This is a genomic window from Ancylomarina subtilis (genome assembly GCF_004217115.1).
Classification (GTDB): domain Bacteria; phylum Bacteroidota; class Bacteroidia; order Bacteroidales; family Marinifilaceae; genus Ancylomarina; species Ancylomarina subtilis.
Map to the genome: position 1 here is coordinate 2,345,265 of NZ_SHKN01000001.1, position 115,343 is coordinate 2,460,607.

Sequence of the window (115,343 nt, forward strand, 5' to 3'; positions counted from 1 at the left end):
TTGAATTTTTATGATGAAACGGATGATCGCAATATCATTGCACGCATTGCAGAGACTTGTGAAGAGGTGAGTGACACCAATGAGCAAATCGCTTATATCAGAGCTGGTGTTATCGGTAAATTAATAAAAGAGTGCGTGACGGCCTTTGTTGAAAATGAAGACCAAATAATGGCTGGTGAATTTACATCTACCCTGATCAAAGAAGTTTCTGAAAGCTCGAAAATTGCCTATAAAACATGTACAAAAGTTGCTGTTTCAAAAATATACAAACACCGATCTGTTCTCGAAATTGAATTGGCTGGATATAAAATACTAGGCACTTTACTTCAAGAATTTGTAGAAGCGACTTTAGATCCTGATAATTTTTATTCTAAGAAACTTTTATCACTGATTCCTGAACAATACAATCACAATGGCAATGATGAGTATTTAAAAATCATGTCGATATTAGACTTTGTTTCAGGGATGACAGATGTTTTTGCTTTGGATCTTTACCGAACGATAAAAGGAATAAAACTGCCTGATACTTATTAAAAACTATTCCGCTAAAACGCAAAAGATGAAATTCAAAAATATTAAAATAAAACTACTGCTCTTTACTGTTCTAATCAACTCTTTCTCAAGTGTACAAGCTCAGATAAACTGGACCCAAACAAAATCTGAAAAATCAAAAATCAGTTTTAAACTGCCCGAAACACCAAACATCAGAAACCAGGAACTGAATGGTATAAAGTCTGAGATATTCTCACACCGCGATGCGGCTAATATCTACGGCATTGTCGCTTCAGATTTTTCGGCTATCGACGTCGATTTTAACCACTCCGATCCTTCGGAATACTACGAACAAATGAAAGAAGGTAGCCTGTTGAGCAGCGACGCCCTCTTAGTTTCAGAACAAAGTGTCGTTTATAAAAAATTATTGGGGAAAGAAATTGTGTATACCATGATGCTTGGGAAACACGAATATACATATTTCAAACGTTTCTTTTTCAAAGACCAATTTATCTATCAATTTACCATAGGTGGTCCAACACGGATGAAACAAGTCCTTCTGGATAAGAAAATGATCTTTTTTAATTCTATTCAATTCGAATAGTTCGACTTAGCATTACTAAAAAAATAGCTTAACGCAATTTGTTTAATCATATCATTCTGTAAATTTGCATTTTCAAACCCGCCACTTATTCAATTGGCCAAACTGAAAACGAAATTCGAAAGAAAACCATTCTATAAATTCATTGAAATGCCGCCAGTGTAAACTGGAAGTCAAAATTTAACACATGAAAGTACTTGTATTAGGATCAGGAGGTAGAGAACATGCATTTGCATGGAAAATCGCTCAAAGCAATAAGCTTGAAAAACTATATGTTGCTCCGGGAAATGCCGGAACTGCTGAAATTGCAGAAAATGTCAACATCAATCCAAACGATTTTGAAAAAGTAAAAAGCTTTGTTCTCGACAAAGAAATCAATATGGTTATTGTTGGTCCTGAAGATCCTTTGGTGAATGGGATTCACGATTTCTTTTTGGAAGACGCCGAGCTGAGTAAAATTGCTGTCATCGGTCCTGAAAAAGCGGCTGCACAAATGGAAGGTAGCAAGGATTTCGCCAAAGATTTCATGGCACGTCATCAAATTCCAACGGCCCAATACAAAAGTATAACATCGGAAAATCTTGAAGAAGGTTATCAGTTTCTTGAAAGCTTAAAAGCACCCTACGTGCTTAAAGCTGATGGATTAGCTGCCGGGAAAGGTGTTTTAATTATCGACAATCTGGACGAAGCCAAACAATCATTAAAAGAAATGATTGGTGGCATGTTTGGTGCAGCAAGTGCAACGGTTGTTATCGAAGAGTTTTTATCTGGAATTGAGCTTTCTGTTTTTGTTTTAACAGATGGCAAAAACTACAAAGTTCTTGCCGAGGCGAAGGATTACAAACGCATTGGTGAAGGTGATACCGGTTTGAACACGGGTGGTATGGGAGCCATTTCTCCTGTTCATTTTGCCAACAAGGAATTCATGACTAAGGTTGAAGAACGAATCATCAAGCCAACCATTGAAGGTTTCCAAAAAGACAAGACTCCTTTTGTAGGTTTCGTCTTTATAGGTTTGATGAAGGTTGAGAATGATCCCTTTGTAATTGAATACAATGTCAGAATGGGTGATCCTGAAACTGAGGTGGTATTGCCACGCATCAAATCCGATTTCCTTGATCTGATGGTAGCCGTTGCTGATAAAAAACTCGAGCAATTCGAATTGGAATTAGACGAAAGAACAGTCTCAACAGTCATGTTGGTTTCAGGCGGATATCCTGAGGCTTATGAAAAAGGGAAAGTAATCAGTGGACTTGATCAGGTTTCAGAAAGTATCGTTTTCCACGCTGGCACAACAAATAACAACAATGAAGTTGTAACCAATGGCGGACGTGTGATAGCAGTCAGTTCGTACGGCGAAAATCTTGCTAATGCGCTTGAAAAATCGTTCAGCAATGCAGAAAAGATCCAATTCGAAGGCAAATATTACAGAAAAGATATTGGTTTCGATTTACAATAATTGAACAGCTTACAATTGAGTTTGCAAAGAAGTTAAATACTAAAAAATCACAAGAATGCTTTTAAATGTTTTAAGAAGACGATCTCCTTTATATTTTATTCTTATTCCGATAATTGCTCTCTTATTGTGGTTGGATGCCTTTCAGAATCCTGTTTCTCTAGCAGATTATTCTGGACAAATGCCTCTTTACCAATCGATTCTTTGCATACTCAATTGTAATGCTTTATTTCTAAACATATTGGGCTATCTAATTATTCTTTTAATAGCCTTTAGCTTGATACAACTCAATGAGCAATTTATATTTATCAAGCAACGTACCGATTTGCCATCGGGTTTATTCATTCTGATTGCTTCATGCGCAACTTTAGCAAACGGCATGCATCCTGCCCTGATCAGCGCACTATTCTTACTGCTATCGCTGAAGAGCATTTTCAAAATCTATCATGGAAATAAGAGTATTGCATCTTCATTTGATGCGGGTTTACTTATCGGATTAGCCAGCTTATTTTATCTTCCAACAAGTCTCTTTCTTATCTGGTTTGTCTGGTCTTTAATTATTCTGGGGAGTTTCCGATTGAGAGAATTTTTGGGAGGACTAATCGGTTTTGTTACACCTCTGTTTTTTATTGTCTGTTGGTATTTCTGGAACGATAACCTAAATCAATTTATTGAGCATTCTAAAATGATTTTCTCTCAGAATGATCATTTAATGAGTTTCTCGATTTCTCAGATTCTTCTTTGGATATTCCTCGCTCTTTTAAGCCTAATCTCTATCTTCTTTACCATATGGGGATTCGAAGAAAAGCGAGTTCGTTCAAGAAAATATCTGATTATTATTGTGGCCCTTTTTATGACCACTATTGCATCAGGCTTTTTGTTTCCTTCAGCAATACTGGCTCAGGCAATAATTGCAGCAGTTCCTTTATCCTATATTCTGAGCTACTTTTTTGTGATGAACCGAAACACAAAAATTTCTGAAATTTTATTTGCTGTATTACTAGCCAGCTGCATTCTTATAAGCATCATAAACTAAGGCATAAAAATAGAGCAAACAGTATAAAACATGCTTGCTCTATTAACTCAGGATGACCTCCAATGAAAAAGACCAAACTCAGGAGGCCTGAGTCTTTAGCCTATCTCAATCGACAACCCGAACCGGGTTATCTGGTAAAATCAGAGCCAGAACTAAATAAGCAATAGCTAAAAAAGGGTTGAATAAACAAACTACTAAAGCAATGGTTCTGACAATTATCGGATCGAGCTCAGGGTTTATATAGTGCGATAAACCGCCACATACCCCAGCCAGTTTTCTATCGTTTGATTTATATAATCGTTGCATATCTTTTAATTTTAGGTTACTTAATCGAACTTATATTTCGACAGTGTTTTAAGTTCATCAATATGGAAATCACCAAAAAATGAAACTAAAGAGGTGCGATTTCCATTGCTATGCAAAAGATGAAACTCACTAAATCGTTTCCCTTTTCCCAAAGCATAAAAATGAATTTCATCTGAATCATCATCTTTATCAATATCATCTAGAACTTCTTTATATCTCCCGGATGTTAGAGTAGACATGACTATTTTCTTAAATTTCACTTCAACCCCATTCTCATGCTTATAAGATAAGAGCTTAATGTCATCGCAGTCACCCTTGATATTTTTCTCTATTTCGTCTTCGTCAACATCAAAATCAAGATTCTTCAGGAAACCTCCTGAAAATGAAAAACTGCTGAACTCATCAAGTTTTGAGAACTTGTCGTGAAGTTTCTCTCCCTTTGTTTGTGCATTTACAAGCACCGGAAAAAGGATTACCATTAGGATTATTGCTACTTTTTTCATCTGTTTAAATATTAAGAATTGTTCTAATGACAGACATCGGATTCATTTGACCAGAACAAACCGATGCTTAATCATTAATTAGGTTAAAGAAAATCTATCAATTTCTGATTTTAATTGCGAGATAAGGTCAATCCTTCTTTTTTCATCACCCATCTTTTCCCTATCATATCACCATCCCAGGTGTTACTTGTATTTTCAATATCATGAATAATAGTGTTAACGCTTTTATCTAAATAAACTGCTTTCCCTTCAGGTACTTTAAGGGTAATCATCAGTTTCTGATTGCGCCATTTATCGCCTTCGGGCAAAGTAAAATACTGATCAAATATTAATAACGAATCAACTTGTTTCCAGGTATACTTGATTTCTTCAGCATTATCGATGGCATTTTGGTGATTTCTTCCTCTGGATTTCTTTTTCATAATCAGTTCAAAATTTCCGGAATTACTCTTTTCTACGTCAAGAGTCGGTTCGCCAACAACCAATTTCTCATCATCCTTTACAATGATCTTTACCCCATCAAAATCGAAATTCTCATCCTGCCAATTAAAATCAATATTCTTCTCCGATCTTAGGTAAAGCGTATTCCCATCGAAATTGTCAAGAATTTCGGTATTGGCATAAGTCGTCCCACTACCTATATATGATTTCACCTGAGTTAAACTGACCGAAATCAGAAGGACAATACCTCCCAACCAAAGTGCCAAAGCTGTAAGACCAATCGCTTTATTATTGGTTTTAAATTTCACAAGCAACTTAATACCAACAAAGATTAATAGTAATAAAGGAATCCCAATAACAAGCGTCAAGCCCAAAGAGAACAATTTAATTCCCATACCTGTAAATAACATTTCCGGCATCATCATTCCAGAAAAGTGCATGTTTGCAAATGGCCCAACTACACTGGTTGTGAAAATAAGAGAACCTAAAAAGGTTAGCAGAGAAACAATACCTGCAATAATTAACCCCAAGCCTAAAATTATGAGTATAACTTTCAAGACAAGACGTAAAGCAGAACCAGCAAAGTCGACCCCTTTATCGAAACCATCTCTAACTTGAGGCCCTCTTTTTTCACGCATATTATCGAAGTTTTTTTTCACTTCTTCATATTCGTCTTTTATCGATTTCTCGATATTGGATATATTTACCCGTTCCCCCTTCATTTCAAGTTTTTGAGCTGTGGTTGTAGCCTTAGGGACTACAATCCACAAGATGATATAAAGAAGGAAAGAAGATCCGTAACCAAAAATGAATAACAGAACAAAAATTAAACGAATGACGACCACATCGATACCAAAATAGGCTGAGAGTCCACTTGCAACCCCACCAAACACACGATGATCAGGATCACGAAATAATCTTCGGCGCTTATAAACGTTTTGTTTCTTATAATCGTCCTCAACCTCTTCGCTATCAACCTCGAAAATTTCTTCGGGCTGCCCCATAATTGTAATAACTTCATCAATCATTAATTCGGTTACAACCTGATCCTTCGAGCTCAATTTCTCGTTAAAAATTTCAGCGATTCGGGATTCAATATCTGCGATGATCTCGCGTCCCTCTTCACTCGAACCATAATGAGCATTAATGCTTCTCAGGTAAGTTTGGAGTTTATCGTATGCATCCTCGTCAATGTGAAAGATGCTACCACTTATGTTTATTGTGAATGTCTTTTTCATCTTTTTTTATTTTAATATTCGAACACCACTAAAAAAAACTAACCGCTTGTTCTATGGGTGTAAAAAATCATTTCAAATACATTTTAGTTCAATGCTAACCTTTAATGGTGGTAACAGCATCTACAAGTTCTTGCCATGATCCATCCAGTTCCCCAAGAAAATCGCGACCGGTATCAGTAATGGCATAATATTTACGAGGCGGTCCTTGAGTGGATTCTTCCCAACGATAGCTGAGTAATCCGGCATTTTTAAGTCGAGTGAGCAAAGGATAAAGTGTTCCTTCCACAACGATCATTTTAGCTTCCTTCAGCTTTTTAATAATATCAGAAGCGTAAGCATCATTATTAGAGAGAATGGAAAGAATACAATATTCCAACACTCCTTTTCGCATCTGGGCTTTCGTATTTTCTATCTTCATTTGGAATATGTTTTAAATTCTTGTTTGAATGATTACTGGCTTATTTCTAAAATTCTTTAAAGGGCTTCGATTCACTTTTAAAACAGTTGAATCCTTAGGGCTCTTCATCTTACTTTCTACATCAAGTTTGTTTTTCAAACTCCCTGCTTCAGCTTTCTCATTTTCTTCTGATGACCAGTCAAATCCAAAAAGATGATCGAGACTAAACCAGTTGTTGAAATTGATGGTATACTGCATATCTGATTCAAATAAAAAAGAAGCTGAATTACTGGGCTGAACCAATTGCGATTTCAAAATTGATGGGCTTATACAGAATCCGATTAACATACAAATCATCATGATTCTAATTATTCTCCTTTTCATTTCAAATATATTTTAATACAATACCATTCCAAACACACTTGCTTGTTATACAAATATACGTATTAAAAATAGTAATATGCAATACATAGTACCATTTAAATTTACCACCACACCCTAAAAAGCCCATTTTTATTGAACTTTTAAGGCTTATTTTTTTTGAAAAAAAATTAAAGAAAAATAATTTTCAGGCTTTTTTTGATGAAAAATCTGATTTTCAGACCTAAAAAAGGAAAGTAATAGGCAAAAAAAAGACCCAAGCAATGCTCGGGTCTTCTATATAATATAAGATCAAAATTACTCAACCTTGATATAAAACGTCTTGGTTGTCGGATTATCAGAATTATCCATAACCGTGCAAGTCATTGTATACTCATTAGCTGGCGCACCTGCTAAAGTTTCAATTGAGAAGTTTACATTATATTCAGACTTATCCAATACAGATCCTGAAGCTGGTTTTTTACTGTTCAATTTTCCATTAAAATCAGCAAGAAAATCACTTACAGACTTTGTTTTCTCTGCAAGATTCGTGAATGTAATTGATTTCAATTCCTTATTATCACTAATACTTCCAGTAAAAATAATCGTTTGCCCTGCTGTAATCTTGGTTGGTGCAGAAGCATTTGTACTTGGACTTGTGAAAGTAACAGTTGGTGCAGTTTCATCAGAACCACCTCCTCCTCCACCACAGCTTAACATACCTAAGGTGAATAATAAAGCTAGTGCGTAGTTTAAAATCTTCATAATTAATATTTATTAGTCAGTTAATTTTAGATTAGGAAAACATAAAAATACGCTATAACGATGAAATTAACAAGCAACAATAAGGAAATAGTTCTTTTTCCCCTTCTGAACCAATAAGTACTTATCCGCAATAAGGTGTTCTTTAGTAACAACCAATTCAGCATTCGGCTCTTTCTCCTTATTTAGACTGATTGCATTTCCTTTAAAAAGACGTCTCAACTCACCTTTTGATGGAAAAACCTCAGCCTTAACAGCCAAAAGTTCAACCACATCCACGCCGTTCTCAAATTCAGATTTATCCACATTGAACTGAGGAACCCCCTCAAATACTGAAAGGAAGGTGTCTTCATCAAGTTTACGTAAAGCATCCGCCGTAGCTCGACCAAAAAGAATTTGTGAAGCCTCAACAGCCATCTCGTAATCGGCTTCAGAATGAATCATAACAGTCACCTCTTTAGCCAAACGCTGTTGTAATTTACGCAAGTGTGGCGCTTCTTTATGCTCTGCAACCAAAGCCTCTACTTCTTCACGTGAAATAAGAGTAAAAATTTTGATGTATTTCTCAGCATCTTCATCAGAAGTATTCAACCAAAATTGGTAAAATTTATATGGAGACGTGTACTTCGGATCAAGCCAGATATTTCCGGACTCGGTTTTTCCAAACTTACCCCCATCAGCTTTTGTGATCAAAGGACAAGTAATCGCCCATGCCTGACCACCTTCTTTACGACGAATTAATTCTGTTCCGGTCGTGATATTCCCCCACTGGTCAGAACCACCCATCTGAAGTTTACAATTCTTCGATTTGTAGAGTTCAAGAAAATCGGTTCCCTGTACCAACTGATAAGTAAACTCAGTAAAAGACATTCCAGTTTTAGAATCAGCGCTTAAACGCTTTTTCACAGAATCTTTACTCATCATGTAATTTACGGTAATATGCTTTCCGATATCACGAATAAAATCAAGGAATGAGAAGTCCTTCATCCAATCGTAATTATTCACCATTTCAGCTGCATTCTCAGCATCCGAATCAAAGTCAAGAAAACCTGACAATTGATTTCTCAAACATTCCTGATTGTGACGTAAGGTTTTCTCATCAAGCAAATTTCTTTCCTGTGACTTTCCTGATGGATCACCAATCATACCTGTTGCTCCACCAACCAAAACAATTGGCTTATGACCCGCAACCTGAAAATGTTTCAGCATCATCACACCCACAAGGTGTCCAATATGTAAAGAATCTGCAGTAGGATCGATTCCCACGTATGCCGATGTCAATTCTTTCTCCAATTGTTCTTCTATACCCGGCATCATATCGTGAATCATGCCACGCCACTGTAATTCTTCTATAAAACTCATTTTTATTGTATTTAATATCCCTTTAGGATTCCGTTATTCAATAATTATTTTGGAGGACAAAGATAAGAATTTTACCATTGTATCCTTATATCTTCCATCTATTCAACTGCCAAGGAAAGCAAACTATACCCAAGGCCTGAGATCAGTATGATGTTATAAAAAAATGACAGCATCAAAAATTTAATAAATGTTTTAAACCAGGATTGTTTGTAATAAAACTTCAGAGTTAAAAATAGCTGTAAGGGTATAAGGAAATAGAGATAAAAAGCGAATGGATAAATTGCTTTAATCCCTGTTAAAATAAGCAACTCACTCAAAATCACAATCACAAAAATAAACGAATGAAAATTTAGCGAAATGAGTAAATGCTCCAATAAATAATGCTTTCGTCGTATATAGAATAAAGCCAGAAAAAGCGCAAACATCGGCAAAACCAACAATAAGGTTTGGGACAATTTCTTAAATGCATTATCAATAAATAATACAGGATTTAAAAGCCACAAATCAACCAATTTCTTAACCTCTGAACTAATAACTTTATTTCCACTCTTTACAGTTATCGGAACAGCCAGGCTGTCTCGTTTTGAAACCGAATCAATATCTTTATTAAATGTGATTAACTTATTTTTAAGATCTGAGCCTTTGAGCAAACTATCTGCACTTAAACTATCCGCATCAACTAGATCTTCATCCAAACCTTCATCAATAAAAGACAAAAATTGAACTTCCTTGCCATCATTATTTTTAAATGTCAAGTTTTTCTCAGACTCTGTTTCCGGCTTATGATTGTGCAACAATAATAAAAAAGCAAAAAAAGTTAGAAACAAGTACAAACGAAAAGGGGGGGTGTATCGGGCTCTTCGCCCTCTCATGAATTCTTTCGTCAAATATCCTGGCTGAGCAAATAGTGGTACGATGGTATGAAAAAATTTGTTATCCAACGACAAGGCATCACCTAATGATTCTGACACAACACTAAAAAACGGACGGTGAAAATCTTTGGCTGACTGACCACAATTGGTGCAATACTTCCCATCAACAGGATGCTCACAATTGCTACAAAAACCCGTAAAATGAAACTGTTTGCGAACAGGAAGTTTCTTGATATACTTTTTAAGCTTAGATCCTTGTTGTTTTATAATATTTGCTTGCATTCAGTTCTCTAATTAAATATTCTTTAAATTCTCCGTTCCCTTTTTAATTTTATTCTCAAACTTTTCTTTTGTCGTAGAAAAATCAGAATCAAAGAAATCAAATAATGAATCGGAAATATATGTCATTGGTTCATACAAAAGACTTTCTTTTTGTTTCTCCTCAGAAATAAAATTAAACCTATCATTCATATAATTAACCAGATGCACCAAAACACTCAATATTATAATCCCTTTTAACAAACCAAAAGCAACGCCCAAAAGTCGATTTACAAAACCTAAAGCCACAGCTTCAACAACTTTATCTATAATTTTGCCAATCAGGTTAATTCCAATCACAATCGCAATAAAGGTTACAATAAATGAAATGTACTCCATATATTGAGATTCATACTTAAAAGTATCCTGAATAACTTCAGCCGTAAAATCAGAAAAGTGAATCGCTCCGTAGACACCCAAAATGAGGGCAAGTAAAGTTGCTACTTCGTATATAAAACCTTTTGTAAAGCCTTTGTATATGGCATAAATCAGGGGAATCCCTATAATAATATCAAGTATATTCATTATGAAACACTATTAAATCTAAATACTGTAAATCAAATTATCTGATCGTTTAAACAGATCAAATATAGAGAAAAAGTAAACATATTTAACAGCGATTTTATTCCTGCAAAAAATACATCGGCGAATTAAATTTTAAATTTCGTTTTGTGAGTAAGGTTTCATAATTTTGCGGGATTAATTAATTTTTTCACAGCTCAAAAAAGAGCTATTAATTTAATACTAATATGAATACAGTAGTAAGTGGAATCCGATCAACAGGTAATTTGCATCTGGGGAATTATTTCGGTGCCATAAAGAATTTTGTGCAAATGCAGAATGATAACAATTGCTTCTTCTTTATTGCTGACTGGCATTCCCTGACTACACATCCGACTCCAGCCGATCTTCACAATAATGTAAGACACGTACTAGCAGAATATTTAGCTTGTGGAATCGATCCTGAAAAAGCTTGTATTTATGTGCAAAGCGATGTTCCTGAAATTACAGAATTGTATCTGTTGATGAACATGAATGCTTATTTGGGCGAGTTGGAACGAACTACATCATTTAAAGATAAAGCACGTAAGCAACCAGAGAATGTAAATGCAGGTTTATTAACCTACCCTGTTTTGATGGCTGCTGATATTATAATCCACAAAGCTCAGCGAGTTCCGGTTGGGAAAGATCAAGAGCAGAATCTTGAGATGGCACGTAAATTTGCTCGTCGTTTCAACAACACATATGGTGCAGAAACCTTCCCAATTCCACAGCCTTATTCATTCACTGGTGATTTTGTTAAAATCCCAGGTCTTGATGGCTCAGGTAAAATGGGTAAATCGGAAGGTAATGCAATAGGTCTGGTAGAAGATCCTAAGGATATTCGCAAGAAAGTGATGAAAGCCGTTTCTGATAGTGGCCCAACTGAAATGAACCAAACAAAACCTGAAGCAATTCAAAACTTGTTTACTTTGATGGATGTGGTTTCGACAAAAGACACCTACGATTTCTTCAACGATAAATACAACAATTGTGAAATTCGCTATGGCGATTTAAAAAAGCAATTGGCTGAAGATATCATCAACTTTAACGCTCCTATTCGCGAAAAATTCTTAGATATTTATCAAGATGATGAATACCTGAGAAAAGTAACTCGTATGGGTGCTGAACAAGCTCGTGAAAGTGCAGCTAAAACACTTGAAGAAGTTCGCAGATTAATCGGTTTCCGTAAATTTTAAATCGATAATCAAGATAATTTCAAAGAGCTATCCATGGGGTAGCTCTTTTTTTTACAAAAAATTGACTGGTTCAAACCAAAAAAGCTCCGATACCAATGGCATCAGAGCTTTTATATTTTAAATTTCAATTACTCTTTAATCTCAGAGATTGATTGAGAGATATTGATACAGTAATCACCAATCTTCTCACATTCTGAGAAAATATCGTTGTAAATAATACCCGCTTTATATTCGTATTTCTTTTCTTTTACATCGCTTAAATGCTGCTGCTTAAGAATTGTACGGAATTCGTCAATCTCTTTCTCAGCCTCGTAAGCTTTCTTCGTCATCACTTCCTCAAAGTTCATTTCTGTATTGTTATACATCACTAACAAAGCATCGTCAACCAATTCAAACATCTTATTCAAATTATCGCGAACTTCCTGTGGGAACCAGGCTTTTTGCTCTCTCTTACGATGAAGAGCTTTAGCGATATTAAGCATCGAATCACCCATACTCTCAATATCGTCAACCATTTTGAAGAATGCACGAACACGTTTCGAACTCACAGGACTCAATTTGGTTTCAGAAACCTTAGTCAGGTAATCTGCAATTTGAACCTCCATATCATCATTCTCATCTTCAAGCTTATCAATCTTCTCGTAAAGTTTAGTGAAGTTCTTATCGTTGGTTTCGTTAAAAGCCTCTTTCACATAGCTAAACATTTTTTTAGTGTGCTTGGCATAAAGACTAATCTCCATCTTAGCTTGAAATAAAGACGCCTCAGGCGTTGACAACATACCTGTTTTAATATGTTTCAACTTAAATTCTTCTTCTTCGCTTTCTTTAGAAGGAACCAATTTGGTTACAACTTTCACAATAAACTTAGCAAACCAGATCAGAATCAACACATTTAAGATATTGAAAATGGTATGGAATAATGATAGCGATATTGGTACAGCTGCAATCGTTTCTTTAGCTAATGCAGGATCAGTCGATAATGGATTTCCTCCACCAAGCCACATATTCAGTTCTGCAATTCCCTTAAGGAAAAAAGGTAAAATCATCAGCATCCATAACACACCAAATGCATTGAATATTAAGTGAGCCCGAGCTGCTCTTCTTGCTGAAGTATTTGCAACCATTGCAGCTAAGTTTGCCGTAATAGTTGTTCCAATATTTTCACCAAGAACCATAGCTGCTGCCATATCAAAACTAATCCATCCGCTGTTACACATCACAAGAGTAAGAGCCATTGTCGCCGATGAAGATTGAATCAAAATAGTTAAAAGCGTTCCAATTCCAGCAAATAATAAATACGATACAAAACCTAAATCGGTATAAGACGTTAAGAAATTTAATATCGCCGGGTTATTCTTAATATCTGGCACCGATTCCTTAAGAAACTGCAAGCCTATAAACAATAGAGCAAAACCAATTACCAATTCACCCCAATTCTTTCTTGAACGGTTACTCGAGAAAAGCAAAGGCAAACTTAAACCAATTAATGGCAACGAAATGGCACTCATACTCACTTTAAAACCAAGTAAAGAAATTAACCAGGCAGTAACAGTGGTTCCGATATTGGCTCCCATAATAACACCCACAGACTCAACCAGTGAAAGCAAACCTGCATTCACAAAACTAACTACCATTACCGTAGTTGCAGATGATGACTGAATAAGTGCTGTTATTAAAACACCCGTCATAACTCCCTTTACACGATTTGACGTCATAGCTGACAAAATCGATCTCATCTTTTCTCCAGCTACTTTTTGTAGAGCCTCACTCATCAACTTCATCCCGTAAAGGAATAATCCTAAGGATCCTATGAGTGTTAAGAAATCACCTAAACCGTAATTCATAATTAGTCTAAATTTATTTATTTTTCAGTAAATTAGTTCTCTTTTTGGGCTGGCAAAAATATAGGATATTTAGAGACGACCTAATTTTTAATGGCAAAAAAAACAATTGTTAACGTTAACTTAACTTTGGCTTGAAATCCAAATAATTTAAAAACTTAACCTTGCTTAATTTTATCCTTTATCTGTAGATGTTAAAGACATTTTTTCATCCTTTCAAACACAATTCCACCATTCAAATATTAATTAAGCTTAAATACCCCCCTTCAATTATCCAATTATCGGGATGTACACAAGCGATATGCCTTTCATGCTTTTGAAATAAAGATATTAAGTCGTATTTTCGCCCAAATGTTGTCAAGTCATTTTTTATACTTAATATTAAACTAACAATCAGTTAGATATATAAACAAACACTTCAATTGAGAAGATTCAAAGATAGATTTTAAGATATGTGGAATAGGATTGCGGGAGTTATTCTCAGAAATAGAATATTATTAATAGTCCTTATTGGACTCATGACGGTCTTTATGGGCTATAAAGCTCAATTTGTTGAGATGTCATATCAACATGCTGAACTCTTGCCTACTGACGACCCTGCTTCTATCGATTATCAAAATTTTCACAAAACTTTTGGGCAAGAAGGAAATGTAATGTTTTTTGCCATTCAGGATAGTAACTTCTATCAACTGGATAAGGTTAATGATTGGATTACTCTCGGCAATGACCTGGCCAAATTGGATGGTATTGATGCTGTCGTATCCATAGCACACACATATAATATCACAAAGAATAAAGAAAAAAAACGATTCGAATTTGAATCAATTTTCCCTAAAAAATTAAACTCTCAAAAAGAACTTGACAGTATAGCTGCCATAGCAGAATCTTTACCTTTTTATAAGGGCAGTTTAGTCAACAACGATACCCACACCTATTTGATGGCCATTACCGTCAATGGGAGAGTTATGGGGTCTAAGGCGAGAGAACCTCTGGTAAAAGCTGTGCATCAAAGATCCGAGACCTTTGCTAAGAAGCACAACTTGCAAATGCGTTACTCAGGCTTACCTTACATCAGGGTGGTTATGGCTCAAATGATAAAGAAAGAGATGAACATGTTTATTCTCTTGTCTTTATTGGTAACAGCCATTATCCTTTTTATGTTCTTCCGATCATTCAAAGTCGTTTTCTTTTGCATGTTGGTTGTTGGATTAAGTGTTGTTTGGGCCGTAGGATCCATGGTTCTTTTCGACTATAAGATTACACTTCTGACTGCCATGTTACCGCCTCTTCTGGTTGTAATTGGTATTCCCAACTCTGTATTTCTCATCAATAAATACCATGGAGAATACGTCAGACATCGTAATAAAATTAAAGCCCTGCAGCGCGTTGTCTCCAAAATTGGAAATGCAACGTTCTTAACCAACTTGACAACTGCATCGGGTTTTGCAACCTTCATAATTACATCAAGTAAAATTTTAAAAGAGTTTGGTGTTGTCGCCTCTTTGAACATTATGGTTGTGTTCGTTTTATCATTGGTGCTGATTCCCATCATTTTTAGTTTTCTGGCACCACCAGACAATAAAGCAACTCAACATCTCGATAATAAGTTTACCAACAAATTTGTTTCAACTCTTGAGAAAATTGTATTGAATCATCGCAAAGCCGTTTATTTAATCACGGGCTCACTGGTAATTATTAGTATTATTGGTATCAGCCAAATGAAGAGTACAGGATATATGGTGGACGATCTTCCTCATGATAATACCATTTATCAGGATCTGAAGTTTTTTGAAGAAAATCTTGATGGCATTATGCCTTTGGAAGTTGTAGTCGAAACGAATAAAAAAAACGGGGCTCTTAAACTTTCTACCCTTAAACGCATTGAGAAATTAAACGATTCATTAAAACAATACCCTACAATTTCAGCTTCACTATCACTAGTTGAAGGAGCAAAATTTGCCCATCAGGCCTACTACAATGGCAAGGAAAAATATTACAAAATGCCGAGTAGTAATGTAAAGAATATCATACTGTCATACCTCTCGAAAGCAGATATTAAAGGTGATGTCAATATTTTTGATTCTTTTATCGATTCAACCCAAACTCAAACTCGCATGAGTTTTAGGATGAAAGATATTGGAACCACAAAGATGGAGCAGATGGAAAAAGTTATTTTGGGGCATGTTAACCAGATTTTTCCAAAAGACAAATACAAAGTTACTGTAACGGGTTCAAGTATAGTCTTTTTTAAAGGGACACAATACCTGATAAAAAATCTATTCTTAAGTTTGGCGCTGGCAGTTGTATTGATCGCCTCTTTTATGGCCTGGATGTTTTCATCAAAAAGAATGGTGTTGGTGGCCCTTATCCCCAACTTAATTCCCTTGATAATTACAGCTGCACTAATGGGGTATTTTGGTATCCCTATTAAAGCCTCAACCATATTGGTTTTTAGTATTGCGTTTGGTATCTCGGTAGATGACACCATCCATTATCTGGCAAAATATCGTCAAGAACTTAAAATAACCAATTGGAGTATCAAAAATTCGGTTGTTCTGGCACTTCGCGAAACAGGACAAAGTATGATGTATACATCCATCATCTTATTCTTTGGATTTGGTATATTCTCTTTATCCGATTTTGGAGGAACAGTTTCCTTGGGAGTTTTAGTTTCAGTGACCTTGTTATCAGCAATGCTTTCAAACTTGATTCTGTTGCCGTCATTACTACTTACTCTTGAACGATTAATTACAAATAAATCGTTTAAAGAACCACTCTTACATATCTTCAACGAAGAGGAAGATATTGAGTTGGATGATTTAAAGATTGCCTACTCAGAAACAAAAGAAACAGATGAGATAGAAGTGGGTCTTTAAAAATATTGCATACACTAAAAGACAATATACCCGGTAGTTTGAAACTATCGGGTTTGTTGTTTTTATGCTTTTGGTAAAGACTTCAGACCACGAACATGACAAATATCATATTGCTTATTTAAAATCTTTCTTAATTTAAACAGATTAAATAAAGATAGGTGACCGAAACTAAAAAAATCAATATATCATGTCAAATTTTGGAATCAGAGAAAGTCTAAAACGATTAGGAATTTCAGAGGTAAATTCAGGAGTTACAACAGGAACCCAATGGTTCGAATGTAAAGGAAATATAACAAGTTCGTACTCTCCAATTGATGATTCTGAGATTGCAAAAGTTGTAAACGCAGATATAAACGATTATGAAAAAGTACTGGATACTGCGCAAGAAGCATTTAAACAATGGAAAAAAGTTCCGGCACCAGCTCGTGGTGAAGTGGTAAGACAAATAGGAAATGCCTTACGTGAGGCTAAGGAAGACTTGGGTAAATTGGTCAGCTTCGAAATGGGTAAAATCTACCAAGAGGGTTTAGGCGAAGTTCAGGAAATGATTGATATTTGTGATTTTGCTGTCGGCCTTTCGCGTCAACTTTATGGTTTCACCATGCATTCAGAACGCCCCGATCATAAAATGATGGATCAATATCATCCACTGGGAGTTGTTGGGGTTATTTCAGCCTTCAACTTCCCCGTAGCCGTTTGGGCATGGAATGCGATGATTGCAGCTGTTTGTGGTGATGTCGTGATTTGGAAACCCAGTTCAAAAGTCCCTCTTTGTGCATTAGCCTGCCAAAACATCATTCAAAAAGTATTGAAAGATAATGATGTGCCTGAGGGGGTATTCAACTTAGTTGTGGCCAAATCATCGGTAATGGGTGATAACTTTATAGAAGATAAACGTGTGCCTCTAATCTCAGTGACAGGGTCAACAGCCATTGGGAAACGAGTAGCTGAAAAAGTTGGCGCTCGTTTGGGAAGAACCATTGCCGAATTGGGAGGAAACAACGCTATTATTGTTGCCCCATCGGCAGATTTAGATATGGCTATTCCTGGTATTGTATTTGGTTCAGTTGGAACTGCTGGTCAACGATGCACCTCTACCCGACGCCTAATCATACACGAAGATATTTATGACGATGTTAAAAATCGTCTACTAAATGCATATGCTCAGGTTGAGAAAAAAATTGGCAACCCGCTTGATCCCAGCACACTGGTTGGTCCTGTTATCGACAAGGATGCAGTTAAGATTTACAAAACTGCTCTGGCAGAAGTAAAAAAAGCCGGCGGCCAAGTTGTATTTGGCGATAAAGTTCTGAAAGGGAATTATGTACTACCCAGTTTCTGCGAAGTCGAAAATCATTGGCAAATTGTTCAGGATGAATCATTCGTTCCTGTGCTTTATATCATGAAATATAACACACTTGATCAGGCTATAGCTATGCACAATGATGTGCCACAAGGTTTATCATCGTCAATCTTTACCATGAATATGAGAGAGGCTCAAACTTTCCTATCAACAGTGGGTAGCGATTGTGGGATTGCAAATGTGAATATTGGAACCTCCGGAGCCGAAATTGGTGGCGCTTTTGGTGGTGAGAAAGAAACGGGTGGCGGTCGCGAGTCGGGTTCTGATTCGTGGAAGACCTATATGCGTCGCCAAACCAATACCATCAATTATGGTACAGATCTTCCACTTGCTCAGGGCATCAAATTCGATCTCTAAAATCAAGATCAAATCGAGATAAAAAACCTCTCAACAAATATTCGTTGAGGGGTTTTCATTTGTATTGTATTTTGAGAATTAATTAGCCAATTCTTTATAGCCAATTAATGCCTCTTTTCTCAAGTCATTTTTTTGCTCAGGAGTCAGACCTTTCTGACCTTTAAAGGCTACCCTTTCCCAAGATCCGTACATTGGATTTGGCAAAATAATAAAACGCTTACCAAAATCAGCTTTGTGAGCATCCACCGAACCAAAGCCAAATTCTTTGCTTCGATCTTCAAAAAGCTCATCAAAATCACCAATATTATCACCAGCTAAAATTAGAATTTCATGTGTTTCTGTCACTTTATTTCGACGTACAGTTTTAACACTGGTATCAGTTTTTAATAGCATATGAGCCTCATCAGCAAAAGGAAAGCCTAAGGCTTTAAGGTTTTGAAGCGTAACTGCAGTTTCATTCACCGATCGGTTTGAAATATAGAAGGTTTCAACACCTTTTGATTCAGCAAATTTCAGAAACTCTAAAGATCCCGGTGTAGGACGAGCTGCTGCTTTAGATGTCCATTCGTTCCACAATTCCTTTGAAAAAGCTTTACCCGTTCTTATCGAGTAAGCCTCGAAAGGGCTATTATCAAGAACAGTTTCATCAATATCAACCACAACGGCTTTGGGTTTATTATTTTTTGATTCGGCTAAATTTGCAACTAAGGATTGTTTTGCAAAATTATAGGCTTGATAATACAACGCTCTGCATTCCGATGCTCTCTGATACCAAAGAGTCGACATGGTCAGATAATCATTTTGTTGATTTTGAGCTTTTGTATCGGTTGAGGCTGGCTTGCTACATGAAGCTAAGGCTAGTGCAAAAACAAATAGTGCATAAATATGTTTCTTCATATCAATTGAAATTTTATGTTTAAATTGGGATGAATTTACAAAATGGTTTTGCATCACGAAGATAAAAACAAAATCAGTTCAATCTGTTGTCATCAAATTAATTTCTAAATTTTATTTAAAAGCCCTGTAACTTTTCAAAAAGTTATTCGTTTTAGAGAAGAATACCTATGAAACTCGAAGAGTACAATATAAGCGTCGATCAACACTCTGATGGAGTCTTTCGTTTTATCCTTAAAAATATTAAAGATGAGGATAAGGCGCGTGATATTGTACAAGATAGTTTCGAGAAACTTTGGCGAAACGTCGATAATATTAATTTCCTGAAGGTGAAGTCGTATCTGTATACAACCGCCTACCGAACCATGATTGATTTAATCAGGCGGGAAAAACGGAAAGAAGACTTTGATCAGGTTGATGTGAGTACCTATTCACACTCGCAACATTATACCGATTTAAAAGAGATACTCGATCAGGCACTGGAACGACTCTCTGATATCCAACGATCCGTGGTCTTACTCCGCGATTATGAAGGCTACAATTATCAGGAAATAGCTGAAATTACAGAGCTGTCAGAATCACAGGTTAAGGTATATATCTACCGGGCAAGAAAAAAAATGAAAGACTATATAGGCCATTTAGAAAGTATCATTTGAACTAAAAACAGTCAGAATAAATAATGAGAACGATTAACAGAGATAACTACGAAGAATTTTTCATCGATTATATCGAAGGAGAATTGAATGCCGAAGAGAATTTGGCGTTGCAGTCGTTTCTTGCGCTTAATCCGGATTTGCACGACGAGTTGGATGAAATGTGTGATTTCGATTTCACGCTTGAATCTGCTGATTTTAATGCAAATAAACCTGCTCTAAAAGACATTCCTTTTCAGACTAATTTTGATGATTTTTGTATTGCTCTTATCGAAAACGACTTAGATACTTATGATAAAAAGGCTTTTGAAGAATTCGTAGCCGAAAATCCTGATAAACAAGTTGATCTCGATTTATATTTTAAAACAAAACTGAAGGCCGATACAACACTTATTTATAAGGATAAAAAGGGGTTGAAGAGAAGAAATAAAGGTTTGGTCATCAAACAATTTATTTATACAAGTCTTGCCGCGGCAGCTTCAATTGCCATTCTTTTCACGGTTTGGACAAGCGAAATTGAGAAAAATCCTGGCGATACTCAATACAACCAATTTTCTCAAAACACCCCCATACAAATCTCAACACCAGATTCTGTAAAAAAGGGCATTACCCAAGAATTGGAAACAGAAAAAAATTCCGAAGATATTTCTAAGACAAAAAAGAGTAAGGAAACGACTCCAAACAAGATTAAAGGGAAAATTCAGAATAAACAGATTAATAAGATGGATGCTTTGCCCATCAAAGCAGCAATCTCTCCCAAACAAGTGGTTGACAAAATTGAAGTCAAACAACTTATTGCAGAAAATAAAGTTGTTCCTATTAAAAATTCAACTGAGTTGAACCTTAAATTGATTACACACAAGGAAATTACACCTGAGAAAACAGAAAATACGGGACTTGCCATGCTGGGGCTCTCATGGAAAGCAAGTAAGGGTGACGATGAAGTCAAGGAAAAATCAACTCTGCTTAAGATTGCGAGCTATGGGGTTAATAAAATTGGAAAACTTGCTGGAAAAAAAATCAATCTTGAGAAAAAATACGATCCTAAGACTGACAAAACAAGAGTGGCATTTAACACCTATGGCATTGGATTCTCGACGCCTGTAAAATAAATTTAAGATTCCTTCACATCGCCTGTAACAAATCGTCAACCATTTCGTCTTATTATTGATTTTAAACTTTATCAAAGTATAAATTAAAATCTGATCAGATCACAAACTAATAATTTAAACAAACATCCATTGATGGAAAAGAATCACATCTAGATTCTCTTTTAAATAAACGACTGAAATTTTAACGATATGAAAAGATACCTACTGATATTATTTGCATTAATACTGACTTTAGGAAGTCAGGCACAAGTTGCTAATGACAGTTTAAAAACTGACAGTATCAAAAAAAAGAAAATTATAGTTGAAGACAATTGGTCAAACAAAAAGCAGAAAAAAGCTAAAAGACCGGAATACAGAGCACCTGAATCTAAAAAGAGAAACACAATTTACAAGGACACCACTGATATAAAGGTGCTTAATAAAGACTTCATACAGGTGATGGAATCCGGAAAAGGAACCAAAGTAAAGGTCAGAGGAATTGGTGACTTTGAAGATGATTCTGACACAACAAAAATCAGAATTGGTCGCAAACAGATCAACATCATTGATGGCTGGCACGGGACTCGAATCCGAATAGAGAAAGTGCGTCGATGGGATGAAGAAACAAAAACCTATAAAAAACCAACATTTAGAGGTCACTGGACAGGTTTTGAGATGGGGATTAATGCTTTTGCAAATTCGGACTATTCAGGCTACGCTACAGCTGATAAAGACTTTATGGATTTGAACTTAGCAAAATCTATTGCTGTAAACCTTAACTTCCTTCAATACGACATCAGTTTGCAAAAAAACAAAACCAATATTGGTCTGGTTACCGGTATGGGGTTAGAGTGGAATAATTACCGTTTCGATCAGGACATTACGCTGCAAGAAATTGATGGTAAAATCTATCCCAATCCTATTAATTCGGATTGGAGTGTGAGAAAATCAAAGTTGACTTCACTTTACTTAACTGTTCCATTATTGCTTGAGTTTCAAATTCCGGTAAAGAATGATCATAAAATACATATGTCAGCAGGTTTAGTTGGTGGTTTACGTTTAGGCACACACACAAAGATAAAATACAAAAAAAGTGGCAACACACATAAAGATAAAGACAGAGACGATTATAATCTGCAAGCTTTTCGTTACAGTGCACAAGTTCGTTTAGGCTACAGAGCCATCAATCTTTTTGCCAATTACGGCATGACCGATTTATTTAGAAACAATAAAGGACCGGAACTGACCCCATATACAATCGGTTTAACATTAGTTCGATTCTAGATCAATTAAAAATTCTTTCAAAGAGCGCTCTACGACTAGTATAGCGCTCTTTTTTTTGTGAATTCTCATATTAAGATGATGAACATCAAAAAATGTCGGATTAATGTTTTATATTGCACATGAAAACTCAACTACTCGTTCTTGATCTTATCGATAACACAATATTCATGCTGAAGCTGATCAAAAAAAGAGATGTTGTTTGAACTAACATAAAGCTGAATTCTTATTTGTGAAAAGAATTATCTACATATTCATTACTTTTTGTCTTATTTTTAAGACTAGTTTTGCCATTTCCGGCCCTCAATCTAAAATCGATAGTCTTACAGAACTGTGTACTCAAACTGCTGGGCGGGAAAGGTTAGAAAATTTTCTTGAACTCAGTAAAGGCTATTGGGAAATTGACCCTCCCCAAGCCATCCAACTATCAAACCAAGCTCTGGCTCTGGCTAGAAACCTCGATTACAATAAAGAGGTTGCAAAAGCCATGTATTATTTGGGTTGTGCCTATCATATCAACAATCAATACGATTTATCACTATCATCTCTTCTTGATGCCTATCGGTTTTCAAACCAAAATAAATTTCTGAAAACGAATGCCAAAGTCGCTCTTCAATTGGGGATTGTCTATTATCAATTAGGGAAATATGGGAAATCCTTTAAATTCTCACAAGAGGCATATAAAACATTCAATCTTTTAGATGATAAAAAAGGCCTAGCAAGATGCTTGAGTCTTATAGGTCTGTATCATAAATCCCAAAATCGAAATGATATTGCTTTAGATTATTTAGATCGGGGATTGAAATCAGCTAAAGAAATAAATGATGATGAACTCATTTGTGATGCACTTAACGACTTAGGTAAATTTTATACTGAGACAGGTAATATTTTAGGAGCAATTAAGGTTTACAAAGAAGCTGTTAGCTACCATCGGGATAATAGTTTAAACTACAATGTTGGTTTATTCGAATTAAATCTGGGAGTGTTGTACCTAAAACATAACGAAAATGAAAAGGCTCTTTCACATTTAAATAAGGGCTATCATATTGCAAAAAAATTAAAGTCGCACCGACTGTATAGTTCATATTATGATTTTTTATCTCAATACTACACAAATAAGAAATCATACTCTGAGGCTTTAAGTACCTATCAAAAAGCACAAGCTTATAAAGATTCTATCATTGATGATCAGCAAAGTAATAAGATTACAGATCTGGAGGTGCGTCAAGCCACACGAAACAAAGAGATTGAAAATCAAAAACTAAGAGAAAACAATCAAAAACAAGAAGTTGAGATATTTCGTCAGTATGTTTTGAGTCTATCTATTGTTCTTGCTTTAATTACCGGAATTTTCATCTTATTTATTCGTTATCGTAACAACCGAAGACAAAGCGATATTCTTGAGCTCGAAAAAAGTATGGCTGATCAGCATGCAAAAGAAATGTTTGCAAAAAAAGAAGCCCTGCAAAGAAGTGAAGAAGCCCTAAAAGCCGCCAACGAAACAAAAGATAAGATGTTTTCATTGATTGCGCACGACCTAAGAGGGTCTGTTGGTAACATTAGCAATGGACTTAGAATGCTTTTAACTGAAGATGACCTTGTTCTTTCTGAGAAAGAAAGTAAAGAATTTCTGGGATCCCTCTTCCACTCTGCTGACAATTCATACGAACTCCTTGAGAATCTTTTAGCTTGGGCTAGAAATCAGAGTCACTCAATTGCTCCAAACTTGGAAATGGTCGACTTGGATTCAATTATACTTTCAAATCTGGAACTCCTTTCGGAATTGAGTAAAATCAAAACCATTAAACTCTTTACATCGACAGTAAACAAGGTTAATATTTTCTGTGATCGAAATATGGTGCATACCGTACTTCGAAATTTCATTTCCAATGCAATCAAATTCACTAACAAAGGCGGAGCAATCGAAATTCGAACAGAGGTAAAAGAACACTTTGTAAGCGTATCGGTTATCGATGATGGTGTCGGTATGCGTAAAGATCAAATTCAGAATATCCATAAAGGATTTACAACTGATGGTACGGCTAACGAGAAGGGAACCGGAATTGGATTAGCCCTGTGCCGCGACTTTCTTGCCAAAAATAATGGATGGTTCAATGTTAGTAGTGAAGTTGATAAAGGTAGTACGTTTACTTTTACTGTACCACGACGCCCCTTAACCAAAAGAAAATTCTCCGAATTAATCAAAGAAGAAGACAGCTATTCCCTTCTAAATATTTAAATTTAGACTTTCGGAATCTGTTCTTATCACAAACGAATAGGATTCTGTTTTTGTGGAATACTTAAACTAAATTATAAAATAATGAGACTTCTTTTAATTAGTAACTCAACCAATCCTGGTGAAGAATATTTAGATTACCCCAAGAATAATATCAAAGAATTTTTAGGGAGTAAACCCGTAAAAGCTCTATTCATTCCTTATGCGGGCGTTACCGTTTCATTCGATGACTATGAGGCTAAAGTAAAGCATAGATTTAACGAAATCGGACATGATATTGTATCGATTCATCATTTCGAAGATCCGATAAAAGCCGTAGAGGACGCTGAAGCAATTGTTGTGGGTGGTGGAAGTACCTGGAACCTATTACACATGGTTCATAAATTTAACTTAACCGATGCTATTCGCAACAAAGTTATAAATGATAAAGTGCCGTATATTGGATGGAGTGCAGGTTCAAATCTAACTTGTCCAACCATTAAGACCACCAACGATATGCCAATTATCGATCCTCTGGGATTTGAGGCATTAAACCTGATTCCTTTCCAAATCAATCCTCATTATCTGGATAAAAACCCTGAAGGACATGGCGGAGAAACTCGCGAAGACCGAATCAATGAATTTCTGGTTCTTAATCCTGATATGTATGTGGCAGGTTTGCGTGAAGCAACCATGTTTTTGGTTGAGGATGGCAAAATCAGTTTAATTGGAGATAGAGCCTGTCGCATTTTCAAAAATGGTTCAGAACCCTATGAACTAAAAGCAACAGATGATTTCAATTTCTTAATGTAACAAAATTATTCGTATCAAAATTCATGCGACTTCCTCAATCGGGAAGTCGCATTTTATTTTCTATAACATCCGACACTTTACAAGAACTAAACGACAAATCGGACACACGTCTCTTATTTATAAAAAAACTGTTTTAACTTTGCTGCCATAAAATACATATCATCTTATTAGCACCTATGGATTTATTATCATCAAGTTATTTCGTTCTATTTTTAATAGTAGCAATCGGTTTTATAATTGGGAATATTAAAATCAAAGGGATCTCCCTTGACGTATCTGCAGTCATCTTTGTTGCTCTGGTTTTTGGGCACTTTGGAGTCAGCATTCCCATCGATATTCAAAAAATAGGACTTACACTTTTTATCTTTACCATTGGTATACAGGCAGGCCCTGGTTTTTTTGAGTCATTTCAAAAAAATGGTCGTCAGCTTATTATTTTGGCCTTCGTACTCATTTCCAGTGCATCACTAATCACTGTCGGTCTGGCTTATGCTTTTAATGTTGATCTTAAGATAGCTATTGGCTTGCTTACGGGCTCATTAACAAGTACACCTGGCTTAGCAGCTGCTATTGAAAGTACAAACTCAACCCTTTCATCTATTGGTTATGGTATAGCTTATCCTTTTGGTGTTATTGGCGTCATCCTATTTGTTCGACTATACCCCAAATTGGTTGGTGTAGATATTGAAACAGAAGCAAAACAGTTAGAGGACGAAGATTTAAAGAAACATCCAGAATTATTCAATAGAAACTTTGTTGTTGAGAATGAAAAGATTGTTGGGAAAAGCATCCGTGAACTAAAGGTTCGTGCTATGACTCAAGCCAATATCACGCGTATTATGCATGAGGGAACAACCATTGTGCCTAGTCCCAATACTATTCTTCACAAAAACGATATCATTAAACTGATTGGAAGCGAACAAGCACTTGAGAAAGCTAAGATCTTAATTGGAGAAGAAACTCAGAAAGAAATTCCTCTTAGCATTGATTATGTCGTTGAATCGATTCTAGTCACCAACAAAGAAGTTGTAAACAAGACTATAGGACAACTCAATGTGCTTTCAAACTACAATGCCCGAATCACACGAATCAGACGATCGGGTATTGATATTGCACCCAGCTCAAAATCTGTAATTCGTTTCGGTGATAAGTTAATTGTAGCTTGCGGAACCGGAAATATCAACAACATCCGTCATCTGTTTGGCAACGATGTTAAAAAATTATCCGATACCGATTTTTTCCCTATTGCCACAGGTATTGTTTTAGGGGTACTAGTAGGAAAACTTAAAATCTCTTTTTCTGATGATTTTACATTCTCATTGGGCCTAACGGGAGGTGTTTTAATGGTTGCTCTTATTCTGAGCAGAATAGGCAAAACAGGACCTGTTTTATGGACCATGTCGGGTACAGCGAACCAATTACTTCGCCAATTGGGCTTACTTATGTTTCTGGCTGTAGTAGGGACGAGTGCAGGATCGAAACTGGTTGAAACCTTTCAGGAATCAGGCATGCTCCTTTTCGGAATTGGAATCCTCATTACACTTATTCCAATGCTTATCACAACACTTATTGGTCACTACTGGTTGAAAATGAATTTACTCAACTTACTCGGCGCACTCACTGGAAGCATGACCAGTACACCTGGTTTAGCAGCCGTTGATGGAATGACAGATTCCAATGCTCAGGCTATAGCCTACGCAACTGTTTACCCTATTGCGATGGTCTTTTTAATTGTTTGTGTCCAGCTTATTAGTATGATTTAAAGAAATACGATACAAAAACAGCGCTTACCCAATGGATAAGCGCTGTTTTTGTTATATCAGTCAAGATAACTTAAAAACCTCTTTGCTTACTTTCTAACTTCTGCATTTCAGCTTCATAAGTTTCTTTAAACTTATTGTAATCGTAATCAACTTTCAATTTTTCGTCCTGAGATAATTTTAACTCGATTGCTTTTTCTAAATCTTCAGCACTCATTTCAAGAGCAATATACGTCTTATATTTGTTTTGACTTGTACGAGTCTGCTTTTCGCAAATAACCTTAATATTATTCAACTGCTGATTGATAACCTCACGGGTTAAACCTTCATAACGCTCTTCAACCTGTTCAACATTATTCAGTTCTGTTGAATTCACGTAATTATCGATGGTTCCTTTTATTGTTGATGCAACCAAAGTTGCCAACTCTGCACGTGCATTTGTGCCCGCTTTTTTCTTTGATACCATCTGATCTAAGCTTTCGCCAATTGCAGAGGCTCTAAAATGCTTTTTGTCACTCTGATAATCACTACCCGTACAGTGTACTTCTATTAATTCTTCACCCTGTGACTTTGTTGAAACTAACTTTTCATTAGAACCACAAGATATTAATCCTGCTGTCATTATTATCCCTAATCCCAGGATAAATGTCTGCTTTAAATTATTCAATTTCATAGTTTTCAATTTTATTTCAATTTTCAAAATCTATTATAGATCCAACTGGTTCAGTTTGGGTATAATGGTATTGTGTATTTCTTCTACAGCTTGTTCATAAGCCTCTTTCACGGCATAATTATAACTCACCGGTTTCATCCCTTTCACTTCATAAATTGCATCGTTGAAAATCTCAAAACCCGATTTCATATCTTTCAGTGAGAAAAAACAATCCAGATAAACAATGTGAACCTTATAGTTACGGCCCTCTTTTATCTCTCCCTTAGTGACGTTTGTTTTAACATCAAGAATGACATTGGCACTGTCTTTATCACTAGTGAAGGAAAAGAAATTTTCGGATAATTCTTTTTTTATCGCATTCTCAAGAATAGATCTACGGGAATCTTCCCCAAATATTTTCTCACTAAAAAGCATATAGGCCTTCAAACGTTCTACATTTAAAATAATTGAGCACTTAGGGGCTAGATCTGGACTTAGAAAAATTTGATAAAGCTTATAATCTTCATCATCCTTATTCAGTATCGATGAAAGATCTAAAGACACTTCAACTTTTTGTAGTTTCTGTTTTGATGTCACACGAGTTAAGTGAGAAGAAGCATAACCTAACGCATCGGTAGTGACATTTTTATTTAATATACCACCACCACTTTCAAAGTCGAAAGTAAGAGGCAAGTTGACCAGTTTCTTTTCACCCTCATCAGATCCCCAATTTGCCTTCACAAGTAAAGGATCCTCAATTGAAGTTGAAATTTCAATCTTAATATTCTTATTTACGGGAACCAATTGAGTTCTTGAATAGATATTCTGGATTCTTTTATAAATCTCAGTTCCTAAATTTATCGAGCCATCAAAAGTCATCACCGATAAATCTTTATCCAGATACTTTTTTATTGCTTTAACTGATTTAGCGTAATAGTTTAACGCCTGTATGAGTTCCAACTTCTCCTCATATTTCTTGGCTTCTTCAAAATAATTCTGAGCTAGTTTCTTAGCCTTATTCAACTTCAATAGTTGCAATAAAGCATATTGCTTCTTCGATAATCGATAATATTCCCAATACTCATTTCCTCTTTTGTTGTTCCATGAGGCAACGAATTCATAGGCTTCCAATTCCTGAACCAAAGAAGTTCGAACCTGAGATTCAAATTCCTCTTTGAAACTCGTGTTATCTTCGAATTGATGCAGGACTGAATTGGATGAAATATTTATGGAGATTTGAGAAGCTAAATCTTGTAGAGCTTTATTTTTAGCTAGTTGCATATAATTTTCTACATCTTTACTAACAACCGATACTCCAATATAATACTCAGACGAAACGGGTCTGTTCTTAACCCACTTTGGAGGACGACGACCAGCATAACTAATACTCGAAAAAACAAGTATGATTAGAGATAGACAAAAGAATTGGCGTAAAATTTTAATCATTATTTTGTGTTTGGATGAAATTTAAAGGTAAAAATTCCTAGCAAGAAACATGCCACTGACTGAACGATTATTCATCTTTATGTAATATTTTTTCAATATTTCGTAAAATCAGGTTAGACTCAAACCCTCTTGATTGAGCAAATCGATAAAGCTTTGCTTTTAGTTTATAAGGATCCTCTTCACGCGTACTTCTCATTTTTGAACTTAGAATATCCTCCAGGTTTTCTTCATAAATTTCCTCAGAAATACTATCAAAAGCCTCCATAATCGTGGACTCAGGTATTTGCTTTTGCTTCAAATGATGCGAAATTTTAATGCGTCCCCACTTATTAAACTTGTATTTATCCCGAACATAAAAACCCGTATATCGATTTTCATCAATAAACTTATCATCTATCAAAGACTGAATGATTTTATCCTGATCATCGTAAGACAAATTCCAATTCTCAAGTTTTTTCCTAATATCCGAACAGCACTTTTCTTGTCGGCTACAAATAAATTGCATCTTAGAAAGGGCTGAAGAATAACTAATTTCTTTCGTTTTTTTATCTTCTGAATACGTCATAGGATATTAAATGAAATTTTAAGGTATAGACAATTACCATTCTGCTGAAGTCATTCGATCTCTACCATTTAGATCTTTCCTTAGTTGAACAAATGTGAAACCCATAGATTTTTGAAGTTCGACCATTTCCTGGCCCAAAGCTTCGTTAATTTCGAAATAAAGTTTACCGCCCTTTTTCAGATGATTTATAGCAAATTCGGCAATTCGCCTGTAAAAAATAAGTGGATCATTATCAGTGACAAAAAGGGCTGAATGAGGTTCGTGAGCCAGAACATTGTCCTGCATCAACTCCTTTTCTGATTCCTTCACATAAGGTGGATTACTCACAATAATATCAAAATCATTATCCCATCTGTAATTTTCCCATTTTAAAAAATCACGGTGATAAAAATCAATTTCAACATCATTCAAAATAGCATTCTCTTTAGCCTTTTCAATTGCTCCTGTTGATACATCAACCGTACTCACACGAGCATTGTTTATATTATGTGCCAAAACAATAGGAATACAACCACTACCCGTTCCAATATCCAAAATTTTTGGAGCTTCAACCTGATTTTCAAGGATAATGGCATGTACCAGTTCTTCAGTTTCCTGTCTGGGAATTAAAGTCTGTTTATTCACCTTAAATTTAAGATCATAGAATTCTGTTTCACCAATTATATACTGAATTGGAACGGATTGTTTCAACTCATTTAAGGCCTTTGAGATTTGATCAAAAATATTTTGTTCAATTTTTTCATTCTTATTTAATTGAATCTCAATTTTTGAGTAATTTAGTAAGTGTTCTAGAAGAAGGTAACTTATATTTTCAATTTCTCTTTGAGGATAAATCGATTTAAGTTCCTCTTTAAAAAGACTTTGAATACTTTTAATATTATGTGCGGAATTCATATGATTCAGATTTTAAACAAATATACAAATCTTCTGTCTATGCGTTTCACGATTTACCTTAGCATAAATTAAACTTATGGTTTTCAATTGGAATGAAATTTGGCTGTATCTCTTTGGAGCATTAGGCATAATCTACATGCTAACAATCATCTTTACGGTTATTGTTGTCATACTTGAAAACCGTAGCCCACAAAAAACAATCTCCTGGATTCTCGTCCTTATTCTCTTACCCGTTATCGGTTTGGTGTGCTATTTAGTATTCGGCCAGAGCTATCGCAAACAAAAAATGTTTAGTCTAAAAGAACTGGGTGACCTCAAATGGTTGGAAACTTTAAGTCAGAATCAAAAAGGGGAGCTTGAGAAAAGTAATTTTCTAAAAGATGAGAGCATTCATGAGAAAAAAAATGTCATGACTCTTTTGCTAAACAATTCAAAAGCCCTGCTTACCGGACAAAACAAAGTCCATATTCTCAATGATGGCGAAGAGACATTTTCTGATATATTCAGAACTCTTCGTAAAGCGAAAGATCATATTCATTTGGAATACTACATTATAGAAGATGGTGAATTAGCCAATGAACTTCACACGATCCTAATAGATCGTGCCAAAGCAGGTGTTGAAATTCGAATTATATACGATGGAGTTGGCAGTTGGAAACTCAGTCAGGATTATATTGATAGCTTGAGAAAAGTGGGTGTGAAAATTCATGCTTTCTTACCGGTTCGCTTTCCAATTCTAACCAATCGAATCAATTATCGTAATCATAGAAAAATTATAGTTGTTGATGGAAAGACCGCATTTGTTGGTGGTTTGAACTTTGCTGATCGGTATAAAAATGGAATTCCGAAAATAGGCATCTGGCGCGACACTCACCTAAAAATTATTGGCGAGGCAGCAAGTAGTTTGCAAATTGTTTTCTTAATCGATTGGTATTTTGTTCGTCAGGAGGTTCTTCTTGACAAAAAATATCGTCCTTATTTTAAGGTCAAAGAGCACTGTCTTTTACAAATTGTATCCTCAGGAGCCGACTCTGATTGGGCAAGTATTTTACAGGCTTATTTCTCGGCGATCACCTCTGCTAAACAAAATGTATATATCTCTTCGCCCTACTTCATGCCCAACGGTAGTCTCTTGATGGCTTTAAAAACAGCTGCAATGAGTGGAGTTGATATAAAGGTTTTAATACCTAAGAAATCTGATTCAACAATGACCTTTTATGGCACTCTATCTTATATTGAAGAATTATTGGAAGCCGGCGTTAAAATCTACTTCTACAAAAAAGGCTTTAACCACAGTAAAATTATGATGGTAGATGGTGTGATATCAACAGTTGGAACAGCCAATATGGATATCAGAAGCTTTGAGCAAAACTTTGAAGTCAATGCGCTTGTCTACGATGAAACAATCACATTAGAGCTTAGAGCCCGTTTCTTAAAAGATTTAGAAGATAGTGAAGAGATAGATCTACTAAGCTGGCAAATGCGATCTAAGAGTCAAAAACTGAAGGAATCTCTGGCAAGGGTTTTCACGCCTCTATTATAAGATACGCCTAATTTCCAGGACGAAGGTGATTTCTCAGCGTCTTTGTGCTATCATCCAGAGCATACTCGTATTCCCCATCAACATATTCCATAGCAAAAGTATCATACAGAGCTTTTATTCTTTGAGCGATATAAATATCACGAGTTTGATAGGTAAAGTGTTCCCTTTCGTTTATATAAACCATAAGAGCATTAAGTCTTTCTCCTGTTTCACCGGTAATATCCTGCACCAATTGTTTATTAAACTTGGTTTTCAATATATTGATCTTACCCTCTGTTAATTTTAATTTAGCAACATGTTCTCTTTGCTTTCTATCTTTAAACTTTCGATTAATAGATATGCCTACTCCAACACCTGGTCTATCCATAGCTAAAGCTGCCTGCATATATTGCTTCATATTACCAAAGTCCCAACCTCCCGTTACATTCTTTTCTTCAGGCAACTCCATATTCACAAAATTCTCTTTAAACTGACTCCAGGTTCCTAATGAATAAATATCAACTTCTTCGAGCATATACGAAGTCCTGTTCAATTGCAACTCCTGAAATGCTGTACCATCTGTTATCTCAGAGGTTACAGGAATTATTTGTTCAGCAAATCCCAAGGATGATACCTTTAAACTTTGATTGGGCTTAATTTGAACTTTAAAGAAACCCAGACTATCGCAGATAACGCCCCAGTATGTATCGTCAATTTTAATATGAGAATATGGGATACCTTCAAGTGTTGCCGCATCAATCACCTTACCTGAAAGAATGAAGCTCTCACCTTTTTCTGAATTTTGCGCATTGGAAATAAAGGGCAGCAGCACAAAGCAGCTTAAACATATGAGGACAATATGAATCGATTTCAAGGCTAGTTTCTTTTAGTGACAGCTAAAGATATCATATGAAAAGGATAGATTTTTAACTTATTACATTTTTTAACAGAGATTAACCTCCCTTAAAATATCGAATAACTGAAAGGGAAAAAACAAAAAAACCGAATTGGAATCATCCAATTCGGTTTTAGAAAATGTTTATTCTATAATTATTACATCACAAAATTTCTAAAATGTTTCATAAACTGCACCCTTTCAAAAGCAGCCGGATCGTTTGATTTATCCTGGCTTAACTTCCCATGGAAATCTTTCAGACTTTCAAAACCTTGTTCTTCCATCCATGAATAAATTTCTTTAGTCAGAATATCAATATAACCAGGTCCCTCTTTATAAATGATTGAAGCCAATTGTACAGCATCAGCACCCGCCAATAATTGCTTAATAATACTTTCTGAAGAGTGAAGACCAGTAGTAGAAGCAATTGAGCAGTTGATTCGATCACGAAGAATACCCACCCATCTCAATGTATTTTTAAAATCGTCAGCTCCTGATAAAACCTGTCCCGTGTTTAATGTCAGATTATGAATATCGATATCAGGACTATAAAAACGATTAAACATCACAATACCATCAGCTCCGGAATCATCTAATTTCTTAACCATATGAGCTAAGTTGGAATGATAAGGACTTATTTTTAACGATACAGGTAAAGCAACTTGTTCCTTAACAACTTTTAAAACCTCGTAATAAATATTTTCATTCTCATCAACCGAACGATTCATATCTGTTGGTAAAACAAAGAAATTAATTTCTAAGGCGTCTGCCCCGGCTTTTTCAATTTCACGAGCCAGGTAAGTCCATTTCTGAGAACTCACACAATTCACACTTGCGATAATTGGAATAGATACGGCTTCCTTTGCCTCCTTAATTAAGCGCAAATATTTTCGAACGATGTCCTCCTCAGGCTCTTCGTTCATGTAATCAAATGTTTCAGGATAGACATATGGACGACTTGTCATATTCAACATTTTCTCATCCATCTCCATTACAATCTCCTCTTCGAAGATTGACTTAAGAACAACCGCTGCTGCTCCGTTTTCTTCAAGTTCCTTGATTTTTTCTACAGAATCAGTAAGACCTGAACTGGCAACAATAATTGGGTTTTTTAATTCTAATCCTAGATAATTTGTACTTAAGTTTAGCATAAGATTTTGTTTTAGTAGATGTTTATTGTTTGGATTTTGTTTTTATTGATTGATCATTTTTCAATTCATCAAACACATAAATGAGATGATCTGAAAAGCTTGATAAACAAATTTAACTCAGAACAATCTATATTTCAAATCGATAATCTTTATATAAATATAGTTAATCCAAATCAGTAATTCATACTCAAATCCATAGCTAAGAAAAAAGGCTTGTCGAAAAACGACAAGCCTTTTTTAATATTATAAAATCTCAGCCCTAATCAGCCAAAACAGTCACAGTATTCTTTTTACATTCAACAACGCCACCATCAACTTCGAACAATTCTATTTGCCCATCTGCAGTCTTAATTTTAATAACACCACGGTCGAGAGTTGAGATAATTGGAGCATGATTCTTAAGAATCTCGAAAGAGCCATTTATCCCGGGTAATTGAACAAGATCAACTTCTCCTGAAAACATTTTCTTCTCAGGGGTTACAATTTCTAAAAGCATTTTTATCAATTTAAAGTTACAAGTACCTAAATTTGAAAGTACTTAAAACACTTCTGTATTTAAGCCTCAGCTTCTGCTAATAATTTTTCACCTTTTTCAATAGCTTCCTCAATATTACCCACAAGATTAAATGCTGCCTCAGGATACTTATCAACTTCACCATTCATAATCATGTTGAAACCTTTAATTGTTTCCTCAATTGGAACCAAACAGCCTTTCAATCCTGTAAATTGTTCTGCAACATGGAAAGGTTGAGATAAGAAACGCTGAACACGACGCGCGCGATGTACAACCAATTTATCCTCATCAGAAAGTTCTTCCATCCCAAGAATGGCAATAATATCCTGAAGTTCCTTATAACGCTGCAGCAACTCTTTTACATTCTGAGCACAATCGTAGTGAGCATCACCAACGACATCACGAGTCAAAATTCGAGATGTTGAATCAAGAGGATCTACTGCAGGATAAATACCTAACTCAGCAATCTTACGATTCAATACTGTTGTTGCATCCAAGTGGGCAAAGGTTGTTGCCGGAGCAGGGTCAGTCAAGTCATCAGCGGGAACATATACCGCTTGTACCGATGTAATAGAACCTCGCTGCGTTGAAGTAATACGCTCTTGCATTGTACCCATCTCTGTAGAAAGAGTAGGCTGATAACCTACCGCAGAAGGCATACGACCAAGAAGTGCTGACACCTCAGATCCTGCCTGAGTAAAACGGAAAATATTATCAACAAAGAAAAGAATATCACGTCCACCTGATTTCTCATCACCATCACGCAAACTCTCTGCAACGGTCAATCCTGAAAGGGCAACACGAGCACGGGCCCCAGGAGGCTCATTCATCTGACCAAAGACCAAGGATACCTGTGACTTGTCTAAAGCTTCTTTATCCACTTTAGATAAATCCCATCCACCTTTTTCCATGTCTTTCTCAAACTCATCGCCATAACGAATAACCTTTGATTCGATCATTTCACGAAGCAAATCATTCCCTTCACGGGTACGCTCACCTACACCTGCAAAAACAGACAAACCATCTTGTCCGATTGCAATATTATTAATCAATTCCTGAATCAAAACGGTTTTACCAACACCGGCACCTCCAAACAAACCAATCTTACCCCCTTTGGCATACGGTTCAATAAGGTCAATAACCTTAATCCCTGTATAAAAGACTTCAGATTCAGTTTTTAACTCATCGAAATGAGGTGGTGTTCTATGGATAGGATATCCGCCTATTTTATCAACCTCTTCAATTCCATCAATGGTTTCACCCACCACATTCAAAAGACGCCCTTTTATCTTATCACCAGCTGGCATAATAATAGGAGATCCTGTTGCAATAACATCCATACCCCTTCTCAAGCCATCAGTCGAATCCATCGCGATAGCACGAACCGTATTCTCACCAATGTGCTGTTGACACTCAACAACTAAATTTTTACCATTTTCAATTACGACCTCTAATGAGTCGTAGATTTCAGGAAGTGCAGTACCCTCCAATTCGAAACTAACATCGATTACAGGACCGATTACCTGAACTATTTTGCCAATATTTTGTGACATTGCATTTATTTTATTGGAACATTCATTATCGTGTGATGACAAATTTAGCATTTTTCCTCAAAAAGGATGAATTTATCTTATATTTTTAATAATCTTAAACGGAACGATTTATCAGACGCTTTACCAGCAAAGTCAGGTTCTCTTTTTTCTCTTCATCAACCTTTACCGACGCCAGGTAATCTAAGCATAACTCAAAATATTTATCGATTTCAATTTGGGCCAAATCACGCACATTTAACTCTTCATAAATATTTTTGACAGCTGTAATTTTTTCTTCCGGATTGTAATCTTCCAAGCTCATCCATTGTAACAACTCGGCTTTCGTTTTGGCATTGGCCAATTCTTGAGCTTTGATCAACAGAAACGTTTTCTTGTTGCAAAGAATATCACCTCCGATTTTCTTTCCAAAAACAGCTTCATCACCAAAGGTATCCAACATGTCATCCTGAAGTTGGAATGCCATTCCTAAATTCAAGCCAAACTGATACAATGCTTCTGCGTCATCCGCATCCGCATTTCCCATAATGGCACCCATTTTAAGACTTCCTCCCAAAAGAACTGCTGTCTTAAGACGAATCATATTCAAATACTCTTCAACGCGTACATCTGTTCTATCCTCGAACTCCATGTCGAACTGTTGTCCTTCACAGACCTCAAGAGCTGTTTGGTTGAAAACCTCAAGAACTGAACGCAAGTGCTGATTTTCGCAACTCACTATAAATTGATATGCTTTGATAGACATGGCGTCTCCAGAAAGAATAGCCACATTGGAATTCCACTTTTCGTGAACGGTGGACATGTTTCTCCTGATTGGCGCATTATCCATCACATCATCATGCAGAAGTGTGAAATTATGGAAAACTTCAATCCCAATTGCAGGCAAATAAATCTTTTCAAGGTCATTCTTATAAAGATTAGCCGCCATTAAAACCAAAATTGGACGCAGGCGTTTACCCCCAATCGAGAGGATGTATTTCATTGGCTCAAAAAGGCCTTCGGGAGGGGTAGAAAACTCCAAAGTATCAATTCTATCCTGAATCTGAGTTTGAAGTTCGTTGAAAGTGTACATGTGAGTTGAGTTATGATTCAATTTTTAGAATGCACTAAAATAGAAAAAAAATATAGAGCATTAACTCTCGTTTATAAATTCTTAAACACAAAAAACCACCCCAAAAATTGGAGTGGTTTCTATAATATTATTATTCGATTACCATTTATCAGATAATCAAAATGGCATCACCATATGTTCCGAAACGGTATTTCTCTTTAATTGCAATTTGGTAGCATTCCATTACTTTATCGTAACCACCAAAAGCAGCAACCATCATCATTAGTGTTGAATATGGCAAGTGGAAGTTCGAAATCATTGCATCAGGAATGCTGAAATCATAAGGAGGGAATAAAAATTTATTTGTCCATCCTTCAAACGGCTTAAGTGTTCCCATTGTTGAAACTGAACTTTCAAGCGTACGAACAACAGTTGTACCTACGGCACAAACCTTATGTTTTCCTTCTTTTGCTCGGTTCACAATTTCAACAGCCTTATCGTCAATAAAGATTTGCTCAGAATCCATTCTATGTTTGGTCAAATCTTCAACGTCAACATCTCTAAAATTACCCAAACCAACATGAAGTGTAATTTCAGCAAAATCGATTCCTTTAATTTCAAGACGCTTCATCAACTCACGGCTAAAGTGCATCCCGGCAGTTGGAGCAGCAACGGCACCCTCGTGCTTAGCAAAAATAGTTTGAAAACGCTCAGCATCTTCAGCTTCAACTTCGCGGTTGATAAACTTTGGTAGCGGTGTTTCACCCAAACTGTACAAGGCTTCTTTAAACTCATCGTATGGCCCATCGAATAAGAAACGAAGAGTTCTTCCTCGTGATGTTGTATTATCAATTACCTCAGCAACTAACAAATCATCATCACCAAAATACAACTTGTTCCCAATACGAATTTTACGAGCAGGATCAACTAAAACATCCCATAGTCTTTGTTCACGATTTAATTCGCGCAATAAGAATACTTCGATTTCAGCTCCAGTTTTTTCTTTGTTTCCGTATAAACGGGCAGGAAAAACCTTGGTATTATTAAATACCATCACATCTTTATCATCGAAATACTCGATAACATCTTTAAAAATACGGTGCTCAATCTCTCCGGTATCTTTGTGAAGTACCATCAATCGAGACTCGTCACGATTGTAGGCAGGATGTAAAGCAATAAGTTCTTGAGGTAAATTAAACTTAAACTTAGATAACTTCATAAGGCTGACTTTTGATATTTTTGATGATAGATATGAGTTCAAACGAACCCAAAATTATATGGACTAATAAGAATCAATTTAATTGCACAAAACAATCACACAAGCTTCTCAACTCACATCCAGCGAGTTAACACAAGTGCACTTATTCTCAACAGTGAAATCTTAATGAAAATGGCTGCAAGATAGTTATAAATTCTCTAAATAACTTATAAATTCTTCTATTTCAAGTGCCTGATCTTTTCGATATTCACCTATACGAGTTCGCTCTAAAGCAATAAGATGCGCTCCCGAATTCAAGCGTTGACCAATATCACGAGCCAAAGCTCGAATATAGGTTCCCTTACTACAAACCACCCTTATTTTTAAGACATCATTATCAAAGCTTAGAACTTCAATCTCATCAATAACAAGAATCTTCTCTTTAATTTCAACGTCTTGTCCCTTGCGTGCATATTCGTAAGCTCTTTTCCCATCAATTTTAATTGCCGAATAAGCGGGTGGACGCTGTCTTATCTCTCCAATAAAACCTTTTAGTGTTTCATCAACAAGTTCTCTGCTAATATGTTCTGTTGGATAAGTTGCATCAATTTCTGTTTCAAGATCGAATGAAGGTGTTGTAGCCCCCAATTTAAGCGTTGCAATATACTCTTTCACCTGAGCCTGATAAGTATCGATTTTCTTGGTATACTTACCTGTACAAACAATCATTAAACCTGTGGCCAAAGGATCAAGCGTACCCGCGTGCCCCACTTTTATCTTCTTCAGGTTGTATTTATGCTTAATCTTAAACTTGGCCTTGTTCACCAAATCAAAAGATGTCCATTCGTAAGGCTTATTCAAAAGAATAAAGGCTCCACTCTGGAAATCCTGATCTACCTCGTATTTAATCATACTCTATTAAAACATGTAATTGTATGTGATTTCCTAATTTAATAAATATCCATCATTTATACTAAAACTAAGCTCCTGGAATTTTGATTTTCCAGGAGCTTTATATTTTCGTGATGAGTTTTATTAAACTTCTACATCGATTTGTTATTTATTAGGATACAAAAATGGCAATAAGTCCGATAATAAGACAATAGATTGCAAAATAAATAAGCTTCCCTTTTTTCACCAACTTAATCATCCAGCTACAGGCTAATAAGCCTGAAACAAAAGCGGCAATAAACCCAACAAGCAAGACGGATACATCCATGCTGGCTGCTTGTGAAACATCTGACTTAAATAAGTCTAAAATATTTTCTCCAATGATAGGAACCAAGACCATAAGAAAAGAGAATTTGGCAACTTCAGCTTTTTTATTCCCCAAAAGCAAACCTGTTGCAATGGTTGATCCTGATCGTGAAACGCCTGGAAGAACAGCACAGGTTTGTGCGACACCAATAATTAAAGCATCACGAAAACTAATATCCTTTTCTTTTTGTTTAGCGTAATAGGTAAAAGCCAAAAGTGCTGCTGTAATCAAAAGCATAAAACCGACCAATAATAGAATCTTATTGGTATTAAAAAGTTCTTCAACCTGATCTTTAAAGAAGAGTCCAACAATGGCAATCGGAATCATCGAAAATGCAATTTTTGCAACATATTGTGTTGATTCGTTCCATTTGAATTCAAACAAGCCTTGAATCAGGGCCAAAATATCTTTTCGAAATACGATAAGTGTACTCAGCACAGTTGCACCATGAACCACAACCGTAAATCTTAAATTATCCTCTGCGTTAACACCCAAAAGAGCCTTACCTATCTCGAGGTGACCACTGGAGCTAACGGGTAAAAATTCAGTTAATCCTTGAACTAATCCTAATATCAGTGCTTCTATCCAATCCATTGTTTTGATTTAAGTCTTAACCCTCCTTCGTAAATAAAGGGTTCTAGTTTATTACTTTATAAAGAAGTTTGACTTCTCATTACCCACAAACAAAATGATACCGCAACCAAATGAATGGAAACGGTAAATCAGTTTATTTAAAATTTCTTTCGGTTTCTTACTTTTCCTTAGGTCGTTTCATGATCGCATAAATTTCGAAAGCAAATCCGAAAAGAACAACCATAGGAGCCAAAGTAATTCTGCGAAAACTAAAGATATCCTCATCAAAAACAGTTGGATCGTCTGATCCCCCACCCATCATCAGCATAAACCCAATGATAATAATAGCAAAACCAATCAGTAATAACTTATAGTTCTCTTTTGCCAAAGCAAATTCGAGTTTCTTGTCGTTCTTGTTCATATATTAAAAAAATTTTAATCCTATACTTTAATTAATACAGATGCCTGGTATCAATTCTTAAAAATTTGTTGACTGCTAAAAAGGTTGAAATCCAAGTGATCACGATTCCAATTAAAACAATCATTATAAATAACAAGCCTAATACTTCAACATTTTCGAAAGCAATAACATCCCGCAACTCTCTTTGAGATAAATAAATAACTCCCGTCAAAAGTAAATTGGCGATTATCGCTCCCAAAACACCATGCCAGAAACTACGGCCCATAAATGGTCGACGAATAAAACCACGAGTAGCACCAACCAATTGCATGGTCTTAATCAACATTCGATGTGAATAAATCGACAGACGAATGGTATTATTGATCAGAGTCACCGAAATCAAAAAGAGCAAGCCACTAAAGGCCAGGAGAATTAAGCTGATTTTCTTTACATTCTCGTTGACCAAATGCACAAGGGATTTCTGGTAATAAATCTCTTGAATTTCGTCATATTTAGCAAGCTTCTTTTCTATTTTGGCAATACTCTCAGGATTTGCATAATCGGCATACAATTTCACATCGATTGTTGCCAATAAAGGGTTGTAACCTAAAAATGAAACAAAATCTTCACCCAAATCCTTCTGTAATTCCTTAGCCGCCGTTTCTTTATCGATAAATTTTGTTGACTTTACAAATGAACTCGCATCCAGGAATTTCTGTAAACGACGAATTTCAACTTCCTTCACATTATCTTTTAAAACAACTGATAACCCAATATTTTCTTTCACATAATTGGATAATTGCTTGGCATTTAAAACCAATAAACCCATAAGTCCCAACATAAAAAGGACCAATGAAATACTAATAACAGAGCTAAAATATGAAGTTCGTAAACGGCGTTTCGAAGCCTTATTGCTTTGAGCCATGATAATATGTTTATTGTGAATGTAAATTTACGGCAACATGCGAAAATACAATTTTTAATCAGAAATTACCCTCTTCGTTCAGAGTAATTTGGACAATAATTTCATGAATTATTTGAGAATAGAATTCAGATCTTAAATGAGAATCATCAAATTTCATTTCAACATAAGCTCTCACATTCATCATTAAATTTCTGATTAGTTTTATTACTTTTGATTAGTTATACCGCACACTAAAGAAAAAACAAGTTGGGAATCATTCGTAAACAAACCATTATTGGCTCGCTATTTTCCTATTCAGGAGCTCTGTTAGGACTCGTCAACACAGCCATTCTATTCCCCCGACTACTCAGTACCGATGAAGTTGGTTTATTAACATGGTTAATTGCGGCCACTATGATGACTTCACAAATTTCAAGCTTAGGTTTTGGGGCAGTTATATCTCGTTTGTTTCCCTATTTTCGAAATAAGGAAAACCAACACAATGGCTTCATGTTTATTCTTTTCTGTGTTGGAATCCTGGGCTTTGCCCTTTCGCTTATTGCCTATTTTGCTTTAACACCATTTGCTCCCGGCTATTTTAACTCAGACTCTTCATTCAATCTCGATTACCTATTCTATCTGATTCCCTTGGTTTTCTTTAGCATCTTTTTCAACCTTTTGGATGGCTTCAACAGGGTGATGTACGATGCCATCTCAGGAACCTTCTTTAGAGATATTGTATTCAGATTGATTGTTTTAGTGAGTTTGCTTCTCCTGGGACAGGAAATAATTGATTTTAATCAATTGATTTTTATTTATATTTCAGCCTATTGCCTCCCTGCAGTTTTGTTGTTTGCAGTATTGATTAAACGGAAACAGGTTTCTTTTAAACCTAATTTAAAATTCATCAAACCTGATCTAAAAAAAATCATGATCAACACATCAGTGTTCGGTTTACTAAACAACTTTGGAAATAAGATTGCTGCTCAAATTGATAAAATCATGATTGTGGGGATGTTAAGCTTGGGGGCCAACGGCATATTTACCGTGATGTCGTATTTCGGGGTTCTGGTTTCAATGCCATCCCGAAGTTTGAATAAAATCTCAAGCACCATAATTGCTGAAGCCTGGAAAAAGAAGGATCTTAAAACCATATCAAAAACTTATGCTCAAAGCGGCTTACACCAATTCATGGTAGCCTGTCTTCTTTTTGTAGGTTTATGGGTCAATATTGATAATGTTCTTCAGATCGTTACACCTGAATATATTGAAGGGAAATATGTGGTTTTCTTTATCGGCTTGTCCAATGTGGTGTTAATGCTATCCGGAATTAGTGGTGTAGTCATTCAGAATTCACCCGCTTATCGCAAACAATCTCTATTCCTAATTATTTATGCAGGACTTATTGTTGTGAGCAATGCCATCATGATTCCAATCTGGGGTATTATTGGGGCTGCGGCCGCATCGTTTATAGCTAGCCTGTGTTTTAATCTGATGAAATACCTCTTCTTACTTAAACGATATAAATTCCAGCCTCTGAATTACCGCTATGTGTTGGTTGTTTTTTGTGCGGTTCTTTCCTATTATATTGCTTATTTACTCCCCAAGCAAGATTCTTTCATTGTAGATATCATTATTCGAGGAGCCATAGTAAGCCTTATTTATATTGCGTCATCACTAATATTGTGTATTTCAAAAGATTTTAATGACTATGCAAAGAAACTGATCAAGCGATAACTATTTCTTGATAATTTCGATAATTTCAGTTGTTGATACAGATGGGGTTCGAGGTAAATAAACGACCTCGCATAATTCTTTAAACATATCAAAACGACCTTCCCAATCGTCACCCATCACCAAAACATCAGCTTGATATTTTTTAATATACTCCCCTTTCAGTTCCAATGATTCCTCGAAGAAAACCTCATCGACAACCTTTAAAGCCTTTATGATATCCATTCTGTCTTCCTGACAATAAATTGGATTCTTCTGTTTCTTGGAATAATTCAAAGCATCTGTTGAAACACCCACAATCAGGTAATCGCCATTCTGTTTTGAACGCTCAAGTATGCGTAAGTGTCCAATATGAAACAAATCAAATGTGCCGAAAGTTATAACTCTCCTCATAGTCCTTTTTATTAATTGTTGCGAAAATAGTATTCCTTAATGAATTTAAGAATCCTTTTAGCACTATTATCATCTGTATTCAGGTATGATTTCTCAATGATCTTTGATCGTTCTTGTATAAATTCATCTTTTTGGGTGAAGCAATAAACAAGATCTTGCTCTAATTTCTCCTGACATGTAGAAATGGAACCGACAAGAAAATCATTAAAGAAAGCATGCAGTTCGCGATCTTTTGTTTCATATTTTTCACGATCATACAAAAGAAAGAATATTGGACGATTCAATAATATGTAGTCCATATAAATTGAGGAATAATCACTAATCATTCCGTCTACCTTTGGGAGTAAAGGATAAACATCTTTCACATTATCATACCAAATTATTCGTTCGAAATCCTCGCTTATCGATTTGTATTGAGGCAAAGGGTGCAACTTAAAAACAAAAACATAATCATTTTCTAAAGCAAACTGATTCAATCGATTCAAATCAAGAATTCCATCAGATATTCCATCGCCACCTGTATCCCGAAAGGTTGGTGCATAAAGAATAGCTTTTATCCCTTTTTTACGCATCTCAGCAACTTTATTGATGCTTACTACATCTGAATTGACATCTGAATTCCGGTATTTCTCAGGATTCACAATGACGTCATTTCTCGGATAGCCTGTTTCAATAAAATGTTCGGCATCAAAAGCAGGTTGAAAAAATTCACGGGTAAAAAAATCGCCTGTAGAAATTACAGCTTGATACTTTGGCAATTTTCCAACAAAATTCAAGATAAACCTTCTGTATAAAGAACTCGTTTCCTTAATGAAAAACTTATTGCTTCGTTGTATCTTCTTAAATCCTATTCCATGCCAAATCTGAATAATTTTAGCTCGCCAAAACAATTGAAATCGACAATTATCCATCCATGAAAAATTATCAACCACAAATACGTTGCTTCGAAGCATAATCCAATAGGCCTTTGCCGATGGATAATAAAGAATATTTGAATATTGAAACCGAAGTGTTTCGTAGGTGTCTTTGTTAGCAGTCAACAAATAAAAATCCTGATCAGTTTCCTTTTCAGAAAGATATAAGAAGAAGAATTTCACATTATCGATAAAGAAACCATCTTTTGCTCCCATAAGAACCATTCGATTTCTTTTTTTGGGTATCAAATAGGTCAACGGAACAATAAAGATCCATCCTAAAAGGGTCGTGAGAAAAATTACGGGTTTGGAGTATTTGTTGAGGTTCATCGATTCAATTTTCTAATTTCCTGAAAAACTCGCTCAGAGCTATTTCCATCCTGATGGCTGTGATACATATCACAAATATTTTTTCGCCAATCGGCATGTTCATCCGGCTTTTGTAAATAGGTTTCAATTTGATTCCTAAATTCCTTAAATGAAGCTGCCTTATAGCCAGGTGTGTTCTTTTCAAAATCTAAAAACAGACCTTTGCTTTTTTTGTACTCTTCCAAATCATACGGAATATATATAATCGGTCTTTCGAGCAAGAGATAATCAATCCAGATGGATGAATAATCGGTCACTAAAATATCCACATAAGGCAATAACTCATAAACATCCGGAAATAAATCCTGATCTGCTTTCAATACGCGTTTCATTTTTGAGACATCAAAACGGCTCAGTTCATCAGCTCGCTTAAGATCTTCCTTATGTCCTCTTAATAAAATATAAGCCTGTTCTTTTTCAAGAAAAGCATCCAGTTGCTCAGAGTTGAAATCCTGAAAAGGAAAAAACTCCGCCGATTCTGTTTCTTCTCTCCAAGTGGGTGCATAAAGAATAACCTTTTGATCCAAAAAAGGATATTTATCGACCAATTCCCCATCTTTAGGTGCCGACAACAAATAATCATTCCGAGGCAAACCACTCACCCAAACATCATTGATATCCATTCCGAAACCCGCCTGATGAAGTTCCTGCTCGAGAGGCGAACAACCAACCATATAGCTGTATTTCTGCATTTGGTATCGTTTGCCATATTTTTGCCAAACTTCGGTTTGAAGCCCCATCTTTTTCATGGGTGTACCATGTCCCAAATAAATAATGTGATTACATTTCTCGTGTAAATAGTAAGGAAAAAATGGCGCAGCACTTATCCCATATGAAATAATCACATTCTTCGTACGTAGAAAAAGAAACAGCCCTTTCAACGAAAGGGCATAAACCACTTCGCCAGAAAACTTCTCTTGCAATTTGGCATAAAGTCTTTTGTTTGCAGTAAAAAGAACCGATCTGAATTCATCCTTCTGACGCATGTACTCAAAAAGGTATTTCGAGTTGTCGTAATAATACTTTTCGGTCAGAAAAAACAGGGCAATTCGTTTATCCTTCCTCACCAATTTCTCTATCAAATAATAGAAATTTCGAAGGATAAAGATCACAATGTGCAGAAAAATTATCTTCAGCACAAAGTTGACAAATTGCTGTTTTTTAATGAGTTTATTACTCATCACTTGTGTTTTTTCTATATGATCTTAGAGTCCAAGCCAAACCTCCCAATACCAAAGTAAAAAAGAGAATCATGCTGGCTAGTGAAATATTCTCACCCACATAAAAAGCTTTGGGTTCGAATTTAAATTCTATTTTATGCTTGCCTGCTGGCAATCGCATAGCCCGCAATACATAATTTGCTCTAAAATGTGGCGATAACTTTCCATCAATATAGGCATTCCAACCTGGTTGATAATACATCTCTGAGAATACGGCAAGTTGCTCTACTTTCGATTGGTAGTCGTATTGAATAGCGTTAGGTGCGTAGTGCGTCATCTTGATACTAGCCAAACTGTCAACACTGCCTACAAAACCTTTAACCTGATCGGCAAAACGCTTATCAACAATCAACTCTTTAGCTGGATCGAATGCATTCAGACTCATAATTTCCTCATTAGCATTGTCAACCATCTTAACATTTGAGACCAACCATGCCGCTCCTAATGCATCAGGATTATAAACAGCATGTGTTCCTCCTTGTTCAGATCGAACAATTTCATAACGTGCATTCAGCATATTCAGAACCTTAGCATTATTCTTCTCAATATGGTAATCGTAAAGTTCCTGAATGCGTCGAAGCTTGGCTCCATGATAACCACCTATCGACTTATGGTAATATGACGTACTTGAATTTTGAAATGCTCCACCTGTTTTATTGTACACACGGTAATCGCTATTCATATTTAAAGCCCACAATTGAGCAGCAACCATTTCGTACTGATTCGCTTTTCGATTTTCCTTCTTATAATCCGTAGCTGCCTTTTGAAGTTTTGCTCCCAAGTCCGGATGATTTTGTATCTCCATTTGCAGAATCTCATAATCAGCCTGTGTTGGATTAAATGCCAGCTTCAAATCCTTTTTAGCAACAAAACTGTCGTTGTTTAAATAACGCTTGTTTACTGGCCACAAATCAGCAAGAATCAAAACGATTAAAGCTGACACCATCACCTTAGCAGAAATAGTTTTACGACTGTAGAAGAAAAGTAAAACAGCCCCCAGAGCAACAAAAACAACAGAACGCAAAGCATCTGCTCTAAAAATTGAAATTCGGGCATTAATCAGATCACTTTGAATTTGTGAGATAAATCCTATTGCATCGGGGTTTCCCGATTTGATTTGAGCGAAATAAGAGGTTTCGATATCACTCATGAAATCAAGTCCCAGATTAGGGAGTAAAAATAAAAGCAAGGCTAAACCTCCTGTTAATACTAGAGGAAGTATGGTAATATTCAAATTTAAAGACCCAAAAGCTATTTTACGTTTCAAAACATCGGGCTCATCAATCAATTTCTTTACAGCTAATATCGCCAGTAAAGGCACACAAATTTCCACCACAATCAAGATAGAAGAAACCACTCGGAACTTGTTGTAAAGCGGCACATAATCCAAAAAGAAATTCGTTAAGCCTGCAAAATGATGGCCCCACGATAGCATAATTGACAAGATAGTAGCCGTCAGTAAACCCCATTTCAACCGCCCGGGCACAATAAATAAACCCAGAACAAACAAAAACATAATTAAAGCACCCACATAAACAGGACCTGCCGTAAAAGGTTGATTACCCCAATAGTGATGGTTATCTACCTGTTCCATCCCGTAATAGTCATCAACTTTTTTAATCTGTCCGCCACTTACATAATTCACAATTTGAACAGCCTCCTGTGGCGAACCCGCTCCCCCTTTTACATTGGGAATAAGTAAACTCAAAGTCTCCTGAATACCATAAGACCATTGAGTCGCATAATCCTTATCAAGTCCGGCAGTTTTATTATTCTTATCACCTATGGTCAATTCCGACTTACCACGGATAGTCGATTTACTATATTGGTATGAATTATAAAGGTTGGTGTTGTTTACTGCTATAGCAATAAAAGAAGCCGCCAATAATACGGCAAGAGCTCTAAAAAACTGTTTCAATTCTTTCGCTTTCAATCGGTAATAAAATTCGAATATCACCAAACAGAAAACCATGATCGCAAAATAATACGTCATCTGAATATGATTGGAATAAAGCTCCATTATCAAAAAGAAGGTTGCCAACAAACCACCCCATAAATATCGCCCCCTGAAGACCATAAGAATTCCAGCCAAAGCGGGTGGAATAAAAGCAAGAGCATTCACTTTCCAAAGATGTCCCGCACCAATGATGATGATGAAATAGGTTGAAAAAGCGTAAGCTACCGCTCCGGCAATAGATAACCAGGGGTTCACTCGCAGGGACAGCATAAGAATATAAAATCCAATCAGGTAAAGCAACAAATACCGGACAGGATCTGGCGTATGCAATTCTATCAATTGCTTGAAGAAATACATATCCTTTGCCTGATAATCCACATTGATTTGATAAGCAGGCATCCCACCAAACATCGAATTGGTCCAAAGCGGATCCTCGCCCGTGGCTTTTCGGTAATCGATAATCTCTTTTTTTCCTCCCCAGGCATTCAAAGAGTCACCCTTTCGTAACTCTTTCCCTTCGAGTACGGGTTGAAAATAGATAAAACCTATAATTAGAAAAATAAAAACAGCTGAAAGGTAAGGGATCAGCTTCTGAAAGAGATTTTTAAAATCCATGTGTACCGCTTTTTTTTTGTAAGCCACTAAAGTACAAAAAAAGCAGAAAGCTTTAACTAAAGACCAACAGGGTTTTTAAAGAACATAAGTTAACAATATCGTTTTATAACCTATTTCTCTGCAAGTGAACTATTACCAATAAAAATTCTCCATTTAATTTTCATACATATATTTTACCTTATTTAAACATTTTGTTTATGATAACAACTTAATTAATTCATCTGATTTTTATTTACACTCAGTGTACACAAAACACTAAACACCACCAGACTAGACAAATAAATAAAACTCTATTAAAAAAATGAATAATTAAAACAATCCTGTTATGTTCATTTCAAAATACTACTTCTGCTTCGTATAGAATTGTATTTCTCGTAAAAAAACCTTATACTGTGATTATCAAATCTATAAATCACGTGAAAATTATTATTTTATGATTCAAACCAGAGTATTTAACCCTGAGAATAAACCTAACACTACAGAAAAAGAAAACGTAATTGATTTTTTATTTAAAAACCTTCAGGAATATGGAGATCCAAGAGCAGATATCGAAAAAGCAATTGATTACGCTCTAAAAGAAACAAAATCCTTTGGAGGATTTATCTTAGTATCCTATCTAGACAATGAAATATCCGGTGCTGTTGTTGTTAACCAAACTGGAATGAAAGATTACATTCCTGAGAACATACTTGTTTACATTGCTACACACAAAAAGCATAGGGGACAAGGCATAGGAAAAATACTCATGCAAGAAACCATTAAACTGGCAGAAGGAAATATTGCTTTACACGTTGAACCTGAAAACCCGGCACGGTTTCTATATGAAAAATATGGATTTTCAAGTAAATACATCGAGATGCGTTACATCCAACCCTCTTCCAATTAAGCGTCCTTAATGCAATTCCTCAAAAGCAAATAAACCTCTATTACATTCTAATTCAAACCTATGCACTTTATCGACATATTGATTTTTATCATATATTTTGCTGTAATGCTTGGTGTTGGCTTCTACTTCTTTAAGAAAAATCAGAATATTGAAGATTATTATATTGGAGGTCGATCATTAGGTAGCTGGCATATTGGATTATCTGTTGTAGCCACAGATGTAGGCGGTGGTTTTTCTATCGGACTAGGAGGATTAGGATTTACAATTGGACTTGCAGGTTCATGGATGTTGTTTACAGGTTTGATCGGAGCCTGGCTAAGTGGCGTCGTTTTAATTCCTATCGTTAGCAAACTATCAGTCAAACATCGGTTTTTCACCTTTCCCCAGATATTCGAACATTTTTACAACAGTAAAGTTGCTCTGATTGCCGGAATCATTTCGGCTATAGGCTATATTGGATTTACCAGTTCTCAATTACTGGCCGGTGCCAAACTAGCATCTGCCACATTTGTCGAAATTGATTTCCTAACTGTACTCATTATCATGGGGGTTATCGCAGTGGTTTACACAGGAATCGGCGGTATGAAAGCGGTTATTTACACAGACACAATACAATGGATTATTCTGATGTCTGGCCTCATATTTATCGGGATTCCCATTTCTTACCAAGCCATTGGCGGGTTCGATGCTATAAAAGCATGTTTAAAACCCGAATTGCTTTCTTTAAGAAATATTCACTGGCAACAATTGGTCAATTGGGGAATTACGATAATACCAATTTGGTTTGTGGGAATGACACTTTATCAGCGTATTTACGCTTCTAAAAGTGAGAGTCAAGCTAAGAAAGCCTGGTTTATTGCTGGTTTGTTCGAATGGCCACTGATGGCTTTTATGGGCGTTACACTGGGTTTGTTTTCGAGAGTCGCTTTTGAAAATGGAATGTTTACTGAAATTGGCTACTCGGTAAGCACTGGTATCGATCCCGAGATGGGATTGCCAATCTTACTAAATAAAGTCTTGCCTGTTGGTTTAATGGGCTTGATGCTTTCGGCATATTTTTCAGCTGTTCTTTCCACTGCTGATAGTTGCCTTATGGCAGCTTCAGGAAATCTACAAACTGATATTTTAGGCAAAATATTCAAATTTAAACAGGATCGTAAATCACAATTACTCACATCCCAAATTATTACGCTCAGTGTTGGAACTTTAGCTCTTTTACTCGCTTCATATATGACGAATGTGCTTGAACTAATGCTCTATTCATATGCTTTTATGGTTTCGGGATTATTCATTCCGATTTTGATTGCCTTATACGGAAAGAAACCCAATTCACTTGCTGCTATTTTATCAATGGTAATTGGAGGGACAACCACTGTCGCTTTAATTGTTTCAAATCTCGAATTGCCCTTTAAGCTGGACGCTAATATCTTTGGCATCACAGCCTCGGCCTTCGTTTATTATTCAGTAACTTTCTTATTAAACAAAACAAGCAGATGACTACTGATATTATTGAATTAAGACATAACCTTCATAAATATCCTGAAGTTTCAAATAATGAATACAAAACTTCGGAGAGGATTTTAAATTTTATAAATACCTTTTCACCCAATGAGATTGTTAATCTAAGTAAAACGGGAAAAGCTTTTATATTTAAAGGGAGAAAACCTGGAAAAACAGTCATTTTTAGAGCTGAACTGGATGCATTACCTATAGCAGAGAAATCATCACTTGTCTATTCATCTGTCAACTCAGATGTAGCACATGTTTGCGGACACGATGGGCATATGGCTATTTTAGCTGGCCTGGCTCAAAAAATAGCTAAAGAACGCCCTCAGTACGGAAAGGTCGTTTTACTTTTTCAACCTGCTGAAGAAGTTGAACAAGGGGCAAAAGATGTGGTTGAAAATCCCGGATTTAAAGCGATTAATCCTGACTTTATTTTTGCACTTCATAATATTCCTGGAATTGAAAAACACCGTATCGTAATGAAAAATGGCAGTTTTTCTGCGGCTTCAAAAGGAATGACTGTTAAACTTTTTGGGAAAACATCTCATGCGGCTGAACCCGAAAATGGCATCAGCCCAGCCAATGCTATTTCTAAAATCATTAGCCAGCTACATCAGTTAAGAGACAACAAAAATCTTTTTAAAGATTTGAGCTTACTCACCATTATTCACATTCGATTAGGCGAAATCTCTTTTGGCACATCACCCGGATATGCTGAAATAAGAATCACTTTGCGCTCGTTTGAAAATGAAGATATGGATACTCTGACCACTCACTCTGAAAACATAATCAAAGAGGTTGCAAAAACAGAGGATTTAAAATACGAAATCAGCTACTCTGAGGTATTTCCTGCCAGTATAAATGATGATGAATGTCTGGGCTTTGTAAAACAATCTGCCAGACAAAACAATTTAAAAATCGAACTGATAGAGAAACCTTTTAAGTGGTCTGAAGACTTTGGCTATTTCTCAAAAGATTTCAAAACCTGTTTATTTGGGCTGGGAGCAGGAGAAAATCAGGCTCCGCTTCACAATCCGGATTACGATTTTCCGGACGACATTATTGAAACTGGGATAAATCTATTTTATAGTATTTACAAAAAAATCAATTTCTAAAATGACTGAGAGTTCCATAATAACCCTTGACGAAGAGTCACTGCAAAACAACGTGGCTTTTTTAAAAAAGAAAATCGGTAAACATGTCATCATATCGGCAGTTGTTAAGGCCAATGCTTATGGTCATGGCATTGAACAAATTGTGCCTCTTTTCGAGAAACATGGAATAAATCATTACTCTGTATTTAGCTATAAAGAAGCCATTCGGGTTTACAACAGCTTACCCGCTCCCCACCCTATAATGATTATGGGCTGGATTTCTGATGAAGATATGATCGATACAATTAAAAAGGGAATCGAATTTTTCATCTTTAACACTGAACGCCTACAAGTAGCACTATCATATGCTAAGTCATTAAACACAAAAGCCAATATTCATCTTGAAGCAGAAACGGGAATGAACCGTTCGGGATTAAATATGAATGAATTAAATCAGGCAATCTCCCTCATTAAAGATAATGAAGACTATATCAATATAGCCGGCTTCTGCACACACCTTGCTGGTGCAGAAAGTATCTCAAATCATTCAAGAATACAAAAACAGTTAAAAAGGTACCAGCAGATGTTAACTGTTCTGAAAAAAAATGACATCAATCCCCAATACAGACATGTAGCAAATTCAGCAGCCTCATTTGTTTATCCCAAAGCAAGAATGGACATGGTGAGAATTGGCATTATGCTTTATGGATTTTGGTCAAGTACCGAAGTGTTCATTCAATATATTAACAACAGGGCAAACAAAAAAGATCCTCTGGATCGTATCCTAAGCTGGAAAAGTCAAATCATGTCTATTAAAGAAGTAAAGTGTGGTGAATTTGTAAGCTACGGACTTTCATATCTGGCACAGACAAATATTAAAACCGCACTCATTCCAATTGGATATGCATCGGGATACAATCGGTCATTAAGCAATAAAGGAATCATACTTATTCAGGATCAAATATGTAACGTGATTGGATCGGTAAATATGAACATGATTATTGCTGACGTTTCAAACATTCCCGATGCAAAAGTTGGAGATGAAGTCGTCATTATTGGAAAACAAAACGGATTAGAAATCAAAGTCAGTGCTTTCAGTGATATCAGTGATCAGCTCAATTATGAAGTATTAGCCCATTTATCAGAATCAATTAAACGAACTGTTGCAAAAAAACAATAATCATGGCATACATTACTTTAGACGTTAAGAAATTAAAAGCAAACTACATTTATCTCGATAATCTTTTTTTAAAAAAGAATATTCAGTGGTCAGTCGTAACAAAAATGCTTTGTGGAAATAAAATATTTCTGACAGAACTCTTAAAATTTGATATCACTCAGATATGTGACTCTCGTGTTTCAAATCTAAAGATGATTAAATCAATCAATCCCAAAATTGAAACTATCTACATTAAACCCCCTGCTAAACGGGCTATCTCCAATATCGTTAAATATGCTGATATTAGCATGAACACTGAGTTTGAAACCATAAAATTACTCTCTGATGAAGCCAGAAAGCAAAATAAAACTCATAAAATCATTATAATGATTGAACTGGGAGAACTCAGAGAGGGGGTCATGGGAGATGATTTTATCGACTTCTATGAAAGTGTTTTTAATTTAAAAAACATCCAGGTCGTTGGAATAGGTGCCAACCTATCGTGCCTTTACGGGGTTTTACCCAACCATGATAAACTCATTCAATTAAGCCTTTATGAACAATTAATTGAGGCGAAATTTAATAAACACATTCCTTATGTTTCTGGAGGATCTTCGGTAACCATTCCTTTAATCTTTCAAAAACTACTCCCTAAAGGCATCAATCACTTCAGAGTGGGAGAAACTTTATTTCTTGGAACAGATATATACAATAACACCAAGTTTAAGAAAATGCATTCCAATGTATTTAGTCTTTTTTGTGAGATTATTGAATTAACTGAAAAACCAATTGTTCCAATGGGAGAAATGGGAACAAATGTGGAAGGCGAAAGCTTCGAATTTGACCAAAACGATATTGGAGAAACCTCTTACAGAGCAATTATCGACATAGGACTTCTTGACGTTGAAACCGATCATCTTGAATTAGTTGATAAAAGTCTGGAAATAGCGGGTGCCAGTTCGGATATGATTGTAATCGACCTTCACGAAAATAAAAAGAAATACGCCGTCGGGAACTTAATCGAATTTAAATTGGATTATATGGGAATTCTTAGAATTCTAAATTCGAAATACATCGACAAGAAAGTTATAAACAACTAACATCAAGGTTTCCTGTCCTACCGAATTTACAGCTTTCGGTAGGGCAAATTTAAAAAGACTGGACCTTATTTCTTTTTATGTTGCCAACAATAGCGAGTGCCCGAAGTTGCCTTTCGCTTACAGCGTGACCCGTTTTGAGTCTTACCACAACACTGCCCTGTATAGGGCTTTGTTTTGCTTATTTCAGCTTGCTTTTTAGCTTTTACCATAGCCATATTATTGCCTTTACAAGGGCCAAAATCCCAATTTTGAGCACTTCGCTGAGCTTCCAACTTATTCTCTATGCCATCGGGTAATTGTGGGAAGAAATCAACTCCAGTCAACTTTTCAATCTCATCAACACTTACAACAAAACTTGATAGCGGCTGTTCTGACTTCTTATTCGCCAAAAGGAAGGCTATCATTTCAGCATGACTGCCCTTTTCGCGGAAAATGATTTTATAGTATTTCTCAGGAACAGCAACCCTATTTTCCCCAATAAATGGCAAACCGGATTTCAATACACCTCCTGTCACCACATAGATTTTGTCGTAGACTTTTGCCCAATTTCGAACCTGCGTTTCCAAATTTTTCCAAATCCCACGGTTAAAAGAAGGTTTCTGCGGAGACATATTCGACATGTAGAAACTCTCCGACATGGCGGCAGCAGAAAACCCCATATCAGCCGCAGGAGCCAGATGTCCCCTGTCGTAACCACTCCCTTTATAATCCTTCAGATTTGCAGAACCTGTTTTAACATCAGGATCGGGTCTGAAATCGTCAACTCGTTTAATCAAACCCACCGTTTCGTTCGAGCTTAGTTCATAAGCTACCCATTCTGCCTGCTCAAATTTCTCGCTGTAAGAAAGAATATAGTTTTTGTGCTTGATAATTTCACCGGTATGAGTAGGCAGGTATTTGTAATCTTGTGAAAATCCCGACAAGGATATCAAAAGAAATAAAGAGAGTAAGATTTTTTTTATCATCGGAATTAAATTTTAGACATAAAAAAATCCTCTTGATTTCTCAAGAGGATTATCGCGGTACCCAGGGCCGGGATCGAACCGGCACGGGTTGCCCCACTGGTGTTTGAGACCAGCGCGTCTACCAATTCCGCCACCTGGGCATTGCTTTTGATTGCGATGCAAATGTATGGAAATGTTTCATTCCTGCAAAACAAATAGAGGCTTTTTTTTAATAAAAAAACGCACAAAAAACAGGCTTTACAGGTACTTCTCTGACTTTCATTATTCTATAAATCGTCTGCCTAATAAAAATAACACCTTTTTTCTTAATCTTTTCTTCAACCTAAGCTCACTGAAACCTAATTTTGATTTTTAAGGACAAAAAAAGAGGCATCCTCAAAGGATGCCTCTTTCAATATATAGCTTGAAAAGTTTATTTCAACTTTTTAAATAGCTCTTTCATGCTCACTTCTGATTTGATGATCTCGTATAGTTTTGAGATCTCTACACGCTCTTGAGCCATTGTATCACGGTAACGAAGTGTTACGGTGTTATCTTCTAATGACTGGTGGTCCAGAGTCACACAGAAAGGCGTTCCAATAGCATCCTGACGACGGTAACGCTTCCCGATCGAGTCTTTCTCATCGTACTGACAGTTAAAATCGAATTTCAAGTCGTTGATAATCTCACGAGCTTTATCAGGCAAACCATCTTTCTTAACCAATGGCATCACACACAATTTCACTGGAGCTAATGCTGGTGGCAATTTCAATACCACACGCTCGTCAACCTTACCATCTTCTTTCTCAATTTTCTCTTCCTGGTAAGCTTCCGACATAATCTGAAGGAACATACGGTCAACTCCAATTGAAGTTTCAACTACATATGGTACGTAGCTCTTGTTCAATTCCGGATCAAAATATTGGATTTTCTTACCTGAAAATTCCTGGTGCTGTTTCAAATCAAAATCCGTACGAGAGTGGATTCCCTCTACCTCTTTAAATCCGAATGGGAATTTAAATTCAACATCAGTCGCTGCATTGGCATAATGAGCCAACTTATCGTGATCGTGGAAACGGTATTTATCCTCACCAAAACCAAGCGCTCTGTGCCAGCTCATACGAGTCTCTTTCCAGGCATTGAACCATTTCATCTCTTCACCCGGACGAACAAAGAATTGAAGCTCCATTTGTTCGAACTCACGCATACGGAAAATGAACTGACGGGCAACAATCTCGTTACGGAAAGCTTTCCCAATTTGCGCAATTCCGAAAGGAATCTTCATACGACCTGTTTTCTGAACATTCAGGTAGTTTACGAAAATACCCTGAGCCGTTTCAGGACGAAGGTAAATCTTACTACTACCATCAGCAGTAGATCCCATATCGGTTGAGAACATCAAGTTAAACTGGCGAACATCCGTCCAGTTCTTAGTTCCCGAAATAGGACAAGCAATTTCATTATCGATGATAATTTGCTTCAAATCTTCCAAATCGTTCTTGTCTAATGCCTCAACAAAACGCGCATGAACAGCGTCCATTTTCTCTTTATTAGCCAACACACGAGGGTTAGTCGAACGGAATTGAGCCTCATCGAAACTCTCACCAAACTTTTTCTTAGCCTTGGCAACTTCCTTATCCATTTTAGCCTCGAACTTAGCCAATAGATCTTCGATCAAAACATCTGCTCTATAACGCTTCTTAGAGTCCTTATTGTCAATCAAAGGATCGTTAAAAGCATCTACGTGTCCCGATGCTTTCCAAATGGTAGGGTGCATAAAAATAGCAGAATCAATCCCTACTACATTTTCGTGTAGTTTTACCATTGAATCCCACCAATACTTTTTAATGTTGTTTTTAAGTTCAACACCCAATTGTGCGTAATCGTAAACCGCAGATAAACCATCATAAATTTCTGATGATTGAAATACGAATCCGTATTCTTTACAATGAGCTACCAGTTTTTTGAAAACATCTTCCTGAGCCATAGTTTTTTATTTAGATTTTATTTTTTTCTGAAATTGGACACAAAAGTAACCGTTCATAATGGAAGGAACAAATTCTAACCCACAAGGAGCAATTAAATCATTCTGTCTAAAAATAAATTAGTCGTCTATTTCCTCAAAATCGACATAGTCGCCTACATTCTTTGTATCGTGCTTTTCTTTATGTGTCGTATTTTTTTCAACAGTTACTTCACCTTCAGGTTTTTGTTGATACTGTTGCTGTTGTTGATTATTCTGCATCTTATCAAAAGTTTTCTTCACAATAACAGGGAAGAAAGCTTTAAACAAAAATTTAAAAAGGTAATATATAACTCCTATAACTAATATGAATCTTAATAGTGCCATATGAATTTACTTGTAATTTATAATTCGAATCTCTGATCCACTCAGATAAAAACAGATAATAAAAAACAACCGTCAAGCGGTTTTTCGATCTGCCCAATATCCTTTTAACTTGTACACCAATTTTTTTGATCAGATGCAAAGATAAGGATTTCTGCAAATAAAAAGAGCCTGTCGCAAAGGACAAGCTCTTTATTAGAATATTAGAGTCAAAATTACTCTTCTAATTCTTTCTTTTTCTCTTTAGCCTTTTTCTCATTGAGCTTTTGCATATGCTCATAAATCAAATCTTCCTGAATCTTACAAACATCTTTCTTTTGAGACTTTTTTCTACACCCAAACATCAAATTCATCCCGAATCTAAAATTAGCCGTTTGAGCCGTATTAGGATTCATCGCAAGTAAATTGTCACTTACAGCATAAATCTGAAAAGGGCCTAATTTTGCTGCAATACCAGCACCAACATTATTGTATGAGTTATTTACCATAGAATAGCTAACTGATGCAGAGAAGTTACGAATCACTCTTGTATTCGCCGATAATGTCAAAGATGGACGAAGTTTCCCATTATAAATTTCGGTACGACTCACAGCACCCACATTCATGCGTTCGTTAAGTTTATAACTTCCGCCCAAATATACCTTGGTTGGCAAAGCCTTTGAATAAGAGCCTGCATTGTCTCTAAATCGGAATGCATCAGCAATAGAATCGGTCAAATCCTCCATCACGTCTCCAATCTCTCGGTAGTTGGGATCTTTTGAATTTCCTGATTGCGACCAATCGCCACCTTGCCAATCAAAACTCGCATCCTGATACAATTCGTAAGTATCGTTCCACTTAATACCACCAATATCCAAAATACTGGCATAAAAAGTTGTTTTTTCATCGAACTGATAAGTTGCTCCTAAATCGAAAGCAAAGCCCTTATTGTTTGTTCCTGAAAAGAAGGTGCCATCCAAATCATCATCCAAAACATCAATATCATCAATATAATTTGTGCCATCAGGATCTGTTTTTTCTGTAATATCTAAAGGCATAGACACTTTCATCAACTGCTTGGAATGCAAACGAACCAAATCCCCAGATTCAGATGTGTACACCGATAGGTCTGATTCATCCATATGCATATTGGCCACACCAAAAAGCATTTTGGCTTTTACACCCACAGTCAATTTCTCTGTTACTTGCTTTGAAACTCCTAAAGCCACTTCATGATAAGCCGTTCCTTCTAAACCTAAAGCGCCTAAGTCGGCAGTACGCCCCATGTAATTTGCATTCCCATTTTTAAGAAATGAGACCAAACCTTTATCAAAACCCAATCGGGTATCCACTTTTGAACTCATATCAAGAGTGAAGAACATTTTCTTAGCACGTATTCCCAATGAAAAGAAAGTATAGTCGAACTGATTGGTAATGGTATTGGTTGACTGCAGTGCATCATGAAAACTATTGATATCAACTACCAAAGAATCTTTCTGTAAACCGGTTCCATCCTTAATGATATCATTATAAGTGAAACCATTATTAGCGTAGTTCAAATAAATTGAACTCATCCCCGGGAAACCTAGAAAAACCTTACATTCGGGTTGGATAGCCGGATTCAACTGATTGCTTTGCGGTACATTCTGCATCAGATACAGCGTATTATTCATTTTTTGCGCTGAAAGCAAGTTGCTCATGAATAATCCGACAAATAACAACAGGCTATATTTTAATCTTGTTTTGTACATCTGTATAAAAGCTATGGGTTATTTAGATAGATCGACTTGTGCATTTACCGAAATCGAAAACTTCAATTTATCCGATCCTTTAAGTTTAACGGACTGTTTTCCTTCATCGTAGGTACTCACAGCTGCCTTGATAATAATATTCTCAGTATCGTTCAAACTCTTTATTTGATCTTCGGTTAATTCAATTGTATTCACAACTTCTTTTACTGTAGAAGGATCAACTTCACCGGTAGCTGTTACACCAGCAGCATTTATAATACTTTCATTAGAGATTGTAGAAAGTACTGTGTAGCTGGCATCCGTTAAAAATATATTCTCAATCTTCACATCTAAAGGCAAGCCATTTTCCGATGTGATAATCAAGGCCGCTTTTACAATTTTTTCAGCATCACTAATATCAACTTCGTCAATGGTATCGGAAATACTTAAATTATCTGCTTTAAAATCCATTGGAATATCCATTTCCAAGTCTGCAGAAATAGATGAAGTTCCTGAAATGATGTTGATATTATTCCCGGCTGCTAGAGGATTATATCTCGTCCCATCTAAATTTCGATTAATCCGAACCGAACCTGAATAAGTAATGTTTCCAGATGGTGGCAATGCCATAAAAGGAACAATCTGAGAATTATCCTTATCGTACATGATTGATGCCTCGATCCCTGCTAAAACCTCAGCTTCATTTGTAGGATAAGCTGGCAATTGATCCTCAGGATCAAGGCTTAAAGTAGCTCCATCAGAGTTTGAGCCTGTCATATTAGCCGAAACTAAAAATGGAACCCCAACTGTATTATTGAATTTAAGACTAATCCGAGGATCTGCAAAAGTGAAATTTCCGTCAATATCATCCCAAAAGTCAACGCCCATATCGATATCGCCAGATCCAACATCAATGGTCTGATCGCCAAAGTCACCTTTAGCCAATTTGAATACTAATCCACCAAACTGGTAACCAATCTCAAGATCGTTTCCATTACTCCTAATTGTACCAGAGCCATCTGCAAGAATCGTTACTCCAAAACTAATATGTAAGGTATTATTAACTGAAGGGCTTGGAAAAGTAAATTCTAAATCGGTCAAGTCCCAATCTATAACCTGAGCATTCGCATTAGGTGAAATATCAAAATCCTTACTAAGAGGACTTGCCCCAGCAACACTGCCTTCTTCCAAAGTTACATTAAGCTTAATAGCTTTATCAACAGGATTTGATACCGTGAAACTCACCTTAGTATCCAGCTTTAATTTAGTCAGAATAATATCTGTCTCATCAGCTTTAATATTAAACCCTTTTGTTGAAGACGCGAGAGTCGCATCAGAAGTAAAAGGAACAGCGACAGTTGGATAGCTAGACATATCGAATGTCGTGGAGTAAGGATCCTGATCTGGAAAGGTTAAAACCTCATCCGTACCATAACTAAAGATATCTTTCTCAGTATACTTAATATGAATTAAACCATCATCACCAAGAACAATGGTTTGATCTGCTTCGAGTTCCTCATGCTGATTCAGAAGATACCAAAGACTATACTCGCCATATCCAATCGGGGCAACAAAATTAGGTTGCCAATCTACTTTATCAGATAATCTATCGAAATCATAATCATCAGAATCGACGCATGATTTAAAAGGCATAGTCAAGAAACAAAACAAGACCAGCAAAATGGGGATTCTAATTTCTCTTTTCATTATACAATGGTTTTATGTGGTGATTACATGTTTTAATACAATCTAAGAATCAGCAAATCTACTCATCCTTTTTCTAAAAAAACAACATCCCAGCCAATTAACTCACATCCGAAAACAAGCTTTTTGTCATAAAAAAACATTATTTCACGGAATAATTTAACAAGAAATTCCGGTTATCACAAGCAAACAAGTGGAAACCTTTTTGTAAACCATTTGAAAAAGTGATTGAAAAAGCGGTATTCCCCTTCAGTGGAAATCCTTTATGATTCTGACCATTCATCTTTATCAGATGAATTTCATTATCCCCTTTAAGACAAATTCCTATTTCGAAATCGCGTGGCGAAAACTGATAAACAGCCGGAGAATCCGAAATCGATGAATTAAATTCCAAATCCAGTAATGTAGAGCCCTTGGTATCAAACACATTTAACGTCTGATCATGACTCACAATGTATTCCGACTCACCATCGGCATTGATATCCTTGGCAATAAAATAATGATCTTTACCTAAGTCTGTGAACTTTTTAGTTTCAACCTTACCATCCATATAAAAATATTGAATATTGCCTTCGCGATCAGAAGTTACAATTCTGTCAGGATGTCTTGAACTAGCTGGCTCAAGATAAAAAGCATTATGTCTTGATTTTGAAATTTGTTTCTGAGGTCTTAACCGAACCTGACCTCTCCTATTTAGAAAGTAAACCCGGTACGCATCAGCAAAAACAATATAGTCTTTACTTTTAATTCGAAAATGCTGGATTTCACTTATGATTGGATTTTCTGCTTTCTTAAACTTCCACCCATCAATCAATTTCCCATCCTTAGAATAGGCGTAAACTTTTCGATCCTCACACGGAATAAAAATGCGATAGTTCCTGTTATTGCTGTAATCAAAAACCGAAGCGCCTCGAACTGCCTTAGACCTTAATAAAACAGGATAATTGGCAACATTGTCCCCATTACGGTCGATCAAATGCAACTTATCCTCAGTGACAAACAGATACTGCAACTTATTATTTCGATACACATCAATCTGACTAACTTCACCAACAATTGGCGAAGACAAGGGTCTTTTCCATAGAATTCTACCCGAAGCCGGATTAATCAAATAAAGTTGATTTTTTAAGTCTTGAACCAGAATTTCTTTCTCTTGTGTGTAATGATTCGTCACCAAAAATGGCTTGTGCACAAAAGCTGTATCAAGACGAGATTCCCAAACAGTCTGGGGTGCCAGCTCCAAAACCGGATTGTGCTTCACAAAAATATTATTGTAGATCAAATCTTCATTGGCACTCATTTGCACACCAATGGCTTGAAATTTATTGAGTTCTTCGCTATTTTTCTGTAAGCTTTCTGTGAGATCATCATTCAGAAAACCTAAGATAACCTTATTGGAACGCGGCATATTCGTATAGAAAAAGAAATTCGCCTTATTGGATAAATACTCCTTACTTTCATCAAAAACGGGATTTTTGTCCAGAGTTTTTCGCAGAAATGAAGCATGAACGAATTCTGATAATTGAGCTTTACTCTTGCCAAAAATCAAATAATTATCGAAAATTGTGACATAGGTCATTGGTGCTCCTTTGAAGAAACGACCAAATATTTTTTCAAGAATCAGATCGTCCGGCATTCTGAACACATCAAATTCTGTCGCGCCATCAAGTCTGAAACTTGTTGAGTAGTAAGATAAACTGCGTTTATTCTTCTGGGCATAAAAATTTAACATCTTCACTATTTTTTCCTTGGCAGCACTAGCCGATTTTGTTCGGATAACTGAAAATTGCTGATCGCTCTGATTATCTAAATATACCAAAGCAATTTCCTTATGTATTAGCGAGTAAATCAACTCTTCAAAATCGGTTCCTGTTTTATCCTTTAAATCTTTCAACCCCTCCAAATATGTTTTCAGACCATCGCTTCCCTCAAGAAACTTCCGATAGTCCTCTTTGTGTTGCTGAGGATCATTTAATCCTAAAATAGCGACTAAACCTGAGTTGCCTGGCAAAACGGATTCCAATTCCATTTTCACAGCATCCTGCTTCATAAAAATGTTCAGGTAATTATTTTCCGCCTTATCTGAATATGAAAAACCATTCAGTAAGACCAAATGGTCGCGAAAACTTAAATCCAACTCAGCCCAATTCCCCAAATGAGAATAATTCGTCATGTGCGATTTTATCTCTTTCTCAAAAAGAGCTGCAACCTGCTTTTGACACTTTTTAAGATTGAAATAAACATTGGCATCTACATTTTCTCCCTTTGTTTTAAAAACCTGATTAAATCCTTTGCTTTCACTTATCGATCCGGGCTCTCCAAGCTGTCGGACTGAATTCTCAAGATAAATCATTGATGAACTCAACAACATCAGCCCTTTTGAAAAACAAAAATGCAAGAAGTTTTTGTCCGTATTAGTCTTAACTGTATACAAATTCACACCATTATATTCTCTGCTTATCGGCTCTTTCTGCGAGCTGAAATTATCTAACATGAAGGTCTGAATCCTCTTTTCCTCAAGATAGCTTCGAACAGGAATCACATAAAGGTATTCAATCTGATTCTTTCCCATAATCTGACTCGCAATCGTCAGTGATCTGTTTAAATCAATTTCTGAATCCGAGGACGAATCATTAATCAAAGCAGAAAGATGCTTCAGATTTTTATCTATTTTGTCAAATGTATCAAACTGACAAAGTTCTTTCCAGACGCCTTGGTTTTTTTCAAGTTTTGAAATCAAGTCCTCAACATCATCAAAATGAATCATAATTTCAGAAGAAGGAGGAATAGCCAGAAAGTGATTGCTAGTCTTATATTCTTTCTGTTTTTGCATATAGATATAGGCCATGGCGAGAAGTCCAACAAAGAATATGACCAATAAGGGAATCAAACTTTTTTTTAACATACAAACAGTTTTTCTCTAGCAGATTTTAAACATCAAAAACAAAATTAACAATTTATACTAAAACAACATGATACATTTTAGCTAGCTTTTAGTTAAAAACCAGATGCTTTATGGATCTTGTTTTTAATTAAAGGATCTGTTATATCTTTGCAGTCAAATAAAAAACATCAATATTGATTTTTAGACTATCCCGTTTCACAGATTTTCATCTGATCCGTTACTCAATTTAGTCCAACAGAATATTGGAGTTTCAATCAAAAGTGCTTGTTCTTAAATAGGTTATAAAGTGAAGATAGGAAATTTAGATTTAGGGGATCAACCCGTTTTGCTGGCACCCATGGAAGATGTGACCAACCCACCCTTTCGTTTGTTGTGCAAACAATATGGCGCCGATTTGATGTATACCGAATTTGTGTCATCTGATGCATTGATTCGTTCAGTCAATCGCACCATGAAAAAATTAACCATTTTGGATGAAGAACGTCCGGTGGCGATTCAGATTTATGGGAAAGATGTGGATGCTATGGTGGGTGCTGCTAAAATTGTAGAACAAGCCAATCCAGAATTTATCGATATCAACTTTGGTTGCCCCGTGAGAAAAGTAGCTACCAAAGGTGCAGGTGCAGGAATGCTTCAGAATATTCCTTTGATGCTGAAAATAACCGAAGAGGTTGTGAAAGCGGTAAATATCCCTGTTACGGTAAAAACCCGTTTGGGCTGGGACGAAGATTCAAAAATCATTGTTGACCTTGCGGAAAAACTTCAGGACACAGGCATACAAGCTTTAACCGTTCATGGTCGTACCCGCTGCCAAATGTATACAGGTGAAGCCGATTGGGATTTAATTGGGCAGGTAAAAAACAACCCTCGTATGCACATTCCTATTATTGGGAATGGTGATATTACCAATCCGATTAAAGCCAAAGAAGCATTCGATAAATATGGCGTAGATGCCATTATGATTGGACGAGCAGCCGTTGGTAAACCCTGGATTTTCCGTGATGTAAAACACTATTTACAAACAGGAGAAATTTTACCTCCAGCAACCGTATCGCAACAAGTTGAGATGTTAAAACAACAGATTGATGCAGCCATTGATTGGATAGACGAAAAACGAGGAATTCTACATATGCGTCGTCATATGGCTGGTATGTTTAAAGGACTTTGCAATTTTAAACAAACTCGCATCGAAATGCTTCGCTCAGGAAATTACGATGATCTCATGCTGATACTCGATCGCATTTCTGAACAGTGGGGAGAAGACATTTCAGAGGACTAATTTCAAATTAAAAGATTACTCAAATAGCATAAAAAAGCTGGTCAAGTCGAAAGACTAACCAGCTTTTTTTATATCATCAATCCTACAAACTCTACTTCATCAATTTTGGTAACTCAATTACGAAATATGACGGATTGGTAATTTTATACTCTTCGCTACGTTTGCTCCAAGTCATTGTTGCCTTGGTAACAATACTCGATTGCAATAAGGCAATTTGTTCCAGACTCAAATTCAATTGAGATTTATAGGTTGAAAAACCATATTTTTCGTACTCTTTTGGCTCGAATTCTTCGGTATAAACCAGATCAACACTCTTCTCACCCATCAACTCAAGACTAATTTTGCATCCTTCTTTAATATAACCAAAGTATGAAAACCCTTCTCCAGTCATTACTTTCCAGTCGATTAATAACTTAACCTTTCCATCCCTAGATATAAGAGCCATATCAGCATTAACGATGTTCTTATGTTTGAAATATTTTTTAAGCTTAGGACTTGGTCCATTTATAAAATTAAGCTTCTCTGTTTCTGCATCCTTAAGTTCAATTTTTGAATCGATTACAGTTGGCTGCGGAGCTATATCTTTCACTTCCGAGTTTGCTTTTACATTGGGGGTTTCATCCACATATTTCCAAGTGCCATTATCGAATAAAACAACAACCCGACCAGAGTTTGTTTTAGCTATTTGTTGAGCTTGCGCAGTCATACATAAGCCAGCAAGAAATAAAATAAAAAGAAAAATTCGAGTCATATCGTTTAATTTTTAGTCTTAAAGTATAATCATTTTAGTCAATCCCAATGTCCGATTCTAAAGTATTGGTTGACGATAATTAAAATCTCATATAGTATCTTATCTCACGTTTAAAAACTTGCGAGTTAAATAACGTACTGGCAAACGAGAAGCCAGATACCCTATAATCACAACTGTTACAAACACAATCGAGATATCGAAAAACTCCATTTTAACCGGATATTTTGAAAAGATAAAACTATCAGGACCTGTAATTTTAACCAAACCAAACTTAATCTGCAGAATGCAAACTAAAATTCCAAGCGCTGTACCTATCACCGCTCCCAAGAGGGAAATAAGCCAACCTTCTATTAAAAATATTCTTTGAATCAGTGTTTTATTCGCGCCTATACTTCTCAGAGTTTCTATATCGTTTTGTTTGTCGATAATCAGCATACTAAGCGAACCAATTATATTGAATGAAGCAATTACCAAAATAAACGCCAGTATAAAAAAGATAGCTGTCTTCTCCGATTGCATCATTTTAAAGAGGACATCATGCTGTTGAAAGCGATTTTTCACCACAAAATTCTCTCCCAAAAGATTTTGAATTGATGCCTGAACCTCATCAGACTGATCAATATACTTAAGCTTTATTTCAATGGCAGATACCTCTTTTTTCCTACCAAACAATCGGCGTGCAAAAGACATAGGAACCAGTACATACTGAGAATCGAATTCTTCCTGAATGGTAAAAACACCTTTAGGAAACAAAAAATCAACAGTGAAAGCATCCATCGGATTATGGGCAATCTTTGCATCCCGGCGTGGGACATAAAATTTGATGGGATCGATAAAGTTCAATCCGACACCCAAGTTCGCAGCCACACCATATCCCAACACGGCGTATTGACGATTGCTCTGCTCCAAAATAAACTCACCATCAATCAGCATGGTATCAATTCCTGTCATCAGAGCAAAGTCCTCACTCACCCCCTTCACAATAGCAGGACGCTGGCGATTAGCATATTTCAAAAGAGCATTATCTTCCAGAGCTTCTGCATAAAACAGAACCTTGTCCATTTCTTTGATTTGAGAAAACTTAGAGGAATCAGGAATAAATGTTTTGCCTGTTGCAGGTAAAATTTTAAGATCGGGATCGAAACTTCCAAAAAGATCACTAACTAAAACATTCAGCCCATTAAACGCTGAGAGGACAATTATCAAAGCCATTGTACCCAAACTCACACCAATAACCGATATCATAGAGATGATATTGATCACATTCTGCTTCTTTTTTGAAACAAGATAACGTTTGGCTATGTAGAAAGGTAAATTCAAATACTTGACTTAAAATAGAATCGTCTAATAATTTAGTCGGAATAACTGATTAGTTCTCTAAAAGAGAATCAATATTTGCGATATAATCCAATGAATCGTCAACATAAAAACTTAATGCCGGAACAACTCTTAATTGTTTCCCCACACGATTCCCCAACAAACGGCGCAAATTTTTCGTTTGTATCTTCACTTCTTTCAAAACAGACTCGGCCTGATCTGAAGGGAAAATACTCAAATAAACCTTTGCCAATCCCAAATCAGGACTGATTCTTACACGTGTAACAGAAATCATCTTCCCCTGAAAAAGATTACGAGATTCCATCTGGAAAATTTCGCTTAAATCTTTTTGTAACAATCTTGATATCTTACTTTGTCTAGTTGATTCCATTATATATAATTTTCTTTGTTTCTAATTTATCTTGGCAAAGATAAGGATTAATCTACAATAGATAGTATGGCTTTAGTATTCAAGATTTTTATTTCAGAAAAAATCTGTAATGAAATAAAAAACAAAACGTATTGAACAAATATATCACCTATTTTGATATGATAAATCAAACTTTTAACAAAATAAATTCCCTATATTTAAACTTATAATTTACCAGTTATTCGCTAACGATAAGTTTATATATGCCTCTAATTAATTCCATTGTTTCCTGGTTTAATACCAAACGTCTTTCGGAAATTGATTTTGCGAAAAAATACCCTATTGAAACCCAACACGAAGTTCTGACCAAACTTCTGGATACGGCCAAAAATACTGAATGGGGAAAAAAATACGACTTCCAATCGATTAATGCTCTTAATCAGTTTAAGCAGCGTTTACCCATTCAAACTTACGAAGACATTGAACCTTATGTGGACAGATTGCGTCAGGGAGAGCAGAATATTTTGTGGCCCAGCGAAATAAAATGGTTTGCCAAATCATCGGGGACAACAAATTCTAAAAGTAAATTTATTCCGGTCAGCAAAGAAGCCTTGGAAGACTGCCACTTTAGAGGGGGAAAAGATATATTGGCGCTTTACACATCCCTTTTCCCTGAAACGGGTATACTTAAAGGGAAAGGCCTCACATTGGGAGGATCGCATCAAATAAACAACCTCAGTAATGAATCGTATTTTGGTGATTTATCTGCAATCTTAATTCAAAATTTACCTTTCTGGGCTCATTTTATCCGCACACCGGATACCTCTATCGTTCTTTTGGAAGAATGGGAAGAAAAGCTTCATAAAATGACTGAGGCAACTCTCAACGAAAATGTCACCAGCCTTTCAGGTGTTCCCTCCTGGTATTTGGTTTTACTTAAACACATTTTAAAGGCTAGCGGCAAACAAAGTATACACGATATATGGCCAAATCTGGAATTATTCGTGCATGGCGGTGTTTGTTTCGATCCATATCGCGATCAATTTAATTCACTTCTTGCTCCTGAGAAGATGAATTATATGGAAACCTATAATGCATCCGAAGGCTTTTTTGGTATTCAGGACGATTTGAATGACGAATCCATGTTACTCATGTTGGATTATGGGATCTATTACGAATTTATTCCTCTTGAGAATGTCAATGATGAAAACCCGAAAGTTTTAAGCCTTGAAGATGTTGAATTGAATACCAATTATGCCATTATCATTTCAACCAATGGAGGTTTATGGCGATATCAAATAGGTGATACAGTTCAATTCACCTCACTTAGTCCATATAAGTTCAAGATATCAGGCCGAACTAAGCTTTTTATAAATGCTTTTGGTGAAGAAATCATCATCGATAATGCCGAAAAGGCCATGCAAATAGCTTGTCAAAAAACCAATGCCATTCTGAAAGATTATACCGGGGCTCCAATTTTCATGGCTGACAACAGAAAAGGAGCACATCAATGGTTGATAGAATTCGAAAAAGCTCCTAAAAGTATTGACGAGTTTAATTACCTGTTTGACAATGCCCTAATGACTCAAAACTCGGACTATGAAGCAAAGCGATATAAGAATATCACTCTCGACAAACCTGTTATCACAATTGCTCGTCATGGTTTATTTTATGATTGGTTAAAGAATAAAGGTAAATTAGGCGGACAAAACAAAGTGCCTCGTTTGGCTAATAATAGAGATTTGATTGATGAAATTTTACGCATGAATCAGATCTAAATCAAAAAATATGAAGTTGCTAATTACCATTCTCTGCCTTATAAGTTCATTCGAAATTAGTGCCCAGAAAAATCATCAGGCTCTTGAAATCGATCATCTAGGCAACATTTATACAATTGATGGTAATGAACTCAGAAAATATTCCCCTGAAAAGGAACTTTTAGGCAATTACTCTGATGCCTTACAAGGGGAAATTACATCCGTTGATGTATCAAACCCACTTCGATTACTCGTATTTTACAAAGAGTTCAATCAAATTTTATATCTCGATCAGACTTTGACTCCTATTGGAGATCCTATCGATTTATACAACTATTTTGACAATGAGAGTCAGCTTTGCTGCAATGCCTCATCCAATGGGTTTTGGATTTATAACAATGAGGATGGTCAAGCATTTAAAATCTCAAACCAAGCCGAAATTCTAAACAAAAGCAGCCTGTTATCCTCTTATTTTAAAATGCGTACCCCTTCAAAAATGCTTGAATATAATGAGCAGCTGTATTTTCTTATCCCTTCAGAAGGAATTCTGGTCTTAAATAAATTTGGCCAGTTCATTCAACAAATTCCACTACCCGAAATCGAAACGTTTTGCTTCAACGAGCAAAAACTCGTTTATTTAAAAAATGGCGTTTGGTTTTTATACAATCCATTGGCAACATCCGATTCAAATCTTTTTGAATTGAAGGATACAAAACACAGTCAAAGCCAAATTCATGACAATAAAATCTACATTCTTTCCGGAGATCAAATCTCAATAAAAAAGCTAACACCCTGATACAAAACCGCTCTGATTTTAATCCCCATACGAGAAGTTGTATTCCTGAAAATTATTCTTAATTTTAGTTGATTTTTTCAAAAATAAAACTAAACATAACAATGCATATTGCTGTTGCAGGAAATATTGGGGCTGGCAAAACGACTTTAGCCGGTTTGCTTTCGAAACACTATGGATGGGAAGCTCACTTTGAGGATGTTGATGAAAACCCATATTTAAATGATTTTTACGAGGATATGCAGCGTTGGTCCTTTGCACTGCAAATTCATTTTTTAAACTCACGTTTCAATCAGGTTTTAGCCCTACGCCAATCGGGGAAAAAAATTATTCAAGATAGAACCATCTACGAAGATGCTCATATTTTTGCGCCAAACCTACATGCGATGAACTTGATGCCTGAAAGAGACTTTCACAACTACAAAGCACTTTTTGAGGTGATGAGTGGTTTGATTCAGGCGCCGGATTTGCTCATCTATCTTCGAGCTTCAATTCCGACCTTGGTTGAGCATATTCAAGACAGAGGAAGGGATTATGAAGAAACCATTCGGTTAGATTATCTAAAACGTCTTAACGAACGCTATGAGGCTTGGATTTCGAGCTATGACAAAGGCAAATTGTTAATTATCGATGTTGATAATATTGATTTTCTTGGAAATCCGAAAGATTTAAATGAAGTTATCACTAAGATTGATGCCAATCTTCACGGGCTTTTCGCCGATAATTTAGTTTAAACATTCTTTTGCATCTCAAACTGCAAATTTTATCCGATACTTATCGGAATCACACTCAGAAAAAAATATCGCTATGCATATCGCAATTGCTGGAAATATAGGCTCAGGAAAAACCACACTTACAGAACTTCTTGCCAAACAATACGGTTGGGAAGCCCACTTCGAAGATGTTGACGAAAATCCATATTTGAACGATTTTTACGACGACATGCAACGTTGGTCGTTCAATCTTCAAATCTATTTCCTGAAGAGTCGTTTTACACAAATCATGGATATTCGAAAATCAGGGCGCAATATCATTCAGGATAGAACCATTTATGAAGATGCTCAGATTTTTGCACCCAACTTATTTGATATGGGCTTAATGAGCGAACGCGATTTTGAAAACTACGCTAAGCTTTTCAAACTAATGGGCTCAATGATTCAGGCTCCTGACTTGTTAATCTACCTGCGTTCTTCAGTTCCAACTCTTGTTGATCAAATTCAAAAAAGAGGCCGGGAATACGAAGAAACTATTCGCCTGGATTACCTTAAAAACCTGAATAACCGATACGAGAACTGGATTAAAGAATATAACAGCGGGAAGTTACTCATTGTTGATGCTGATAATATCGATTTTCTAAAAAATCCGAACGATCTGAACGCCATCATGGATCAGGTTGAGGCTCAAATTCACGGCCTATTTTAAAAAGAATTATACAAAACACAAAAGCTTCAAAACCGCACAGCAGGGATTTGAAGCTTTTTATATTTTAGCTACAGGTCTAACTATAAATCATTTAGATCTTCAAATACGGAGAGTGATTTTAACTTGGTAAAACCAGGACTATGCAAGGCATAAATATTTAAAATTCCCCTCAACAACAATTTCAGTTCTTCTGAAGATAAATCAATCTGATCAAGCAAACTAAGCTGCGTTTGCAAAAGCTGGTGAAAAGAATAGCTCACATTCCGATCCAAACAATGGGCATGCCTATTTTCAAGAGAAACAAACACCGCATTATCCAAATCGAAAAACGGGTTCAGTTCTGACCAATTGTCGTGTGGATAAAAACCTAAAAAACGGGTCAGGTTTAATAAAAAATTGAGATGATAAGCTCTGGGGATTTCATCAACCTGAAGCAAATAAGTAATGTGATGTGCTAAAAAATCAAACAACTGAGTATCGCACTCCTCTTCTTTGAGAACTTTAGATAAAACTTCTGCCAGGAATAATACCAAAGGATTCTTGTGTGCATCAAAGTTTAAGTGAAGCGTTGTTTCAGAAAACTGTGCCTCCTTGATCATTTGCAAGTTCTTCCCATCCCGGTGAGACACATTCATATCCAACAAAAAAAGAGGTTGAAAGAGATTGAGTTTCGTTCTTGATTTCTTCGATCTGCCTCCCTTTATCATATAGCTTTGCCTCCCGAATTTTTCGGTATAAGCATGTACAATAAGGCTCGTATCACCGTATTTTACACAGGCTAATATAATGGCTCTAGTTTTATGAAGCATTGTTTAAAAAGAGATTCAGGATTTTCGAAAACTATAAATAACACATAGTTCTTATTTAAAACTAAAACTTTAAATAATACCATGTAAACAATATTCAATCAACATCTAAAAACCAATCAAAAACATCTCGATATCAAATGGTTTCTGTAGGTCCTTTTTAATATTGCTTAAGCAAATATTCAACTAATTTACGTACTGCGTTACCTCTGTGGCTTATCTTATTTTTATCAGAAAGAGACATTTCGGCAAAAGAAACATCAAATGAGTTCGGTTGAAATATTGGATCGTAACCAAAGCCATCTGTCCCTTTTTCTTCAAATAAAATCTGACCATTTACAATACCTTCAAATTGCTTTTCCTCTCCATCAATAATCAAAGAGATCACCGTTCTGAATCGAGCTGCTCGTTCATCAATACCTTCAAGTTTATCCAAGACCTTTCTCATATTATCTTTTGATGAGCGTGAACTGCCGGCATAACGTGCAGAATAAACCCCTGGTTCATTATTCAACGCACCAACTTCCAAACCTGTATCATCTGCAAAACAATTTAATCCAAATTTCTCATAAATGTAATGAGCCTTCTGGCTGGCATTCTCTTCAAGCGTTTCATGATCCTCAGGAATTTCATCCTGACAATTGATGTCCGATAAACTTAAAACTTGAAATTCATCTCCAAGCATATTTTGAATCTCAGTAAGTTTGTGTTGATTGTTTGTTGCAAATACAAGCTTCATCTGTAATTATTTTAAATTTTCGTGCTGTTTCTAATCTACCTCAAAGATAATGGCATTCTTCAAAAATCAAGTCTTTTAGCGAAGTCTTAAATCTGAATTCAAATAAAAACAGTTTGGCTTTAAACAAAAAAAATCCCAACTCAAAAGAATGGGATTTAATCAACTTACATTAAAAGTTTATTTAAAAGGCATATACTTCCACAAACCCGGTGTCGGTGTTATGCACATAACAGGTATTTTTTCGCTATTCGCAATCAAATAATGACTTTTAGGAGTTGTAAAGAAACTCCTGTAATCCCCTTCTTTTTTTGTTAAATTCAGAATCAAATCAACGCCAAATTTTCGGGAAAAATTAACAATTGAGTTATTAAAATCATAGATACTGAAACATTCCGTATCAAAATCAATTTTCTCATTATTTAAGAAATTCTTTGCAAAGGCAACATTGCTAAATATCTTCTTATTCTGTCCGGATTCCTCAAATTCGGGGTATGCCAAATAAACCTTAAGGTGCATATATCTGGATAAGAATGAAATCCACCTCAATAAAAGTTTACTTTCCTTTCTTTGATCTATAGGACAAACCAGAGAAAATGTACTTCTGGGATACTTGGGTTTTTGAACCACAACAGATGGGATAACCGCTCCGGAAAGAACATTTAATATATTGGTCCCAATATATTTCTTAATGCCTTTAAACCCGTCAATCCCAACAAAAATCATTGCCGCTTGATTTTTATCAGCAGCTTTCTTTAAGCCTGAATGAAAACTTCCGACTTCAACAATAGTACGAACCTGTTTCCCTTTTTTTTCCAAAACATCGGCAGCAATAGCGTCTAATTTACTTTTAGTCTCTTTAACTAGAGATTTCTTTTTAACAACATAAATCAAACAAATATCGAGCTTACTTTGCGACGAATAAAACAAAGCATGATCCAAAGCATACTCAGATACTCCCTTAAAATCCCATGGTACGAATATTGTTTTTCCGTCTTCTATCATTTTTTTTGTTTTGATAATTTAACTTGAAGAAACTCTAATCTACACACACGTTCATATGACAAATTGACTTAAAACTGCCTATTATTAGGCAAAACAATTATACACAATCCACACTTATGCATAGAAGTTGACCAGCATAAATCTAACAAAACAAAAATGAATTTCAAAAGATAAAATTAATCTTATGCATTAAATAACAGCCACAAATACTCTCATAATTAAAACATACAGCCTTATTGCAAAAGAAAAAGGATTATGATTCTATAATCATAATCCAATGCTAATTAAGAGTCGATCTTATTTATATCCCCCATACAACCACACGTCTTTACGAGGACTGACACACAGTACAGGAATTTTCTCTTTATTGGCCAGTAAGTACTGAATTTTATCTGTAAAAAAGAAGTTCTGGACCTTCTGTCGTCGATTTGTGATGGTTAAAATCAGATCTGCATGTTTGTCTTTGGCGTATTTAATAATTGCTTTATTAAATCCTTTCGAATCCAATTTCACTTCCTCATAAATCATCCTGTAATCCCTCAAATAATTTTTAGAAAAATTAATATTGGCCCTTGTTTTTATTTTTTTTGTTGGGGTTGCATATTCCGGATAAACCAAAGAAATATTAGCTCCAAATATTCTGGCCAAATAAGTCACCCAATACAAAACCTCTTTGCATTCTTTACGCGAATCTATTGGGCAAACCAGGGTGAACTTGTGATGCTTTTCTAAGGGTGCCTGCACTACAACAAACGGAATAACCGAATTCGCTATAGTTTTCAAAACGTGACTACCAACATAATTCTGAATGCCTTTCACTCCCTGAGTCCCAATAAATACAACCGCCGCTGATATCTCTCTTGCGGCTGCTTTTAAACCGGATGAAACACTTCCAACTCGAAGCATCATATCAACTCGTTTACCTGTTTTTTGATATATTTGATCAACTTCTTTCTGCAATTCGATTTCCATCTTTGCAAGATCAGATTGCCACCTCACAATATGTACCAAACAAACTTTCATAGTCGTTTGATAGGCATAAAATAAGGCATGATCTAAAGCAAGTTTAGAATATTCAGAAAAATCCCAACCAACCACTATCGCTTTCCCTCTCTCTTTCATATCAGTAGGATTTAATGTTTTTATCAATTAAAAAACCTAACTTAAAGATACCAAAGAAGGGTTCTCCCCAAATTTCTATCTATTCAAAAATCAATTTGTTTCAACCCCTCAACATCTCCCCTAAGCTCTGATATATAATTTACTAAGACTCCTCCGGTTTCCAAAGAACATTTTGACGACGAAATAGAGATTTAGCCCCAATCGATCCATTCAATCCATAACAGATTAGCTTAAAAGCGAAGAGTCCCACTGAATATAGGATACTTCGGCTCTCCCTTACTTTTAATGATGCAGCATAAAAGTAAAAATCTGATTTTGATGAATCTCGAATTTTGCTTTCCAAATCCATTCACTTAAGAATAATAAAGCTTTTGAAAAAAAACTTTCTAATTTTGTCTTTCAAGATTAAAAAAAGAATCAATGCCTAAAAAATTCCTCATTATTCGCTTCTCTTCTATTGGCGACATCATTCAATGTATGACTGTTGTTGATGGTATTAAAAACCACTATCCTGATGCTGAAATTCACTGGATTGCCCGAAAAGATATGTCTTCGTTTTTAGCGATGGACAATCGCATCGATAAGATTTGGGGTTTCGACAGAAAAGCAGGTTTTAAAGGCCTGTGGAAGCAAGCTAAGGAATTAAAAAAGGAAAATTTCAATTACATATACGATGCCCATAGCAACATTCGCTCTATCGTCCTAAAAACTGTACTTGTACCTCGTTGGAAGAGGTGGTTCGGCATCGGGCCTGACTATACGCTTCGTAGCAAAGACAGAATCAAACGCATTCTTCTGTTCAAATTTCGGATCGATAAATTCCCAATGCCATTCAGAGGCATGCTATCTTTTAGAAAACCTCTGCAAAAATGGGGAATTACGGACTTTTCTATCAACAAAACAGATTGGTATTTCCCTGAGAATCTTAAAGAAAAAATTAACTCAAGTATTCTGAATTTTAAGGATCAGGATGATCGAAAACTAATTACACTTGTCCCTTCTGCGGCTTGGCCTATGAAACGCTGGCCAGTTGGGCATTGGCAGAAACTCATCTTAAATCTACCCGATTACAAGTTTATGATTTTGGCCGGGCCGGATGATTTATTTTGTAAAGAAATTCAAGACACAGCACCCGACCGGGTACTAAACCTTATGGGTAAGACTAATCTTTTGGAATCATGCTATTTGGTACAAAAATCCCAACTGGTGATCTCCGGAGACACGGGTTTTCTTCATGCTGCAGATAAATTTGGCATCAAAGCCCTATCACTGATGGGACCAACAGCCTTTGGGTTTACAAGTGGTGATCAAATTAAAACCTTAGAAGTTGATCTTAAATGTCGCCCATGTACCAAAGATGGATCAGGTAAATGCTCGCAAGATGTTTATCAAAAATGCATGGTTGATATTTCTCCAGAATGGGTCGCCAGAGAAGCTTTAGAAATGATCTGATTCAAAGAAAAAAAATTTTAAAAAGGCGTCATTTTAATTGACGCTTTTTTTTGTGCATCGAATTGAGAAAATGGGACATAAAAAAAGCTCCGATTAAAAATCGAAGCTTAAATATTGGTTGTCCCGTAAGGACTCGAACCTTAAATGCCTGGACCAAAACCAGGTGTGTTACCATTACACCACGGGACAATTCCGTCGCTCATTTTCCTTAGAGCACTGCAAATGTAAACATTTTTTTCATTGTGCAAATAAAAAAAATATTTTTTTCAAAGCTTAAGGATCTAGGTGCCTAAAAATGACTATTTTCAGAGCTTAAATATTTTTACAAACAAAGCATCCTATTTTCTTAACTATACGAATGTGAGAAATTTCAATAGAAAATATGCCATCTTTGTTTGTTCTAAAATCAGAAAAAACAATAAAAGAACTCATCGTTCCAATAAATTTTTAATAAAATATGTCGGGAAACAATAAACTATCGAATACAGATTATCGTCGGTATAACATTATTCTGGGCTGGTTAGCTTTTGCTATTGCTGCCATTACCTATGCATTAACCATGGAGCCTTCTGCCAGTTTATGGGATTGTGGTGAATTTATCACAACGGCATATGGCCTGGAAGTTGGTCACCCACCGGGAGCACCACTCTTTATGATTATGGCTCGTTTCTTCGCATTATTCGCTCCCGAACCATCACAGGCGGCACTTATGGTCAATCTGATGTCTGCTTTGGCTTCTGCCTTCACCATCATGTTTTTATTTTGGACCATCACCCACCTTGCCAAAAAGCTTTTTGTAAAAGAGGGTGAAATCAGCTTAGCAAATGGTGTTGCAGTACTCGGTGCAGGTATGGTTGGTGCTCTGGCTTACACTTTTTCGGATACCTTCTGGTTTTCGGCTGTTGAAGGAGAGGTTTATGCCCTATCTTCTTTATTTACTGCCGTTGTGTTCTGGGCTATCCTAAAATGGGAGAATGTTGCCCATGAAAAATATGCCAATCGCTGGATTATTTTGATTGCCTATTTGATGGGACTTTCAATCGGGGTTCACCTTCTGAATCTTTTGGCCATTCCAGCCATCGTCTTTGTTTACTATTTCAAAAAATATAAAACAACTCGAAACGGTGTGCTTACAGCCTTAGGCATCTCACTCCTACTTTTGGGCTCAATCATGTATGGAATTATTCCTGGTGTTATAAAAGTTGCTGCCTGGTTCGAATTAGCTTTTGTTAATGGTATGGGAGCCCCTTTCAATACCGGGGTTATGATTTATGCCATTGCCATGATCGCTCTTGTGGTTTGGGCAATTAACTACTCAATCAAGCACAATAAGGTTATTTTAAACACCATCGTCACTTCTTTTGTTGTGATCATGATTGGTTATTCTTCATTTGCCATGATTGTTATCCGTTCGTCGGCAAATCCTCCAATGGACGAAAATAATCCGGACAACGTTTTTGCTCTTTTATCTTACTTAAACCGTGAGCAATATGGTGACAGACCTCTCGTTTTCGGCGAATATTACAATGCCCCTGTAAAAGATGTTAAGTACACTGATCCTGTGTATATCCAAAAGGGTGATAAGTATGTCATCGCTTCTCGCAAGCCATCATATGAATTCGACTCTCGATTTAATACCATTTTCCCACGAATGTACAGTTCGAATGCAGGACACGTTCGCGATTATGAGTTTTGGGGAGGGGCCTCAAAAAACAATCCGATTACAGTCGATAATGGGAATGGTCCTGAAACCATTTATAAGCCAAGCTTCGGCAATAATCTGGCCTTCTTCTTTAGCTATCAGCTTAACCACATGTATTGGCGTTATTTTATGTGGAACTTTGCCGGACGTCAGAATGACATTCAAGGTCATGGTGATTTCCGCTATGGAAATTGGATATCAGGCATCAAGTTTTTAGATGAAATGCGACTTGGTAACCAAGATAAAGTGTATTCAGAACTAAAAAATAAAAAATCGAAAAATGCCTATTACTTCCTGCCCTTTATTTTAGGATTGATCGGTATTTTCTTTCAAATAAATGCCGGACAAAAGGGCAAAAAAGATTTTTGGGTGGTCATGTTGCTTTTCCTTCTTACTGGTCTGGCGATTGTGGTTTATCTGAACCAGTACCCACATCAACCACGTGAACGTGACTATGCCTACGCAGGTTCATTCTATGCTTTTGCCATTTGGATTGGATTTGGCGTATTGGGACTTTACAAGTTCTTGCAAACTAAAATGCCAAAGCTTGCATCTGCAGGATTGGTGAGCTTGGTCTGTCTTGTTGCTGTCCCTGGTCTTATGGCTCAACAAAACTGGGACGATCACGACAGAGGTGGTCGATATGCCACACTGGCCTATGCTAAAGATTATCTGAACTCATGTGCTCCTAATGCAATTCTATTCACATACGGTGATAACGACACCTTCCCTCTTTGGTATGCTCAGGAAGTTGAAGGTATTCGTCGCGATATCCGTATTGTCAACATCAGCTTATTGGCCGGAGACTGGTATATCAATCAGATGCGTAGAAAAGCCTATGACTCTGATCCTGTTCCAATGACTTTATCAGCTGAAAAAGTTGAACCCGGTATACGTGACCAAATTCCTGTAATGGATCGCCTGTCAAAAGCGGAAGGTCTTGCCGACATGATTAAGTTCGTGGGCAGTGACAATAAAGCAACCCGACTGGAAACCCAATCAGGAAAAATGCTCGACTATTTCCCTGGCAAGAACATCTACTTACCGGTTGATTCTGCCAAGGTGATTACTAATGGAACCGTTCAAAAAGAGGATGCTGAACTTATTCTTGATCGTTTAGAGTGGAAACTAAACAACAACTACCTGTACAAGAACAGCATGATGATTTTGGATATTATCGCATCCAACAATTGGGACCGTCCAATCTATTTCTCTATAGGAATGGGACCTGAAAATTATTTAGGATTGGAAAAATTCTTCCAATTGGAAGGTGCTGCTTATCGTTTGGTTCCAATAGAGGCTGACAATTCATATAATGAATATGGACGTATCAATACGGATCTTCTGTATGACAACCTGATGAATAAATTTGAATATGGACGCATTAAAGAACCGGATGTTTATATGGACCAGTTCCATATCATCACCTGTGGCATTATGTCGTTCCGTTCAAACCATGTTCGTTTGGCTGCCCAATTGAATGATGAGAACCAACCAGAAAAAGCCATCAAAGTTCTTGATAGATGCATGGAAGAATTGCCAATTGAAAAGCTGCCTATCGACTACGCACTAGTTGGTTTTATTCAAGAATATTACCGTGCAGGCGCAACCGAGAAAGCCAATAATCTACTTGAACGTATCGCAAAAAACTCATACGAAAAAATAGATTATTTCCTTTCGCTGGAACCCATGTATTTCGCTAGCATTGAAGCGGAACAACAACGAGAAATCCGAATTGTTCAGATGCTGCTAGGACTTGCAGACTCAGGGGGACAAAAAGACCTTAAAGAAAAAATCCAAAGAGATTTCGAAACCCTATTTAATTCCTTCAAACAAAACGGAGGTAAAAACAGATAAAACAAAGGCTGCGAATTTCGCAGCCTTTTCTTTTCAGAATCTATCCCAAAATGGAATATGAACACAATTCAAATTATTCCTTATTTTTAGTCTATGAAAACATTAAAACGAATCCTACTTGCTCTTGCCATCTTTGGCTTAACCTACTTTGTTTACAACACAAGCCTTAAGCTCCCTGTTGTCACATCCTATGCGGCAAAAGATGTTTGCTCAGGCCTCTTTGTTGCGAACAGAAGTTTGGAGTCTTTAATCAAGAACGATATCAATTACTCCTTTATGAGTAAAACGTCTATTGAAGTTAATGAAGATGAAAAATCGGTAACGGCACGTATTTTCGGGCTTTTCCCCAGGAAAGCAATTTATCGGGGGGCATTGGGCTGTTGTGTCACTGATGGCTACAACGAGAATGAGTTAAAAAAACAAACCTTTAATAAACCAACAATTGAGAATATTCCTTTGGATACAGCCATAAGCAGCTTCAGAAATGAAATCGATTTTGAACTTCTAAACACAGCTCTCGATTCTGTCTTCGAACATGAAGAAAGAACCCGAGGTGTTGTTGTTCTTTACAAGAATAAATTAATTGCTGAGCGGTATGGTAAGGGCTTCAATCAATCAACACCTCTATTGGGTTGGTCGATGAACAAAAGCATTATCAATGCAATGGTTGGCATCATGAAACAACAAAATCGACTTGATCTTTCAGATAAAAACCTATTTAAAGAGTGGGAAATGGATGAAAGAAAAAACATCAGTCTAAATGATCTGATGCACATGAGCAGCGGTTTAGAATGGAACGAAGGCTATGGTGATTTATCTGATGTAACCAAGATGCTCTACAAAACAGGTAGCGCTTCGGATTATGCCATCGCAAAACAATTTTCTGTAAAACCCGATTCCATCTGGCTTTATTCCTCAGGCACTTCAAACATCATCAGTAAATACATCCGTAAAAAAATTAACAACGATAAGGAATATCACAATTTCCCCTATCTTGAATTGTTTAAGAAAATAGGGGCCAGCACTTTTTGTTATGAAACCGATGCTGAAGGAACATTTGTGGGCTCATCTTTTGGTTATGCATGCACTCGCGACTGGGCTAAGTTTGGATTATTGTATTTAAACGATGGAATAGCAAACGGAGAACGCATTTTACCAGAGGGATGGGTCAAATATTCATACACGCCTGCAAAAGCTTCAAATGGCCAGTATGGAGCTCAGTTTTGGCTCAACCCTGATTCTGAAATTGATGAATTCATGTGTATTGGCCATCACGGTCAGATGGTAGCCATTATTCCATCCCAAGACCTGGTTATTGTCCGTTTAGGTTTATCTATCGACAAACATTTCAATACCAATAAATTTATTCAGAATGTCGTGAATTCTATAAAAAAATAGAGCCTATAACCTTCACAATTGTTTGAAGTGTAAAGTGTATGAGTGGATAAAAAGCAAGTAGAAATAAGAAAGGAGATAACAGGATATCCGTACGAATCCAAAACTTTCTATTTACAAAAACAATCCGATCTACATTTAGTGAGATTAATCTATAAATAAACTGAAACGAGAAAAATAAGAAGATCTGTAAAGCATATGGGTTAAACTGATTAGCCAAACTGAATTGTCCTCTCACAAGTGCTGAGAATGCTCTTGAAAGACCTAAAGAAGGACTCGATTGGTGCGTGATATCCGTATAGAAGGACGGGATAAGATGGCTGCCATTCTCGGGCAAAAAAAGACAGGAGTAAATGAACACCAGTCCAATTACTCCTGCAAATATAATATTGATGATTCTATAGGAATCAAAAGTCTTCATTAAAATTATTTTTTCTCGATATGAACTTCAATTTTAGTCGAATCGGCTTGAATATGAATCGTTTTATCAATTTTAAGACTATCCAATTGCATTTCCAGCTGATTCAATTCATCCTGCAAATCGGTATTACAAGAATTCGACTCACGAACCACTTCTTCAATCACCTCTTTAACCACTCCTTCAATCTGCTCATCGTCAAGCGAAGCAATCCCGACGAAAACAAACAACCAAACACAAGCAATTAGAGTACCCAAACCTGAAACCACTAAAGCTGCAATATTGATACCTCTGGCACCGTTGTTATTATTGGCCTGTACAAGCCCTACAATTGATAAGACAATGGCAATGACCCCTGGTCCAATTGCAATTACCCCTACACAAGGTATAAAAGCCATGAACAAACATAAAATTCCAAGAATTAGCCCAGCTACACCGAAGCCCTGTCCTGCATTTGTTTTAATTTTTTCCATATGAATCGTTTTATTTGAGTCGGTTAGAATCCTGATAAAGATAATAAGATTTTCTTGCTCCTAAAACCGTTGTTTATTTCATAATAAAAAAAGACTCTCAATTCCTTGAGAGCCCTTTCACCGTTTCGCTAATTTATTTGAAAATTAATATAAATCAATTTGGTATGGAATTCTAGCCTGAACACCACCCATATTCATAATCTCTTTTGTTTTTTCGTAATACTGGTAGTTCACACCCAACTCACTCTTAAGAATTCGGATCTTCACATTACCGGTTAAATCATCCATAATAGCCTGGAATGGATCCTTTTCTTTAGGCAATGAACTGATTCTGTAATCTTCAATACCCGCCTTTTCTTTTGCTATGGCAATGGCAGTTTCAAGACCTCCTAAAACATCTACCAAACCATTCTTTTGAGCATCTATCGCATTCCACACACGACCTTGTGCCACTTCATGAATCTCTTCAACAGTCTTATGACGACCATTCGCTACACGACTTAAAAATGTATCATAACCATCATTCAAGAACTCCTGCAGAATCATACGTTCTTGCTTATTAAACTTACGAGATGAGAATGGCATAAATGGAATTGGATACCCTCCACCAAAAGAAGAATACTTATGTGTTCCAATAGGATCAGTTGTAATGCCTAACTTATCCTTAATTAACTCCTCACCTGAGAAAAACAAACCATAAATACCAATAGAACCAGTGATCGTATTCGGATCAGCAACAATAGTATCAGCAGCACAAGCAATGTAATAACCACCCGAAGCAGCAACATTACCCATCGAAGCAACAACCGGCTTTTCTTGTCTCGCCAAATCCACCTCTCTCCAGATAATATCAGAAATTAGGGCGCTTCCACCTGGTGAATTAATTCGTAACACAATCGCTTTAATTGTTGAATCTTGTCTTGCTTTACGAATGGTTTGAGCCAATTCAGGTCCAATAGATTTAGAAGATTGTTCAAAACCAATAGCTCCCGTTGCATAAATAACTGCAATCTTATTTTTAGAGAAGGTTCTATTCATTTTTGGTGCCTTGATATATTTCTCGATACCAATTTTGTTTAGTTTTTTCTTCGCTCTGGTACCGGTCAAATCCTTAAGTTTGGTCACCATTTCATCTTCGTAGATAATCCCATCAATAAGCTTATAATCCAAAGCATGCTGAGGTTTACGAACGGCTAATTCATTGGTCAACTTATTAAACGCTTCAACAGTAATATCTCGCTCCTGAGCAATGCCTTCCGCCATCTGATTCCACATTGCATTTGTATAAGCTAAATTCTGCTCACGTGATGCATCACTCATTTTCTCAAGGAAATAAGGCTCTGTAGCCGACTTGTATTTCCCAACTCTTACAACCTGAGCCTCAACACCAATTTTCTTTAGGAAGTTTTTATAAAAAGTCATTTCTCCCCCCATACCTGTAAACCAGATATTAGCAAGTGGATTAAGATAGATACTATCAGAAACAGATGCCAAATAGTAGGCTTTTTGAGAAAACCCCATATTGTTATAGGCAACAATAAACTTACCGGTTGTCTTAAACTCTTTAAGCTTATTACGAATTTCCTGAGCCACCGCATAACCTCCAAAACTTGAAGCAATATCGCTAATGTTCAGATAAATCCCCTTGATTTTATCATCTGTCTTCGCTTTCTCTATACAATCCAATATATCGTTTAGTCCCAGTTTAGGTTCAGATTTCAAACTCATAAAATCAAAACCATCCAACGGATTATCTGAACCTCGATCCATGATCTCTTTATTCAAAGTGATTTCAAGAACAGAATTATTCTTTACGTTAACTGGCTGATCACCACTGGCGATAATTGCTCCAAATATCCCCATCCCAATAAACAGAAGAAGGACACTGCCTATGATAAAAGCCAAAAGAGAGGCTAGAGTAATTTTAAAAAAATTCTTCATACAATAATTAATTTGATCGTTAGTTTTCTTTTCGGTCGATTTCCATGTTAGAAGACCAGGTTCTCATTAAAAAAAGGACTTCTAAGACTCATAACAAATATATCCATTTTGTAAAAGAAGCTAGCCCATAACACTTATTTTTCGATGTATATTTTGCTGAGTAAGATTTCTTTAGTTTTTTTGCCGTTTAAACGGATCATTTATGACTAGAGTATACTTTTTATTAGGAGGAAATATTGGGAATCGCGAAGACTTATTGGCTGAAGCAGTCAGAAAAATGACAAATCATGTTGGACAATTTGTCAATGCCTCATCGCTTTACGAAACGGAACCATGGGGATTTACCCACGAACAAAATTTTCTGAATCAGGTTGTTGTCTTTGATTCGGAATTCTCTGCTCTGGATATACTTGATAAAACTCAAGCTATAGAAAAAGAATTGGGGCGCGTCCGCAAAAAAACACAATATTGCGAACGAACCATTGATATCGACATTCTATTTTATGGTAATGAACAGATTGAAAACGAAAGACTCTCTATTCCTCATCCCCGAATTCAGGAACGTTCTTTTGCACTTCACCCTCTGGCGGAACTTATCCCGGACTTTAAGCATCCCGTATTAAAAAAGAGTATCCAAATCCTTAAAGACGAATGTTCTGACAAACTAAAAGTCAACAAATTCAATTAATTCTGACAGACCTTAGCATAATCCAAGGCATGATTGAATGAGTCAAATATCTGATCTTCTCCAATCTTTGAAATCAGGTCATATCTCTTCATATCCTGTAATACCGACTCATTCACTCCGGAGAGAATGATGGTTACATCAGAATTCTGAAGAGTCTGAATCACCGATTTAAAGTTGTGAAAACCCGTTGCATCAATAAAAGGAACATGACGCATTCGAATCACAATCGTTTTGCTCTTTAAACCAATTTGCTGAATCAGCTGTGCGTATTCCTTAGCCGAAGCAAAAAAGAAGGGACCACTAATTTCATAAACAGAAATATCTTTAGGCAAGTCGCTGTAATCCTCTATCAGGTCGATATTAACATCCTTTTGAATTTGTTCTCCCTTGTCAGCCATCCTTTTCATGAAAAGTACAGCTGATAAAACAACTCCCACTTCAATTGCAATGGTTAAATCAACCAAAACAGTTAGGAAGAAAGTGGATAAAAGAACCAGAATATCAAAACCAGAACTTTTTAGGATAGATCGGAAAACCCGCCACTCGCTCATATTATAAGACACCACAATCAACACCCCGGCCAAACACGACATTGGAATCAACTTTGCCCATTTACCAAAGAAAAGCATAATCAACAATAAAGTCAGAGCATGTACAATCCCTGCGATAGGGGTTCTACCTCCATTCTTTATGTTTGTTGCAGTTCGGGCAATCGCACCTGTAGCAGGAATTCCGCCAAAGAAAGGGGTTACGATATTTGCTATCCCCTGAGCAATTAGTTCGGTGTTCGAGCGATGATTTCCACCAATCATCCCATCTGCAACAACTGCTGATAACAACGACTCAATCGCTCCAAGCAAAGCAATCGTAATCGCAGGAGCAATATATTGTGTCAAGTTTCCCCATTCAATTGCTGGAAAACTAATGCTAATGCTCGTTGGAATTTCTCCAAAGAATGATTCAATTGTTGTAACCGGAAGCTCAAATAACTGAACGGATAAAGTAATAGCAATGATAGCAATGAATGAACCCGGTATTTTACTGGTGATTTTCTTTGAATAAATGGTAATTAATATGGTTGCGACAGTTAATATCAACGCCGTTAGATTTAAACTATCAATATGGGTAAAATACATCTCCCATTTTGCCAGAAAATCAGAAGGCACCTTATCGATATCCAAACCCAAAGCATCCTTTATCTGTGTTGAAAATATGACTAAAGCAATACCTGAAGTAAAACCAACAATCAGCGGATGTGGAAAATATTTAAGGAGTGTCCCCAATTTTAGGCAACCAAATATGACTAAAAGAATACCGGCCATAATGGTCGAAATAATTAATCCACCTATACCATGCGTCTCAACAATCCCATAAACAATGACAATAAATGCACCCGTTGGACCACCAATCTGCACACGACTACCTCCAAAAAACGAAATAATCAATCCCGCCACAATAGCCGTTATCAAACCCTTATCCGGCGATACGCCAGAAGCTACAGCAAAGGCAATTGCAAGTGGAAGCGCGACGATACCCACAACGATTCCAGCCATCACATCATTGGAAAGTTGTTTTCTGTCAAGACCCGCTTTTAAAAGACTAAACAGTTTAGGACTAAATAATTTTGACATTGTGTGTTGATTTAATTTTAGATCGCAAAATTAGTTATAATCAAAACAGATTATTCTACAAACAATATGTTTTATGACTTTAATTCTGAAAAGAGAAGGAATAAAAAAAGCTCCGAATATAAATTCGAAGCTTTAATATTGGTTGTCCCGTAAGGACTCGAACCTTAAATGCCTGGACCAAAACCAGGTGTGTTACCATTACACCACGGGACAATCACTTTGCCTGTCATTTCTGACTAAGACGCTGCAAATATATGTGATTTTTCTTTTCCAGCAAAGACTCTTGCTGGAAAATCATCTTTTTTTTTCAGCATTGTTTTGTATCTTACTGAGACAAAATATTTTCACACCTGCAAAAAAAATAAGCTTCCATTATGGATAACCTCAGTGGAAAATGGCTCTATGAAGAGGATTATAGCTATGGCAAAGCCAAAGGAGAACTCTTTCTCAAGCAAATAGGAAAATTGCTGGTTGGAAAAATTATTTTCATTGAAAATGTCGACACTTCCAACTCAATAATGGTACAAGAATTTCTCGAAGGAGAAATCAATGGGAGTCGGATCATCCTACAGGCGACAGAATACGATATCATTCATTCAGATCACACCATATCCTATGAATTAGACTGCTGGAAAGGAGTCCTCTTAAACGAATATACAATAGAAGGTGAAAGTCTGGATAGTCAGGGGACATACGGTAATTTTACTTTTCAAAAAATCAAATAGAGAGAGGTGCATGTTTCTGAAAAACGAATCCATAAAAAAATGCTATTTTTGCTAAATTATTAAGCTTTACGTTTTTCTGCATTCAATATGCGGATCTTACAAAAACAAGTCCAGAGAAAAAACGATTCAGCTTTTTCCACAAAAACAATAAACCGTGAAAGAAGGATTAGTCATAAAATCAACAGGAAGCTGGTACACCGTTAAAACCAATGATGGTGAGGTTCATAACTGCAGAATCAAAGGTCGCTTTCGTATGGAAGGGATTCGTACAACTAACCCTATTTCAGTAGGCGACATTGTTGAGTTTAATCAAGAAAAAGATGCCAATGTCATTGTAAAAATCAACGACAGAAAAAATTATATTATCCGTAAATCAACTAATCTATCAAAGAGCAGTCAGATTATTGCGGCTAATATTGATCACGCTTTTTTAATTGTTACCGTCAACTATCCACTCACTACAAGTACGTTTATCGACCGTTTTCTCGCTGCAGCTGAAGCCTATGGCATTCCTGTAAATCTGGTTTTTAATAAGATTGATCGTTACAAAAACGGAGACCTGACACAACTGAATGAACTAAAAGACATCTACCAAAGCATTGGCTATAAGTGTTTCGAAGTTTCGGCAAGAACGGGATTAAATATAGATCTTCTTAAGGATGAGATGAAAAATAAAATCAATCTTCTATCCGGACATTCCGGTGTTGGGAAGTCCACCCTGATTAATCTCATTCAGCCTGGCTTAGAACTGAAAACAGGTGAAATATCAGAATCACATGCTTCTGGTAAACACACCACAACATTCTCTGAAATGTTCGAGCTCGATTTTGGTGGATATATTATTGACACACCCGGAATTCGTGGATTTGGAACTTACGATATGAAAAAAGAGGAAATGTTCCATTTCTTCCCTGAAATTTTTAAAATTTCGGAAAAGTGCCAATTCCATAACTGCACGCATATGCACGAACCCAAATGTGCTGTTAAGAGAGCCGTTGAAACGGGTGAAATTGCAGAAAGCCGTTACGACAGCTATTGGGGCATGATGTCTGAAGATGAAGAATTGAAATACAGATAGACTTTAAAGGAAAGCTATTAAACGTTAAAAATTGAAGCACCCACTTTAATCCCTTTGACTTTTAACTTAATCCTTATATATTGAACCTTTATTTCTTTAATCTTAATTTAAAAAATATGCGTTCACACGAAATCGATTATAAAATATATGGTAACGACATTCAATTGGTCGAAATTGAATTGGATCCTAACGAAACCGTAATTGCTGAGGCAGGAGCTATGGCTTATATGGAAGAAGGCATCCAATTTGAAGCCAAGATGGGTGATGGGTCAGAACCAGAAGCAGGTTTGTTTGGCAAATTATTATCTGCTGGTTCCCGTATGATAACCGGGGAATCCCTTTTCTTAACACATTTCACACACAGAGGTTACGGCAAATCTAAAGTTGCATTCTCTGCACCTTATCCTGGTACCATTATGCCTATTGATTTACAACAAGCAGGTGGTACACTAATTGTTCAGAAGGATGGCTTCTTATGTGCTGCTCTTGGAACCAAGGTTAGCATTGCTTTCAATAAAAGACTGGGAGCCACATTCTTTGGAGGTGAAGGATTCATCTTGCAAAAACTACAGGGTGACGGGATGGCCTTTGTTCATGCCGGAGGCACCGTTATCGAAAAACAACTGAATAATGAAACCTTAAGAGTGGATACCGGTTGTGTTGTTGCTTTTGAAGAGGGAATTGATTTCTCAATAGAAAAAGCAGGTGGATTAAAATCGATGGTTTTCGGTGGCGAAGGTTTATTCCTGGCAACACTTCGTGGAACAGGGAAAGTTTACCTGCAATCAATGCCAATCCGAAAACTGATTCAGGCCATTTCACCAATGGGAAGCAATACCGGAAAAGGTGGACGATCATTATTAGGTGAGTTTCTTGAGGGCTAACTCACGCAAGCTAGGACAGACCTAATTAGCCCAAATATTATTATTTCATAATCCCGCTCTTCAATAAATGAAGACGGGACAATTTTTATATAAAAACATGATCACTAAATTATCAGCACAAGATTTTCTTGAAAAAGGAAAAAGCATTCCAATGATAGATGTCAGAACACCTGCTGAGTTTGAACAAGGACACATTCCCGGTGCCATAAACATCCCAATTTTCACCAACGATGAGCGCGCTCAGGTTGGAACAAAGTACAAACGCTCAAGCAAAGATGCAGCTGTACTTCTTGGCTTAGAATTGGTTGGACCCAAACTGTCTGTGTTTGTTCGTAGAGCAAAAAAAATTGCCGTGAATGGCGAAATCCTAATCCATTGCTGGCGTGGTGGCATGCGAAGTGGCAGTATGGCCTGGCTTTTCGAAACAGCAGGTCTAAAGCCGGGTTTATTGGTGGGTGGCTACAAAGCCTATCGTCATTACATCAGAGAATCTTTTTCTCAATCGACTAATTTGGTTGTAATTGGTGGCTATACAGGCAGCGGAAAAACGGAAGTTTTGCATAAACTAAGTGATTTGGGTGAACAGGTTCTCGATCTCGAAGGTGTCGCAAATCATAAAGGATCAGCCTTTGGTGCTTTAGGACAAGCTGATCAGCCAACGACTGAACAATTTGAAAATGATTTGGCTAAAATTTGGTCCGAATTTGATCATACTAAACCTATTTGGACTGAAGATGAAAGTCATTCTGTTGGTTCCGTTTGGATCAACGATGCCCTTTTCAACCAAATGAGAAAAGCGCCCCTCTTAGCCATTATCGTCCCTAAATCGGAACGTATAAAACGTCTTGTTAAAGAATACGCCTGTTTTGATATCGATTTATTAAAACAAATGGTTAAGAAAATAGAAAAACGATTGGGCGGATTAAGAGTTAAACGCGCCTTTGAGAGTTTAGACCAGGAAGATTTTGCAACAGTCGCTGACATCACACTTGATTACTACGATAAAGCCTATGGTCACGGTCTTGATACTCGCCAGACTCAAAAGGTGTATCGAATAGAAATTGAAAAGGATGAACCCGAAGCAAACGCGAAATTCCTAATCAACTACTTAAAAACGATATAAGAATCAAACATGACACTATACGGCAGACACAATAATTAAGACTAATTTCGGTTTTGTATTGTGTCTTTCTTTTTCGCTCCGAGCAAAAAAGAATATCCGAATTGGAAAATAATTCTCATATTTAAATAACATTTATATCTGGATATCAATACGAATACCTTGTTAGCAAATGAAAATTTTTCTCAAAAAACGACAATGGAATATCGGGTTTCTGCTTTTTGCAGGCTTCATTGTTTTGGGCTCTATTTTCTACACCAGCCGTTTGGTAAAGAAGCTTGCTAAAGAAGAAGAGAAAAAAGTTAAATTATGGGCAGATGCTCTCAACAGCCTCAATTCTGACCTGAATCAGGACATTACTCTACTCACTGAAATTTTACAGCAAAACGAAACCACCCCTATCATCTTAACCAATGAAAAAGGTGAAATCATTGAACATCGCAATCTTAAGCTTGCCGATAAAAAATCAGAAAAAGATTTAAAGGAGGCATTGAAAAAAATGAAAAATGGGGGGCTGTTTTTCGAAATTAAGAACGAACATTTTAAACAAACCCTGTATTACGATGATTCCCTTCTTTTAAAACAACTTGCTCTCTACCCCTTTATTCAGCTTGGCTTAATCACTTTTCTGGTCCTTTTAGCGTATCTCGTTTTTACCATCACAAAGAAAGCTGAACAAGATCAGGTTTGGGTTGGTATGTCAAAGGAAACGGCTCATCAACTGGGAACACCAATTAGTTCATTGCTGGCATGGATGGAGCTACTAAAGGATTCTGATATTGACAAAAGTTTGACTCAGGAGATGGGCAAAGATGTGGAACGACTTGAAGTCATTGCCGAACGATTTTCAAAAATAGGTTCCAAACCGATTCTTCTTTCTCATGATCTCAAACAAATATTAGAGGATAGCATTGCCTATCTTAAAAAGAGATCATCCAACAAAATTGAATTCTCAGTGAATATTGATGAGAATATTAAAAGCAAACCAAACCTAAATAAGGAACTGTTTTCGTGGGTCATTGAAAACACCACTAAAAATGCGATTGATGCCATGAGTGGTGAAGGGCGTTTGAGTTTTAATCTTAAACAATTGCCTCCCCATTTGTGCTTAGATATATGTGATACGGGGAAAGGTATCCCCAAAAAACAGTTTCAAACCATCTTCAAACCCGGTTATACAACAAAAAAACGTGGCTGGGGCTTAGGGCTTTCACTTGCCAAACGCATTATTGAAGAATATCATGGTGGAAAAATATACGTATATCGTTCTGAACTGGGCAAAGGCAGCTGCATTCGGATACTATTGCCTACAAATTAGAGCTTTTGACTATTAAAACTTCTCAAAAAGTTTTTGTATCAGTATTTTCTGCCTATTTTTGCACCCCATTTGAGCGAGAAGTAGCCTCTTTTTATGGCTTTTAATATCGTTCAAATGACTAAAATAAATCCATTAAACTGAACACTAAGCCCTTTCGGCTTAATATCTTTAGTCAAAAAACCGATTTTTTTGAGAAAAAAGATGAGTGAGTTTGAGGATAGATATTAGAAATTATATACTTTTGCAAAGTTTTATTTGAGCATTTTGGATTATTTAGCAAAATACACGATTCCTTACAAAGGATTAAAAGACGGCAGTCATGAATTTGAATTCACTGCTGACAGCAAATTCTTTGAGCATTTTCAGTTTGAGAATGATTTTCAGGGTGATGTTTCTGTAAAAGCAACGCTTTTAAAGAAAACCCTTGTTATGACGCTTGACCTTGAGATTGCAGGAGAGATTCAAGTGAATTGTGATCGTTGTTTAGATTGTTTCCCATATCAGGTTGAGGGTGCTTCCACTCTTTACATTAAATTTGGTGACACTCATGAAGAGCTGGATGATGACGTTGTTGTTGTTCCTGAATCAGAAAACGAAATTAAAATTGCTCAATACATTTACGAGTTAATCTTGTTGAGTTTCCCTATCAACTTCATCCATCCGGATGACGAAGATGGTTTCAGCACTTGCAACGAAGAAATGATTGAAAAACTAAACGAACACTCGGAAAAAGAGGAAACGGATCCGAGATGGAGTGAATTAAAAAAATTGATTGATAATAAATAGTTTAATAGGTTGAAAAATGGCACATCCAAAACACAGAACATCGAAGCAGAGAAGAAATAAGAGAAGAACTCATATTAAAGCGACTCCTGCTACTTTAGCATCTTGCTCAAATTGTGGAGCTACTGCTAAATACCACACTGTTTGCCCTGAGTGCGGATACTATAGAGGCAAATTAGCGATTGAAAAAGAAGTTACAGCATAACCTAATTCTTTCGGATAAGGTTTAACGCAATAGTAAATTTGCTCCTTAGACTATTCTTTGGGGCAATTTTGCTTATTAGTATTTTTGTGTTTAATTCTTTTATCCCCTATGATTGTGAGCTTTGCATTTGATAGTCATTTTGATTATTATTGTAGGCTAATTTGATCAAAAGAATAATAAGTAAGCATAGTAATGACAAAAATAAACGCAGTAATTACGGGAGTTGGGGCTTATCTTCCTGACTATATTCTTACCAATCAAGAACTGAGCACCATGGTTGATACAACCGATGAGTGGATCATGACCCGAATTGGTATTAAAGAAAGAAGAATTCTTAAGGGTGAAGGCCTGGGTTCTTCTGAATTGGGGGCTAAAGCAGTTGCAGAATTGCTTAAGAAAACCAATACTTCTCCTGAAGAGGTTGATTTGGTGATTTGCGCTACCGTAACACCAGATATGCAATTCCCTGCTACAGCAAACATTATTAGCGACAAATTAGACATAAACAATGCTTTCAGTTTCGACTTGAATGCAGGTTGTTCTGGTTTTCTTTTTGCTTTAGCTACAGGTTCTAAATACATCCAATCCGGTATGTATAAGAAAGTGATCATTGTTGGATCTGAAAAGATGTCTTCAATAGTTGATTATACCGATCGTCAGACTTGTCCGATTTTTGGTGACGGTGCAGCTGCGGTTCTTCTTGAACCAACAACTGAGAACGTTGGTATTATTGACGAGATGTTGCATACTCAAGGTTTTGGTCGCAAACACTTGCACCAAAAAGCCGGTGGTTCATGCAAACCAGCTAGTCACGAAACAGTAGATAATCGCGAGCATTTCATCTACCAGGAAGGTAACCACGTATTCAAACACGCGGTATCAAACATGGCGGATGTTTCTGTTGAAATGATGGAAAAACACAACATGACTGCCAACGATTTGGCATGGTTGGTTCCTCATCAGGCAAACAATCGTATTATCGAAGCCACTGCCAAGCGTATGGGCTTAGCTAAGGAGAAAGTGATGATCAATATTGAAAAATATGGCAACACAACTTCAGCAACAATTCCATTGTGTTTATGGGAATGGGAAAACCAACTGAAAAAAGGCGACAACATTATCCTATCAGGATTTGGTGCCGGTTTTACATGGGGTTCAATCTTCATTAAATGGGGATACGATCCTAAATAAACCCAATCTATACCATATACAAAAAGGACTTCCAAACAGGAAGTCCTTTTTTTATACAATCAAGTCTCTATCGGATTAGGAAACAGCTTCTTCTGCAAGGGCTTCCTCTTTCACATCTTCGATCACAGGCTCAGGCTTCTTTTTAATAACAATAGGAGCCTTAGGCTTGCGAACAAGTTTAATAATATGGGTAAACATATAATCTTCGCTCTTCTGCTTATCAGCTTTCATGATTAACTTACCCGTTTTCGAGATATCAGATAATAAGTTCCAAAGCTTATCAAACTCAATATGATTATTCAAAACCAACTCTTTTTTCTCTCTGATTTTCTCCTCCTGATGAAGATTTAAATCATAGGCTTGTCTGGTCATATCAGCTAGTTCAGTCCCCAGCTTTTCCTTATAACCTTTGGCTTTTAAAGCCTGCAGATTATTGGCTATATTCTGCTCAACAACTTTAACTTTCGAGCAATAGCCTTCAATATTTCTTCTTTTGATTTCTTTTTTAGCTTGTTTTACGCCAATGTCAGAAGCTTTTATATTTAAAGCCTTATTAGCGCGTTGCGCATATGCAGCAATCAAATCGAGTTTGGGAATTATACCATCAACACACTCGTACAGATCTGCTGTGGTTTTCTTAATTTCGGCACTTAAGCTAGGCGCTTGAGTCAGTTCGTTCACTTTTTTAATCTGATTGCCTACTTCGCTTAGGAATTCATCGTTGTACTCAGCTGAAAAATCTTCGAAGGCACTACGATCTCTTGTAAACATTTGCAATAGAATCTCTCCCACTACCGGAAGTTCTTCCTGTCTAAATTTATAAAAAGTACTCATCTTTTAATGATTAGTTTGATTTATACTATGATGATGAAAATAATTCCAATCGAAATCCTAGTCTCCAATCTCCCCTACCAACATGTTACTTTATCGTCCTTTTCCTTATAAAGGTGCTATATATCAATAATTTTAAACCTTATTTACATTCCCTTTGTCTACTTCAACATTCCCCCGGAGGTTTACAGCATTCCCCCGATGGTTTTCCATATTCCCCTAATCGTTTTCTGCATTCCCTTAATGCTTTCTTACTTTACCCTGATGGTTTTCAGGATTCCCTTAAACAACTTCAGCTTTCCCCCTTTCAACTACTCTCCTGTTTTAGCCAACTTCCGAAAGTTTAAAATAAAAATAAAGAAACGAAAGCGAAATAAAACTCTCGTTTCTTCTTAAGCAACTAACATGTTTAACTAAAATCACTCTCTAATTTAGCAAAATATCATTTAATATGTCAACTTTTATTTTATTTTTTTCAAAACAAGCCACATAAACACAACTCAATACCATCAACTTATGCTAAAACAAAGCCCAAGCTACTAGAGCAAAGAAATTTCTAAACTCGTTTCTGAATAAGGTAAACACTGCGAAACAGAAACCCTCATCGATACAAAAATAAGATAACAGGAAGTGACAGCCTTAGTTCTCTTTGGGAGTAAAAACGAAGCTCGCACAAATAGGATAATGATCGGAGTAACGCTTGCGAATACGATCATATTTAGTACAAGTGATGCCTTGAGAATAGAGAAGATAATCGATGCGGAATGACGGGAAATCACCCGAATAGGTTGTGCTGATTCCTACCCCTTGTTCCACAAAAGCATCTTTCATATCCTTTGACAATTGATGATAGGTATACGAATTGGGTGTATCATTAAAATCGCCACAAACCAGAGTTTCGTGAGGCGATTGTTTAACATGCTCCTTAATCTGGAGTGCCTGTGCAGCTCTACGAGAAAAAGCCTGACTCAGACGCAATGAAATATCTTTAATATCATCCAGCTCTTCTTCATTGCCCTGATATTCGCCTTTCTTCATAAACTTATAATTCTTACCTATAAATCGATTCGATTCCAGATGCAGGTTATAAATTCGAATCGCTTTGCCTTCTACACGTATATCGGCAAAAATAGCCTTACACAAGTTTTCGTTCCCAAATGAAAGGCTTGCCTTTTTAATCATTTTATATTTTGAAAAAATGGCAACCCCATTCTTTCTATTACTGTAATGCACATATGGCATCCCCAACTCCTTCATTAAACTCTGAAGAGATAAAAATCCAGTTGGGGTACTGCGGTATTCCTGCAAACAAACCACATCAGGCTCCTGCGAATTAATCAATTTAATGATGTTATTGGGTGTATTGGGATCTTTTGTCCACTTGTAGCGATCAAACGAGCGTACATTATAAGATAAAACATTTAAGGGCTGTAAATCGGCTGATATGCTCTTATCTCCACGACTCAATTGAAAGAAATCACCAATACTATTGTAACCAATAAGAATCACAATAAGGGGTAGCAAGAAACTCCACTTTCGACGAAACATCCAGTACAGAACAAACAGAAGATTGACGAACAAAAGATAGGGAAAAGCCAGACCAAAAAAGGCCGGAAATCCAAGTGTTTGGGGATTGATGAAAGCAGCAGAATAGGAAATCAGTAAAGCCCCTGAAAAAATCAGGCTAAACACGACCAGGCCTTTATGCAGTAGATTCTTCAAATCTTAACTTTTGTGTGTATTCGGTATAAATACGTTTAACTCTATATACTAAAATCAGTCCTTACTCGACTTAAACAGAATTTCTTTTTCCTCCTTAGATAAACTATCGTATCCCGACTTGGAAATTTTTTCAAGAATCTTATTCAAATTCTCTTGATTTTCTTTCTTGGCTTTATTATAGGCTCTATCATCTGACGTACGGGGACGCTTATGTGTCACCTTCATCTTCTTTCTCGATTTAAACCAAGAAAAAACGGTATCCATCATCTGATTAAAACCCGAAGATATATCCTTTCCCTTACGCAGTTGGGTGATAAACAACCAACCATAAAAAGCACCACCTAAATGAGCCAAATGCCCACCAGCATTACCATTGGGTAATTGAATAATATCGGTAAGCACAAAGAAAAGAGCGATATACTTGATCTTAACCGGACCAATGAAAACTAAATTTACAACATAATTTGGGGAATAACTAACCGTTGCAAACACAATGGCCATGACCGATGCTGAGGCCCCTAAAGCCACTGCAAAAGGCAATGCATTTTCGAAAACCGGAAAAAGATTGTATGCAAAAACAAAAACTGCCGCACCGGTTAAACCTCCAATTAAATAAATACTTAACAGTTTTTTCTGATCTAAGAAACTCAGGAATATTCTTCCAAACCAATACAGCCAAAGCATATTGAACAGGATATGAAAAAAACCTTCGTGCAAAAACATATAAGAGAACACCGACCAGGGGCGATACAATAATTCCGAAGTATCCGCAGGTAGGGTCAACCAATTCAATACAAAATTCCCCTCAGTTGGGGCCAGACCAAAAAGAAAAGCAAGAACAGCAGCTATCTTTACCAGTAAAAACACTGCCAGATTGATATAAATCAACTTACTCAGGTTACTACCCTCTTTAAAAGAATGCTTAATACCTTCCCAAATACTTTGATGAGAATAGGATTGATATGGATTATTAAAATTCATGATTTTTCAGATATCGAATGAGTCTATAAAAATCAAATAAAGCAATTTACAGACTTTTTAAATTGAACGTTAGTTATCATTTATTAGTATAGCTGACAACTAATAAAATCGATTGGAATGCTTGTTCCAGTATTTTATCAGGATAAAACCAAAGAGCATACCGCCCAAGTGTGCAAAGTGAGCCACATTGTCGCCAGCACTCTGTTGGAATCCCATGTAAAGTTCAATAACTCCATAACCAATCACGAAATATTTTGCTTTGATTGGAATAGGTGGGAACAATAGCATCAACTCTGTATTGGGGAAAAGCATACCAAAAGCCAGAAGAATACCAAATACGGCTCCCGAAGCTCCAACTGTAGTCACATTGATACTCTCGGTTATCGCACGATGAGCAATCTCAATACCTTGATTGGCATAAGCCAGACTATCCGGGTTATCAGCCCATTTATCAGCAAACTCGTATACCCAGGCGGCTGGTTTTCCCAATGCATCTTTAATAATGGATGAGAATAACTCGGGCGTTGGTGTGTTTGAAAAAGCTGTGAAAGCCTTCATCAGTGATGAATAATCCAACCACAACACAAAGGTGTGCAAGGCTGCTGCTCCAAGTCCGGTAAGCATGTAATAAATTAAAAACCGTTTAGGTCCCCAAACAGACTCCAATACCCTTCCAAACATGAAAAGGGCAAACATATTAAAAAACAAGTGAGTAATATTGGCATGCATAAACATATGCGTGACAAACTGAAAGGGCATAAAATACTCCGATTTGAAGAAGTGAAGGCCTAATATTTTAGATAAATCAACCCCTGTTTGTCCTAAAACCCATGTCCCCAAAAGCATGAGCGCATTTATTATCAGCAGGTTTTTAACCACTGGTGGTAGATTTAACATTGTTGATCTAAAATTACTCATATCCAATATGTTTTTTTAATGAAGCTTCAATTCCTGTATTTAAGCAAATTAGCCCTTAAGCTAAAACTTATTTCTGAAACAGATCTTTAGTCTTACAAGAGCCGTACCAAGAAATAAACAAACCGAATTGAAGCCAAGTTGTCAGTATTTATCTGAAACGTTTGTCAAGTTCCTGAGTTTCCAAAACCGAAACGATGGTTTTACCATCAGGTGTGTAATTGGGTGTTTCGCAAGCAAAAAGCTGATCGATAATGGCACTCATCTCCGCAGACGTCAGCGATTTGCCATAATTGACAGCTGAAGCCTTGGCCAAAGCTTTAGCCAGATTCTCTCTCACCTTCACCTTTACATCCAATTGGTTCACCTTGTAGTTTTCCAAAAGGTTCTCTAGCAGTTCTTTCGGATCGCCATTCTGAATATCGGCAGGTGTTCCATTAATCACAAAAGTCTTCTTACCAAACTCTCTGATATCAAAGCCCAAGGCTCTAACATCCTCTATAATCACCTGCAAAAGCGTGTAATCAGAAGCATTTAATTCCACCGTTTGAGGGAAAAGGGTTTGCTGTGCCACTCCCTGATTATTTTCAACTGAACTTCTGAACTTCTCAAAAAGAATACGTTCATGTGCCTTTCGCTGATCGATAATCATTAAACCAGAACGAACAGGTGTTAAAATATATTTGTTCTTCAACTGGAAGAAACCTTGTGCCTTAACACTGTCTTCCCGCTGAAAAATCTTTTGCTGCATTTGGTTCTGAGGAGATTCCTGTTGCTTAAAATAATCAGGCACAGGTGGTCGCTTCACCTCAGTTTGTCCCCCAATGGGATAATCGGGAATCAAGTCAGGTTCTCTATCCTGATAAAGTTTATCCCAATCTTTGGGCACTTCTTTCTTCTGACTTGCCCCAGTTGAAGAACTTGGTTTCGATTTAAACTCCTGGTAAAACTGATTATTCTCGATAGAATTCCGTTCTTGCTCAAAAGGATTAAAGCTTTTTTCTGCCTCAAATGGATTAAATGATGTATCGGCCTCAAAAGGGTTGAATTCATGATTCACCTTAATCATTGGCATCTCCACCTCAGTTGAATCCTGATTAGCTACCGGTATTTCAAGACTTCTATCTTCATCAAAGTCGATGGAAGGCACAATGTTGAATTTCCCCAATGCCTCACGGATTGAAGCCTGAATAATCTGAAAGATTGCCTGTTCATCCTCAAACTTAATTTCAGTTTTTGTTGGATGAATATTAATATCAATAATCTTGGGGTCAACCTCAAAAAAAATGAAATAAGGCGGTACCGTATCGGGTGGTAAAATTTTATCGTAAGCCAGCAAAACAGCCTTATGAAAATAAGGATGACGCATATAACGGTTGTTCACAAAAAAGAACTGCTCATCCGTCTTCTTCTTGGCATTTTTGGGTTTTCCAATAAAACCGGAAAGTTTCACAATACTCGTATTGGTATCAATTCCAATCAATCGGGTATTGATACTGCGACCAAACACATTAACAATACGCTGACGGGTGTTGCTTGGAACCAAATTATAAACTTCGGTATCGTTGTGAATCAACTTAAATTCAATATCCGGATTGGCTAAAGTGATTCGATGAAATTCGGTGATAATGTTCCGAAGTTCTGTCGAATTTGCCTTAAGGAATTTTCGACGAGCGGGTACATTAAAAAAGAGATTCTTCACAATAAAATTACTCCCCGATGGACAAGCAATTGAATCCTGAGAAACCAATTCAGATCCATCAATAACGAGATGGGTGCCCAATTCGTCTTCGACACGTTTGGTTTTAAGCTCAACATTGGCAATGGCTGCAATAGATGCTAAAGCCTCGCCACGGAATCCCATGGTACGAATGGCAAAAAGGTCATTGGCTGCCTTAATTTTTGATGTGGCATGGCGTTCGAAAGCCAATCGGGCATCAGTGGCAGACATCCCGCAACCATTATCAATAATCTGGATTAGGGTTTTTCCCGCATCCTTCAAGTTAATTTTTATCGAAGTACTTCCTGCATCAATTGCATTCTCAACCAATTCTTTTACCACAGAAGCTGGTCGCTGGACCACTTCACCTGCAGCAATTTGATTGGCAACAGAATCTGGAAGTATTTGTATTATATCGGACATATAGAATTAAATGTGAGATAAGTATTCCTAGTTCCTTACAATAATAAAGGAAAAACAAAACGAAGCTTTAAAAATAAAGTTTCGTTTCAAGATAGTTCCCTAAAATTTTATTGGCAAACTATCCCAACCAAAGAAATAAACATAGGCTACAAACAGAAGAACAATCAGAATTATAAAGAGACGAATATTGGATTTTTTATTCGATCGTCTGACATCGGCGTTTCTGTGGCGTAATGATCGTTTCAACTGTCCCTTTATATTTGGAATGTACTGACCATTATCATCTTGTATCCCCAACTCAGCCTTAATCCGGTTCTCTCGCTCTTCACGCTCCTCTTTTGCTGGATCCCAATAGCGAGGTTGAATATTGAACCTCTTATGCTCTGGCTTTTTAAAAAAACCTGGTAACGCCATAATTCCTTGTGTTAATGCTTTTTATATTTTCTTCGATTGTTAGGCAAATATAGAGATAAATACTGAATTTTGCTCTAGAAATACAATTCAGACATGAAGGTATTTATGATATATTAACAAAGTTCTTACAAGTCAATTCATAATTTCTTTGTCGTTTGAATCAAGCCTTTACAATTACTATTTTGTAGTCTATTGCAACTTTGCTCCGCAGTATCGGCAATATTGATCATCTATATCATGTCCTTCAGACAAGCAGTTTTCACAAACCTGTCCTGAAGGTTTACCCTTTGAAGGCCTGGATAATTCTGCAGTAACAATTCCGGTAGGCACTGCGATAATAGCATAACCGATTATCATTACAAAAGAGGCTATAAACTGGCCCAAAGCAGTCACCGGAGAAATATCGCCATAACCAACTGTGGTGAGCGTTACAATAGCCCAATAAATCCCTCGTGGTATACTGGTAAAACCATTCTCAGCCCCTTCAATCAAATACATTAAGGTTCCAATGATTATAACCATTGTCAATACTGCGAAAAGAAAAACAGAAATTTTTATCCGACTTCGTTTCAACGCTTTGATAATAATGGCGCCTTCGTTCATATAACGGTTCAATTTCAGTATCCGGAAGATCCGTAATAATCTCAGAGCTCTGATGACTATAAAGCCATGAGTTCCGACAAAGAATAAACCCAAATAACTGGGCAGAATCGATAAAAAATCAATAATCCCGTAGAAACTAAAAATGTACCTCTTCGGTTTTGATACAATCCATATCCTTAAACAATATTCCAAACTGAAAATCAGCGTAATACTCCACTCCATCAAGTTCAATAAAAATCGATGTTGTTTCTCAATAGAGGGAACACTCTCAAGCATAACCAGAAGTATACTCAGAACAATAACAATCAGCAAAAGCACATCAAATAATTTACCCACTTTTGTATCAGATTCAAATATAATTTCGTAGAGTTTTGATTTAATTCCCATATAGTGTAACGCCTTTGTTCAAGTAGAATTGTGAAACTGATTCGAAGTTAATTAATTCCTGTGATCTACGCTAAGTCATTATCCAAAATGCCGTTTACAAAATATGATTTTACTTTTCTTATTGTAAGTTGGCATTTGTTATTGTAGTTTTGAGAAAAATTGAACCTTATGATTCTTGAAGATATAAAAAGTAGTTTTAACGATGCTCACCAGGTACTGGAGGCATTTATCAACAAAGAAGAGAATTTTAAAGCCATAGAAAAAGCGGGGACAATCATGTCTGATGCGATTAAAAATGGTGGGAAAATTATTTCATGTGGTAACGGAGGATCCATGTGCGATGCCATGCATTTTGCAGAAGAACTTACCGGGCGTTTTAGAAACGATCGTGTTTCGATGCCTGCTGTTGCTATTTCTGATCCAAGCCATATCACCTGTGTGGGCAACGATTATGGTTTCGATTACATCTTCTCTCGCTATGTTGAAGGCATGGGACAAAAAGGGGATGTGTTTTTAGGAATCAGTACATCCGGAAATTCAAAAAATATTATCAACGCCATTAAATCGGCTAAAGAAAAAGGGATGACTGTAGTTGGCCTGACTGGAAAAACAGGAGGTGAAATGGCAGAGCTTTGTGATGTTGAAATCAGAGTACCCTGGACAGGTTATTCCGATCGGGTTCAGGAAATTCACATCAAAGTGATTCATTGCTTGATTCAATATATCGAATCTCAGTTTTAGATTCAGAGAAACTTTAAAGCATTAAAAAAAATCCAAACTTTGTAAGTTTGGATTTTTCATTTAATGTATTGGCTTATTTCTGATCGCTTTTACTCGATCTGCAAAGCCGGCATCTTCTTCAAGTAGCATCAACCTTGTAACCCCACTGCCACATTTAGCACATTTCCCTTTCATTAAGACCTCATCAGCATCAGTCAGAACCGGGATGACATTCACAACACCATCGGGACAAATATTGCTACAGCTTGGACAGAATACCGTGTGATTTAACAAATAATTAAAAGCTTCTTTTTGTTCTTCATTCAATAAATTTTCGAATTGCTGACTCGCTAATTCGATTTCTTCGTCTTGAGGCATTATTTCTTTTTATTCTTAAATTACTACACTTATCACCTGCCATATGGGCTAATTATTCCCATATAACAATTCAAACTCTCTGTCTTTGGCCTGCTGCCACCAATTTTCAGGAATCACTTTCCAATTATTATTGCAGCTCACGTCCACCACTTTTTTTTCTTCAATCCATTTCATTAAATAGAAACGTAAATCTTTTGTTGTCGAATTAATTAATCGCTTTGATAATTCGTCTTTCGAAAGACCAGCTCCTTCAGTTAAATGACCTCCGCCGCCATTTCCTCGATATGAATTCAAAGCTACCTTATACGTTTTTTTCAAATCGAAGGCCTCTCCGTTCGTCATCTTATTAATCGTGATTCGATTCCCTTTATCAGCCTGCAAGTTAAGGGTGTAATCAACCCCTTCAGCCGAATCGTAATTAAAAAACATGGTGCTTAATCGATTCCGATTTTTCGTTGATTCAATAAACAACATCGGATCGCCTTTTTTATTCATCTGACGAAACCACTTATCGTAACTGAATTCCAAATAATCCTTGATTTCCTGTCCCGTCAAATTCATGGTATAAAGCAGATTCTCGAACCGATACAACTTAAATAAATCTCGCATTTCTAACATCCCCGAATCAATTTGTGCATTAAAAGATAAAGGCGCAGTAAATGATACATCGGCCCCCGTCAAATCAAGTTGAATCGTATGAATCAGATCAACAAATGGAGAATCCCCAAACATGGCATCACTGGTTTTAATGCTTCTTGTAAAGCGTCCCACCGGGCGTGAAACGTAATCATTAACCTCTTCAAAGGCTGACTGAAAATGTGATTCAAAAGCTTTTGATACAGGTAATGTTTTAACATCGAGCAGTTGAGAATCAAACTTTTTACTATATGTTTTCTTATCTGTATTCAACTGAAAATCGACAGTTACATCGGCTAAAAATTGTGCCTTTGATTTTGGATTAACGATCAAAACCTTCTGGTCATCAACATTCTCGACCCACTTTATTGCTTCATGATGATCATGACCACAAACAATTACATCAAATCCAGGAATCGTTTTAGCAACTTGCCAAACCGCATTCTCTCTAATATCTGATTTTAATTCTCCTATTTCCCCCATTCCCGAATGAAACAAGCCAATAACCATATCTGGTTGTTCCTTTTCTTTGATAATTGCCATCCATTTTTTAGCAGAGATCTCTAAATCCTCAAACTGCATCCCTGACCAAATTTTCTCTGGCAGCCATTTAGGTATGGCTGGTGTTATAAAACCGATAACAGCAATTTTCACCCCCTCTTTATCAATTATTGTATAGGGTTGAAAATAGGGTTTCCCATCCGATGTTTTTACGGCATTGGCAGCCATCCAGGGAAAAGCAAACTCCTTTACCAAACGATCGTACACTTCATGCCCAGGTTCGATATCATGATTTCCTACAGCCCCGGCATCATAGCCCATAAAATTCATCACTTCAGCACATATATGTGTCTGTTTAGTCTTTTCAAAATTCGAATAGTAGACCATAGGATCTCCCTGAAGAATATCACCATTATCCAATAACAAAACATGTTGATCTGACTTGTTGCGTTCCTGAGCAATATAAGAATAAGCCTGAGCAAGCGAACTTTTAGCCTCCTTATCGTTTACCAAATCGTAGGGAAACAAAGCGCCGTGCACATCTGTTGTTGCTAATATTTTAAGGGTCAGATTCTCTTTCCGATCTGCTTGACAAGCAGAAAAGAACACAAGAATAAGCAGTATATAAAAAGAAGTAGACTTCATATCTAAGAATTTGTGATCAAAAAGTTAACATTTGATTTAAATCAAAATGTCAGAATTTTAAAATGAATCTTCAAAAATAGAAAAAGGTTTCGGAATACCGAAACCTTTAGTCAACTGCTATAATTCAAGCTCTTATTTAAAAACATTTAGACATTCTCGCTTTGCCGTTTTTTTGCATCCTATGCGGTCTTGACAAAAACAAAACCAATTGGTCCTTATCTAAAATATTCCTAATCTCCTTCTGATTTTTAACCCGTTCTTTAGCCAATTGATTTTGAATGGATGAAATTCGATCTAAATTACCTAAAATATCATTCTTATTAGGCTTCTCATCATTCAACAAATGTTTTTGCTTCAAACGAAGTTCCTGCATTTCTTCCCTTAGGTTTTGAGTTGCATTTTGATGTGCCATCCTCAGCTCCTGCATTTGCTCTTCTTGCTTTTCAGACAAACCTAAACCATTGGTACACCCCTTACCTTTTCGAAATATTTGATCAGCTCTTTTTCCTCTATGCATCCGATCTCTTCCTGGCTTCATGTTCTGATTTCTCATCATTGGGTGATCTCCCCTCCGGTTGTTAAAATTACATTGTTCATCACACCAAAGCCCCTTGGTTGCTAATCGTCTATTGATCTGCTCTTCCATTAACTGCTTTTCCAAAGCCGTCATTTTATCAATATTTACAAAAATTTTCCTTTCATCCAAATTCTCCGCAGACATCAATGTTCTTTGGTATGCTCTGAGTTCATTCAGTTCATTCTTTACATCAAGGGTTGCTTTTGCAAATTCAATGCGGGCAGATCTAAGTTCCTGCTTTTGCTGATCGGTCAGTTGAATACACGCTTTCTGCATTCTGTCCGCTCTATTTCTTTTTTGTGCCTGACTCATGCCGCTAAAAAGCATTAAAGCCACAACGATACAAGTTGTTATTTTAGTTTTCATATCACTATAATTTTATAAAGTTGTTCTTCTCAAAACAAGAGAGCCAACTATCATGAAACATGGAATAAATTCTTTGTGATTGATAGGGATTTAATTAAAATGGATCCACTCCCCAGATATCTCACTTTCGGAATTTAGACTTTAAGCCTTTAAGAAGGTTTAATTTCAAATCAAAAAAAAAGATCTACCCGATGGGCAGATCTTTTAAAACATTAGATCACTAAAACTTGTTAATCTTTCATATTGATCACATAATCAATCGTGTTATCTAACTTCCTGATGATAGGATAAAAACCTGCATCATCAATTAAATCACGAGCGATATAAGCTTTGGTCTGAGTCTCAATAATCTCTAAAGAACTATTCAAACCTTTTGGGTCTGGTTTAACCCCTGCCTCCTGACAATATTTAGTCAGTTCTTTTATCAAAGGTTTATTCTTTAAATAGGCTAAAATCTCTTCAAGCTTCGTAAAGTCTTTCATTTCTGATCGATGCACATCCACATAATGGAATGCAAATCGATAAATCAGTCCCTTCCGGTTTAATTCACGAAAATAGTTGGAGTACCCTGTGGTGTCAACGGGAATAAAGATATCCGGCATAATACCTCCCCCACCATACACAATATTTCCAGCCGGGGTTTTAAACTTTAATGAATCTGCAAAATGAATGGAATCTCTCTTTTCGAACTCTCCATGCACAAATCGTTTTGTGATATCATTATTGTATGCCTCTTTGCCATTTGTATAAGGCTTTTGAATACAACGACCTGTTGGTGTGTAATATCGGGCTACAGTCAATCTCATGGCAGAGCCATCCGGCAACATACGCTGCTCCTGGACCAAACCTTTTCCAAAAGATCGACGTCCAATAATTTTACCTCGGTCGTTATCCTGTATTGCGCCGGCAAAAATCTCACTGGCTGAGGCTGAAAATTCATCGATAAGTATAACAATCGGTAAATCCTGACAATGGCCTCTACCTGTTGAAACATAGTCCGTTTTGGCTTGAGATTTCCCCTCGGTATACACAATCATTTTACCTTCCGGCAAAAATTCATTAATCATATTGGTTGCGGCAGACAAATATCCCCCTGTATTCCCTCTAAGATCAACAACTAATTTCTTAAGTCCTTCACCTTTCAGTTTCTCTAATCCTTTTGAAAATTCATGAAAGGTTGTTGCTCCAAAACGACTCACTTTAATATAGCCCAATTCATCATTAATCATATAGGCCACATCTACGCTGGCAACAGGAATAGAACCTCGAATAATATCCAGTTCGATTAAATCTTTCACACCATGACGAGCAATACTAACTTTTACCCCTGTCCCTTTAGGACCTTTTAGCTTGTCCATTATGATATCATTATCAATATCCGGCCCTACAATTGAAACACTGTCGACCTTCACAATTCTGTCTCCAGCTAAGATTCCACCATACTCTGAAGGGCCGCCTTCAACAACTCTAACAACTGCAACGGTGTCACGATAACGAATAAATTGAACCCCAATGCCTCCAAAATTTCCTTTTAAATCTTCGTTGAAACGCTGTAAATCTTCAGCAGGAATATACACCGTATGCGGATCCAAATCTTTAAGAATGGCTGGAATAGCTTGTTCTACCAATCGCTGTGCAGAAACTGTATCTACATAGTCCTCAACAATCATATCCAGAACAGCATCCAATTTATGGCTAGCCGTAGATACTGGCGATTTAAAAACACCTGATGTTGAATGGGGTTGAAGAAAAGAATTAATAAACATCCCTAAAATAATAGCCAACGCTAATAAAATAGGGAGAAACATCTTCATTTTATTATTCATCCTTTATGGTTTTATAAGTTCTTACTATCTATAAATTTAACCTCAATACCTGCTCGTATCAACAAATCTTTACCATCGTTACAATGATAAGCTTCAGAATAAACAACCCGATTGATACCAGCCTGAATAATCAACTTTGCGCACTCGATACAAGGTGTTGCCGTTACATATAAGGTAGCCCCATCACTACTATTGCTTGATTTTGCAACCTTGGTGATGGCATTGGCTTCAGCATGTAGAACATAGGGTTTTGTTATATTCATTTCGTCTTCGCAGATATTCTCAAAACCTGAAGGTGTTCCATTATAACCGTCAGAAATTATCATCTTGTCCTTCACTATCAAAGCGCCCACTTGCCGGCGTTTGCAATAGGAATTTTCAGCCCAAACAATAGCCATTCTCAAATATCTACAATCAAGCTTTTCTTGCTTTTCTACAAGTTCTGTACTTAAAATTTCCTGCATGTTCTGGTTTTATTTAGTAGGTATTAAACAAAAATAGAAAAAATTTAAGCTTACTGAATTTATTAAGCATCAAGTTTCCTTATTTATTTTGTATGCATGATCAATCACTTATAAATAGGTTCCATTAAATAAAATTAGAAACTATTAATCATTTTAAAATCATAAGTAAAATGAAAAAATACCCACCTTCAAAAAAGAATCACTGGCAAATCTATTTCTGATGATTTTAATTATATTAGCCAATCAAAGATCCCTAAAAGAACCAAGCCATTTAGAATGAGAAAATACACCACTTCATTCTCATAAACACTGGTCATAAAGGGATTGCGAATCAACAACCCTTATATAGGAATCATAAAAACTGCTAAATACATGCCCCTAAATACACAGATATCCTATGCCTCAAAACTCTATATTTTTCTACTGTCTCTTGTTCTATTGGGTTCCGAGACGTTTGCTTCTCAAACACAACCACAAACATCAATAATTGTATCTACAACTGATTCGAAATTGTGTCTTGGTGAAACCTGTCTAATTTTACTAAACACAACAGAAACCGGTGTCGAATATCGATTAAAAGATACAACAACAGGCGATTTCGTTTCGAATACACTCACCGGAAATGGTTCCAAAGCTAACTTCAACCCCATTTCGCCATCTGAAACAAAAACTTACACCGTCATTGCAACCCATATTGCCAGCTCTGAATCGGTTGATTTAAATGCAAATATCAATATTCAAGTTGTCTCTCTACCTAATCCAAATTTAGACATAACGCCCACTCACAACTCACTTTGCGTTGGTGAGAATACCAGCATTCGTATTGACAATAGCGAAGCTGATGTTCTATATCAGATTGCTGGCGGAGCCAACACCAGTGAAAATGCATTCCAGGGAAATGGCTCTACGCTTGTAATAGAAGATTTTGAACCTTTCAGAAGTGCCACTTATCACGTTGGTGCAACACGAGAAGGCTGTATCACCCAGGTGGCATTAGACAAAGATTTTTTTCTGGATGTTCGACTTCCTCCTGAAACACAACTTCACATCTATTCAAACAAAAGGGAAATTTGTGAAGGAGAAGAGGTACAACTCTCTCTTTCACCATCAGATCCTGAAGCCAGTTACCAACTGATTGGTAACGAAACATTAATGGGAGAACAGATCGTAGGAAACGGTGGTTATATCGATTTTGCTCCGGTTAAACCCTCAGAAACGACGACTTACAGCGTTGATGCGAAAGGCCATTTTTGTATCGACCCTATTAAAGTGGATTTTACCTTTAAAGTAGATGTCCATCATCCAGCTAATACAAACAATAAATTATTAAGTAATAAAACGGAAGTTTGCCAGGGAGAATCCTTAATCATCAGTGTTGAGGATAGTCAGGAAGAAGTTATTTACCAACTTCATGATGGCACTCAGTTCTTCGATTCTCAGATCATAGGAAATGGTGGGAAAGCTAATTTTCCGGAAATCTACCCTCAAGAAAACACGAGCTACTCTGTTTATGCAAGAGAAATGATTTGTCCTGACAAACTGAAATTAAATGACCAGGTTCATCCCAATTTGATTAAAACCAACGACTTCCCCATTGAGAACTTTGCAACCCCCGGAGAGGTTTGTCTTGGCGAAATGATTGATATTGAACTACCTCTTACTGAAAATCAGGTCACCTATCATCTGTATGATAAGAATATCAGTGTGGCAAGTATGACAAGTGCAGGAGGTCCAATCATTTTTGAAGACGTGTTGGTAGATATTGATTCCAGATACAAAATCTTAATCGACAATTGTGTTGATGAAGTGATTGCAGCTGAGCCAAAACTAAAAGTACATTCGACCCCTCATGTTCATATCACAACAACTGATGAAGTCAACGGTTCTGATGGCAAAGTTGATGTTCTTGTTCATGGCGGTTTAGCGCCTTACACTTATATCTTTGAAAATTTCAAAACGATTGAAAGTGATGAACATCTTCTTACGCTTAACGAAATGAAAGCAGGGGAATACAGGCTAGCAGTTGTCGATGCAAATTCCTGCCCATCAACAGTAATTGGACAGGATTTTACAATCGGATTCAACAACTCGAAAGAGTACGCCGTAAATGGCATTCTAACACCCAATGGCGATGGGAGAAATGATACATGGACAATCAGCTACAAACCCAAATGGGATGCTCCAGAAGTTAATGTATTCAATATATATGGACAGAAAGTCTTTCATGCCCACAACTACAAAAACGATTGGAAAGGGACCTTCAATGGTTCAAAACTCCCCAACGGATCCTATTTTTATCTCATCAAATTCAATAGAGATAAAGTCGCTCCCATAAAAGGGATACTGTCCATTCTTGGAAATTAACACTCAATGAAACCAAAGATTTTGATTTAAACACAAGACTCTTCCATGAGAAAACGCTATACCCAAACCCCTCTCTTCCGATTTATTTCAACCTGCTTTATGCTCGTATTCTGTTTCTTAGCTCAGGTTGAAGCCCAACAGGTTTCTTTGGTTGATCAATATTATATCAATCCTGGTATTTATAATCCTGCTGCTGTCGGGTTCAATAATCAAGTCCAGGCCTACCTATTGCGAAACGAAAAATTCAGAGATTTTGATGGTGGACAAACCTTTCATTCCTTTACCCTTGATGCTGGTTTGAAAGAGGGAAAGTATGGTATTGGAATTAATCTGACCAATAATAATATTGACATCTTCAATACAACGCAAGCTGAATTTGCATATGCGTACCGAATTAAAATAGACGATAGACAATTCCTCCGCTTAGGGCTTTCAGTAGGACTTTCAGATTTCCGCTTAAATTTAGGCAAAGCCAATGCTGATATGAACGATGAACTCTTACAGGGCGATCATTATAACAACACCGAATTTATAGCTAATATAGGTGCCTATTACACCAACAAACAACTCACCCTAGGCTTTGCTATACCGCAACTGATTAATCAGTCCAACCTATCGAAATACGATGCCAACGACCTATACAGACAATCGCGCCATTTTCTCTTATCAGGAAGCTATGAAATTCCGATCACCAATATAAAAGATCTCTCATTTGTGCCCAATTTCATGATGCGATATATCAAAAATAGTCCCTTACAGTTTGATATCAACGCCTTACTCAAACTTAAAAACAAAGGATGGTTTGCAGTCAATTACAGGAATAAGTATGCCATTGGCCTAAACCTTGGTGTCAATGTTTTAAATAATCTCAAAGTCGGCTATTCATACAATGTAAATACACAGAATACAGCCCATATTTCGACAACCAATCATGAATTCTTAATCGGCTATTCTTTCAGTAAGACGTCTCATGAAAAAGAAAAAAGAGAATTGAAATATCTAAGAGATATCTTGCAAGACAAATACCAGCGGATAAACCGCTTAGAAGAAGAACTTGAAAAGTATGCTGCAGATAGTCGACTGAATGATCAGGATAGAGATGGCGTACCTGATGAAAATGACAATTGCCCCCACACCCCTCCTTTTTACAGGGTTGATGACAGGGGATGCTCATTAGATACCGATAAGGATGGTATTGTTGATAGTGAAGACATGTGCCCTGATAAACCAGGAAGCTTCACCAACAATGGTTGCCCGGAAAAGACAGAGAGACGTATTCCTCTTGATAAAAAGCTGGAAAACTTGTTTTTTGAATTTGGAAAATCCAACCTGACGGATCTCTCAAAAGAAAAAGCTGATCAAATTATCGATATCATGCGGGAGCACAATGACTATGTATTGAAACTACATGGCCATACTGACGATATTGGCTCAGAAAAGCTCAATAGAGAACTTGCGTATAAACGCCTGGTGACTCTTCATGATTATCTGATTAAACACATTGTCCCCGAGAATCGAATTATCATTCTTCCTCATGGAGAAGCGTCTCCATTAATTGAAAATACGAATGAAAAAAGTCGAGCTTTCAATCGACGAGTATACCTTGAAATGTATTCTTATGAATAGGTAAATTAATACGTATGGGATCCTTACTTTAGGATCTCAAGTAAATCAGCTTCCAGACTAACTTTAGGACTTTCAATGATTCTGCCTAACTCTCTTGATCCCTTGTAGATGATCAAAGTAGGAACCAATTTCACATCCAGTGCTTTAATGTCGATACCGGGAGCCTTTTTATAGGTGTCCATGGCAAACATTTCTAGATTTGACAAAGGAAATTTTATCGCCTCAAACAACTTGATCAGACGTGGTACTTGTTGATGACTATCGTGGCACCAGGTTCCCAATATCAGCTTCATTTTAAGGCCTGAGAGCTTCTTTTTCCTTAGTTCCGACAACAAGTTTGCATCTATCTTATAAGCCTCAAATTCAGGCTTAAACCATTCAGAACAAAGCGAGCCTTGTAAGCCTTCCAAATTAATCTGACCAAAGAGAATTTCCCCCTCAACCCAATCATCCATTTTAAGCTGATTCACCTTTTGTCCCATTCCGGTTAAAGAAACCAGGCTTAATACAAAAATTATAATTTGAATCTTCATTATTTCTAAATTTAGTCGTTAGTCAGAAAGATAATTAATTCCACAAAAAAACCTGCCAATTAATTGGCAGGTTTTTAATATAGTGAATCGGAAGTAGATTACTCCTGATTGTTTTCAATAAGTAATTCCAACATTTGGATGGCACAACGTGATACTTTGGTTCCAGGACCAAATACACCAACAACACCAGCCTCGTATAAGAAATCGTAATCCTGAGCTGGAATCACACCACCTGCAGTCACCATGATATCCTCACGTCCAAGTTTCTTCAATTCCTCGATAATAGCAGGAACCAAAGTCTTGTGACCAGCAGCCAATGAAGAAACACCAACAATGTGTACATCGTTTTCTACCGCTTGCTTAGCAGACTCTTCCGGAGTTTGGAACAATGGTCCCATATCCACGTCGAATCCTATATCAGCAAAACCTGTAGCAACAACTTTACCTCCACGGTCGTGACCGTCTTGACCCATTTTTGCAACCATGATACGAGGACGACGTCCTGACATTTCTGCAAATTTATCAGCTAACTCTTTTGCTTTAGCAAAGTCAGCATCTTGTTTTGATTCTGATGAATACACGCCTGATACAGTTCTAATTACAGCTTTATATCTACCACAAATTTTCTCACATGCGTCAGAAATCTCACCAAGAGAAGCACGTAATTGTGCAGCCTGAACAGCAAGATCCAATAGGTTACCTTCACCTCCGTTTGCACATGCAGTAATCGCTTCAAGAGCAGCCTGAACAGCAGCCTCGTCACGGTTAGCACGTAGCTTGTTCAATCTTTCGATTTGAGCTACACGTACAGCAGTATTATCTACTTCAAGAATATCCAATGGATCTTCCTTCTCTAGACGGTATTTGTTCGTTCCTACAATAGTCTGCGTATTGGCATCAATCTTAGCTTGAGTACGAGCAGCAGCCTCTTCGATACGAAGTTTTGGAATACCAGACTCAATCGCCTTAGCCATACCACCTAATTTCTCAACCTCTTCGATATGAGCCCAAGCTTTATCTACCAACTCCTGAGTCAATGACTCAACGTAGTATGAACCAGCCCATGGATCTACCGCCTTACAGATTGTTGTTTCATCCTGAATATAGATCTGAGTATTACGAGCAATACGTGCAGAGAAGTCAGTTGGCAATGCAATCGCCTCATCCAATGCATTGGTATGCAACGATTGAGTGTGACCCAATGCAGCAGCCATCGCTTCGATACAAGTACGTCCAACGTTATTGAAAGGATCCTGCTCAGTTAATGACCAACCTGAAGTCTGTGAGTGAGTACGTAACGCCATTGACTTAGGATTCTTAGGATTGAATTGTTTTACAATCTTAGACCATAATAAACGACCTGCACGCATCTTAGCAATCTCCATGAAGTGATTCATTCCAATCGCCCAGAAGAAAGACAAACGAGGTGCAAAAGCATCAACGTCCATACCTGCAGCAACACCTTTCTTCAAGTACTCAAGACCATCAGCAAGGGTATAAGCCAACTCGATATCTGCAGTAGCACCTGCTTCTTGCATGTGGTAACCCGATATAGAAATAGAGTTGAACTTAGGCATCTTCTGAGAAGTATACTCGAAAATGTCAGCAATAATTTTCATAGAAAACTCTGGTGGGTAAATGTATGTGTTACGCACCATGAATTCCTTAAGGATATCATTTTGAATCGTACCTGAAAGTTCTTCCAACTTAGCACCTTGTTCCAACCCAGCAACAATATAGAAAGCCAATACCGGAAGTACAGCACCATTCATCGTCATAGAAACAGACATCTTGTTCAATGGAATCTGATCGAAAAGGATCTCCATATCAAGAATAGAGTCAATAGCAACCCCAGCCTTACCTACATCACCAATTACACGAGGATGATCTGAATCGTATCCACGGTGAGTAGCCAAGTCAAATGCTACAGAAAGACCTTTCTGACCAGCAGCAAGGTTACGACGGTAGAATGCATTTGATTCTTCAGCAGTAGAGAAACCTGCGTACTGACGAACTGTCCATGGACGCAATGGGTACATCGCTGAATAAGGTCCACGTAGGAATGGTGGCAAACCTGAAACATAGTTCAAGTGCTCCATACCTTCTAAATCTTCCTTGTTAAAAGCTGTTTTAACCGGAATTTGCTCTGGTGTCATCCAAGATTTTTCAATGCCGTTTTCCTTTTCCCATTCCTGAGAAGTCGCTACAGCTCTTTGAGATGACTTGATATTTATATCTTTAAAATTTGGTTTCATTTTCTTCTTTTTTGCAATTAGTGTTTCCTAATAATTTAAAATTCACTAATTAAATTCCTAACTCGGCTTGATATGCTTTTA

Annotated in this window: 101 protein-coding genes and 3 tRNA genes (2 of these 104 cut by a window edge); 40 read left to right on the forward strand and 64 right to left on the reverse strand. The window is 36.6% G+C overall.

What is annotated here, in order from left to right; translation table 11 throughout:
- The 4 genes from EV201_RS09580 to EV201_RS09595 all read left to right on the forward strand — a co-directional run.
- Positions 1-534, forward strand: partial view of a deoxyguanosinetriphosphate triphosphohydrolase gene (locus tag EV201_RS09580; protein ID WP_242610471.1) — the 3' end only. The gene continues 846 nt to the left of window position 1, outside the view; only the last 534 of its 1,380 coding nucleotides appear in the window; the start codon falls outside the window, past its left edge; the stop codon is at positions 532-534.
- 25 nt (positions 535-559) lie between these two features.
- Positions 560-1,096, forward strand: coding sequence for a hypothetical protein (locus tag EV201_RS09585; protein WP_130307350.1), 537 nt, complete (start codon positions 560-562; stop codon positions 1,094-1,096).
- A gap of 184 nt (positions 1,097-1,280) precedes the next feature.
- Complete coding sequence (gene purD / locus EV201_RS09590) at positions 1,281-2,552, forward strand: phosphoribosylamine--glycine ligase (protein WP_130307351.1); 1,272 nt, start codon at positions 1,281-1,283, stop codon at positions 2,550-2,552.
- Between the two features lie 55 nt (positions 2,553-2,607).
- The gene (locus EV201_RS09595) at positions 2,608-3,585 is read left to right on the forward strand and encodes a hypothetical protein (RefSeq protein WP_130307352.1); all 978 of its coding nucleotides are present in this window, start codon (positions 2,608-2,610) and stop codon (positions 3,583-3,585) included.
- A 105-nt stretch (positions 3,586-3,690) separates the two neighbouring features.
- On the opposite strand, the gene EV201_RS09600 is transcribed toward EV201_RS09595, so the two are convergent.
- From EV201_RS09600 to EV201_RS09640, 9 genes are all read right to left on the reverse strand, one after another.
- The gene (locus EV201_RS09600) at positions 3,691-3,891 is read right to left on the reverse strand and encodes a PspC domain-containing protein (RefSeq protein ID WP_130307353.1); all 201 of its coding nucleotides are present in this window, start codon (positions 3,889-3,891) and stop codon (positions 3,691-3,693) included.
- A gap of 20 nt (positions 3,892-3,911) precedes the next feature.
- On the reverse strand, positions 3,912-4,394 hold the full coding sequence (locus tag EV201_RS09605) for a DUF4252 domain-containing protein (RefSeq protein ID WP_130307354.1): 483 nt from the start codon (positions 4,392-4,394) through the stop codon (positions 3,912-3,914).
- A gap of 110 nt (positions 4,395-4,504) precedes the next feature.
- Positions 4,505-6,073, reverse strand: coding sequence for a PspC domain-containing protein (locus tag EV201_RS09610; RefSeq protein ID WP_130307355.1), 1,569 nt, complete (start codon positions 6,071-6,073; stop codon positions 4,505-4,507).
- A 94-nt stretch (positions 6,074-6,167) separates the two neighbouring features.
- Positions 6,168-6,491 (reverse strand): PadR family transcriptional regulator, encoded by a 324-nt coding sequence (locus EV201_RS09615; RefSeq protein WP_130307356.1) that lies wholly within the window; start codon positions 6,489-6,491, stop codon positions 6,168-6,170.
- Between the two features lie 12 nt (positions 6,492-6,503).
- Positions 6,504-6,854 (reverse strand): hypothetical protein, encoded by a 351-nt coding sequence (locus EV201_RS09620; protein ID WP_130307357.1) that lies wholly within the window; start codon positions 6,852-6,854, stop codon positions 6,504-6,506.
- A 294-nt stretch (positions 6,855-7,148) separates the two neighbouring features.
- Positions 7,149-7,595, reverse strand: coding sequence for a DUF4625 domain-containing protein (locus EV201_RS09625; RefSeq protein ID WP_130307358.1), 447 nt, complete (start codon positions 7,593-7,595; stop codon positions 7,149-7,151).
- A 66-nt stretch (positions 7,596-7,661) separates the two neighbouring features.
- A complete protein-coding gene (tyrS, locus tag EV201_RS09630) occupies positions 7,662-8,954 on the reverse strand; it encodes a tyrosine--tRNA ligase (RefSeq protein WP_130307359.1) in 1,293 nt (430 codons plus the stop codon).
- Positions 8,955-9,052: 98 nt separating this feature from the next.
- Positions 9,053-10,108, reverse strand: coding sequence for a DUF3667 domain-containing protein (locus tag EV201_RS09635; RefSeq protein WP_130307360.1), 1,056 nt, complete (start codon positions 10,106-10,108; stop codon positions 9,053-9,055).
- 12 nt (positions 10,109-10,120) lie between these two features.
- On the reverse strand, positions 10,121-10,669 hold the full coding sequence (locus EV201_RS09640; protein ID WP_130307361.1) for a CvpA family protein: 549 nt from the start codon (positions 10,667-10,669) through the stop codon (positions 10,121-10,123).
- A 224-nt stretch (positions 10,670-10,893) separates the two neighbouring features.
- On the opposite strand from EV201_RS09640, the gene trpS reads away from it, so the two are divergent.
- Positions 10,894-11,883 (forward strand): tryptophan--tRNA ligase, encoded by a 990-nt coding sequence (gene trpS / locus EV201_RS09645; RefSeq protein WP_130307362.1) that lies wholly within the window; start codon positions 10,894-10,896, stop codon positions 11,881-11,883.
- 128 nt (positions 11,884-12,011) lie between these two features.
- Here trpS and EV201_RS09650 read toward each other — a convergent pair whose 3' ends face one another.
- Positions 12,012-13,727 carry a Na/Pi cotransporter family protein gene (locus tag EV201_RS09650; protein ID WP_130307363.1) on the reverse strand — a complete coding sequence of 572 codons (1,716 nt, stop codon included), beginning with the start codon at positions 13,725-13,727 and terminating at the stop codon, positions 12,012-12,014.
- 449 nt (positions 13,728-14,176) lie between these two features.
- Here EV201_RS09650 and EV201_RS09655 point away from each other — a divergent pair, with 449 nt between their 5' ends.
- Together EV201_RS09655 and amaB are read left to right on the forward strand one after the other, a co-directional pair.
- Positions 14,177-16,600 carry an efflux RND transporter permease subunit gene (locus EV201_RS09655; protein ID WP_130307364.1) on the forward strand — a complete coding sequence of 808 codons (2,424 nt, stop codon included), beginning with the start codon at positions 14,177-14,179 and terminating at the stop codon, positions 16,598-16,600.
- A 187-nt stretch (positions 16,601-16,787) separates the two neighbouring features.
- Entirely contained in the window at positions 16,788-18,320 is a 1,533-nt protein-coding gene (gene amaB, locus EV201_RS09660; RefSeq protein ID WP_130307365.1) for an L-piperidine-6-carboxylate dehydrogenase, read from the forward strand.
- Positions 18,321-18,398: 78 nt separating this feature from the next.
- On the opposite strand, the gene EV201_RS09665 is transcribed toward amaB, so the two are convergent.
- Positions 18,399-19,217 carry a 5'-nucleotidase, lipoprotein e(P4) family gene (locus EV201_RS09665; protein ID WP_165389627.1) on the reverse strand — a complete coding sequence of 273 codons (819 nt, stop codon included), beginning with the start codon at positions 19,215-19,217 and terminating at the stop codon, positions 18,399-18,401.
- Positions 19,218-19,384: 167 nt separating this feature from the next.
- Here EV201_RS09665 and EV201_RS09670 point away from each other — a divergent pair, with 167 nt between their 5' ends.
- From EV201_RS09670 to EV201_RS09695, 6 genes are all read left to right on the forward strand, one after another.
- Positions 19,385-19,870, forward strand: coding sequence for an RNA polymerase sigma factor (locus EV201_RS09670; RefSeq protein ID WP_130307367.1), 486 nt, complete (start codon positions 19,385-19,387; stop codon positions 19,868-19,870).
- 23 nt (positions 19,871-19,893) lie between these two features.
- Complete coding sequence (locus tag EV201_RS09675; RefSeq protein WP_130307368.1) at positions 19,894-20,979, forward strand: anti-sigma factor; 1,086 nt, start codon at positions 19,894-19,896, stop codon at positions 20,977-20,979.
- Positions 20,980-21,168: 189 nt separating this feature from the next.
- A complete protein-coding gene (locus tag EV201_RS09680; protein ID WP_130307369.1) occupies positions 21,169-22,242 on the forward strand; it encodes an outer membrane beta-barrel protein in 1,074 nt (357 codons plus the stop codon).
- A 229-nt stretch (positions 22,243-22,471) separates the two neighbouring features.
- Positions 22,472-24,478: an ATP-binding protein gene (locus EV201_RS09685; protein WP_130307370.1), complete on the forward strand. Its 2,007-nt coding sequence runs from the start codon at positions 22,472-22,474 to the stop codon at positions 24,476-24,478.
- 81 nt (positions 24,479-24,559) lie between these two features.
- Positions 24,560-25,267 (forward strand): dipeptidase PepE, encoded by a 708-nt coding sequence (gene pepE / locus EV201_RS09690; RefSeq protein WP_130307371.1) that lies wholly within the window; start codon positions 24,560-24,562, stop codon positions 25,265-25,267.
- 176 nt (positions 25,268-25,443) lie between these two features.
- Entirely contained in the window at positions 25,444-27,030 is a 1,587-nt protein-coding gene (locus EV201_RS09695; protein ID WP_130307372.1) for an aspartate:alanine exchanger family transporter, read from the forward strand.
- A 70-nt stretch (positions 27,031-27,100) separates the two neighbouring features.
- Here the strand turns inward: EV201_RS09695 and EV201_RS09700 are convergent, their stop codons facing one another.
- The 4 genes from EV201_RS09700 to prmC all read right to left on the reverse strand — a co-directional run bounded on the left by EV201_RS09700 (position 27,101) and on the right by prmC (position 30,584).
- Positions 27,101-27,700 (reverse strand): hypothetical protein, encoded by a 600-nt coding sequence (locus EV201_RS09700; RefSeq protein ID WP_130307373.1) that lies wholly within the window; start codon positions 27,698-27,700, stop codon positions 27,101-27,103.
- A 33-nt stretch (positions 27,701-27,733) separates the two neighbouring features.
- Positions 27,734-29,125, reverse strand: coding sequence for an LPP20 family lipoprotein (locus EV201_RS09705; protein WP_130307374.1), 1,392 nt, complete (start codon positions 29,123-29,125; stop codon positions 27,734-27,736).
- Between the two features lie 67 nt (positions 29,126-29,192).
- Positions 29,193-29,690 (reverse strand): regulatory protein RecX, encoded by a 498-nt coding sequence (locus tag EV201_RS09710; protein ID WP_130307375.1) that lies wholly within the window; start codon positions 29,688-29,690, stop codon positions 29,193-29,195.
- A 33-nt stretch (positions 29,691-29,723) separates the two neighbouring features.
- Positions 29,724-30,584: a peptide chain release factor N(5)-glutamine methyltransferase gene (gene prmC, locus EV201_RS09715; protein WP_130307376.1), complete on the reverse strand. Its 861-nt coding sequence runs from the start codon at positions 30,582-30,584 to the stop codon at positions 29,724-29,726.
- A 76-nt stretch (positions 30,585-30,660) separates the two neighbouring features.
- Between prmC and cls the strand changes: the two genes are divergently transcribed.
- Entirely contained in the window at positions 30,661-32,127 is a 1,467-nt protein-coding gene (gene cls / locus EV201_RS09720) for a cardiolipin synthase (RefSeq protein WP_130307377.1), read from the forward strand.
- Positions 32,128-32,134: 7 nt separating this feature from the next.
- On the opposite strand, the gene EV201_RS09725 is transcribed toward cls, so the two are convergent.
- From EV201_RS09725 to EV201_RS09770, 10 genes are all read right to left on the reverse strand, one after another.
- On the reverse strand, positions 32,135-32,980 hold the full coding sequence (locus EV201_RS09725; RefSeq protein ID WP_130307378.1) for a carboxypeptidase-like regulatory domain-containing protein: 846 nt from the start codon (positions 32,978-32,980) through the stop codon (positions 32,135-32,137).
- Between the two features lie 179 nt (positions 32,981-33,159).
- Positions 33,160-34,152 (reverse strand): dihydroorotate dehydrogenase-like protein, encoded by a 993-nt coding sequence (locus tag EV201_RS09730; RefSeq protein ID WP_130307379.1) that lies wholly within the window; start codon positions 34,150-34,152, stop codon positions 33,160-33,162.
- Between the two features lie 259 nt (positions 34,153-34,411).
- Entirely contained in the window at positions 34,412-34,648 is a 237-nt protein-coding gene (gene atpC, locus EV201_RS09735; RefSeq protein WP_130307380.1) for an ATP synthase F1 subunit epsilon, read from the reverse strand.
- A gap of 59 nt (positions 34,649-34,707) precedes the next feature.
- Positions 34,708-36,219 (reverse strand): F0F1 ATP synthase subunit beta, encoded by a 1,512-nt coding sequence (gene atpD, locus EV201_RS09740; RefSeq protein WP_130307381.1) that lies wholly within the window; start codon positions 36,217-36,219, stop codon positions 34,708-34,710.
- 94 nt (positions 36,220-36,313) lie between these two features.
- Positions 36,314-37,288 carry a polyprenyl synthetase family protein gene (locus EV201_RS09745; RefSeq protein ID WP_130307382.1) on the reverse strand — a complete coding sequence of 325 codons (975 nt, stop codon included), beginning with the start codon at positions 37,286-37,288 and terminating at the stop codon, positions 36,314-36,316.
- Between the two features lie 148 nt (positions 37,289-37,436).
- Complete coding sequence (queA, locus tag EV201_RS09750) at positions 37,437-38,486, reverse strand: tRNA preQ1(34) S-adenosylmethionine ribosyltransferase-isomerase QueA (protein WP_130307383.1); 1,050 nt, start codon at positions 38,484-38,486, stop codon at positions 37,437-37,439.
- Positions 38,487-38,672: 186 nt separating this feature from the next.
- Entirely contained in the window at positions 38,673-39,377 is a 705-nt protein-coding gene (gene truB / locus EV201_RS09755) for a tRNA pseudouridine(55) synthase TruB (protein ID WP_130307384.1), read from the reverse strand.
- Positions 39,378-39,528: 151 nt separating this feature from the next.
- Positions 39,529-40,317 carry an undecaprenyl-diphosphate phosphatase gene (locus EV201_RS09760; protein WP_130307385.1) on the reverse strand — a complete coding sequence of 263 codons (789 nt, stop codon included), beginning with the start codon at positions 40,315-40,317 and terminating at the stop codon, positions 39,529-39,531.
- Positions 40,318-40,474: 157 nt separating this feature from the next.
- Positions 40,475-40,717, reverse strand: coding sequence for a DUF3098 domain-containing protein (locus EV201_RS09765; protein ID WP_129255395.1), 243 nt, complete (start codon positions 40,715-40,717; stop codon positions 40,475-40,477).
- A 31-nt stretch (positions 40,718-40,748) separates the two neighbouring features.
- The gene (locus tag EV201_RS09770; RefSeq protein WP_130307386.1) at positions 40,749-41,621 is read right to left on the reverse strand and encodes a cell division protein FtsX; all 873 of its coding nucleotides are present in this window, start codon (positions 41,619-41,621) and stop codon (positions 40,749-40,751) included.
- Positions 41,622-41,867: 246 nt separating this feature from the next.
- Between EV201_RS09770 and EV201_RS09775 the strand changes: the two genes are divergently transcribed.
- Positions 41,868-43,337 (forward strand): lipopolysaccharide biosynthesis protein, encoded by a 1,470-nt coding sequence (locus tag EV201_RS09775; RefSeq protein ID WP_130307387.1) that lies wholly within the window; start codon positions 41,868-41,870, stop codon positions 43,335-43,337.
- Here EV201_RS09775 and EV201_RS09780 read toward each other — a convergent pair whose 3' ends face one another.
- From EV201_RS09780 to EV201_RS09795, 4 genes are read right to left on the reverse strand one after another with little or no spacing between them, the layout of a single operon-like run.
- Positions 43,338-43,727, reverse strand: coding sequence for an FAD synthase family protein (locus tag EV201_RS09780; protein ID WP_130307388.1), 390 nt, complete (start codon positions 43,725-43,727; stop codon positions 43,338-43,340). It abuts the gene before it with no gap.
- 11 nt (positions 43,728-43,738) lie between these two features.
- Positions 43,739-44,971 (reverse strand): CDP-glycerol glycerophosphotransferase family protein, encoded by a 1,233-nt coding sequence (locus tag EV201_RS09785; RefSeq protein ID WP_130307389.1) that lies wholly within the window; start codon positions 44,969-44,971, stop codon positions 43,739-43,741.
- Entirely contained in the window at positions 44,968-46,191 is a 1,224-nt protein-coding gene (locus tag EV201_RS09790) for a CDP-glycerol glycerophosphotransferase family protein (protein ID WP_130307390.1), read from the reverse strand. Before EV201_RS09790 ends, EV201_RS09785 begins: the two co-directional genes overlap by 4 nt.
- Entirely contained in the window at positions 46,184-48,802 is a 2,619-nt protein-coding gene (locus EV201_RS09795; protein WP_130307391.1) for a YfhO family protein, read from the reverse strand. The genes EV201_RS09790 and EV201_RS09795 overlap by 8 nt, the downstream gene beginning before the upstream one ends.
- A 433-nt stretch (positions 48,803-49,235) precedes the next feature.
- On the opposite strand from EV201_RS09795, the gene EV201_RS09800 reads away from it, so the two are divergent.
- The 5 genes from EV201_RS09800 to EV201_RS09820 are packed head-to-tail and all read left to right on the forward strand — an operon-like array spanning position 49,236 to position 54,547.
- Positions 49,236-49,688, forward strand: a complete 453-nt coding sequence (locus EV201_RS09800) for a GNAT family N-acetyltransferase (RefSeq protein WP_130307392.1) — start codon at positions 49,236-49,238, stop codon at positions 49,686-49,688.
- Positions 49,689-49,748: 60 nt separating this feature from the next.
- Positions 49,749-51,185, forward strand: a complete 1,437-nt coding sequence (locus EV201_RS09805; RefSeq protein WP_130307393.1) for a sodium:solute symporter family protein — start codon at positions 49,749-49,751, stop codon at positions 51,183-51,185.
- On the forward strand, positions 51,182-52,309 hold the full coding sequence (locus tag EV201_RS09810; RefSeq protein WP_130307394.1) for an amidohydrolase: 1,128 nt from the start codon (positions 51,182-51,184) through the stop codon (positions 52,307-52,309). Before EV201_RS09805 ends, EV201_RS09810 begins: the two co-directional genes overlap by 4 nt.
- A 1-nt stretch (position 52,310) precedes the next feature.
- The gene (gene alr, locus EV201_RS09815) at positions 52,311-53,468 is read left to right on the forward strand and encodes an alanine racemase (protein ID WP_130307395.1); all 1,158 of its coding nucleotides are present in this window, start codon (positions 52,311-52,313) and stop codon (positions 53,466-53,468) included.
- Positions 53,469-53,470: 2 nt separating this feature from the next.
- Entirely contained in the window at positions 53,471-54,547 is a 1,077-nt protein-coding gene (locus EV201_RS09820) for an alanine racemase (protein ID WP_130307396.1), read from the forward strand.
- 65 nt (positions 54,548-54,612) lie between these two features.
- On the opposite strand, the gene EV201_RS09825 is transcribed toward EV201_RS09820, so the two are convergent.
- The 7 genes from EV201_RS09825 to EV201_RS09855 all read right to left on the reverse strand — a co-directional run bounded on the left by EV201_RS09825 (position 54,613) and on the right by EV201_RS09855 (position 64,156).
- Positions 54,613-55,512 carry a DNA/RNA non-specific endonuclease gene (locus tag EV201_RS09825; protein ID WP_130307397.1) on the reverse strand — a complete coding sequence of 300 codons (900 nt, stop codon included), beginning with the start codon at positions 55,510-55,512 and terminating at the stop codon, positions 54,613-54,615.
- Positions 55,513-55,570: 58 nt separating this feature from the next.
- Positions 55,571-55,652, reverse strand: a tRNA-Leu gene (locus EV201_RS09830).
- 272 nt (positions 55,653-55,924) lie between these two features.
- On the reverse strand, positions 55,925-57,478 hold the full coding sequence (locus EV201_RS09835) for a glycine--tRNA ligase (protein WP_130307398.1): 1,554 nt from the start codon (positions 57,476-57,478) through the stop codon (positions 55,925-55,927).
- A 117-nt stretch (positions 57,479-57,595) separates the two neighbouring features.
- Positions 57,596-57,736: a DUF4834 family protein gene (locus EV201_RS16505; RefSeq protein WP_207224430.1), complete on the reverse strand. Its 141-nt coding sequence runs from the start codon at positions 57,734-57,736 to the stop codon at positions 57,596-57,598.
- A 317-nt stretch (positions 57,737-58,053) separates the two neighbouring features.
- Entirely contained in the window at positions 58,054-59,490 is a 1,437-nt protein-coding gene (locus EV201_RS09845) for a DUF5723 family protein (RefSeq protein WP_130307400.1), read from the reverse strand.
- 96 nt (positions 59,491-59,586) lie between these two features.
- Complete coding sequence (locus EV201_RS09850) at positions 59,587-61,254, reverse strand: hypothetical protein (RefSeq protein ID WP_130307401.1); 1,668 nt, start codon at positions 61,252-61,254, stop codon at positions 59,587-59,589.
- A 139-nt stretch (positions 61,255-61,393) separates the two neighbouring features.
- On the reverse strand, positions 61,394-64,156 hold the full coding sequence (locus EV201_RS09855) for a DUF3352 domain-containing protein (protein WP_130307402.1): 2,763 nt from the start codon (positions 64,154-64,156) through the stop codon (positions 61,394-61,396).
- A gap of 286 nt (positions 64,157-64,442) precedes the next feature.
- Here EV201_RS09855 and dusB point away from each other — a divergent pair, with 286 nt between their 5' ends.
- Positions 64,443-65,435, forward strand: a complete 993-nt coding sequence (dusB, locus tag EV201_RS09860; RefSeq protein WP_130307403.1) for a tRNA dihydrouridine synthase DusB — start codon at positions 64,443-64,445, stop codon at positions 65,433-65,435.
- Between the two features lie 91 nt (positions 65,436-65,526).
- Here the strand turns inward: dusB and EV201_RS09865 are convergent, their stop codons facing one another.
- The 3 genes from EV201_RS09865 to rbfA form a co-directional block, all read right to left on the reverse strand.
- A complete protein-coding gene (locus tag EV201_RS09865) occupies positions 65,527-66,186 on the reverse strand; it encodes a hypothetical protein (RefSeq protein ID WP_130307404.1) in 660 nt (219 codons plus the stop codon).
- A 99-nt stretch (positions 66,187-66,285) separates the two neighbouring features.
- Positions 66,286-67,431 (reverse strand): FtsX-like permease family protein, encoded by a 1,146-nt coding sequence (locus EV201_RS09870; RefSeq protein WP_130307405.1) that lies wholly within the window; start codon positions 67,429-67,431, stop codon positions 66,286-66,288.
- Positions 67,432-67,555: 124 nt separating this feature from the next.
- On the reverse strand, positions 67,556-67,894 hold the full coding sequence (gene rbfA / locus EV201_RS09875) for a 30S ribosome-binding factor RbfA (RefSeq protein ID WP_130307406.1): 339 nt from the start codon (positions 67,892-67,894) through the stop codon (positions 67,556-67,558).
- Positions 67,895-68,136: 242 nt separating this feature from the next.
- On the opposite strand from rbfA, the gene EV201_RS09880 reads away from it, so the two are divergent.
- The 4 genes from EV201_RS09880 to EV201_RS09895 all read left to right on the forward strand — a co-directional run bounded on the left by EV201_RS09880 (position 68,137) and on the right by EV201_RS09895 (position 71,845).
- Entirely contained in the window at positions 68,137-69,651 is a 1,515-nt protein-coding gene (locus EV201_RS09880) for a GH3 auxin-responsive promoter family protein (protein ID WP_130307407.1), read from the forward strand.
- 10 nt (positions 69,652-69,661) lie between these two features.
- Positions 69,662-70,426 carry a hypothetical protein gene (locus EV201_RS09885; protein WP_130307408.1) on the forward strand — a complete coding sequence of 255 codons (765 nt, stop codon included), beginning with the start codon at positions 69,662-69,664 and terminating at the stop codon, positions 70,424-70,426.
- Positions 70,427-70,527: 101 nt separating this feature from the next.
- Positions 70,528-71,157, forward strand: a complete 630-nt coding sequence (locus tag EV201_RS09890; protein WP_130307409.1) for a deoxynucleoside kinase — start codon at positions 70,528-70,530, stop codon at positions 71,155-71,157.
- A 73-nt stretch (positions 71,158-71,230) separates the two neighbouring features.
- Positions 71,231-71,845, forward strand: a complete 615-nt coding sequence (locus tag EV201_RS09895; protein ID WP_130307410.1) for a deoxynucleoside kinase — start codon at positions 71,231-71,233, stop codon at positions 71,843-71,845.
- Positions 71,846-71,925: 80 nt separating this feature from the next.
- Here the strand turns inward: EV201_RS09895 and recO are convergent, their stop codons facing one another.
- From recO to EV201_RS09915, 4 genes are all read right to left on the reverse strand, one after another.
- Positions 71,926-72,654, reverse strand: coding sequence for a DNA repair protein RecO (recO, locus tag EV201_RS09900; RefSeq protein ID WP_130307411.1), 729 nt, complete (start codon positions 72,652-72,654; stop codon positions 71,926-71,928).
- A 157-nt stretch (positions 72,655-72,811) separates the two neighbouring features.
- Complete coding sequence (locus EV201_RS09905) at positions 72,812-73,390, reverse strand: non-canonical purine NTP diphosphatase (RefSeq protein WP_130307412.1); 579 nt, start codon at positions 73,388-73,390, stop codon at positions 72,812-72,814.
- A gap of 177 nt (positions 73,391-73,567) precedes the next feature.
- The gene (locus EV201_RS09910; RefSeq protein WP_130307413.1) at positions 73,568-74,392 is read right to left on the reverse strand and encodes a universal stress protein; all 825 of its coding nucleotides are present in this window, start codon (positions 74,390-74,392) and stop codon (positions 73,568-73,570) included.
- A gap of 297 nt (positions 74,393-74,689) precedes the next feature.
- Positions 74,690-75,514: a universal stress protein gene (locus EV201_RS09915; RefSeq protein ID WP_130307414.1), complete on the reverse strand. Its 825-nt coding sequence runs from the start codon at positions 75,512-75,514 to the stop codon at positions 74,690-74,692.
- Between the two features lie 420 nt (positions 75,515-75,934).
- On the opposite strand from EV201_RS09915, the gene EV201_RS09920 reads away from it, so the two are divergent.
- Entirely contained in the window at positions 75,935-76,966 is a 1,032-nt protein-coding gene (locus EV201_RS09920; RefSeq protein ID WP_130307415.1) for a glycosyltransferase family 9 protein, read from the forward strand.
- A gap of 115 nt (positions 76,967-77,081) precedes the next feature.
- Here EV201_RS09920 and EV201_RS09925 read toward each other — a convergent pair.
- Positions 77,082-77,155 (reverse strand) — tRNA-Gln (locus EV201_RS09925).
- 268 nt (positions 77,156-77,423) lie between these two features.
- On the opposite strand from EV201_RS09925, the gene EV201_RS09930 reads away from it, so the two are divergent.
- The gene (locus tag EV201_RS09930; RefSeq protein WP_130307416.1) at positions 77,424-80,525 is read left to right on the forward strand and encodes a glycosyltransferase family 117 protein; all 3,102 of its coding nucleotides are present in this window, start codon (positions 77,424-77,426) and stop codon (positions 80,523-80,525) included.
- Positions 80,526-80,618: 93 nt separating this feature from the next.
- Complete coding sequence (locus tag EV201_RS09935) at positions 80,619-81,923, forward strand: serine hydrolase domain-containing protein (protein WP_130307417.1); 1,305 nt, start codon at positions 80,619-80,621, stop codon at positions 81,921-81,923.
- Here the strand turns inward: EV201_RS09935 and EV201_RS09940 are convergent.
- The 3 genes from EV201_RS09940 to sppA form a co-directional block, all read right to left on the reverse strand.
- The gene (locus EV201_RS09940; RefSeq protein ID WP_130307418.1) at positions 81,910-82,341 is read right to left on the reverse strand and encodes a DUF2752 domain-containing protein; all 432 of its coding nucleotides are present in this window, start codon (positions 82,339-82,341) and stop codon (positions 81,910-81,912) included. The two genes, EV201_RS09935 and EV201_RS09940, sit on opposite strands and share 14 nt — an antisense overlap.
- Positions 82,342-82,346: 5 nt before the next feature.
- Positions 82,347-82,811 (reverse strand): DUF4190 domain-containing protein, encoded by a 465-nt coding sequence (locus tag EV201_RS09945; protein WP_130307419.1) that lies wholly within the window; start codon positions 82,809-82,811, stop codon positions 82,347-82,349.
- Positions 82,812-82,955: 144 nt separating this feature from the next.
- On the reverse strand, positions 82,956-84,752 hold the full coding sequence (gene sppA, locus EV201_RS09950) for a signal peptide peptidase SppA (RefSeq protein ID WP_130307420.1): 1,797 nt from the start codon (positions 84,750-84,752) through the stop codon (positions 82,956-82,958).
- A 202-nt stretch (positions 84,753-84,954) separates the two neighbouring features.
- Between sppA and folK the strand changes: the two genes are divergently transcribed.
- Positions 84,955-85,440: a 2-amino-4-hydroxy-6-hydroxymethyldihydropteridine diphosphokinase gene (gene folK, locus EV201_RS09955; RefSeq protein WP_130307421.1), complete on the forward strand. Its 486-nt coding sequence runs from the start codon at positions 84,955-84,957 to the stop codon at positions 85,438-85,440.
- Here folK and EV201_RS09960 read toward each other — a convergent pair.
- Positions 85,437-87,071 carry a SulP family inorganic anion transporter gene (locus EV201_RS09960; protein ID WP_130307422.1) on the reverse strand — a complete coding sequence of 545 codons (1,635 nt, stop codon included), beginning with the start codon at positions 87,069-87,071 and terminating at the stop codon, positions 85,437-85,439. The two genes, folK and EV201_RS09960, sit on opposite strands and share 4 nt — an antisense overlap.
- Before the next feature lie 139 nt (positions 87,072-87,210).
- Positions 87,211-87,284: transfer RNA gene (locus tag EV201_RS09965), tRNA-Gln, on the reverse strand.
- Between the two features lie 161 nt (positions 87,285-87,445).
- Here EV201_RS09965 and EV201_RS09970 point away from each other — a divergent pair.
- The 8 genes from EV201_RS09970 (at position 87,446) to EV201_RS10005 (ending at position 94,375) form a co-directional block, all read left to right on the forward strand.
- A complete protein-coding gene (locus EV201_RS09970) occupies positions 87,446-87,796 on the forward strand; it encodes a hypothetical protein (protein WP_130307423.1) in 351 nt (116 codons plus the stop codon).
- A 154-nt stretch (positions 87,797-87,950) separates the two neighbouring features.
- Positions 87,951-88,874, forward strand: coding sequence for a ribosome small subunit-dependent GTPase A (gene rsgA / locus EV201_RS09975; RefSeq protein WP_130307424.1), 924 nt, complete (start codon positions 87,951-87,953; stop codon positions 88,872-88,874).
- A 116-nt stretch (positions 88,875-88,990) separates the two neighbouring features.
- Positions 88,991-89,758 (forward strand): TIGR00266 family protein, encoded by a 768-nt coding sequence (locus tag EV201_RS09980; protein WP_130307425.1) that lies wholly within the window; start codon positions 88,991-88,993, stop codon positions 89,756-89,758.
- A gap of 97 nt (positions 89,759-89,855) precedes the next feature.
- Entirely contained in the window at positions 89,856-90,881 is a 1,026-nt protein-coding gene (gene mnmH / locus EV201_RS09985; protein ID WP_130307426.1) for a tRNA 2-selenouridine(34) synthase MnmH, read from the forward strand.
- Between the two features lie 169 nt (positions 90,882-91,050).
- The gene (locus EV201_RS09990) at positions 91,051-92,196 is read left to right on the forward strand and encodes a sensor histidine kinase (RefSeq protein ID WP_130307427.1); all 1,146 of its coding nucleotides are present in this window, start codon (positions 91,051-91,053) and stop codon (positions 92,194-92,196) included.
- Positions 92,197-92,460: 264 nt separating this feature from the next.
- Positions 92,461-92,982 (forward strand): YceD family protein, encoded by a 522-nt coding sequence (locus EV201_RS09995; RefSeq protein WP_130307428.1) that lies wholly within the window; start codon positions 92,461-92,463, stop codon positions 92,980-92,982.
- A gap of 16 nt (positions 92,983-92,998) precedes the next feature.
- On the forward strand, positions 92,999-93,184 hold the full coding sequence (gene rpmF, locus EV201_RS10000; protein WP_129254103.1) for a 50S ribosomal protein L32: 186 nt from the start codon (positions 92,999-93,001) through the stop codon (positions 93,182-93,184).
- Positions 93,185-93,376: 192 nt separating this feature from the next.
- Positions 93,377-94,375: a beta-ketoacyl-ACP synthase III gene (locus EV201_RS10005; protein WP_130307429.1), complete on the forward strand. Its 999-nt coding sequence runs from the start codon at positions 93,377-93,379 to the stop codon at positions 94,373-94,375.
- Positions 94,376-94,450: 75 nt separating this feature from the next.
- Here the strand turns inward: EV201_RS10005 and EV201_RS10010 are convergent, their stop codons facing one another.
- The 7 genes from EV201_RS10010 to EV201_RS10040 all read right to left on the reverse strand — a co-directional run bounded on the left by EV201_RS10010 (position 94,451) and on the right by EV201_RS10040 (position 102,371).
- Positions 94,451-95,209 carry a hypothetical protein gene (locus tag EV201_RS10010; RefSeq protein WP_130307430.1) on the reverse strand — a complete coding sequence of 253 codons (759 nt, stop codon included), beginning with the start codon at positions 95,207-95,209 and terminating at the stop codon, positions 94,451-94,453.
- A gap of 636 nt (positions 95,210-95,845) precedes the next feature.
- Entirely contained in the window at positions 95,846-96,928 is a 1,083-nt protein-coding gene (locus EV201_RS10015) for an endonuclease/exonuclease/phosphatase family protein (RefSeq protein ID WP_130307431.1), read from the reverse strand.
- Positions 96,929-96,982: 54 nt separating this feature from the next.
- A complete protein-coding gene (locus tag EV201_RS10020) occupies positions 96,983-97,909 on the reverse strand; it encodes a rhomboid family protein (protein ID WP_130307432.1) in 927 nt (308 codons plus the stop codon).
- Between the two features lie 99 nt (positions 97,910-98,008).
- Positions 98,009-98,827: a rhomboid family intramembrane serine protease gene (locus EV201_RS10025; protein WP_130307433.1), complete on the reverse strand. Its 819-nt coding sequence runs from the start codon at positions 98,825-98,827 to the stop codon at positions 98,009-98,011.
- 148 nt (positions 98,828-98,975) lie between these two features.
- Positions 98,976-100,967, reverse strand: coding sequence for a DNA mismatch repair endonuclease MutL (gene mutL, locus EV201_RS10030; RefSeq protein ID WP_130307434.1), 1,992 nt, complete (start codon positions 100,965-100,967; stop codon positions 98,976-98,978).
- Between the two features lie 99 nt (positions 100,968-101,066).
- The gene (locus EV201_RS10035) at positions 101,067-101,381 is read right to left on the reverse strand and encodes a hypothetical protein (RefSeq protein ID WP_130307435.1); all 315 of its coding nucleotides are present in this window, start codon (positions 101,379-101,381) and stop codon (positions 101,067-101,069) included.
- A 189-nt stretch (positions 101,382-101,570) separates the two neighbouring features.
- Positions 101,571-102,371 (reverse strand): ion transporter, encoded by an 801-nt coding sequence (locus EV201_RS10040; protein ID WP_130307436.1) that lies wholly within the window; start codon positions 102,369-102,371, stop codon positions 101,571-101,573.
- Between the two features lie 168 nt (positions 102,372-102,539).
- On the opposite strand from EV201_RS10040, the gene lpcA reads away from it, so the two are divergent.
- Positions 102,540-103,112 carry a D-sedoheptulose 7-phosphate isomerase gene (gene lpcA, locus EV201_RS10045; protein ID WP_130307437.1) on the forward strand — a complete coding sequence of 191 codons (573 nt, stop codon included), beginning with the start codon at positions 102,540-102,542 and terminating at the stop codon, positions 103,110-103,112.
- Between the two features lie 60 nt (positions 103,113-103,172).
- On the opposite strand, the gene EV201_RS10050 is transcribed toward lpcA, so the two are convergent.
- The 5 genes from EV201_RS10050 to EV201_RS10070 all read right to left on the reverse strand — a co-directional run bounded on the left by EV201_RS10050 (position 103,173) and on the right by EV201_RS10070 (position 108,484).
- Positions 103,173-103,469, reverse strand: a complete 297-nt coding sequence (locus EV201_RS10050) for a hypothetical protein (RefSeq protein ID WP_130307438.1) — start codon at positions 103,467-103,469, stop codon at positions 103,173-103,175.
- A gap of 48 nt (positions 103,470-103,517) precedes the next feature.
- The gene (locus EV201_RS10055) at positions 103,518-105,251 is read right to left on the reverse strand and encodes a bifunctional metallophosphatase/5'-nucleotidase (protein WP_130307439.1); all 1,734 of its coding nucleotides are present in this window, start codon (positions 105,249-105,251) and stop codon (positions 103,518-103,520) included.
- A gap of 136 nt (positions 105,252-105,387) precedes the next feature.
- Positions 105,388-106,194 (reverse strand): Spy/CpxP family protein refolding chaperone, encoded by an 807-nt coding sequence (locus EV201_RS10060; protein WP_130307440.1) that lies wholly within the window; start codon positions 106,192-106,194, stop codon positions 105,388-105,390.
- Between the two features lie 230 nt (positions 106,195-106,424).
- Positions 106,425-108,020: a S41 family peptidase gene (locus tag EV201_RS10065; protein WP_130307441.1), complete on the reverse strand. Its 1,596-nt coding sequence runs from the start codon at positions 108,018-108,020 to the stop codon at positions 106,425-106,427.
- 11 nt (positions 108,021-108,031) lie between these two features.
- A complete protein-coding gene (locus EV201_RS10070) occupies positions 108,032-108,484 on the reverse strand; it encodes a deoxycytidylate deaminase (RefSeq protein WP_130307442.1) in 453 nt (150 codons plus the stop codon).
- Positions 108,485-108,856: 372 nt separating this feature from the next.
- On the opposite strand from EV201_RS10070, the gene EV201_RS10075 reads away from it, so the two are divergent.
- Both EV201_RS10075 and EV201_RS10080 read left to right on the forward strand, forming a co-directional pair.
- A complete protein-coding gene (locus EV201_RS10075; RefSeq protein ID WP_130307443.1) occupies positions 108,857-110,848 on the forward strand; it encodes a T9SS type B sorting domain-containing protein in 1,992 nt (663 codons plus the stop codon).
- A gap of 45 nt (positions 110,849-110,893) precedes the next feature.
- Entirely contained in the window at positions 110,894-112,474 is a 1,581-nt protein-coding gene (locus EV201_RS10080; RefSeq protein ID WP_130307444.1) for a PorP/SprF family type IX secretion system membrane protein, read from the forward strand.
- A gap of 23 nt (positions 112,475-112,497) precedes the next feature.
- Here the strand turns inward: EV201_RS10080 and EV201_RS10085 are convergent, their stop codons facing one another.
- The 3 genes from EV201_RS10085 to EV201_RS10095 all read right to left on the reverse strand — a co-directional run.
- Positions 112,498-113,007, reverse strand: a complete 510-nt coding sequence (locus EV201_RS10085) for a thioredoxin domain-containing protein (RefSeq protein WP_130307445.1) — start codon at positions 113,005-113,007, stop codon at positions 112,498-112,500.
- A 98-nt stretch (positions 113,008-113,105) separates the two neighbouring features.
- A complete protein-coding gene (gene scpA / locus EV201_RS10090; protein WP_130307446.1) occupies positions 113,106-115,262 on the reverse strand; it encodes a methylmalonyl-CoA mutase in 2,157 nt (718 codons plus the stop codon).
- 49 nt (positions 115,263-115,311) lie between these two features.
- Positions 115,312-115,343, reverse strand: the final stretch of a protein-coding gene (locus EV201_RS10095; protein WP_130307447.1) for a methylmalonyl-CoA mutase family protein. The gene runs 1,831 nt beyond the window's last position; the window shows 32 of its 1,863 coding nt (coding positions 1,832-1,863); its start codon lies beyond the right edge, outside the window; its stop codon occupies positions 115,312-115,314.

Coding starts and splice junctions, on each gene's coding strand:
- EV201_RS09585 (WP_130307350.1), top strand. CDS start 560: ATGAAATTCAAAAATATTAAAATAAAACTACTGCTCTTTACTGTTCTA.
- purD (WP_130307351.1), top strand. CDS start 1,281: ATGAAAGTACTTGTATTAGGATCAGGAGGTAGAGAACATGCATTTGCA.
- EV201_RS09595 (WP_130307352.1), top strand. CDS start 2,608: ATGCTTTTAAATGTTTTAAGAAGACGATCTCCTTTATATTTTATTCTT.
- EV201_RS09600 (WP_130307353.1), bottom strand. CDS start 3,891: ATGCAACGATTATATAAATCAAACGATAGAAAACTGGCTGGGGTATGT.
- EV201_RS09605 (WP_130307354.1), bottom strand. CDS start 4,394: ATGAAAAAAGTAGCAATAATCCTAATGGTAATCCTTTTTCCGGTGCTT.
- EV201_RS09610 (WP_130307355.1), bottom strand. CDS start 6,073: ATGAAAAAGACATTCACAATAAACATAAGTGGTAGCATCTTTCACATT.
- EV201_RS09615 (WP_130307356.1), bottom strand. CDS start 6,491: ATGAAGATAGAAAATACGAAAGCCCAGATGCGAAAAGGAGTGTTGGAA.
- EV201_RS09620 (WP_130307357.1), bottom strand. CDS start 6,854: ATGAAAAGGAGAATAATTAGAATCATGATGATTTGTATGTTAATCGGA.
- EV201_RS09625 (WP_130307358.1), bottom strand. CDS start 7,595: ATGAAGATTTTAAACTACGCACTAGCTTTATTATTCACCTTAGGTATG.
- tyrS (WP_130307359.1), bottom strand. CDS start 8,954: ATGAGTTTTATAGAAGAATTACAGTGGCGTGGCATGATTCACGATATG.
- EV201_RS09635 (WP_130307360.1), bottom strand. CDS start 10,108: ATGCAAGCAAATATTATAAAACAACAAGGATCTAAGCTTAAAAAGTAT.
- EV201_RS09640 (WP_130307361.1), bottom strand. CDS start 10,669: ATGAATATACTTGATATTATTATAGGGATTCCCCTGATTTATGCCATA.
- trpS (WP_130307362.1), top strand. CDS start 10,894: ATGAATACAGTAGTAAGTGGAATCCGATCAACAGGTAATTTGCATCTG.
- EV201_RS09650 (WP_130307363.1), bottom strand. CDS start 13,727: ATGAATTACGGTTTAGGTGATTTCTTAACACTCATAGGATCCTTAGGA.
- EV201_RS09655 (WP_130307364.1), top strand. CDS start 14,177: ATGTGGAATAGGATTGCGGGAGTTATTCTCAGAAATAGAATATTATTA.
- amaB (WP_130307365.1), top strand. CDS start 16,788: ATGTCAAATTTTGGAATCAGAGAAAGTCTAAAACGATTAGGAATTTCA.
- EV201_RS09665 (WP_165389627.1), bottom strand. CDS start 19,217: ATGAAGAAACATATTTATGCACTATTTGTTTTTGCACTAGCCTTAGCT.
- EV201_RS09670 (WP_130307367.1), top strand. CDS start 19,385: ATGAAACTCGAAGAGTACAATATAAGCGTCGATCAACACTCTGATGGA.
- EV201_RS09675 (WP_130307368.1), top strand. CDS start 19,894: ATGAGAACGATTAACAGAGATAACTACGAAGAATTTTTCATCGATTAT.
- EV201_RS09680 (WP_130307369.1), top strand. CDS start 21,169: ATGAAAAGATACCTACTGATATTATTTGCATTAATACTGACTTTAGGA.
- pepE (WP_130307371.1), top strand. CDS start 24,560: ATGAGACTTCTTTTAATTAGTAACTCAACCAATCCTGGTGAAGAATAT.
- EV201_RS09695 (WP_130307372.1), top strand. CDS start 25,444: ATGGATTTATTATCATCAAGTTATTTCGTTCTATTTTTAATAGTAGCA.
- EV201_RS09700 (WP_130307373.1), bottom strand. CDS start 27,700: ATGAAATTGAATAATTTAAAGCAGACATTTATCCTGGGATTAGGGATA.
- EV201_RS09705 (WP_130307374.1), bottom strand. CDS start 29,125: ATGATTAAAATTTTACGCCAATTCTTTTGTCTATCTCTAATCATACTT.
- EV201_RS09710 (WP_130307375.1), bottom strand. CDS start 29,690: ATGACGTATTCAGAAGATAAAAAAACGAAAGAAATTAGTTATTCTTCA.
- prmC (WP_130307376.1), bottom strand. CDS start 30,584: ATGAATTCCGCACATAATATTAAAAGTATTCAAAGTCTTTTTAAAGAG.
- cls (WP_130307377.1), top strand. CDS start 30,661: ATGGTTTTCAATTGGAATGAAATTTGGCTGTATCTCTTTGGAGCATTA.
- EV201_RS09730 (WP_130307379.1), bottom strand. CDS start 34,152: ATGCTAAACTTAAGTACAAATTATCTAGGATTAGAATTAAAAAACCCA.
- atpC (WP_130307380.1), bottom strand. CDS start 34,648: ATGCTTTTAGAAATTGTAACCCCTGAGAAGAAAATGTTTTCAGGAGAA.
- atpD (WP_130307381.1), bottom strand. CDS start 36,219: ATGTCACAAAATATTGGCAAAATAGTTCAGGTAATCGGTCCTGTAATC.
- EV201_RS09745 (WP_130307382.1), bottom strand. CDS start 37,288: ATGTACACTTTCAACGAACTTCAAACTCAGATTCAGGATAGAATTGAT.
- queA (WP_130307383.1), bottom strand. CDS start 38,486: ATGAAGTTATCTAAGTTTAAGTTTAATTTACCTCAAGAACTTATTGCT.
- truB (WP_130307384.1), bottom strand. CDS start 39,377: ATGATTAAATACGAGGTAGATCAGGATTTCCAGAGTGGAGCCTTTATT.
- EV201_RS09760 (WP_130307385.1), bottom strand. CDS start 40,317: ATGGATTGGATAGAAGCACTGATATTAGGATTAGTTCAAGGATTAACT.
- EV201_RS09765 (WP_129255395.1), bottom strand. CDS start 40,717: ATGAACAAGAACGACAAGAAACTCGAATTTGCTTTGGCAAAAGAGAAC.
- EV201_RS09770 (WP_130307386.1), bottom strand. CDS start 41,621: ATGGCTCAAAGCAATAAGGCTTCGAAACGCCGTTTACGAACTTCATAT.
- EV201_RS09780 (WP_130307388.1), bottom strand. CDS start 43,727: ATGAGGAGAGTTATAACTTTCGGCACATTTGATTTGTTTCATATTGGA.
- EV201_RS09785 (WP_130307389.1), bottom strand. CDS start 44,971: ATGAACCTCAACAAATACTCCAAACCCGTAATTTTTCTCACGACCCTT.
- EV201_RS09790 (WP_130307390.1), bottom strand. CDS start 46,191: ATGAGTAATAAACTCATTAAAAAACAGCAATTTGTCAACTTTGTGCTG.
- EV201_RS09795 (WP_130307391.1), bottom strand. CDS start 48,802: ATGGATTTTAAAAATCTCTTTCAGAAGCTGATCCCTTACCTTTCAGCT.
- EV201_RS09800 (WP_130307392.1), top strand. CDS start 49,236: ATGATTCAAACCAGAGTATTTAACCCTGAGAATAAACCTAACACTACA.
- EV201_RS09805 (WP_130307393.1), top strand. CDS start 49,749: ATGCACTTTATCGACATATTGATTTTTATCATATATTTTGCTGTAATG.
- EV201_RS09810 (WP_130307394.1), top strand. CDS start 51,182: ATGACTACTGATATTATTGAATTAAGACATAACCTTCATAAATATCCT.
- alr (WP_130307395.1), top strand. CDS start 52,311: ATGACTGAGAGTTCCATAATAACCCTTGACGAAGAGTCACTGCAAAAC.
- EV201_RS09820 (WP_130307396.1), top strand. CDS start 53,471: ATGGCATACATTACTTTAGACGTTAAGAAATTAAAAGCAAACTACATT.
- EV201_RS09825 (WP_130307397.1), bottom strand. CDS start 55,512: ATGATAAAAAAAATCTTACTCTCTTTATTTCTTTTGATATCCTTGTCG.
- EV201_RS09835 (WP_130307398.1), bottom strand. CDS start 57,478: ATGGCTCAGGAAGATGTTTTCAAAAAACTGGTAGCTCATTGTAAAGAA.
- EV201_RS16505 (WP_207224430.1), bottom strand. CDS start 57,736: ATGCAGAATAATCAACAACAGCAACAGTATCAACAAAAACCTGAAGGT.
- EV201_RS09845 (WP_130307400.1), bottom strand. CDS start 59,490: ATGAATAATACGCTGTATCTGATGCAGAATGTACCGCAAAGCAATCAG.
- EV201_RS09850 (WP_130307401.1), bottom strand. CDS start 61,254: ATGAAAAGAGAAATTAGAATCCCCATTTTGCTGGTCTTGTTTTGTTTC.
- EV201_RS09855 (WP_130307402.1), bottom strand. CDS start 64,156: ATGTTAAAAAAAAGTTTGATTCCCTTATTGGTCATATTCTTTGTTGGA.
- EV201_RS09865 (WP_130307404.1), bottom strand. CDS start 66,186: ATGACTCGAATTTTTCTTTTTATTTTATTTCTTGCTGGCTTATGTATG.
- EV201_RS09870 (WP_130307405.1), bottom strand. CDS start 67,431: ATGATATCGGTTATTGGTGTGAGTTTGGGTACAATGGCTTTGATAATT.
- rbfA (WP_130307406.1), bottom strand. CDS start 67,894: ATGGAATCAACTAGACAAAGTAAGATATCAAGATTGTTACAAAAAGAT.
- EV201_RS09880 (WP_130307407.1), top strand. CDS start 68,137: ATGCCTCTAATTAATTCCATTGTTTCCTGGTTTAATACCAAACGTCTT.
- EV201_RS09885 (WP_130307408.1), top strand. CDS start 69,662: ATGAAGTTGCTAATTACCATTCTCTGCCTTATAAGTTCATTCGAAATT.
- EV201_RS09890 (WP_130307409.1), top strand. CDS start 70,528: ATGCATATTGCTGTTGCAGGAAATATTGGGGCTGGCAAAACGACTTTA.
- EV201_RS09895 (WP_130307410.1), top strand. CDS start 71,231: ATGCATATCGCAATTGCTGGAAATATAGGCTCAGGAAAAACCACACTT.
- recO (WP_130307411.1), bottom strand. CDS start 72,654: ATGCTTCATAAAACTAGAGCCATTATATTAGCCTGTGTAAAATACGGT.
- EV201_RS09905 (WP_130307412.1), bottom strand. CDS start 73,390: ATGAAGCTTGTATTTGCAACAAACAATCAACACAAACTTACTGAGATT.
- EV201_RS09910 (WP_130307413.1), bottom strand. CDS start 74,392: ATGATAGAAGACGGAAAAACAATATTCGTACCATGGGATTTTAAGGGA.
- EV201_RS09915 (WP_130307414.1), bottom strand. CDS start 75,514: ATGAAAGAGAGAGGGAAAGCGATAGTGGTTGGTTGGGATTTTTCTGAA.
- EV201_RS09920 (WP_130307415.1), top strand. CDS start 75,935: ATGCCTAAAAAATTCCTCATTATTCGCTTCTCTTCTATTGGCGACATC.
- EV201_RS09930 (WP_130307416.1), top strand. CDS start 77,424: ATGTCGGGAAACAATAAACTATCGAATACAGATTATCGTCGGTATAAC.
- EV201_RS09935 (WP_130307417.1), top strand. CDS start 80,619: ATGAAAACATTAAAACGAATCCTACTTGCTCTTGCCATCTTTGGCTTA.
- EV201_RS09940 (WP_130307418.1), bottom strand. CDS start 82,341: ATGAAGACTTTTGATTCCTATAGAATCATCAATATTATATTTGCAGGA.
- EV201_RS09945 (WP_130307419.1), bottom strand. CDS start 82,811: ATGGAAAAAATTAAAACAAATGCAGGACAGGGCTTCGGTGTAGCTGGG.
- sppA (WP_130307420.1), bottom strand. CDS start 84,752: ATGAAGAATTTTTTTAAAATTACTCTAGCCTCTCTTTTGGCTTTTATC.
- folK (WP_130307421.1), top strand. CDS start 84,955: ATGACTAGAGTATACTTTTTATTAGGAGGAAATATTGGGAATCGCGAA.
- EV201_RS09960 (WP_130307422.1), bottom strand. CDS start 87,071: ATGTCAAAATTATTTAGTCCTAAACTGTTTAGTCTTTTAAAAGCGGGT.
- EV201_RS09970 (WP_130307423.1), top strand. CDS start 87,446: ATGGATAACCTCAGTGGAAAATGGCTCTATGAAGAGGATTATAGCTAT.
- EV201_RS09980 (WP_130307425.1), top strand. CDS start 88,991: ATGCGTTCACACGAAATCGATTATAAAATATATGGTAACGACATTCAA.
- mnmH (WP_130307426.1), top strand. CDS start 89,856: ATGATCACTAAATTATCAGCACAAGATTTTCTTGAAAAAGGAAAAAGC.
- EV201_RS09990 (WP_130307427.1), top strand. CDS start 91,051: ATGAAAATTTTTCTCAAAAAACGACAATGGAATATCGGGTTTCTGCTT.
- rpmF (WP_129254103.1), top strand. CDS start 92,999: ATGGCACATCCAAAACACAGAACATCGAAGCAGAGAAGAAATAAGAGA.
- EV201_RS10005 (WP_130307429.1), top strand. CDS start 93,377: ATGACAAAAATAAACGCAGTAATTACGGGAGTTGGGGCTTATCTTCCT.
- EV201_RS10010 (WP_130307430.1), bottom strand. CDS start 95,209: ATGAGTACTTTTTATAAATTTAGACAGGAAGAACTTCCGGTAGTGGGA.
- EV201_RS10020 (WP_130307432.1), bottom strand. CDS start 97,909: ATGAATTTTAATAATCCATATCAATCCTATTCTCATCAAAGTATTTGG.
- EV201_RS10025 (WP_130307433.1), bottom strand. CDS start 98,827: ATGAGTAATTTTAGATCAACAATGTTAAATCTACCACCAGTGGTTAAA.
- mutL (WP_130307434.1), bottom strand. CDS start 100,967: ATGTCCGATATAATACAAATACTTCCAGATTCTGTTGCCAATCAAATT.
- EV201_RS10035 (WP_130307435.1), bottom strand. CDS start 101,381: ATGGCGTTACCAGGTTTTTTTAAAAAGCCAGAGCATAAGAGGTTCAAT.
- EV201_RS10040 (WP_130307436.1), bottom strand. CDS start 102,371: ATGGGAATTAAATCAAAACTCTACGAAATTATATTTGAATCTGATACA.
- lpcA (WP_130307437.1), top strand. CDS start 102,540: ATGATTCTTGAAGATATAAAAAGTAGTTTTAACGATGCTCACCAGGTA.
- EV201_RS10050 (WP_130307438.1), bottom strand. CDS start 103,469: ATGCCTCAAGACGAAGAAATCGAATTAGCGAGTCAGCAATTCGAAAAT.
- EV201_RS10055 (WP_130307439.1), bottom strand. CDS start 105,251: ATGAAGTCTACTTCTTTTTATATACTGCTTATTCTTGTGTTCTTTTCT.
- EV201_RS10060 (WP_130307440.1), bottom strand. CDS start 106,194: ATGAAAACTAAAATAACAACTTGTATCGTTGTGGCTTTAATGCTTTTT.
- EV201_RS10065 (WP_130307441.1), bottom strand. CDS start 108,020: ATGAATAATAAAATGAAGATGTTTCTCCCTATTTTATTAGCGTTGGCT.
- EV201_RS10070 (WP_130307442.1), bottom strand. CDS start 108,484: ATGCAGGAAATTTTAAGTACAGAACTTGTAGAAAAGCAAGAAAAGCTT.
- EV201_RS10075 (WP_130307443.1), top strand. CDS start 108,857: ATGCCCCTAAATACACAGATATCCTATGCCTCAAAACTCTATATTTTT.
- EV201_RS10080 (WP_130307444.1), top strand. CDS start 110,894: ATGAGAAAACGCTATACCCAAACCCCTCTCTTCCGATTTATTTCAACC.
- EV201_RS10085 (WP_130307445.1), bottom strand. CDS start 113,007: ATGAAGATTCAAATTATAATTTTTGTATTAAGCCTGGTTTCTTTAACC.
- scpA (WP_130307446.1), bottom strand. CDS start 115,262: ATGAAACCAAATTTTAAAGATATAAATATCAAGTCATCTCAAAGAGCT.